The organism is Cryobacterium sp. PH31-AA6, assembly GCF_030063195.1.
Classification (GTDB): domain Bacteria; phylum Actinomycetota; class Actinomycetes; order Actinomycetales; family Microbacteriaceae; genus Cryobacterium.
Genome location: NZ_JASISS010000004.1, coordinates 1 through 115343, shown reverse-complemented (window position 1 = coordinate 115343; position 115343 = coordinate 1). Strand labels below are relative to the sequence as shown.

At 65.9% G+C, this 115343-nt stretch carries 95 protein-coding genes and 3 tRNA genes; 44 read left to right on the top strand and 54 right to left on the bottom strand.

Going from position 1 to position 115343, the window contains the following annotated elements:
* Window positions 1–594 precede the first annotated feature (594 nt).
* The 3 genes from QMG61_RS05150 to QMG61_RS05140 all read right to left on the bottom strand — a co-directional run bounded on the left by QMG61_RS05150 (window position 595) and on the right by QMG61_RS05140 (window position 2797).
* Entirely contained in the window at window positions 595–1806 is a 1212-nt protein-coding gene (locus tag QMG61_RS05150; RefSeq protein WP_283493263.1) for an IS4 family transposase, read from the bottom strand.
* Window positions 1807–1830: 24 nt separating this feature from the next.
* A complete protein-coding gene (locus tag QMG61_RS05145; protein ID WP_283493353.1) occupies window positions 1831–1977 on the bottom strand; it encodes a helix-turn-helix domain-containing protein in 147 nt (48 codons plus the stop codon).
* Window positions 1978–2137: 160 nt separating this feature from the next.
* A complete protein-coding gene (locus QMG61_RS05140; protein WP_283493262.1) occupies window positions 2138–2797 on the bottom strand; it encodes a TA system antitoxin ParD family protein in 660 nt (219 codons plus the stop codon).
* Window positions 2798–4172: 1375 nt separating this feature from the next.
* Between QMG61_RS05140 and QMG61_RS05135 the strand changes: the two genes are divergently transcribed.
* Genes QMG61_RS05135 through QMG61_RS05120 form a run of 4 tightly spaced genes read left to right on the top strand, consistent with a single transcriptional unit; the run spans window position 4173 to window position 11126 of the window.
* A complete protein-coding gene (locus tag QMG61_RS05135; protein WP_283493261.1) occupies window positions 4173–6869 on the top strand; it encodes a DNA methyltransferase in 2697 nt (898 codons plus the stop codon).
* Entirely contained in the window at window positions 6866–8836 is a 1971-nt protein-coding gene (locus QMG61_RS05130) for a DEAD/DEAH box helicase (RefSeq protein WP_283493260.1), read from the top strand. Before QMG61_RS05135 ends, QMG61_RS05130 begins: the two co-directional genes overlap by 4 nt.
* Window positions 8837–8889: 53 nt before the next feature.
* Window positions 8890–10035: a GIY-YIG nuclease family protein gene (locus QMG61_RS05125; protein WP_283493259.1), complete on the top strand. Its 1146-nt coding sequence runs from the start codon at window positions 8890–8892 to the stop codon at window positions 10033–10035.
* A complete protein-coding gene (locus QMG61_RS05120) occupies window positions 10035–11126 on the top strand; it encodes a DUF8606 domain-containing protein (protein ID WP_283493258.1) in 1092 nt (363 codons plus the stop codon). Before QMG61_RS05125 ends, QMG61_RS05120 begins: the two co-directional genes overlap by 1 nt.
* A 464-nt stretch (window positions 11127–11590) precedes the next feature.
* Here QMG61_RS05120 and QMG61_RS05115 read toward each other — a convergent pair whose 3' ends face one another.
* The 3 genes from QMG61_RS05115 to QMG61_RS05105 all read right to left on the bottom strand — a co-directional run bounded on the left by QMG61_RS05115 (window position 11591) and on the right by QMG61_RS05105 (window position 13238).
* A complete protein-coding gene (locus QMG61_RS05115) occupies window positions 11591–11713 on the bottom strand; it encodes a hypothetical protein (protein ID WP_283493257.1) in 123 nt (40 codons plus the stop codon).
* A 158-nt stretch (window positions 11714–11871) separates the two neighbouring features.
* On the bottom strand, window positions 11872–12855 hold the full coding sequence (locus QMG61_RS05110; protein WP_283493256.1) for a caspase family protein: 984 nt from the start codon (window positions 12853–12855) through the stop codon (window positions 11872–11874).
* Between the two features lie 11 nt (window positions 12856–12866).
* Window positions 12867–13238 (bottom strand): TIR domain-containing protein, encoded by a 372-nt coding sequence (locus QMG61_RS05105; protein ID WP_283493255.1) that lies wholly within the window; start codon window positions 13236–13238, stop codon window positions 12867–12869.
* A 612-nt stretch (window positions 13239–13850) separates the two neighbouring features.
* On the opposite strand from QMG61_RS05105, the gene QMG61_RS05100 reads away from it, so the two are divergent.
* On the top strand, window positions 13851–17471 hold the full coding sequence (locus QMG61_RS05100) for an NACHT domain-containing protein (RefSeq protein ID WP_283493254.1): 3621 nt from the start codon (window positions 13851–13853) through the stop codon (window positions 17469–17471).
* A gap of 342 nt (window positions 17472–17813) precedes the next feature.
* Here the strand turns inward: QMG61_RS05100 and QMG61_RS05095 are convergent, their stop codons facing one another.
* Window positions 17814–19424, bottom strand: coding sequence for a hypothetical protein (locus tag QMG61_RS05095; RefSeq protein WP_283493253.1), 1611 nt, complete (start codon window positions 19422–19424; stop codon window positions 17814–17816).
* 1076 nt (window positions 19425–20500) lie between these two features.
* Between QMG61_RS05095 and QMG61_RS05090 the strand changes: the two genes are divergently transcribed.
* Window positions 20501–20737, top strand: a complete 237-nt coding sequence (locus QMG61_RS05090; RefSeq protein WP_283493252.1) for a hypothetical protein — start codon at window positions 20501–20503, stop codon at window positions 20735–20737.
* 252 nt (window positions 20738–20989) lie between these two features.
* Here QMG61_RS05090 and QMG61_RS05085 read toward each other — a convergent pair whose 3' ends face one another.
* Window positions 20990–22303 carry a hypothetical protein gene (locus QMG61_RS05085; protein WP_283493251.1) on the bottom strand — a complete coding sequence of 438 codons (1314 nt, stop codon included), beginning with the start codon at window positions 22301–22303 and terminating at the stop codon, window positions 20990–20992.
* A 682-nt stretch (window positions 22304–22985) separates the two neighbouring features.
* On the opposite strand from QMG61_RS05085, the gene QMG61_RS05080 reads away from it, so the two are divergent.
* Both QMG61_RS05080 and QMG61_RS05075 read left to right on the top strand, forming a co-directional pair.
* Entirely contained in the window at window positions 22986–25190 is a 2205-nt protein-coding gene (locus QMG61_RS05080) for an AAA family ATPase (RefSeq protein WP_283493250.1), read from the top strand.
* Between the two features lie 150 nt (window positions 25191–25340).
* Window positions 25341–26201, top strand: coding sequence for a GIY-YIG nuclease family protein (locus QMG61_RS05075; protein ID WP_283493249.1), 861 nt, complete (start codon window positions 25341–25343; stop codon window positions 26199–26201).
* Window positions 26202–26536: 335 nt separating this feature from the next.
* On the opposite strand, the gene QMG61_RS05070 is transcribed toward QMG61_RS05075, so the two are convergent.
* The 5 genes from QMG61_RS05070 to QMG61_RS05050 form a co-directional block, all read right to left on the bottom strand.
* Window positions 26537–27475 carry a type II secretion system F family protein gene (locus QMG61_RS05070; RefSeq protein ID WP_283493248.1) on the bottom strand — a complete coding sequence of 313 codons (939 nt, stop codon included), beginning with the start codon at window positions 27473–27475 and terminating at the stop codon, window positions 26537–26539.
* A complete protein-coding gene (locus tag QMG61_RS05065; protein ID WP_283493247.1) occupies window positions 27472–28335 on the bottom strand; it encodes a type II secretion system F family protein in 864 nt (287 codons plus the stop codon). Before QMG61_RS05065 ends, QMG61_RS05070 begins: the two co-directional genes overlap by 4 nt.
* Entirely contained in the window at window positions 28332–29564 is a 1233-nt protein-coding gene (locus QMG61_RS05060; protein WP_283493246.1) for a TadA family conjugal transfer-associated ATPase, read from the bottom strand. Before QMG61_RS05060 ends, QMG61_RS05065 begins: the two co-directional genes overlap by 4 nt.
* 144 nt (window positions 29565–29708) lie before the next feature.
* The gene (locus tag QMG61_RS05055; RefSeq protein ID WP_283493245.1) at window positions 29709–30509 is read right to left on the bottom strand and encodes a 3-hydroxybutyrate dehydrogenase; all 801 of its coding nucleotides are present in this window, start codon (window positions 30507–30509) and stop codon (window positions 29709–29711) included.
* 50 nt (window positions 30510–30559) lie between these two features.
* Window positions 30560–31966 (bottom strand): MFS transporter, encoded by a 1407-nt coding sequence (locus tag QMG61_RS05050; protein WP_283493244.1) that lies wholly within the window; start codon window positions 31964–31966, stop codon window positions 30560–30562.
* A gap of 107 nt (window positions 31967–32073) precedes the next feature.
* Between QMG61_RS05050 and QMG61_RS05045 the strand changes: the two genes are divergently transcribed.
* The 4 genes from QMG61_RS05045 to QMG61_RS05030 all read left to right on the top strand — a co-directional run bounded on the left by QMG61_RS05045 (window position 32074) and on the right by QMG61_RS05030 (window position 34716).
* On the top strand, window positions 32074–33042 hold the full coding sequence (locus QMG61_RS05045; RefSeq protein WP_502847011.1) for a LysR family transcriptional regulator: 969 nt from the start codon (window positions 32074–32076) through the stop codon (window positions 33040–33042).
* A 67-nt stretch (window positions 33043–33109) separates the two neighbouring features.
* A tRNA-Leu gene (locus QMG61_RS05040) sits at window positions 33110–33191 on the top strand.
* Between the two features lies 1 nt (window position 33192).
* Window positions 33193–33825 (top strand): DedA family protein, encoded by a 633-nt coding sequence (locus QMG61_RS05035; RefSeq protein ID WP_283493243.1) that lies wholly within the window; start codon window positions 33193–33195, stop codon window positions 33823–33825.
* Window positions 33826–33969: 144 nt separating this feature from the next.
* Window positions 33970–34716, top strand: coding sequence for a DedA family protein (locus QMG61_RS05030; protein WP_283493351.1), 747 nt, complete (start codon window positions 33970–33972; stop codon window positions 34714–34716).
* A gap of 30 nt (window positions 34717–34746) precedes the next feature.
* Here the strand turns inward: QMG61_RS05030 and QMG61_RS05025 are convergent, their stop codons facing one another.
* From QMG61_RS05025 to murI, 4 genes are all read right to left on the bottom strand, one after another.
* Window positions 34747–35658 (bottom strand): cation diffusion facilitator family transporter, encoded by a 912-nt coding sequence (locus QMG61_RS05025; RefSeq protein WP_283493242.1) that lies wholly within the window; start codon window positions 35656–35658, stop codon window positions 34747–34749.
* Between the two features lie 89 nt (window positions 35659–35747).
* Window positions 35748–36338: an RdgB/HAM1 family non-canonical purine NTP pyrophosphatase gene (rdgB, locus tag QMG61_RS05020; protein ID WP_283493241.1), complete on the bottom strand. Its 591-nt coding sequence runs from the start codon at window positions 36336–36338 to the stop codon at window positions 35748–35750.
* A gap of 4 nt (window positions 36339–36342) precedes the next feature.
* Entirely contained in the window at window positions 36343–37077 is a 735-nt protein-coding gene (gene rph, locus QMG61_RS05015) for a ribonuclease PH (RefSeq protein WP_283493240.1), read from the bottom strand.
* Window positions 37074–37940 carry a glutamate racemase gene (gene murI, locus QMG61_RS05010; RefSeq protein ID WP_283493239.1) on the bottom strand — a complete coding sequence of 289 codons (867 nt, stop codon included), beginning with the start codon at window positions 37938–37940 and terminating at the stop codon, window positions 37074–37076. The genes rph and murI overlap by 4 nt, the downstream gene beginning before the upstream one ends.
* 246 nt (window positions 37941–38186) lie before the next feature.
* Here murI and QMG61_RS05005 point away from each other — a divergent pair, with 246 nt between their 5' ends.
* Entirely contained in the window at window positions 38187–39419 is a 1233-nt protein-coding gene (locus QMG61_RS05005) for a beta-ketoacyl-[acyl-carrier-protein] synthase family protein (RefSeq protein WP_283493238.1), read from the top strand.
* Between the two features lie 41 nt (window positions 39420–39460).
* A complete protein-coding gene (locus tag QMG61_RS05000) occupies window positions 39461–40783 on the top strand; it encodes a nicotinate phosphoribosyltransferase (protein ID WP_283493237.1) in 1323 nt (440 codons plus the stop codon).
* Window positions 40784–40793: 10 nt separating this feature from the next.
* On the opposite strand, the gene QMG61_RS04995 is transcribed toward QMG61_RS05000, so the two are convergent.
* From QMG61_RS04995 to QMG61_RS17515, 3 genes are read right to left on the bottom strand one after another with little or no spacing between them, the layout of a single operon-like run.
* Window positions 40794–41078, bottom strand: a complete 285-nt coding sequence (locus tag QMG61_RS04995) for a DUF3039 domain-containing protein (protein ID WP_283493236.1) — start codon at window positions 41076–41078, stop codon at window positions 40794–40796.
* A 42-nt stretch (window positions 41079–41120) separates the two neighbouring features.
* A complete protein-coding gene (locus QMG61_RS04990; RefSeq protein ID WP_283493235.1) occupies window positions 41121–42695 on the bottom strand; it encodes a hypothetical protein in 1575 nt (524 codons plus the stop codon).
* On the bottom strand, window positions 42671–44212 hold the full coding sequence (locus tag QMG61_RS17515) for an ABC transporter ATP-binding protein (RefSeq protein ID WP_502847010.1): 1542 nt from the start codon (window positions 44210–44212) through the stop codon (window positions 42671–42673). The genes QMG61_RS04990 and QMG61_RS17515 overlap by 25 nt, the downstream gene beginning before the upstream one ends.
* Before the next feature lie 257 nt (window positions 44213–44469).
* Here QMG61_RS17515 and QMG61_RS04980 point away from each other — a divergent pair, with 257 nt between their 5' ends.
* The 4 genes from QMG61_RS04980 to QMG61_RS04965 all read left to right on the top strand — a co-directional run bounded on the left by QMG61_RS04980 (window position 44470) and on the right by QMG61_RS04965 (window position 47755).
* Window positions 44470–45162, top strand: coding sequence for a phosphocholine cytidylyltransferase family protein (locus QMG61_RS04980; protein WP_283493234.1), 693 nt, complete (start codon window positions 44470–44472; stop codon window positions 45160–45162).
* A gap of 119 nt (window positions 45163–45281) precedes the next feature.
* Entirely contained in the window at window positions 45282–46082 is an 801-nt protein-coding gene (locus QMG61_RS04975; RefSeq protein WP_283493233.1) for an ABC transporter permease, read from the top strand.
* Window positions 46082–46828, top strand: coding sequence for an ABC transporter ATP-binding protein (locus QMG61_RS04970; RefSeq protein ID WP_283493232.1), 747 nt, complete (start codon window positions 46082–46084; stop codon window positions 46826–46828). Before QMG61_RS04975 ends, QMG61_RS04970 begins: the two co-directional genes overlap by 1 nt.
* Window positions 46829–46915: 87 nt before the next feature.
* Window positions 46916–47755 carry a hypothetical protein gene (locus QMG61_RS04965; protein ID WP_283493231.1) on the top strand — a complete coding sequence of 280 codons (840 nt, stop codon included), beginning with the start codon at window positions 46916–46918 and terminating at the stop codon, window positions 47753–47755.
* Here the strand turns inward: QMG61_RS04965 and QMG61_RS04960 are convergent.
* The 7 genes from QMG61_RS04960 to QMG61_RS04930 all read right to left on the bottom strand — a co-directional run bounded on the left by QMG61_RS04960 (window position 47752) and on the right by QMG61_RS04930 (window position 55199).
* On the bottom strand, window positions 47752–49041 hold the full coding sequence (locus QMG61_RS04960; protein ID WP_283493230.1) for a CDP-glycerol glycerophosphotransferase family protein: 1290 nt from the start codon (window positions 49039–49041) through the stop codon (window positions 47752–47754). The two genes, QMG61_RS04965 and QMG61_RS04960, sit on opposite strands and share 4 nt — an antisense overlap.
* Before the next feature lie 70 nt (window positions 49042–49111).
* Window positions 49112–50005, bottom strand: a complete 894-nt coding sequence (locus QMG61_RS04955) for a glycosyltransferase family 2 protein (RefSeq protein WP_283493229.1) — start codon at window positions 50003–50005, stop codon at window positions 49112–49114.
* Window positions 49998–50810, bottom strand: a complete 813-nt coding sequence (locus QMG61_RS04950) for a CDP-alcohol phosphatidyltransferase family protein (RefSeq protein ID WP_283493228.1) — start codon at window positions 50808–50810, stop codon at window positions 49998–50000. Before QMG61_RS04950 ends, QMG61_RS04955 begins: the two co-directional genes overlap by 8 nt.
* A complete protein-coding gene (locus QMG61_RS04945; protein ID WP_283493227.1) occupies window positions 50807–51871 on the bottom strand; it encodes a glycosyltransferase family 2 protein in 1065 nt (354 codons plus the stop codon). Before QMG61_RS04945 ends, QMG61_RS04950 begins: the two co-directional genes overlap by 4 nt.
* Before the next feature lie 129 nt (window positions 51872–52000).
* On the bottom strand, window positions 52001–53668 hold the full coding sequence (locus QMG61_RS04940; protein ID WP_283493226.1) for a S1C family serine protease: 1668 nt from the start codon (window positions 53666–53668) through the stop codon (window positions 52001–52003).
* A 122-nt stretch (window positions 53669–53790) separates the two neighbouring features.
* Window positions 53791–54507, bottom strand: coding sequence for a hypothetical protein (locus tag QMG61_RS04935; RefSeq protein ID WP_283493225.1), 717 nt, complete (start codon window positions 54505–54507; stop codon window positions 53791–53793).
* 119 nt (window positions 54508–54626) lie between these two features.
* Window positions 54627–55199 carry a hypothetical protein gene (locus QMG61_RS04930; RefSeq protein WP_283493224.1) on the bottom strand — a complete coding sequence of 191 codons (573 nt, stop codon included), beginning with the start codon at window positions 55197–55199 and terminating at the stop codon, window positions 54627–54629.
* 104 nt (window positions 55200–55303) lie between these two features.
* On the opposite strand from QMG61_RS04930, the gene QMG61_RS04925 reads away from it, so the two are divergent.
* On the top strand, window positions 55304–56506 hold the full coding sequence (locus QMG61_RS04925; protein WP_283493223.1) for an aminotransferase class I/II-fold pyridoxal phosphate-dependent enzyme: 1203 nt from the start codon (window positions 55304–55306) through the stop codon (window positions 56504–56506).
* A gap of 99 nt (window positions 56507–56605) precedes the next feature.
* On the opposite strand, the gene QMG61_RS04920 is transcribed toward QMG61_RS04925, so the two are convergent.
* On the bottom strand, window positions 56606–57679 hold the full coding sequence (locus tag QMG61_RS04920) for an alkene reductase (RefSeq protein WP_283493222.1): 1074 nt from the start codon (window positions 57677–57679) through the stop codon (window positions 56606–56608).
* Between the two features lie 149 nt (window positions 57680–57828).
* Here QMG61_RS04920 and QMG61_RS04915 point away from each other — a divergent pair, with 149 nt between their 5' ends.
* On the top strand, window positions 57829–58857 hold the full coding sequence (locus tag QMG61_RS04915) for an alpha/beta fold hydrolase (protein WP_283493221.1): 1029 nt from the start codon (window positions 57829–57831) through the stop codon (window positions 58855–58857).
* A gap of 107 nt (window positions 58858–58964) precedes the next feature.
* On the top strand, window positions 58965–59369 hold the full coding sequence (locus tag QMG61_RS04910) for a DUF7882 family protein (RefSeq protein ID WP_283493220.1): 405 nt from the start codon (window positions 58965–58967) through the stop codon (window positions 59367–59369).
* Between the two features lie 5 nt (window positions 59370–59374).
* Here the strand turns inward: QMG61_RS04910 and QMG61_RS04905 are convergent, their stop codons facing one another.
* Window positions 59375–60232, bottom strand: coding sequence for a carbon-nitrogen hydrolase family protein (locus QMG61_RS04905; protein ID WP_283493219.1), 858 nt, complete (start codon window positions 60230–60232; stop codon window positions 59375–59377).
* 189 nt (window positions 60233–60421) lie between these two features.
* On the opposite strand from QMG61_RS04905, the gene QMG61_RS04900 reads away from it, so the two are divergent.
* The 10 genes from QMG61_RS04900 (at window position 60422) to adhE (ending at window position 73726) form a co-directional block, all read left to right on the top strand.
* Complete coding sequence (locus tag QMG61_RS04900) at window positions 60422–61096, top strand: response regulator transcription factor (protein ID WP_283493218.1); 675 nt, start codon at window positions 60422–60424, stop codon at window positions 61094–61096.
* 13 nt (window positions 61097–61109) lie between these two features.
* Entirely contained in the window at window positions 61110–62477 is a 1368-nt protein-coding gene (locus QMG61_RS04895; protein ID WP_283493217.1) for a sensor histidine kinase, read from the top strand.
* A gap of 83 nt (window positions 62478–62560) precedes the next feature.
* Window positions 62561–64102 (top strand): glycosyltransferase family 39 protein, encoded by a 1542-nt coding sequence (locus QMG61_RS04890; protein WP_283493216.1) that lies wholly within the window; start codon window positions 62561–62563, stop codon window positions 64100–64102.
* Between the two features lie 4 nt (window positions 64103–64106).
* Window positions 64107–64862 carry a polyprenol monophosphomannose synthase gene (locus QMG61_RS04885; protein ID WP_283493215.1) on the top strand — a complete coding sequence of 252 codons (756 nt, stop codon included), beginning with the start codon at window positions 64107–64109 and terminating at the stop codon, window positions 64860–64862.
* A gap of 95 nt (window positions 64863–64957) precedes the next feature.
* A complete protein-coding gene (locus QMG61_RS04880; RefSeq protein ID WP_283493214.1) occupies window positions 64958–65650 on the top strand; it encodes an NUDIX hydrolase in 693 nt (230 codons plus the stop codon).
* A gap of 58 nt (window positions 65651–65708) precedes the next feature.
* Window positions 65709–67025, top strand: a complete 1317-nt coding sequence (gene nadA / locus QMG61_RS04875) for a quinolinate synthase NadA (protein ID WP_283493213.1) — start codon at window positions 65709–65711, stop codon at window positions 67023–67025.
* Between the two features lie 2 nt (window positions 67026–67027).
* Complete coding sequence (gene nadB, locus QMG61_RS04870; RefSeq protein ID WP_283493212.1) at window positions 67028–68725, top strand: L-aspartate oxidase; 1698 nt, start codon at window positions 67028–67030, stop codon at window positions 68723–68725.
* A complete protein-coding gene (nadC, locus tag QMG61_RS04865; RefSeq protein WP_283493211.1) occupies window positions 68719–69576 on the top strand; it encodes a carboxylating nicotinate-nucleotide diphosphorylase in 858 nt (285 codons plus the stop codon). The genes nadB and nadC overlap by 7 nt, the downstream gene beginning before the upstream one ends.
* 7 nt (window positions 69577–69583) lie before the next feature.
* Window positions 69584–70729, top strand: a complete 1146-nt coding sequence (locus QMG61_RS04860) for a cysteine desulfurase family protein (protein ID WP_283493210.1) — start codon at window positions 69584–69586, stop codon at window positions 70727–70729.
* 279 nt (window positions 70730–71008) lie between these two features.
* The gene (adhE, locus tag QMG61_RS04855) at window positions 71009–73726 is read left to right on the top strand and encodes a bifunctional acetaldehyde-CoA/alcohol dehydrogenase (RefSeq protein ID WP_283493209.1); all 2718 of its coding nucleotides are present in this window, start codon (window positions 71009–71011) and stop codon (window positions 73724–73726) included.
* A 74-nt stretch (window positions 73727–73800) separates the two neighbouring features.
* On the opposite strand, the gene QMG61_RS04850 is transcribed toward adhE, so the two are convergent.
* The 7 genes from QMG61_RS04850 to QMG61_RS04820 form a co-directional block, all read right to left on the bottom strand.
* Window positions 73801–74511, bottom strand: a complete 711-nt coding sequence (locus QMG61_RS04850; protein WP_283493208.1) for a maleylpyruvate isomerase family mycothiol-dependent enzyme — start codon at window positions 74509–74511, stop codon at window positions 73801–73803.
* 140 nt (window positions 74512–74651) lie between these two features.
* Window positions 74652–74728, bottom strand: a tRNA-Met gene (locus QMG61_RS04845).
* Between the two features lie 58 nt (window positions 74729–74786).
* Window positions 74787–76505 (bottom strand): ABC1 kinase family protein, encoded by a 1719-nt coding sequence (locus QMG61_RS04840; RefSeq protein ID WP_283493207.1) that lies wholly within the window; start codon window positions 76503–76505, stop codon window positions 74787–74789.
* Window positions 76506–76552: 47 nt separating this feature from the next.
* Window positions 76553–77122, bottom strand: a complete 570-nt coding sequence (locus QMG61_RS04835; RefSeq protein WP_502847009.1) for a PadR family transcriptional regulator — start codon at window positions 77120–77122, stop codon at window positions 76553–76555.
* Between the two features lie 222 nt (window positions 77123–77344).
* Window positions 77345–77421 (bottom strand) — tRNA-Met (locus QMG61_RS04830).
* A gap of 160 nt (window positions 77422–77581) precedes the next feature.
* A complete protein-coding gene (locus QMG61_RS04825) occupies window positions 77582–80428 on the bottom strand; it encodes a UPF0182 family membrane protein (protein WP_283493206.1) in 2847 nt (948 codons plus the stop codon).
* A 144-nt stretch (window positions 80429–80572) separates the two neighbouring features.
* Window positions 80573–81685: a YlbL family protein gene (locus QMG61_RS04820; protein WP_283493205.1), complete on the bottom strand. Its 1113-nt coding sequence runs from the start codon at window positions 81683–81685 to the stop codon at window positions 80573–80575.
* Between the two features lie 124 nt (window positions 81686–81809).
* Between QMG61_RS04820 and QMG61_RS04815 the strand changes: the two genes are divergently transcribed.
* A complete protein-coding gene (locus QMG61_RS04815) occupies window positions 81810–83171 on the top strand; it encodes a zinc-dependent metalloprotease (protein WP_502847008.1) in 1362 nt (453 codons plus the stop codon).
* A gap of 74 nt (window positions 83172–83245) precedes the next feature.
* Here the strand turns inward: QMG61_RS04815 and QMG61_RS04810 are convergent, their stop codons facing one another.
* The 4 genes from QMG61_RS04810 to QMG61_RS04795 are packed head-to-tail and all read right to left on the bottom strand — an operon-like array spanning window position 83246 to window position 87648.
* Complete coding sequence (locus QMG61_RS04810) at window positions 83246–84109, bottom strand: aldehyde dehydrogenase family protein (RefSeq protein ID WP_283493204.1); 864 nt, start codon at window positions 84107–84109, stop codon at window positions 83246–83248.
* On the bottom strand, window positions 84106–85641 hold the full coding sequence (locus QMG61_RS04805; protein WP_283493203.1) for an aldehyde dehydrogenase family protein: 1536 nt from the start codon (window positions 85639–85641) through the stop codon (window positions 84106–84108). Before QMG61_RS04805 ends, QMG61_RS04810 begins: the two co-directional genes overlap by 4 nt.
* An 11-nt stretch (window positions 85642–85652) precedes the next feature.
* Window positions 85653–86672, bottom strand: coding sequence for a deoxyribose-phosphate aldolase (gene deoC, locus QMG61_RS04800; protein ID WP_283493202.1), 1020 nt, complete (start codon window positions 86670–86672; stop codon window positions 85653–85655).
* A gap of 25 nt (window positions 86673–86697) precedes the next feature.
* Complete coding sequence (locus QMG61_RS04795; protein ID WP_283493201.1) at window positions 86698–87648, bottom strand: sugar-binding transcriptional regulator; 951 nt, start codon at window positions 87646–87648, stop codon at window positions 86698–86700.
* A gap of 122 nt (window positions 87649–87770) precedes the next feature.
* On the opposite strand from QMG61_RS04795, the gene QMG61_RS04790 reads away from it, so the two are divergent.
* Together QMG61_RS04790 and QMG61_RS04785 are read left to right on the top strand one after the other, a co-directional pair.
* Window positions 87771–88703 carry an ROK family protein gene (locus QMG61_RS04790; RefSeq protein ID WP_283493200.1) on the top strand — a complete coding sequence of 311 codons (933 nt, stop codon included), beginning with the start codon at window positions 87771–87773 and terminating at the stop codon, window positions 88701–88703.
* Window positions 88704–88839: 136 nt separating this feature from the next.
* Window positions 88840–89517 carry a maleylpyruvate isomerase family mycothiol-dependent enzyme gene (locus QMG61_RS04785; RefSeq protein ID WP_283493199.1) on the top strand — a complete coding sequence of 226 codons (678 nt, stop codon included), beginning with the start codon at window positions 88840–88842 and terminating at the stop codon, window positions 89515–89517.
* 226 nt (window positions 89518–89743) lie between these two features.
* On the opposite strand, the gene QMG61_RS04780 is transcribed toward QMG61_RS04785, so the two are convergent.
* Genes QMG61_RS04780 through truB form a run of 4 tightly spaced genes read right to left on the bottom strand, consistent with a single transcriptional unit; the run spans window position 89744 to window position 92487 of the window.
* Window positions 89744–90673 (bottom strand): bifunctional riboflavin kinase/FAD synthetase, encoded by a 930-nt coding sequence (locus tag QMG61_RS04780; RefSeq protein WP_283493198.1) that lies wholly within the window; start codon window positions 90671–90673, stop codon window positions 89744–89746.
* A complete protein-coding gene (locus QMG61_RS04775; RefSeq protein ID WP_283493197.1) occupies window positions 90670–91113 on the bottom strand; it encodes a hypothetical protein in 444 nt (147 codons plus the stop codon). The genes QMG61_RS04780 and QMG61_RS04775 overlap by 4 nt, the downstream gene beginning before the upstream one ends.
* A 37-nt stretch (window positions 91114–91150) precedes the next feature.
* On the bottom strand, window positions 91151–91519 hold the full coding sequence (locus QMG61_RS04770; protein ID WP_283493196.1) for a hypothetical protein: 369 nt from the start codon (window positions 91517–91519) through the stop codon (window positions 91151–91153).
* A complete protein-coding gene (truB, locus tag QMG61_RS04765; protein ID WP_283493195.1) occupies window positions 91516–92487 on the bottom strand; it encodes a tRNA pseudouridine(55) synthase TruB in 972 nt (323 codons plus the stop codon). Before truB ends, QMG61_RS04770 begins: the two co-directional genes overlap by 4 nt.
* Before the next feature lie 157 nt (window positions 92488–92644).
* Between truB and QMG61_RS04760 the strand changes: the two genes are divergently transcribed.
* Complete coding sequence (locus QMG61_RS04760; protein ID WP_283493194.1) at window positions 92645–93652, top strand: ketopantoate reductase family protein; 1008 nt, start codon at window positions 92645–92647, stop codon at window positions 93650–93652.
* Between the two features lie 10 nt (window positions 93653–93662).
* Here QMG61_RS04760 and QMG61_RS04755 read toward each other — a convergent pair whose 3' ends face one another.
* Window positions 93663–94316 (bottom strand): nucleoside/nucleotide kinase family protein, encoded by a 654-nt coding sequence (locus QMG61_RS04755; RefSeq protein ID WP_283493193.1) that lies wholly within the window; start codon window positions 94314–94316, stop codon window positions 93663–93665.
* Between the two features lie 23 nt (window positions 94317–94339).
* Between QMG61_RS04755 and QMG61_RS04750 the strand changes: the two genes are divergently transcribed.
* The 3 genes from QMG61_RS04750 to QMG61_RS04740 all read left to right on the top strand — a co-directional run bounded on the left by QMG61_RS04750 (window position 94340) and on the right by QMG61_RS04740 (window position 96657).
* Window positions 94340–95233, top strand: coding sequence for an iron-sulfur binding domain-containing protein (locus QMG61_RS04750; protein WP_283493192.1), 894 nt, complete (start codon window positions 94340–94342; stop codon window positions 95231–95233).
* Window positions 95234–95356: 123 nt separating this feature from the next.
* On the top strand, window positions 95357–96166 hold the full coding sequence (locus QMG61_RS04745) for a thymidylate synthase (RefSeq protein ID WP_283493191.1): 810 nt from the start codon (window positions 95357–95359) through the stop codon (window positions 96164–96166).
* Window positions 96163–96657 carry a dihydrofolate reductase gene (locus QMG61_RS04740; protein ID WP_283493190.1) on the top strand — a complete coding sequence of 165 codons (495 nt, stop codon included), beginning with the start codon at window positions 96163–96165 and terminating at the stop codon, window positions 96655–96657. The genes QMG61_RS04745 and QMG61_RS04740 overlap by 4 nt, the downstream gene beginning before the upstream one ends.
* A 28-nt stretch (window positions 96658–96685) precedes the next feature.
* Here QMG61_RS04740 and rbfA read toward each other — a convergent pair whose 3' ends face one another.
* From rbfA to ispG, 6 genes are all read right to left on the bottom strand, one after another.
* Window positions 96686–97192 carry a 30S ribosome-binding factor RbfA gene (rbfA, locus tag QMG61_RS04735; RefSeq protein WP_283493189.1) on the bottom strand — a complete coding sequence of 169 codons (507 nt, stop codon included), beginning with the start codon at window positions 97190–97192 and terminating at the stop codon, window positions 96686–96688.
* Between the two features lie 143 nt (window positions 97193–97335).
* Window positions 97336–100200, bottom strand: a complete 2865-nt coding sequence (gene infB / locus QMG61_RS04730) for a translation initiation factor IF-2 (protein WP_283493188.1) — start codon at window positions 100198–100200, stop codon at window positions 97336–97338.
* A gap of 76 nt (window positions 100201–100276) precedes the next feature.
* Window positions 100277–100534: a DUF448 domain-containing protein gene (locus QMG61_RS04725; RefSeq protein ID WP_283493187.1), complete on the bottom strand. Its 258-nt coding sequence runs from the start codon at window positions 100532–100534 to the stop codon at window positions 100277–100279.
* 8 nt (window positions 100535–100542) lie between these two features.
* Window positions 100543–101553 (bottom strand): transcription termination factor NusA, encoded by a 1011-nt coding sequence (gene nusA, locus QMG61_RS04720; RefSeq protein WP_283493186.1) that lies wholly within the window; start codon window positions 101551–101553, stop codon window positions 100543–100545.
* A gap of 150 nt (window positions 101554–101703) precedes the next feature.
* Window positions 101704–103467, bottom strand: a complete 1764-nt coding sequence (locus QMG61_RS04715) for a proline--tRNA ligase (protein ID WP_283493185.1) — start codon at window positions 103465–103467, stop codon at window positions 101704–101706.
* 136 nt (window positions 103468–103603) lie between these two features.
* Window positions 103604–104761, bottom strand: a complete 1158-nt coding sequence (gene ispG, locus QMG61_RS04710) for a flavodoxin-dependent (E)-4-hydroxy-3-methylbut-2-enyl-diphosphate synthase (RefSeq protein ID WP_283493184.1) — start codon at window positions 104759–104761, stop codon at window positions 103604–103606.
* A gap of 187 nt (window positions 104762–104948) precedes the next feature.
* On the opposite strand from ispG, the gene QMG61_RS04705 reads away from it, so the two are divergent.
* The gene (locus QMG61_RS04705; RefSeq protein WP_283493183.1) at window positions 104949–106133 is read left to right on the top strand and encodes an acetyl-CoA C-acetyltransferase; all 1185 of its coding nucleotides are present in this window, start codon (window positions 104949–104951) and stop codon (window positions 106131–106133) included.
* A gap of 23 nt (window positions 106134–106156) precedes the next feature.
* Here QMG61_RS04705 and QMG61_RS04700 read toward each other — a convergent pair whose 3' ends face one another.
* Window positions 106157–107437, bottom strand: a complete 1281-nt coding sequence (locus QMG61_RS04700; protein ID WP_283493182.1) for a sensor histidine kinase — start codon at window positions 107435–107437, stop codon at window positions 106157–106159.
* 74 nt (window positions 107438–107511) lie between these two features.
* A complete protein-coding gene (locus QMG61_RS04695; protein ID WP_283493181.1) occupies window positions 107512–108891 on the bottom strand; it encodes a M50 family metallopeptidase in 1380 nt (459 codons plus the stop codon).
* 65 nt (window positions 108892–108956) lie between these two features.
* On the opposite strand from QMG61_RS04695, the gene QMG61_RS04690 reads away from it, so the two are divergent.
* From QMG61_RS04690 to QMG61_RS04680, 3 genes are read left to right on the top strand one after another with little or no spacing between them, the layout of a single operon-like run.
* Window positions 108957–110411, top strand: coding sequence for a serine/threonine-protein kinase (locus QMG61_RS04690; protein WP_283493180.1), 1455 nt, complete (start codon window positions 108957–108959; stop codon window positions 110409–110411).
* Complete coding sequence (locus tag QMG61_RS04685; RefSeq protein WP_283493179.1) at window positions 110408–110824, top strand: hypothetical protein; 417 nt, start codon at window positions 110408–110410, stop codon at window positions 110822–110824. Before QMG61_RS04690 ends, QMG61_RS04685 begins: the two co-directional genes overlap by 4 nt.
* 16 nt (window positions 110825–110840) lie before the next feature.
* A complete protein-coding gene (locus QMG61_RS04680; RefSeq protein WP_283493178.1) occupies window positions 110841–111755 on the top strand; it encodes an NAD-dependent epimerase/dehydratase family protein in 915 nt (304 codons plus the stop codon).
* Between the two features lie 123 nt (window positions 111756–111878).
* Here QMG61_RS04680 and dxr read toward each other — a convergent pair whose 3' ends face one another.
* Window positions 111879–112961: a 1-deoxy-D-xylulose-5-phosphate reductoisomerase gene (dxr, locus tag QMG61_RS04675; protein WP_502847007.1), complete on the bottom strand. Its 1083-nt coding sequence runs from the start codon at window positions 112959–112961 to the stop codon at window positions 111879–111881.
* Between the two features lie 131 nt (window positions 112962–113092).
* Here dxr and QMG61_RS04670 point away from each other — a divergent pair, with 131 nt between their 5' ends.
* Entirely contained in the window at window positions 113093–113887 is a 795-nt protein-coding gene (locus QMG61_RS04670) for a lysophospholipid acyltransferase family protein (RefSeq protein ID WP_283493176.1), read from the top strand.
* 55 nt (window positions 113888–113942) lie between these two features.
* Window positions 113943–115280: an aminotransferase class III-fold pyridoxal phosphate-dependent enzyme gene (locus QMG61_RS04665; RefSeq protein WP_283493175.1), complete on the top strand. Its 1338-nt coding sequence runs from the start codon at window positions 113943–113945 to the stop codon at window positions 115278–115280.
* The last annotated feature ends 63 nt before the right edge of the window (window positions 115281–115343 follow it).

The window sequence follows — 115343 nt, the reverse complement described above, 5'->3', positions numbered from 1 at the left end:
ATGCGACGAGGGCGCTGCGTGAAACGCGCGAACAGCTCTCCGCCGCGATCATGCTGATCGCCTCACTCCATAGAGACAACGACGACCTCAGACGGAGAGTCCACTCTCGCAATGCAACTGGGATTGTCCCGATAGGCCGTAGAACTGATCAGGAGCTTGTGAGCGACGTAGTAAACGGCCGCGACGCCGGAACTGGCTGATTCACCCCTGTGATCCTCAATCGGAGCCAGATATGGATGCCGCATGTGCTCACTGGACCGCGCCCGCTGGTCTTGTTGACGTCGACGACTTCCATTTGTGCCTGGGGTTTCTGTCCTCGCCATTGCCCATGTTAACGCCAACCCAAAATGGTGCCATTTTGGGTTGGCGTTAACATCTCGAGGAGCCCTAAGCCTCAATGCCGTTCAGTTAAGCACTTGAATGGTTATTTCTGTCTCGTGATCGGGTTGTGGCCAGTGGGCGTGGTGGAAGCGTTTGGCGGGCCATTTCGGTACCTTGCGTTTGATGACGCGAGGGTTTGATCCTCGTCGGCGCGCGGGATTCAGCCTTCGGATGAGGGCGCGGATGGCATGACGCCAGACTGCTGTGGCGTGGTCAGGGTGCGGAGGGGGAAAAATCGCCCTGTGCCACTGAACGGCGGGCGATGCGGAGTGCGGCGATGAAGGAGACCCGGTCGGGGTCGCGGTGAGCGTGCTGGGCGGCCTCGACCATGAGGGTGCGGATCGCGTAGTGGCAGCACAGGTGGCCCCAGATTTCCTGCTTGACCAGGTCCGGGGATTTGGACCGCAGCACCATGCGCGGGCCGCGTTGGTGGGTTTTCAACTCGTCGAACACCGTCTCGATCTCCCATCGTTCGGAGTACACGGTCGCGAGTTCTTCGGCCGAGGCCTCGTCCGGATCCAAGATCGTGCTCAGCAGCCGGTAGGAGTCAGGATTGTCGCGTCCGTCGTCGATCGTGTAGTCCACGACGCGAACCGTCAACGGTGTCGTCGACTGCCGCCCCGTGCCGGAGGTCGGAATGATCGTTGCCAGCCAGGACCCGTCAGCGAGGGTCTCCTGGTGCCGGGGGCGGAGGTTCGTCTTGACCCGCCAGAGCAGATCAGCGCCCGTCGCTGCTGCCTGTGCCCACAACCGGAAGCCGTAGAAGCCGCGGTCAGCGAGGACCAGCATGCCCGGCTTGAAGCGGCCGGCCAGCTCCCGGGAGAGTTCAATTTCTGACATCGTGCACGGGCCCATCACCGCGTCCAGAACAGCATGCGTTCCGCACTCGGCCAGCGCCACCAGGCGTGCCTGCGGAAAAGCAGATTGCTCCCCACGGCTGACCGGTGGCCGGCCAAAGAACTCCGTATTCACCACGCTGTCGGCCAGATCCAGGATCGTTCCGTCGATGGACATTAGACGCCGCCCAGCCAGCCACGACCCCGGCGTGTCAGGCCCAGCCAGCGGCCGAGCTACGCGGGCAAACAAGTCCCGCACCGGTTCGAACCCCAGCCGCCTGCGCGCCTGAAAGATGGCCGACTTTGACGGCGGCGCAAACGTCTCGGACCAGCCAGTTGACCACGACAGCCCATCCGTCAGCTGAGCGAACACATCCTCGTAGGACGCTTCGGCATACAGGCCCATCCCGATGGAGAAATACGCCATCACCCGTGCCGGCAACGCCCGGTTACGCTGCTCCGTCCGCCCCGCGGCCTGGACCACCTCGTCGATGACATCAGCCGGGAACACACGGGTCAACAAGCCGACCGATACCAAATCCGACAACCGACGGTCCGAGACCGGCTTCACCCACCCTGTACGCGCCATAGCCACAACGTAACACGAGAATGCTTAACTGAACGGTATTGAGGCTAAGGCACGAGCTACGCGAACCGCGACGTGGAATCTCACGCCGGGGTCTCCGTGCTCGAGCTTGCGGAGCGTATGCCGGTTAATGTCGGCTTGGTCTGCAACCTGCGCGGCCGTGAGCCCCCGGATCTTCCGCCAGCCGGCGAAATCCTGACTGATCTCGCATGCGGATCTGAGGATCGTATTGGGGAGCTATCTGGCCGTCAACAACCTCCGGAACTAGCGACGACGACGATGACCGCCACAATAGCCATCTGTGGCGAGCGACATCGTCGCTAGTCAGACTGAGTCAGCCGCTGAACGAATCGTCGATGAGAGCCTGCGCAGCGCGGGCGACCTCCTCATGGTGGCCTTCACGGATCGCGTTTGCTGGGGTGTCGTTGTCCAGCCACGGGTTGGCGCCGACGAACCACATCCTGGCGACACGCTCACCCTCGTACTCCGCGATCTTCTGCCACTGCGCGTACGCAAAAGCGAGCCGGGTTATGATTCCGTTACCTGGCAGGAGGCTGTCTTCTTTGGCCCACTCGTGCGGAGCCTTGGGATCGTCCGAGCCAGCCAGCGCTGCGACGAGCGTGTCGCCCAGGGCGGCGTTCAGACGCCTTGTGACCTCCCGGATACTCGGCTCCGTCTCCACGTATTCAGGCTCTTCGAGAGCTTCATCCAGCTCGCGGAGCTTGGCAAAGCCTTCTATCTGGGCAGCGCGTTGAGCCTTCTCTGTGGCTTCGACCGGCGCCCAGGGAATATTCGCGCACTCTTCAGCCATTGACGCGTCGAAAGCAGCTACGTCCTGAGCGTCTTCGAGTAGCTCGCGCGTCTCGAGTGCGCGCCCGATCCCGGCCCAGTGGCGGATCTGCGCCGCCGCGCTGCGGCCGGCAGCCGCACCAGCTGCTTTCGCGGCTTCAAAGAGGTCGGCGTCGACTCGCACCTGGATCATTGCGTCAGGCATTCGGACTCCTTCGCGCTGCTGTTGAAAGGTTGATGACACACATCGTACGAGGCGTGTCAGACCCCGTCGGCTCAGTTCGACCGAGGACAAATACAAGTGGCACATCGAGATCCGTCGAGTCCTCCAAGCGGGCTGTGAGGCTGATACCTCCATAAGACACATGATTCCCCAATGAATCAGGTGTCCAGGAATCTCTCGGGTGAAGGCCCGCTGCGGCATCACGTACCAGACGCGAGATTCCCTCGTTGGCTACTGCGTTCTCGAAGCTGACTGTCACGCCATTGCGGCCCGGATGCGTCGGCGAAGATTATTCGGCTCGGCCAGCGCCTCTGACGCAGCCCACACGCGGTTCTTTTTGCGCCCGGTGATTTCCTGGATGTACCCCGCTCGGGTGAGCTGGTCGATGGCCCGTTATGCCTGGGAAGCAACGGAGCCGGACCGTGCCTCGATCTCGGCTGCACTCATCACTGCGTGGTCATAGAACGCCTGAATCAGTGCGGCGGCGGCAGATCCGGAGATACTGTCAAATCCGGGCATGGACGAGCTTTTTCGAGCGTTACGCGGCGGCTGATAACTTTATCAACGCGGGCGGCGGATGATAACTTTATCAGACACTCGGGTTTGTGCGAGGTACGCCCGGGAGAGTGATCATTATCAGACACAAGGCGCAGCGCTTACTCCGCGATTCTGATGAAGTGCAGGCTGCTGCTCTATTCCGGAGACCTGCTTTTCGTCGAAGGCGAACAGCTCAGCGATTATCGAAAAACGAAAGGACCCGCGGAAACGGGCCCTTTCCGATATTCCCTCTACTGCTCCGAAGCGGAATCAGGATTTGTCTGACGAAATACTCGGTGCCGGGCCGACTCGATGCCGCATGCTCTCTTCGATCAACTCCACGGTCGCGTCACGGAGTGCGACTAGATCGCGTAGCTTGGCTGCATCGTCCGCGAGCCCGGGCGCCCCGAGCCACCAGTGAAAAGCCTCCGCATGGCTCCGGACGTTGCTCGCGGCACTCACAGCGCGTCTTCTTCCACACCGGCGCGGCAGCCGATCCTTACTGGTGCATTCTCTGGAAGTTGCTCGGCCCGCATGGGACGGCAATGCGGTGTCTGGGTCGGTGCAGTCATGGGTGAGTTCCTTTCGTCAAGGTGAAGCGTTGTCACGCTCACTCCCGGGGCGCCCGTGGCGGCCGCTACGAGCCGGGACCTAATGGTTGGAGACTCCGCCCCGCATCACGTCGGCTCGACCAGTGGCGGTTGTCTCCCGCGGAAGGGCAGACGCAGGTACGGCGGCGCCCAAGGAAGGCCAATAAGCTTGAAATATCTGATGTCGGCGGTAGTCGCAAGAATGTAGTTACGTAAAAAAGGAATCACCTGTGAAGCTCAACCTCAAGGCCGTCGAAGAACGCGTCGCCCCGATGGGCGGTCGGGAGTCTTACGATCGCGAGTTCATTTTCGAATTGCTCCTTGCTTACGGGCGTTCGCAGAGCAATGTCACTCGACTCCGAAACGGTTCACTCAACGTCGCTGAAGACAAGACTCAGGACGTGGCGCAGAAGAACGTCGTCTACTTCCGTGAGACCACAGGCGACCCGCTCACTGTCATCGACAGCCTGCGAACTTCACCTACCGTGGTCCGGCACAACACTCGGTTCGTGATCGTCACGGATTACACTGAGCTGCTTGCCGTGGACACCAAGACCGGTGAGAACCTGATGATCCCGATCCGGGACATTGGTAAGCACTTCACGTTCTTTCTCCCCTGGGCCGGCATGGAAAAGGCCCAGTACGTCGCCGAAGCTCACGCCGACGTAAAGGCTGCCGAGCGAATGGGCAGACTCTTTGACGAACTTCTCCTGGTCAATCCCGAGCTGTTGGATCTGCCGCACGGCCGTCACGCCCTCAACGTCTTCTTCATTCGGCTCCTGTTCTGTTTCTTTGCCGAAGATACCCGAATCTTCAATGAAAGCCAGTTCACGAACGCCGTGGGCTCACACACGCAGCCCGATGGTTCAGATATGGCCGAATTCCTGACCGAACTATTTACGGCGCTCGACACCGAGCGGGTAAGCGACAAGCCAGCTCACCTTGCTGGCTTTCCCTATGTCAATGGTCGGCTCTTCGCCATTGACAGCGAACACATCGTGCCGGCGTTCACGAAGAGGGCACGAGACCTGCTAATCGAATCTGGCTCACTGATCTGGCGTGAGATCAATCCCGACATCTTTGGGTCGATGTTCCAGGCAATCGTGACTCCAGGCAAGCGCTCCGACCTTGGCCAGCACTACACGTCCGTGCCTAACATCCTCAAGACCATCGAGCCGCTCTTTCTCGACGCGCTGAAGGGCGAGTTCGACACGGCGTACAACTCGAAGAAAAAGCTCGCGGCGCTGTTAGAGCGCATCAGCTTGATCAAGATCTTCGATCCAGCTTGCGGGTCAGGCAACTTTCTGGTCATCGCCTATAAAGAACTGCGGCGCCTGGAGCACGCGATTTTGGAGCGATATGCCAGTATCGACGTCGACCACCAGATCATTTATGCCGAGTCCAAGATCAACGTCGAGAGCTTCTACGGAATCGAGATCGATGACTTCGCCGTTGAGGTGGCGATTCTTGCGCTGTGGATTGCCAAGCACCAAATGAACGAAGAATTCAGAGAGAAGTTCAACCTCGCAATCCCGCTTATTCCACTCAAAGAGACAGGGCAAATTCACCTTGGCAACGCCACCCGTATGGACTGGCGGCAAATCTGCCCTAACAGTGGGAAAGATGAGATCTACCTCATCGGCAATCCGCCCTATAAAGGTGGTAAATCTCAGGGTGTAACAATGAAAAGTGATTACCCGTTTGTCTTTGGAAATCGCCCATATTCCAAGGATCTTGACTACATAGCTCTTTGGTTCGTCAAAGGCGCCGACTACATTGAGAGCACAAAAGCAGAGCTAGCTTTCGTGACAACCAATTCGGTCTCGCAAGGGGAGCACGTTGGCCTTATGTTTCCGCCGATTTTCGCCCAAGGTTTGGAAATCGGATATGCCTACACGTCTTTCAAATGGGAGAACAACGCAAAGCGTAATGCGGGAGTTACAGTGGCGGTCATCAACCTGCGCGCCGCAAGGCGGGGGACCAAATACATCTACACTGACGGGCTGCAAATCGAAGTTTCGAACATAAATGGCTATCTCGCAGATGCTGCGAATATTTCGATGACCCGTCGGATGAAGCCACTATCACCTCTCCCCACCATGGCGCTAGGCTCCGTGCCGAAGGATGACGGATCTCTCGTACTGGAGCCAAACGAGTTGTCTGAACTTGTGGAATCCGCTCCAGAAGCTTCGAAATATATCAAACGCTTTATGGGTTCAGTTGAGTTGATACATGATCGGTATCGATTCTGTATATGGGTAACCAAGGCGGAGGCTGCCCAAGCCGAGTTAGATCCGCTGCTGAAACGCCGATTTGATCACGTCCGCGCCTTCCGATCGGAAAGCACCTCGAAGAACACAAGTTCCCTAGCGAGTTCCCCTTTTAGATTCTGGCACGTCGCCTTCCGAGAGACCGAATCTGTTATTGTTCCTCGCGTATCGTCGGAGCGGCGAGAGTACATCCCAATCGGATATCTCGGAACGGACACGGTAGTGTCCGATGCCGCCTACGCGGTTTACAACGCTGAACCATGGGTGTTCGCTTTGTTGACATCGCGGACACACATGGCCTGGACGCGAGCTGTAGGGGGAAAGATGAAGACGGATTTCCGCTACTCAAACACGATTGTGTACAACAACTTCCCGATGCCGCCGCTCTCGGAAGCGGTGAAGCAACGGCTCGCGGCAGCTGCGCTGCGGGTGTTAGACGTCCGGGAGTATCACTGCGAACAGACCCTCGCCGAACTCTACGACCCAGACCTAATGCCTGCAGACCTGCGCTCTGCCCACGCCGACGTTGACGCACTCGTTGACTCGGTCTACTCCAAGAGCGAGTACGAGACAGACGAGCAGCGGCTGTCTGACCTCTTTAGCATGTATGAAAAAATGACCGCGGACGAAGCAACAAACGGGGGCAAGAGAAAGTGAATACGCAACTCAACGTTGTTGACGTGACCTATGCCCGCACGGGCGCATCAGTAAACACCGACGCGATGGGGATGCGAGAGATGCAGCAGCGCGTCTTCGCCAAGCGTGACGCTCAACACCTCCTCATCAAAGCGCCGCCTGCCTCGGGAAAGTCGCGCGCGCTCATGTTCGTTGCCCTCGACAAGCTCTACAACCAGGGCCGCAAGAAGGTCATTGTCGCCGTCCCCGAACGCTCGATCGGCGCATCTTTCTCTGCGACGAATCTGACCGATCAGGGATTTTTCGCGGACTGGGAGATCAAGCCCGAGCACAAGCTCTGCACACCGGGTTCCTCGGTGGGCAAGGTCGCAGCCTTCATCAAGTTTCTTGAGGGCCCAGACGCGACGCTTGTCTGCACTCACGCCACTTTACGGTTCGCTTTCGAGAGAATCGCGCCCGACGCCTTCAACGGGACGGTGCTCGCAATCGACGAGTTTCACCACGTCTCCGCCGACATAGAAGTCAACCGACTTGGAGCGCTGCTGCGTGACGTGATGAACGGCTCCGACGTGCACATCGTCGCGATGACCGGTTCGTATTTCCGCGGTGACTCCGTACCCGTCCTGACTGCGGACGATGAAGCCCAGTTCACCCCGGTCACCTTCAACTACTACGACCAGCTCAACGGCTACGAGCACCTAAAATCCCTGGGCATCGGCCATCACTTCTACCAAGGTCGTTACACCGATGCCATCGGTGAAATCCTTAATCTCGACAAGAAGACGATCCTCCACATCCCGAACGTGAACTCGGGTGAGTCCACGAAGGACAAAATCGAGGAAGTCGGGTTCATCATCGATTCGATGGGTGAGTACATCGACACCGAGGACAGCGGCATTATTCGCATTCGACGCAAGGACACCGGTCAGATTCTGCGGGTCGCTGACCTGGTCAATGACGCGGACCAAAAGAAGCGCGCTGAGACCCAGCACTACCTCTCGACGGTCGCTTCAAAGGAACGTGACGGAGTCGACATCATCATCGCGCTCGGCATGGCCAAGGAAGGATTCGACTGGCCCTTCGCTGAGCACGCCTTGACCGTCGGGTACCGGGCCTCTCTAACCGAAGTAATCCAGATCATTGGCCGGGTCACTCGGGACAGCCCGGGCAAGGAGCATGCTCAGTTTACCAACCTCATCGCCCAACCCGATGCTGCCACCGACGAGGTGAAGTACTCGGTCAACAACATACTCAAAGCGATTACAGCGTCGCTCCTGATGGAACAGGTGCTGGCCCCAAACTTTACGTTCAAGACCAAGACGGGCAACGACGACGCACCCAAACCCGGTGAGTTGCGGATCAAGGGTTTCAAGGAACCCTCGACCGACCGGGTGAAGCAGATCGTGAAGACTGACCTCAACGACCTCAAGGCCACCATCCTTCAGGACGACACCTTCGCGAAGGCCGCTGCGGGCAGCCTCGACCCCGAGGTGACTAACAAGGTTCTGATTCCGAAGATCATCCGCGAGCGGTACCCGGATCTCAGCGAAGCGCAGGTCGAGGAAGTACGTCAGCAGGTCGTCGTGGACTCTGTGATCAAGAACGGTGAAATTCGCGAGGTCGGTGACAAGCGGTTTATCAAGATGGCCGAGAAGTTCGTCAACATCGACGAAATTGACATTAACCTCATCGACTCGGTAAACCCGTTCCAGCGGGCCTTCGAGGTCATGAGCAAGTCGGTAACGCCGAGTGTGCTGCGCATCATCTCCGATGCCATCACCGCTACCCGGGTCGAGATCAGCGAAGAAGAAGCGTTCGCTCTGTTCCCCAAGATCCAGAACTGGGCCAAGGTCCACGGCCGCAAGCCCGACGTCCGCACCGACGACCCGACCGAGAAGCGGTATGCCGAAGCACTATTGTTCCTCCAGAAGAGGAAGCAGCGGCACCTCGCTGAGCAGCGGGCAACTCAGATGGTGAACGAATCATGACCACACCAGGAAACGATGAAGCCGGCGCCAGCCTCGCAGAGCCCCAGGTCGACATGCAGTGGCTGATCGACTCGGACGCCGAGGGGCTACTCGACCTGCCCGAGAAGCCAAAGAAGGTCACGTCCAGTGACCGCCTCGAGCGGGCGTTCCTAGAGATCGTGGAGTTCCGGCGTACCCAAAACCGGATTCCCAGCTCGACAACCCGGGAGATCGCCGAACGCAAGCTTGGCGCTCGGCTCGATGGCATCCTTGCCGACGAGGAGAAGACCACTGCGCTCAAGCACCTGGACGACTTCGGGCTCCTAGAAGCGTCGGAGGTTCCCGTGTCGATCGATGATCTGCTCGGCAGCGACGATTCGGACCTGCTCGGTGATGACTCCGGATTGTTGGATGTTTCGGACCTGCCGCAGCGCAGGGCACCGGAGGCCCCGGACTCGATCGAAAAACGGAAGAAGGCCGAAGGTTTCGAAGCGTTCGAATCGTTGTTCAAGGCCAAGCACATCGAGCTGGCCGACGGTACTTACCGGTTGATCCCGTTCCCTGGTATCCGCAGCATCGAAGCGGGTAACTTCTTCGTCCTCAATGGTGTGATGTTGTTCGTGGCAGAGGTCGGCGAGACGACTTTCACGGTGCTACGTGGCAAGCAGGAGCAAAAGCAGCGTCTCCGAGTGATCTTCGAGAACGGAACCGAGTCCTCGATGTACCGTCAGTCGCTGTCGATTCGGCTCCACGAGGCCGACGGGCAGGCTTTGGCTCGTGCCGGTCACGATCTCACCGAAGTAGGTGACGTCGACAAGGAAAGCGGTCACATCTACGTGCTTCGCTCGCTCAGTGACGACCCCCAGATCGCCGCGATGCAGGACCTGTACAAGATCGGATTCTCCCGGAGCAGTGTCGAGCAACGGATCGCGAACGCGGCCAACGCGCCGACTTATCTGATGGCGCAGGTCGACATCATCGCGGACTACCGCACTTACAACCTCAAGCCCTCCGCACTGGAGCACCTCCTGCACCGCGTGTTTTCAGAGGTACGCCTTGACATCACGCAGATCGACACGAAGGGCCGCAACTACGATCCGTCGGAGTGGTTCGTCGTACCGCTGAAGGTGATCAACCAGGCGATCAACATGATCATGTCCGGCGAGATCGTCGACTACGAATACAGGGCAACGGCGCAACAGCTCGTGGAGCGTGACTGATGGGCGTCGAGATGGGGCTGTGGCGCGCGGACGGGGGCAAGCTCACCCGTATCACCGCCACGGTCATCGGCCTCGAGGCGCAGCTGGAGTCTTACATTGAGTCAGACCCGTCGATGTTGGGTGAGACGCTTCTGATCGTCGGTCGACAGGTCACGACCGCCCATGGCGGTTACATCGACCTCCTCGCGATCGACGAAACCGCGGCAGTGCATGTGATCGAACTCAAGCGAGACAAGACTCCCCGCGACGTCACCGCACAGACTCTCGACTACGGTTCCTGGGTCGCAACGCTGGGCCGCGCCGAGATCATCAGCATCTTCGCCAACTACCGCCCCGGCATTGCGCTGGAGGAAGCCTTCGAGGAACAGTTCGGCGGCACGCTGCCGGACATGGTCAACGCAACCCAGGTCTTCACGATCGTTGCGGCATCCGTCGACTCCGCAACCGAACGCATCGTGCGGTTCCTCAACGAGGACTTCGGTATCCCGATCAACGTCGTCTTCTTCCGCCACTTCCACGACAACGGGGCTGCTTACCTCGCACGAACGTGGCTTGTCGAGCACGACGCACAGACGGCCGCAACTCCTGCGACCACAGGCAAGACGAAGTCTCGCGAGCCCTGGAACGGGCAAGACTGGTACGTCTCCTTTGGGGAATCGCCCGACGGCAGGCACTGGGCTGACGGCATGGCATACGGCTTCGTCTCCGGCGGTGGTGACAAGTGGTTCTCTCGGACGTTGAAGAACCTAACCCCTGGGTCGCGCGTCTTTGCCTGCATCCCCAAGGTCGGCTATGTCGGCGTCGGCACTGTCCTCGACGAAGCGAAGCGCTTTGACGAGACCACAGTCCTGCACGACGGCAGCGAGACTGCGTTGAACGGGCTTCCTTTGGAGGGCACGTACCGACGCGAGGGTGATGATGAGGATGATGACATCGCCGAATGGGCCGTGCCGGTTGAGTGGACGCACGCCATCCCCCGTGAGCAAGGCTTCTGGAAGCCCGGCATGTTCGCCAACCAGAACACGGCCGCGAAGATGCGCAATCAGTTCACCATCGACCAGGTCTCCGAGGCGTTCGGTCTCGACGACTGAATGGCCCGTCGCCGGCGTTCTGATCCGCAGCTCACTGTCGCCAGAGGATCAGTTCTGCCTCTCGGTGACCAGGACAAGCTAGGCGCGAGCTGAAGGTGCCTACGGTGAAACGCCTCGACGATCTCTATGACGCCCGCGGCGGTGAAGACGTCGGCGACGCCCGTGTGCTCGCTCCAGTCCTTCACCAAGTACTGCTCTGGAGCTCAGCGAGTCGATCGACGGGACCTCGTCGCCCCGGATAAGGGATCGACGTGCACGAGCGTGTGCTGCGCCGGGTCGAACACGACGTGGCCGGTCATCGTGAACTGAGGGTATGCAATGGTCGCGCCTGCCTTGATCATCTGCCCTGCAATCGTGGTTGCCCTCGCCGGGAAACGGGGTGTTGTCTGAGAGCGGGCATCCGGGCCGCCCCCGGCGGCCTGTGGGGGCCCCGGGAGCGTCTCAGTTGGCCGAAGGCGCTCGAGTCAACTCGTGAGAGCGTCGATGACAACCGGAAGGTATCGGTGCACCTGTTCCTGGTCGCTCTTCTTCTCCTGCTCTGACAGCTCCGCATACGGAGTGGCGATCTGGATCTCCCATCGCTCCACCAGGTCGGGGGGGATTATTAGAGAGCCATCGGCCCTTCGTTCGCACTGGTCGTGGACAAACTGCTGCCAATGGGCCCATCGCTGGTGCTCAATCTCTGCCAAGCGCTGGATCGTTTGTACACTCTCCAGGACTTCACTAATCTGGTCCTGAGACGGCATCAGACCAGGCCCTTCTTTACGAGGTTCCAGTAGTGCTGGCCGAGAACGGTGAGCTCACACGCTTTTGACTCCATCGCCGCGTGCCACATGTGAGGCGCGCTGACCGGACGAACCAAGTTCACCTTCACCAGAGTCTGCAAGACTGCGAAGTCGGCGTTCTTTGCCGGGTCCGATGGCGGAACCGAATCGTCCTCTTTTCCTGAACGTTCTGGCTCATAGCCAGGGTCAAGCTGAAGTTGCGTAGTGGGTTCGTCGAACAGGGTCGTGAGCTTCTGCAAGTCAGCCAGTTCGATCGGCGCGTCCGTCTCCCTGAGTGAAACGAACTTCTTCACATTCGTCTTGAAAACAGGACGCTGAGCCCAGTTGCCGAGTGACTGGTCTATGTGTGCGTACACGCTGCCCGGAGTGATGTCGCCCACAAGATTGGCGGCGGCACCGCTCAATGCATCCACGAGCAGGCTCGTGAACACGCCCGATCCAACGCCCGTCTCCATGGCGTACTGATCCGCCGTCGAGGCGGTGAGGATCGTGACGCCTTCCTTGATCTCAGAGACCTGCGTGGCGACCGGATTGCTCCCCACGACGCCGCCGTGGCAGCTGTCGAGGACTATCACCTTATTTTTTGCTGGCGAGCTGTTGGCAAATGCCATCACGTCTGCGAGCGAAAGGCCGTCGTGGCCCGCCTCGCAGTCGCTCGCGCATAAGAATCCGCCAGTGCCGTCGACGTAGCCATGCCCTGCAAAGTAGAACAGTGAGATGTCGGCGTCGTCCCTAAACAGCTCCTCGACCGCTTCCCGAAGCTGAGTTCGGGTAACAGTGGAATCGGGGCCTGTTCCTGTCATCAGCCTCGGCTGCGCGAAGTTGAGGGTTCCGTCGGCGTGGCGTTCGAGGACGCTCTTGACGCTGTACGCGTCGTTCACTGCGCCTCGAAGCGGAGAAATCTTGTCGTAGTAGTCGATCCCGACGATGAGTGCCTTGCGCATGTCGGCGCGACTCAGAGCGAGTCGATGAATGCGGCGACGTTGGCGTCGGTCCACGCAACAGTGCTCACTCCCGCGAGCGAGGTCCGGTCGTCCTTGTAGATCCAGATCCCGCGGACAGGCCTACCCTCTTCCTTCGCGCACTGGATCTCCCACGCCTGTCCCTCCGAGGTCAGTGAGTTCTTGCTGACGAGGGCGATTACGCCGTCTGAGCGACGGATGCGAGTCCGGACCTTGTCCTTCCAGCCGGACTCGTAGCGCTCCTTTACCGACATGTCGATGAACTCGAATGGAGCGCGAGGGTGGAGGGACTGACCCTTCAGGAAATCCCTCTGCCGTTCGTCCTCGATGGCAAACGCGACGAAAACGATCTTTTTGTCAGCCACAGCGTGACCTCCTTCTGTTTGTGAGTAGTGACCGCCTTTGGCCATAAATGAACTCCTTTCGAGGGTATAGGGCGCCACCGACATTCCCAGCTAGTCGATGCACGTCAGGCGCAGCTCGATGGATATCTCAGGGAAGACCCGGCCCGCACGAGTATCGCGTTGGTCGACGTGACGGCGGTCATCAAGCGCATCGCCGCATAGTCCGGAGATGCCCCGGCGCGGACGATCCCGAGAACACTAGATCCCCGGTTGCCCGTCGGCGCCTTCGTCATGTCCATGGTTCCGATCGAAGCGTCCATCAAGGTGTACCCGGTCGTACACGTCGAGACTCCCCCCAAAAAGATGTGACTGTTAGCGCTTCGTGGCGGCGTTCTGTGATCGCTACTTGGCACATGAAGTCGTGTGCCCACGTCGCTCCGGTGCAGGTGTCAGTGTCTTGTATCCCATGGGTTATGAGGCGTTTCGTGGGGGCAAGGAGAGGCTGACCTAAATGGTGAATTCGAGCGCGTGATGGTGCATTGTTGCGTTGAACGAACGCCCGGAACTCATTGCTTACAGTAAGCATATCCAGGGGACCATGGCCCTGAATCCAACGTGTGAAACAATTTACAGATGTCTGACACCGCGAACACCTCGAATGCGGGTGGAGCGGCGAATGAGCTTGGCAGCCTCCATCGCAATGGGTTCGCCGCCGTACTGGCCGCGCATGGCCTGTCCGGGACGCCGCTGGACGGAGTAGATGGTCGGGTTCCGACTGCAATAGCTCTCGAGACGGCGGACGCCGTGGACGACCTCGTCTGCACGATGGAGAACGGGGAGCGATGGTTCATCCAAGCGAAACGGTCTCTGAACAAAGCCTCGCTCCGAAGCACTCTGCGCCAGTGGGCCGCGCAGACGCTGGGAGCCGATGACACGCTTGTGCTGGCCTTGCGAACGGTCGGTGGTCAGGTCGCCGGAGCGATGCGCGTGCTGGATGGTCGTCGCCTCGGACGTTCGCCGGAACCGCCTGCGGGAGACCTCGCTCACTTCGAGGCATTCAAGGCCCGGGTCTTCGAGGAGTGCGGTGCCGGCACGGACGAGATCCTCTCGCACGCTCGAATCATGGCCTGGGAGGTCGAGGATGTCAGTGATACCCGCGCTGACTCCGCGATAGCCCGGATGGAACGGGTGATTTCGTCTGGTTCCGGTCCGGCGGCGTTTCGTTGCCTGCAGGCCTTCTTTCAGCGCCAGTCCGCAGTACGGACCCGCACTGGCACTCGCGACTGGATACAAGCGCTGATCGACAACGGCATGGATGTTGCGATCGATGGTCTCGGCACCGTCGCGGCGACCCAGGTACTTGAGGATCAGGCCTTGGCGGAGTATCGCGACATCATGGCGAGTCACAGGGACCGGCTGGATCTGGCGATGATCTCCCCGAGGGTTCCAGCGCTAAATGTCGACGATTTCATCGCTTCTGTCGACGTCGAGTATGACACCGGCGAGCTGCGTGCTGGTAATAATCCGCTTACGCACGTGCTGCGTCGAAACGGCCGTCTCATCCTTCGAGGCCTCCCCGGTGCGGGGAAATCCGAGGCCGTGCGACAAGTTGCGGCGTGGCTTGCCGCGCAACCGGGGGCACCTCTTCCGTTGCTGGTGCGGCTTCGGGATATCGCCACCGTCGTGACAAGCGTGGATGATGTGTCTCTCGACCTGCTGATCCGCACCGCAGCCTCTCACGGCGGGCGCGAACCATCTGCTCCGCTTATGCGCGCATTACAGTCGGAAATCCGAAGCGGCTACTGCGTCCTGCTGCTGGACGGGCTCGACGAAACTCACGCAAAGCGGGGCACCATCGCGGCCGGCATCGCGCAGGTTCTCTCTGGTCTCAGTACGGATGTCGGAGTGCTCCTTACCACCCGTGAAAGCGCGATGGATGCCGCGGCACACGTCGGACTGCCGGTGGTCGATCTCAAACCTCTTTCTAGCCGCAAAGCCCAGGTCGCCCTCATCGAGGCGTACGCGGCGGCAACGCTCCCCGAAGCCGATCGCGAAGAATGGTGCCGCGTCAAGCTAGAACTGATCAGTCCATACGCCGACTCCCACCGGGACATCTGGGAAGTACCACTCCTCGCAACGCTGGCGACACTGAGACTCCTCGACGGAAACTCGGCCGGGGACTCGGCCGGCGAGCTCCTGAAGAGTGTCATCGAAGACAGCATCAACCGGTGGGAGGTGCAACGCTTCGCGAACAATCTGGATGCACCCGACCCCGGATTCAGCCCGGGAATGTTCCTCGACGGTTTCGCGGTGATTGGCCGCGCCCTCAATGCGAATGCAACACTGTCGGTCTCGGATGCCCGACAACTGGTCGTAGCTGCGCTGTCCAACTGGGCGCTGTCGCATCGTTCTGCTGAGCGGATAGCGGAGTTTGTGGTCACCTTCTGGGACGAGACAGTGGGTGTCTTCGTCGACACCGGCCAGAACCTTCAACCACGATCGCGTGTCTTCGCGGAGTTGGGCGACGCGTACGCCGCAGTCCGGCTGGACTCGGTCATGGAACGGCAGGAGTGGCTGACGCAGTGCTTGGATAACCCTGAGCGTGCCAACGCGCTCGCGCTTGCCACGAGCGCAGATGTCGACATTGCCAGATGGTTGATCGCTGCCGCGGCCGAAGAAGTCGGCATCCGACGCGCACGTGCCGCGAGATGGATGGTCGAGTCCTTGCCTTCCTGGTCAAGTTTGACGGACGCAGACGTGGGTGACGTCATGTCCGCACTATCCGCCGCGGCAATGGATCGTATTCCGGTCATCGCGACCAGACCACATGACGGCATCCTCGCCACGCTCGCTAGGGCTGAGGAATCCAAGGACAGGGACGACGGGCTTGGCTGGCGATTCGCCGTCGAGCTCGCCAGCCTGCCAGTCCCGCTGCACCTGCGCCCGCACAAGGACGCGCTCCTGGATAAGTACGTCACCGATCCTGACCGTTCCGTGATCCTGCGCGCACTCTGCGACCTTGTGGTTGCTGCCGACTCTCCCATCGGTGTAGTCAACGAGCCCGTCGTTGACGCCATCGAACGAGCGCTGGCATACCCCTTGGCCGAATACCGAGACGTACCGCCCTCGCTCGACCGCTTCGGCACGCTCAACATCAGCACCAGCAATGGGTCACCACCAGCTGGTCTCGACCGCGTGGCGATGCAAGCCGCTCACTTTGCCACACACCTAACCGAGGCTGCCGTCGACCGCATCTGGGATATATCGATTCGCCTCCCAGCGGGAAAGTACAACGAAGTACGCAGAACGCTCACCGCTGCCGGATACGAGAGTCCACACGAGGCGGCTGGTGAGCTGTCGTGGCTCGCTCAGACACGGCGGGACGAGTTCGAATTGGGGTGGTTCTTGCCGTACTTGACCGGCGGAGAGGCGTCGACCTCGGAAATCGCTGCGATGGAGCGTTGGCGGATGTGCGCCCTGTCCGATCTGGTCGACTTCGCGAGTCTGGGCACGGCGGCCTATTGGGAACTGCGAGAAGCCAGCAAGACCCCCGCGAGTAGCGTAGAGGTTCTACTCAGGGCCGCGATCGGCAGCGCGCAACTTAGCCATGCCGCCGTGCGCGTCGAAGCCATAGATGTCAGGCGCGTAGGCGGTGCCGAGCACGACGACCTCGTCTCGTACCTCTTTACTCCACGCCTTCAGCCCGCAGCACGAGCAGACGGTGCAATCCCGGAAGGTAGCGCAAGAGACCTGATCGCGATCGTGGCCGGTCGGGGAAAATGGGCATCGGACCTCGCATGTGACGTGTTGATGAGGCAGTCATACCCATCGGTCTGTGACGCTGCACGCGAGGTATGCGCGGCCAACTGGCACAGCGAGCGAAACCTCGCTTTCGTACGACTACTCAATGCCCCCTCGGCCGCACACGAAGCCACTCTTTTGATGGCTGAAGGTGGCGGCGCACGTGCGGCAACCGGCCTCTACCTCGCGGCGGACGATACCGACGTCGACGAAGAACTGCTGCTCCTCGCTAGAGCCGACTCCGACGGCACTGTGCGTGATGCCGCTGGCGCGACATTGAAAGAGGTCTTGGCCGCCAGGCATTGGACCTGCATCTGGTGCTTCGAAGAGAATCCGATCTCCGCCTACGTCTGTGGTCGCTGCGAACACAGCTCAAGCAACTCCTTGGCCACGCACAAGAACATTCGCGAGTACGTGAAGCAAGCCGAAGCGCGCGGCGGGCACGATAGCTAGCGCGCAGCAGATAACTTGGCCTCTCCGGGAGACGGACGGAATGCTCGCCGCGCCAGCAGTGTGGTGAGTACACGAGGGCCCGGTGTCCGGGGCGGTAGATGGCGTCTGGAAATGCCTCCTGTGATCGCGGACGTGAACTGGCTACTGGGATCCACAAGTTGATCTGCTGGAGGGTGCCGCATTTCCCCGTCTGCTGAAGATTCGCGCGCAGGTGCCTCATACACATGAGCGGACGGGGCTCTTGATTGTCTCGTATCCCTAGCTTTCTTGGGGGCCAGAACTTAGACGTTTGTCTTTAGTTTCTTAGACGACCAGTTCTCCGAGCGGCCTGAGTTTTGTCAGTTAGGCCGCGGTTCCGAGGCGTGCGTCGATGATGTATCCGTTGACGATTCGGTCGATGGATTTCAAGGCCTGGCGTAATTCGATCGGGGCGGGCGGGGTATCCGCAGCGAGCAGGGGTCGTAAGAGACGGCGATGAACTTTGGTGTAAAACAGGGCGACGCGCAGACCGTCTGGCGTGAGGTTGTAGCTGTTGCTGTGTTCTCGGCGTTGGATGAGACCGTTGGTCCGCAGACGGTGGAGGTCGTAGCTCGTCTGGTGCGTTGTGTAGTCGGTGTCCAGGAGTTGGATTACTCGGGCACGGAGGCTCCGATGGGTGAATCCGAGGACGGTGAGGCTGACACAAAGTGCGCCAAACAGGGCCATGACCCGAGGGTCGCCGAATCTCATGGCTGGACCCCTTCTCCCGTCCGCAGTAAGCGAAGAGGACGCGACCCGCTCAAAGGCTGGGCTCGCAAGGACACAACCCTGCCCGACACGTTCAGTATCAAGCAATCGACTGTTGATGTCACGCGCTTTCGGTTGTAATTCCTCCAGATGCTCCAAACGCCGAAGGCAGTTCAGATCCTTGGGAGAATTGATGACGGTCTCGATACGGAGCGCTCGACCGTCCTTGAGGTATTGCTTGATACGAGAATGCTTGAAGAACACGTTCATGCTGACTTGCGTGTCGGTCGTGACAACTTTCGTGCTGCACGGAGCGTGATTAACGATGGGACGTCCGTGTCCGGAGCAGGGAGGGTAACCCTTGAATAGTAATTCCACGGTCTCCGGCCGGCCCAGATCAAGATTGTCAGTGACCAGGGATTCGAAGAAACCTCGGGCGTGGCGAGGCGCGTCGAAGACGATCGTGCGGGACGTCTCAATCTGCCGCATCGATAACTCCCACCAGTAACCAAATTCTCGGTCGTACTCCGTCAACGGCACGGGAAGAATATTCATCCACCGGTCGAAGAATTCTTGGATGACCGTGGAGGTGAGTCGGTCGCAGATAGCTTGCAACGCAGGCGCATCATCACAGGACGCGAACCCGTTCGACAGCGCGGTGAAGCTGATACCAGCCTGCATCGCCTGACGCTTGGCCCACTCGTGACCATTGACCCACACTTTGATCGGATACGGGAAGTAGGAGCAGATCTTGATGAAGGACCCACCAAAATCTCTATCCCACAGGTAAAAGTAGTAACACGTCACCCTCCGATCAGCCTTCGTGAATGAGTACCACGGGAAGCCGTGCGAGCCGCCCTTGTCATAGGCGGCGAACACGTTCTGGTACTCCTGCGCCACCCCAATAGCGACAACACCCGAGGTGCCCGTTCTCTCCTGCGCGGTCAGGTAGCGGCGCATAACGTCAATCTTTCGATCGTCTCTCTTGAACTGCACAACAGGAATATTGTTCTGCTCCGCATATTCTCGGACGGACTGACGAAACGAGGTTCCGATCTTCTCTAAGATCGCCGGCGACGGAATATTCTTCCCTAAGTGATCTTTCATGAACCGGATCACTTGCCCGCCGACCTGGAGAATTGGAACGTAACCGTTCAAATAGATGCGATCAAGACACTCAATATCCAGTGCCACATGCCCCTCGAGGACCTCGTTGATATTGACCATCGAACCCACCGCCTCACGATAAGAACGCGCTAGACAAGTAACTCTCCTCCACGTCAGAACCGCACGCCACCCCAGATACGGCACCACCTCGCTCGGCGGCCAGAGGAGCAACCTCATTGGGAGCGTGAGTCAGTAACGCCTATTCAGGCTTGAGGCGGTCAAAGACGGGTCGAGGGCTCGGCGTGGTGTGGGGCCGGCCATCAAGACCTCTGACGCGGGAATTGTCGGTGTGCCGATCGAGATGTGCATATCCAGGATCGTTTGGCTGCGGCTTCGAGTAGTGCTCGTTCGATCGCCACGGCCACGCAGCTGCCGACTGGCCCCGCCTGGAGGCCTGCGGCCGAGATACCCGAGCCGATAATGCGCACTATTGATTCTGCGGTCCCGCTCGAACCCGTCGCGACGTGTAATCGCAGGAGCCGAACGATTACAAGTCGGTGAAATCTACCTCACGATGTGGCGAGCATCAGCGCACACGAATCATCCCGGACGCGAAGCAGACCGAGATGTCGGAGGTGCGTGAGAATATCTATTCATGAATGAACGTACTCACACGATTCGTCACGACTGCAGCGACACGGCGTCGTCATGACGCCGCAGTGTGAGGTCATTCGGGAGTCAATCAGCGAAGTGCGGGGCCGTTTCACTTTTGCTGGTGTCGACCGTGACGTCCAGTCGCAGGCCGACGATACCTCGCAAGACGTTGAGGTTCATATCGCGTTCGATATTCGTGGGCGTGGCACTGTGACGTGCTCCGTCGATTGTGAGATCTGAGGACAATGACGACCCGGTTATATCTGGATGTTGACGGCACGGTCAGCCCGATTGGGACCAGTCCTCCGGAGGACAGCGGTTGGGCTGTGTGGGGGAAGGGTCGGGCCTTTGGATTCGACGTGATTTGGGCGACAGGTCTCATTACGGAGCTGAATTCAATCACTGCTCGCCACGACGTACAGCCGGTATGGCTCACCTCTTGGGAGACCTACGCAGCATCCGACCTAGCCCCGGTGACAGGATTGAACGCGGGAGATTGGCCCGTCCTCATGGTTCGAGGGAGGAACCCGGACCACGGGTCGGTGAAATTGGAAGCGCTTCTCGAAGATGTTGAGGAGCAGAATCGTGCGGGTAATCACGTTGATCGGATTGTCTGGCTGGACGACATGAACGATAACGATGACGAATGGGAAGAGGACTATGAACCGAGGCCCGATCTGACGGTACTTCTCGGTATCCCCGTCCTCCGGCTGAGGCCCCTCCTGAAAATCGGTCTGACACCCGATCACATGGCGCAGGTGCGCGATTTCATCAATTGAACTCAAGTTCGCTGATCAAAAGGTAGCGCGTCGGGGCCAGCGAGATCTGTCGCGCCGATTTCTGAATCCTGGCTTCTGTGGGCTCCACCTTTGTTGCGGGTGCGCGCCCACGTCGGCCGGTCGTCTATCTCCGTCCGGAACCGGATGCGCTCCTTCCGAGAAACGGCGAGCTCACCGAGCAGAGCGCCGAGGACATCGTCAGGCGCATCGATCGTGCGCTGAAGCGCCGACCAGCGGATCTCGGGATCGGCGTCAGCGAGGAGCCTGGCCCGCACTGACGAGTCCGCGACTGGCAAGTCCAGAGCGACCACCTGTCTCACCCACGCCGGGCGGTCGGTGCGTATGAGGTCCTTCTTCACGATGTCGGGGAGGCCCGCCATCAGCCAGTCGGGAGCGTCGGTAGACCGCCCCAGTATCCAATGCCCAGTACTGACTGGCCATCGGGAGAGGGATGCGCAAGCCGAGGCCCCTTGGGAAGCCGCCCCTCGATAGAGCTAGGAACTCCATAAACCATCGCGTTTCGAGCGCTAGGTCATCGCGGTCCTGCGCGACCCGCACGACGGCGCGCCTCGAGGCGCGGGGCGGAGCGACCTCATCGCCGGTCACCGACTCGATGGCAAGCTGCGTCTCTGAGGAACATCCGTCTTCAGGAGTCTCCCCCAACGCCATTAGTTGAGCTTTCGGCGTGCGGAGGTTAGCGGCGGCCGCCCGTCGGACGACGATGCTGTTGTCTTTAGAAAGCGCCGCGAGCACGTCCATCGGTGCGCTTTCATTCCCCGCGACGCCTTTGCGGACTGAGGCGTACCTGTCCCGAGCGAGTTCCCGCATCGTCTCCTCGGGGACCATGGCATTCCGCCCGATGCGGAAGCGGATGCCCGCGTCCATGTTCCGAGCCAAGTCGATGAGCATGTGGCGCGGTGTGTTCCGGTTGTCCGCGAGCATCTCGTCCTTGCGGTGCTGGGTGACCGGGACGTGGATCCCGATCTGCTGACCGTCTGCAGCTTTCACAAACCCCAGCCGCAGCGCGGGCAGTAGATCCTCAGGGTCTCCGCCGAGCAACGTTCTGAGCGCCCACGTCCTCGTGAGGCCCTGCCTCGGGAGCCACACGCCCACGGTCCGGATGCGTAGGGAGTCGTCCAGGTCAAGCATGACGTAGCCGAGTAGCTGCCGTAGGAAGTCGCGCAGCTTCGGAACAGTGAGCTCCGCGTACGCCTTGCTGTCGATGAGGACGTCCCCGACGAGCCAGTCAGCATCCGCGCCGCCGACGAGCATCGAACCAGCGAATTCGGGGTTCAGCTCGAACCGTTCACCGTTGGCGATCTGCTCGCGCCATAGGTCGATCTGGGCGCTGTTGGACTCCATCATTGAGCGGAGGTCTTCCAGAGAGAGCGTGTCGAGGCCGTTGGCGAAGTCCTGGCCCCCGGAGGCATGATCGCAGGCCTTTCCGACAGACCCTTTCAGCACTTTGATCATGTCGCGGTGAATCTGCTCGCAGTGGGCGAGCAAGAGGGCCGCACGGTCGAGGTCGGCTTCGCTGGAGGGGCTCTCGAGGATCTGCACGGCCACGTCGAACGCCTCAGAGAGTATCTTCGCCCGGTGGGGGCCGTTCTCGACTTCGCCTTGGCGTAGGCACAAATCTTCAACGCCCCGGGCTGCGGCGGAGTCATGAGCATCGAATCCACCGAGCGCGATTCGCACACGGAAATCGACGGCAGTTCCAGCCCGAGCGAAATCCCGTCAATGTACGCCTGGACCGGCGAGCCTGAATCCCTCAGGTGGTCCGTGAGGCTCACGAGTCTTCCGATGAGACGGCCGGCCGATGAGAAATGCGGGAGCGCGGCCTCAATCGGCTGAGGCCAGGGGTCGTCGTCGATGGAGACATGCCACAACGCTAACGTGATCCCGGCAGCGCAACTGGTGGCCCGGTCCGATGCGCATCAGGTACCGCCGTCGCTGTCGAAATACGGGCGCCAGGCGCCCCTCTACCCAGACGCGCAGGGCTGCTTCTTGAAAACGTCGCTTCCCCGCCATTGGCTAGCTTCCAGGAACAAGTCGTAAACGTTCTGCCCGTGATGGGGGTGCGGGTGCACCACGTCCACACAAGAAGTCATTGAAGGTTCCTAGGCACGATGCGAGACAAGGCTTGTCGGCACGGCGCCGGTCGACCCAGAGGCACCCCGTTCACATCGAATCCTGCCTAACCTTGCCCGTTTGCAAAGTTGTGGAGCACCGTCCTGCCAGACTTTGCATGTACAACACTGATCTAGCGGACACCTGTGGGGGGACAAAAGTGAGTTTACTGGTTGATGATTTGGCTGAGGATTTCACAGTAACAATCCGCAATTGCAACAGCATCGCCGAAGCGGAGATCACCCTCCGGCGTTCGGCCTTGAATATCAAATACGGGGCTAATGGCGTAGGCAAGAGCACTATCGCGCGCTCCCTCATGTTGCGCTCTCAAGATACCGGAGCCCTAAATGAGCTTCTGCCATTTAAGTATCGGGGCGGAAATGGTGATGTCAAACCAAGCGTCGATGGAGCGGACAGCCTCGAAAGAATCATGGTTTTTGATGACGCCTATGTAACGCAATACGCGTTCCAGCGCGACGAGGTCCTCAAAAACAGCTTCGAAATTTTCATCAACACAGTCGAGTATCAAGAAGGTATCGAACAGATTGAGTCCCTTTTCGAAGCGCTGAAGGACGCATTCACGAACCAGGAGTCGTTCGATGAGGCTCTATCGGCATTCACCGATCTGCACGATGCGTTCGGGGTGACTAAGGCCGGCGCAATCTCGAAGACTAGCCGCGGCTTCAAGGCCATAGGGATCGGCGGAAAGCTCGAGAATATCCCGAAGCCCTTGCGCGGTTACACGGGGTTTCTGCAAAGCCCTGACCCTGCGGCGTGGATCACCTGGCAATCCAAGGGGAAAGCGTTTCTCGAATTATCGGAAAACTGCCCTTTTTGCTCAGTTTCGGAGGTCAACAAGGCAACGGCTGAGAACGTCTCTGCAGTGTTCGAATCCGCGGCGGTGAAGAATCTGAGTGCGCTCCGAGTACTGATCGACCGGCTCGGTGGGTACTTTGAGGAAAGCCATCGCCAACAGCTGGTTGATATCACCACCTCGATTGAGGAATTCTCGCCCGAACAGGGTCAGTTCCTCGTCAATCTCCGGGGTCAGATCGAGACCTTCCTCGGGAAGTTGACGTCACTCAGGGCACTCTCGTTTCGTACCCTTCGCGATGAAGAGAATGTCGACAAGGTTCTTAAAGACTTGAAGATCGACTTGTCATTACTCCGCGCACTCGCCTCAGAGGCGACCACGACCGTGGTGGTATTGATAAACGACAAACTCGATGAAGTCGCCGCGCGTATCAATGAAGTGCGTTCTCACATCGGCCGTCAGAAGTCGCGAGTCGCGCGTATCATCAAGGACAATCAGGACGACATCAATCAGTTCCTGCGCTCTGCGGGATACCGCTACTCCGTTCGCATCGAGCCCAACGCCGATTCCTACAGGATGATAGTTGAGCACCAGGACGCGCCCGGGCATCTGGAGACCGCATCCCGCCATTTGAGCTATGGCGAGAAGAATGCTTTTGCGCTCGTGTTGTTCATGCATCAGGTTCGCCAGGAACGACCTGATCTTGTTGTTCTGGACGACCCGGTGTCGAGCTTCGACAAGACAAAGAAATTCGCCATTCTGCATCAGCTTTTCCACGGCAAGCACAGCATTCGTGAGTTCACGACACTGCTCCTCACACACGACATCGAACCCGCGATTGATATCGTGCGTAATCCGACTTCGAGTCAATTCCGGATGGCGAGACCGTTGGTGCATTTTCTCCACAACAGCGACGGCGTTCTGATGGAAAAACGGATCGAGAAAGAGCACATTTCGACCTTCTCTCAGGTGTGCGAGGAGAACATCGCATCGGCAGCCGACGACATCGTGAAGTGCATCTATCTGCGGCGATGGTATGAAGCACACGGAGACCTGGGCGTGGAGTACGACGTACTTTCTAGCTTGCTGCACCTTCGGGACTTCCCCGATACCAAAACCCAGGACGACGACGTGCGCGTTCCAATAGAGCAGAAAGCGTTCGCGGCAGCCATGCGCAATATTCATCAGTACATCCCAGACCTCGACTACCACGACCTGGTCGAAGGATTACGCGACCCCCTTGTCCTGAAGGAAAAGTTTGACGCGACTGACGTGGGATATGAGAAAGTGCAACTCTTCCGCATCATGTCAAACCTTTATCCCGCAGGAATCCCTGGCGACGCGGCATTCAAAAAGTTTGTGAACGAGTCGTATCACATCGAAAACGAATACGTCATGCAGCTCAACCCCAGAGATTTTGACTCTGTCCCTGAGTACGTGGTGAGGGCCTGCGAGGCCCTCATCAATGAGGCCGCGAGTTTGAGGGACGGTCTTCAGGTGCTCGTGTGATGTTCGGGCACAAAGCACGTGCTGCCCGCATAAAGATCGGAAAGTTCGTGAACGCGATCTTCTACATGTCGTCATCCCGATGCGCCGCATAATGGCCGACCGCAGCGCAGATGGCCTCGAGGACCAGCCGGTCATTTCTAAGGAGCAAAGTTGATCCAGTTCACGAGTTTTATGCCTGTTCCGGAGCCAGCACGGACCAAGGTGAAGTTCAACATCCGAGCGGGGCTCGGAGGCGCCTCAGCCTGGGACCTCCTGATGGCCGATGATTCCGAAGATTGGCTGGACATGAGCCGCCACCGTGAGCGGCACCAGAACAACAACCTCGACCGCGCCGAGTATTTGCTCGCCTTCGCCCAGTACTACCCGTACGGGCCCCAATACTTCATCTTCGGCGGGTTCTTCAGGGTGCGCACATTAGTGCCGGAAATCATCGGCGGGCCGGGCTACGAGCTGGAATTGCTCGACCAGTACACGGAGTACATCAAGCGGCTCATTGTAAAGCTGGAAAGGCCGGTCGGCAGAGACCTGTACTTGCGGTGGTATGAGACGTTGCAGAACAGCAAACTCAATCCCGAGATTTACGAACTCGCACCGGACACAAAGCTCGGCACATTCCCCGGCTACCAGAACGTTAGGCTCAGGCACCACGAGCTCCAGCGCATCATCGCCAACGACGAGCCGAGCTGGAAGGATGCTTTGTCGAGCGTCAAAGGCGTCTATGTGATCACCGACCTCAGCGACGGCAGGTTATACGTTGGGTCAGCAGCGGGCGAAGCCAACGGTCTATGGCAGCGGTGGGCGGGCTATGCCCACCTGCAAAACCTGACCGGCGGCAATAAAGAGTTGGAGCAGATGCGAAGCGCCCTGGGCGATAGTCATATCATCGGAAACTTCCAGTACTCGATCCTGGAGATCTTCGATCCAAAGACGAAGGCGGAAACGATTCTGCAGCGCGAGTCCTTCTGGAAGCTCGCCCTCGACAGCCGTGGGCACGGGATGAACCGGAACTGACCCCAGCCCGATCCGGCTACCGCGCTTCCCGAGCGAGCTGCGAGATCCACTCTCCCCGGGAGATGCTGCGTAGCAGCCGAGGCGCCCGTGGCGTGCCCTTAGTGCGTAGGGGCGCGATCGCCGAGCGAGCAGGAATCAGCTCTTGTCTCATTTCCGATCGACAATTGCGTCTGCGCGAACCCGCGAACCCCCTCCAAAATGTCTCATGAGACGCAACGATGCAACATAAGACGTGGGACATCCCCCGTTTCGTCCCGCCACCCGGCCAGGAAACGCCGTCTCAGTGTGGTCATCTTGCTCCTCTTTTCCGTGGGATTTTCTGGGTGGGATGGTGGTCAGAAGCCCGATTGCAGGATGAACAGGCCGGGGAACACCGCGAACAGAATGGTCAGGGGAAGGATAAGGAAGACGAGCGGGACGAGCATGGCCACCTCTTTCTTTCCGGCCACCTCCAGCAGCTCCCGCTTGGCGGCGTCGCGCGAATCCTGTGCCTGGGCTCGCAGCACCTCGGCCAGGGGCGTCCCCCGATCGAGCGCTCCCGCAATCTGGTCGACGAGACGGGTCACCGCCGGAAGGTGGAGGCGCACGGACAGCGCCTGGAGCGCGGAATGCAGGGGCACGCCGACGCGCACATCGGCAACGACACCGGCGAATTCGCGTGACAGCTCTCCCGTGCTCGTGCGGGAGACCCGGCCGAGCGAATCGAGGATCCCCTCGCCCGCGGACAAGGACAGCGTGAGGAACTCCAGGATCGTCGGCAGTTCGCTCTGCATCCGCGCCAGGCGGGCCTTCGCCGCGCGAGTCAGGGCCCAATCCCGGGCCAGGGTTCCGCACAGCCCGGCCAGCACGGGCAGTGCCACCGACACCGCCATCGGCACGGAGCGAAAGGCCGGCAGCGCCACAACGAGGGCTGCGCCCAGCCCGAAGGCCAGGAGCGCCCAGACGACCTGCTCCGATCGGAACCGGTCCACGCTTCGGTCGCCCCCGGACTGCCTCAGGCGTCGCTCGATGCCGTCGCTCCCGCCGAGCATCGCCCCGATCACGCGTTTGAGAGCGCCGAACGCGGGGGCGATCAGGATGCCGATCACGGGAATCGGGTCGACCGGCCTCCTGCCGACGACGGTGCGGGCCTCGGCCGACACATCGAGGATGTACGGGGCGAGGCGCTGAACGAGCCGGGGCCGACTGAGGCGTGGGATCGTGCTCACGATCGACCAGAGCCCGATTCCGAGCGCACAGCCGCAGAACAGCCCCCACGCGAGCGCCGCGCTCACCGAAACCACCGCCTTTCCTCCGGGAGTCGACCCAGGGCCACCATCACCCGGTACGCCACGATCGACATCCCCAGTCCGCCGATGATCACGGCGACGCCGCCCGTGGTGTTGTATGCCGACGCGGCCTCCGGTCGTGAGCCCAGCAGCAGCAGGATCAGCCATGGCGCCGCGACACCCAGCCGCGCCGCATTCACCACCCAGGACTGACGCGCCTCGACCTCGGCCCGCACCGCCGCATCCTGCCGGAGCCATGCCGCGAGGCTGCGCAGCACGACCGTGAGGTCGCTGCCCCCGACCTCCCTGGCCATCCGCAGGGTCTCAAGGATGCGATCGGCCACCGGGTCGGCCAGGGACTCCTTCAATCGGTCGACGGCGTGCGCGAAATTGCCGGTGGACCGGTAGTCGGCGGCGAACTCGGCGAATGCCGCCCTCGTCGAGAGCGGGCCGGCCTCAGCCAGGCTGCTCACGCTGTCGGGGAGGGCCAGCCCGGACCGCACGGCGGACACGAGATGATCGACGACGTCAGGCCAGACCGTGCGATTGGCCAAGCGCCGTGCCCTGGCACGCCACGAGACGACCAGCAGCGGCAGAGCCAGACCGCCCAGCCCGGCGACGATCGACAGCGCCTCGATCCCGAGAAGCGCCTCGGCGAGCGCGAACCCGGCCAACCCCATGACCAGGGAGATCGCCGCGAAGGCGGGGAGGGGCAGGGCGCCGAGACCGGCCTGGACGAGGTTTGCCCGGAAGGCCCCACCTACCCGGCCCGGGCCGGACGTGCTCGCATTTCTCCCGGGCCAGAGGAATGGCGACGCCAGCAGGAGCAGACCCGCCCCGAGCAGGCTTCCCAGTGCGATGGTCATGCCGCACCCGCACGCAGCACGATGGCGGGGTCGAGCCCGGCGGCCATGAATTTGGTGAGCTTGCCGGGGTGGCCTCCGGTCGCCGTCAGCGCCCCACCCTGGATCAGGAAGATGGGGCTCGCCTCGATCAGCGGGCCGGAGAGCCGACCGCTGGGAGCCAGGATTTCGATCACCCGTCGGCGGCCGTGCCTGTCGATTTCGCAGTGCACCACGATGTCGATGCAACCGGCGACGGTCGGCAACACGAAGGCTGAGTCGATGTTTCGGCCGGCGAGCAGCGGGAGGGTGGACAGCTTGGCCAGCGCGTCTCGCGCACTGTTGGCGTGGATGGAGCACATGCCCGGCAGGCCGCTGTTCAGCGCGATCAGCAGGTCCAGGCTCTCCGCCTCGCGCACCTCACCGACGATGAGGCGGTCGGGCCGCATCCGCAGGGATTCCTTGATCAGCCGTCGCAGGGTGATCTCACCGGTGCCCTCGAGACTCGGCTGGCGGCACTGCATGGCGACGACGTCGCGGGCGGCGAGGTCCAGCTCGAAGGTCTCCTCGACCGTCACGATTCGTTCGTTGCGCCGCGTCGCCGTGAGCAGGGCGTTGAGCATTGTCGTCTTACCCGTCTGCGTCGCCCCGGAGACGAGAATGTTCTGCCCCGACAGCACGCACATCCGCAGGAACTCGGAGGCCTGCTGGGTGAGTGAACCCAGTCCGACCAGCTGGTTCAGATCCCGGATGCGCCGGGTGAACTTGCGAATGTTCACCGCCCAATGCCTGCGGGTGATGTCCGGGATGACCACGTGCAGCCGAGACCCGTCCGGCAGGGACGCATCGACGAACGGGGAGGAGAGGTCAACCCGGCGGCCGGACGCCTGCAGCATCCGTTCGACGAGGTCCCGCACCTCCCGCTCGGAGAGCACCATGTCGGTCAACTCGGGCACGCCGTCGCGGGCCACGAACACCCGGGTGGGCGCGTTGATCCAGATCTCTTCGATCTCCGGGTCATCGAGAAACGGCTGCAGGGCACCGAACCCGGTGAGGGATGCGACCACCTCCCTGGCGGCCTGGTGCTCGTCGGGAATGAGCGGCAACGCGGAACCGAGCGCCCGCTCGCTGTAGCGCTGCAGCTCGTCTCGCACATACCGCTCGGCCAGCAGCAGGTCGGTCGAGAGGTCGACCCCGTCGCGGCGCACCCGGGACCGAACCTGCTCGGTGATGATGCGCACGGCCTCGCTCATCCCTGAATGATGGTCCACCCGGGCGATGCGCCGGGAAACTTATCCACAGCGGGGCGAACGAATCCCGTTCGATTACGGAAAAAGCACCCTCGCCACGAGGGCGAGGGTGCTTTTTCCGCAACTCAACGGGCGGACCAGCTGGGCTCAGCGGGCGGACCAGCCGCCGTCCATCGTGTAGCCGGCGCCTGTGACCATGGCTGCATCGGTCGAGGCCAGCCAGGCCACCAGGGCCGCGACCTCGTGCGGCTCGACCAGGCGCTTGATGGCGCTCTCGGTCAGCATGATCCGCCCGAGAACCTCCGCTTCGGGGATGCCGTGCACGAGGGCCTGGTCCTTGATCTGCTTCTCGACCAGGGGCGTGCGCACATAGCCGGGGCTGACGCAGTTGCTCGTCACCCCGTGCTCCCCACCCTCGAGGGCGGTCACCTTGGAGAGACCCTCCAGGCCGTGCTTGGCCGCGACATACGCCGCCTTGAACGGCGAGGCACGGATGCCGTGCACCGACGTCACGTTGATGATGCGTCCGAAGCCGCGCTCGTACATCTGCGGCAATGCTGCCCGGATCAGCAGGAAGGGAACCTCGAGCATCAGGGTGACGATGCGGCGGAAGTCCTCCGGCGCGAAGTCCTGGATCGGGCTGATGGTCTGGATGCCCGCGTTGTTGACCAGGATATCCACGTCGGCGAGTCGCCGCCCCAGCTTGTCGTCCGACAATTCGGCCGGGTCGAGCAGGTTGACCACCCAGCTCGACCCGCCGACCTCCGCCGCCAGCGCCGCCGCCCCCGCCGCATCCATGTCGGCGACCACAACGTGGGCCCCGCGCGCCGCGAGGGCGCGAACGGTGGCCGCGCCGATCCCGCTCGCTCCCCCGGTGACGAGCGCCCGCCGTCCGTGGAGGGTGCCCTCCACGGTGTTCGCAATCGGCCGTGATGTCGGTGGTGTCATGGCATGGTCCTTTTCGGTGCGGGCTGGCGTGGTCGCGGAGGGTTGTCGGCTCAGGAGTCGACCTTCACCGGCTCCAGTCCGTGCTTGCGGGCGTCCTCGGCGTCGATCTCGCGCAGCGAGGATCCCCGGGTTTCCTTCAGCGTGAGCACGGCGACGACGGTGATCGCACAGGCGATCGCGAGGTAGATCGCGACCGGCACCCAGGAGCCGTACGCCTTGAGCAGTGCGACGGCAATGATCGGCGCCATCGAACCGGCCAGGATCGACGTCACCTGGTAGCCGAGGGACACACCGGAGTAGCGCATCCTGGTCGGGAACAACTCGGCCATGATCGCCGGCTGGCCCGCGTACATCAGGGCGTGGAAGCAGAGCCCCAGGGCGATCGCCAGGATGATCAGGAACGGGTTCTCCGTGTCGAACATCGGGAAGGCGAACAGTGCCCAGCTCGCTCCGAGCACGGCGCCGGCCAGGTAGACCGGCTTGCGTCCGAACCTGTCGGAGAGACGACCCACCTGTGGGATCACGAGGAAGTGCACGAGGTGCGCCAGGAGCAGCGCGAAGAGCAGCTGGCTGGTGTCGTAGGCGTGCACCGTGACGAGGTAGACGATCGAGAAGCTCACGATGATGTAGTACAGGATGTTCTCCGCGAAACGCAGGCCCATGGCGCTGAGGATGCCGCGCGGGTACTTGCGGATGACTTCCTTGACGCCGTAGTTGACCGCCTTCTGGGCCTCGACCTGGGCGCGAGCCTCGAGGAAGATCGGGGCTTCGCTGACATGGGTGCGGATGTAGTAGCCGACGACGACGATGATGGCGGAAAGCCAGAATGCGACGCGCCAGCCCCAGCTGAGGAAAGCCTCAGGGGTCAGGAGCGCGGAGCTGGCCAGCAGCACGAGGGTAGCGAGAAGGTTGCCGACCGGAACCGCGGCCTGAGGCCAGCTGGACCAGAAGCCGCGGGACTTGTTGGGGCTGTGTTCGGCCACGAGCAGCACGGCGCCGCCCCACTCGCCACCGACGGCGAAGCCCTGGATGAAGCGGAGGGCGATGAGGAGCGCGGGAGCCCAGTAGCCGATGCTGTCGAAGCCGGGCAGGCAACCCATCAGGAAGGTCGCGACGCCGACGAGGATGATTGTGAGCTGCAGCGTGTGCTTGCGGCCCAGCCTGTCGCCGATCTGGCCGAACACGATGCCACCCAGCGGGCGGGCGAGGAATCCGACCGCGTAGGTCAGGAAGGCGGCGAGGATGCCGTCCAGCTCGCTGCCGGCGTTCGGGAAGAAGACCTTGCCGAAGACGAGGCTCGCGGCGGTCGCGTAGAGGAAGAACTCGTACCATTCGACGACCGTGCCGACCATCGACGCCGCCACGATCTTGCGAAGGCCCGATTTCTCCTCTGGGCTGTCCTGACCCGGACTCCCCGCTCCTGGGTTTCCGGCTCCGACGCGTTGATTGACGCTCATAACTGACTCCTTCGGTGTCGTCACTGACACTTAGTGGTGGAAGGCCGCGGGTCGAGTGTCCCCCGATACGACTCCACTGAGTATTCCCGGGCACTGAGTGTGCATCAATGACCACTTCTACAGATGCCGTGTGCATACTTGCAGATATGACCCTCGCCCCGCCATCGTCCTCGGCACCAAACCCCGATGATCTCCTTGTGCTGCTCGCGGTCGCCCGTACCGGCCGCTTCACGGCCGCTGCCGACAGCCTCGGGCTCAACCACACGACGGTCGCGCGCCGGATCAGCGCCCTGGAGAAGGCCCTCGACGGTCGCGTGCTCTCCCGCACGGTCGGCGGCTGGGTTCTCACCGAACTCGGCATGCGGGCCTTCACCGCGGCCGAGAATGTCGAGTCGGCGGTAACGCTACTCAAAGGCACCGGCGGGCAACCCGGCCAGCTGTCCGGGGTCGTGCGGATGAGCGCGACCGACGGATTCAGTGCCTACATCGCCGCCCCGGCCGTCGCAGCCCTCCAGCGCACCCACCCGCAGCTGAGGGTCGAGGTCGTCACGGTGACCCGGCGCGCCCTGCAGCACCGCTCCGGCCTCGACATCGAGGTGGTCGTCGGCGAACCGCAGGTGCACCGGGCCGAGGCCGTGCGGCTCGGCCACTACCGACTCGGCATGTACGCGTCCCGCGCCTACCTCGCCGAGAAGGGAACCCCGACGACTGTGGCCGAACTCACGCGGCATCCGCTGGTCTATTTCGTCGATTCGATGCTGTTGGTCGACGATCTGGATGCCCCGCACCGGCTGGTCCCGTCAATGCAGGCCTCGCTCAGCTCGACCAACGTCTTCGTGCACGTGGAAGCCACTCGAGCGGGCGCCGGCATCGGATTCCTGCCGTGCTTCATGGGCGACCGCCACCCCGACCTGATTCGACTGCTCCCCGCCGAGTTCAACGAGCAGCTGCAGTATTGGATGGTGCTCCGAACCGAGTCCCTGCACCAGCCGGCGGTCGCCACGGTCGTCGATGCCCTGCGCCGCCAGGTCGACTCGTTCCGGGCAGCCCTCCACGGTCGCCCGCCTCTCCCCTGACTCTGGCCCGGCGCCCAGCTGCCCCGCCCGGGTGCCCCCGCGCACGAACTACACTGGAACCGCAGAAGCGGGAGTGGTGAAATTGGCAGACACGCAGGATTTAGGTTCCTGTGCTTTCGAGCGTGGGGGTTCAAGTCCCCTCTCCCGCACATGAACAATGCGTCAGCGCTGGACGGCCAGTTGAGCGACGTGCTCTCGAACACCGGCGCGCTGGTCTTCTACCTCATCGTCTGGGCCCTCGTCTTCGCGGGCACGGCCGTCTTCCTCGGCGTCTTCATCCCCTTCATCACGGGTGATTCCCTGCTTTTCGGCTCCGGCCTGGTCGCGGCGTCGACGACGAACCTGGACATCGTCGTGCTCGCGGTCGGCACCGGATTGGCCGCGTTCCTCGGCGACCAGGTCGGGTTTCTCCTCGGACGCCACTACGGCCGCTCCTACCTGGACCGCCGCGGCGGTCCCCGCACCAGAGCGGCAGTCGTCAGGACCGAGGGCTTCTACCGATCCTTCGGTTGGTGGTCGGTCGTGATTGCCCGGTTCATCCCCTGGGCGCGGGTATTCGTTCCGGTGATCGCGGGAGTCGGCCGGATGAACTACTACAAGTTTCTCAGCAGCAATCTCGTCGGCGCGGTCGCCTGGGGCGTCGGGCTCACCCTCACCGGATATTTCGCCGCCGCCATCCCCGGCGTCAAAAGCGCGGCGTATGTCATCGCGGGGGTCTTCATCGCCGCGTCCATCGTGTTCGGCCTGCGCACCTGGCTCGCCGAGCGCGCCGAACGCGCCTGAGACCTCTCTCACCGCCTCGCAGGGGTTTCTTCAGCAATTACGCGTTAGCCTGTAACACGACACCCACGATCACCGCCGCCCGGCCGTTGTGGCCCCCGACTGGAGACTTTCGTGATTCAGACCGCCTTGATTCATACCGCTTCGATTCACACAGCCCTGATCCCGTGGCTCGACCCGGAATACCTGATCGCGGGCTTCGGCGCGTGGGCGCTGCTCGGCATCTGTGCGATCATCTTCGCCGAGACCGGCCTCCTGGTCGGATTCCTCTTTCCCGGCGATACCCTGCTCGTCATCGCCGGAATCCTGACCTTCAGCGGTGCCATCACGATCGACATCTGGTGGGTGGCCCTCGCCATCGGCTTCGCGGCGTTCGCCGGCGGGGAATGCGGTTACCTGATCGGGCGCAAGTTCGGTCCGCGCGTGTTCGAGCGCAAGGAATCCGGACTGTTCAGCATCAAGAACGTGGAACGCACGAATGCGTTCTTCGAGCGGTTCGGCGGCTTCGCCGTGATCGTCGCCCGGTTCGTTCCGATCGTGCGGACCTTTGCCCCCGTGGCCGCGGGCGTCGGCAAGATGAACTACCGCCGGTATTCGTTCTACAACCTCGTCGGCGCGCTGCTCTGGGGCGTCGGAGTGACCTACGCCGGTTTCTTCCTCGGCTACATCCCGCCGGTTCGCGATTTCGTCAGCCAGTACATCGACCTGATCCTGCTCGGCGCGGTCCTGATCACTCTCATTCCCACCGTCTTCCACTACATCCAGGCCACCGTGAAGGCGCGTCGGGCGACGCGCGACGGAGTCGCTACCGCCACCGGGAGCCTGGTGCTCGACCCTGACGTCTTCCAGGATCACCGCGAGCACAAGCACGACGAGCACAAGCACGACGCCTGACGCATTCGGCTGGCCCGGACCGGATCCGGTTCAGAGGTGCGGGTTGTCCTCGTGGGCCGCGTGTTCGGCCGGTTCCAGTTGGAACGTCGAGTGATCGACGTCGAAATGGTCAGTCAGGCAGGCGGACAGCGCATCGAGCAGCGCTCCCGTGCCTCCCGACTCGAGCACGGCCGGCTCGACCACAACGTGGGCGCTGAAGACGTGTGCGCCGGACGTGATCGCCCAGACGTGAACGTCGTGTACGGCAACCACCCCGGATGTCTCAAGAATATGTCGCCTGATCTCCGCGACATCCGTGTCGACGGGGACTGATTCGCTGAGCACCCGCACGACGTCACGCAGCAGCAGGAAGGCCCGGGGCCCGATCATCGCGGCGATGACCAGTGACGCGATTGCGTCGGCCTGGGCGAAACCGGTGAGCAGGATGACCGCGGCCGCCGCGATGACGGCCACCGAGCCGAGGGCGTCACCGAGCACCTCGAGATAGGCGCCGCGCATGTTGATGGACCCCTTGGCCGCGGGGCGAAGGAGCAGCAACCCGGCGATGTTGCCGACGAGGCCGATCACCGCCACGACCAGCATCGGCATCGCCTGCACGTCGGCGGGCGCGTTCCCGGCGAGACGGGTCACCGCGCCGACCAGGACCGAGATCGCCACGGTCACGAGGATCAGCCCGTTGATCAGTGCGCCGAAGACCTCGGCCCGTTGGTAGCCGAACGTCTGCCGGTCGGTGGCCGGCCTGGCGGCAACGACCGTCGCGGTCAGGGCGATGACCAGGCCGGCGAGGTCGGAGAACATGTGGCCGGCATCCGCCAGCAGCGCGAGCGATCCGGTGAGGATGGCGCCGATGACCTCGACGACGAGCACGACAGCGACGATGGCGATTGCCACGGTGAGGCGCACACGGTTCGTCTGTGAGGTGTGCGCGTGATCGTGGCCCATGCGTCCACGCTAGAGCGCGCGCCGGAGGATAGCCAGTTGGGGCGCCAGTTGGGAATGAGTGCCATTCTCAGCACGGGCGCCGTCAGGGGTCAGCCGCCGAGAAGTTCCCGGATAACCGGCACGAGCCCGTCGAACGCCCGCGCCCGGTGGCTTTGCTCATTCTTCACGTTCGGCGTCAGCTCGGCCGCCGAGATCGCGTAGCCATCGGGCAGGAAAATCGGGTCGTAGCCGAAGCCATGCTCGCCCGACTCCCCAGTGAGGATGTGCCCAGGCCATTCCCCGGTGACGTGCCGTTCGGTGCCGTCGGGAAGCACGAGCGCGGCGACGCAGGCGAAGTGAGCCCCGCGGTGGTCGTCCGGCACATCGGCGAGCTGCCAGAGCAGCAACCTCAGGTTCGCCTCCGCGTCCCTGGCCGGGCCCGCCCAGCGTGCCGAGAAGATGCCCGGCGAGCCGCCGAGCACGTCGACACAGATTCCGGAATCGTCCGCGATGGCCGGCAGGCCGGTATGCGCCGCGGCAGCCCTGGCCTTGATCAGGGCGTTCTCGACGAAGCTGGTGCCGTCTTCGACCGGCTCCGGACCGTCATAGGCCAGCACCTCGATGCCCGGCAGGCGCGGGGACAGGATGCGACGCAGCTCCTCCACCTTGTGCGGGTTGTGGGTTGCGAGTACGACCTGCACGCCGCTACCTTCCCAGCACGTTCTTCTGGAACTCGGTCAGGGTGACGGTTCCGGCCAGCGCCAGATCGAGCAGGGAGTTCAGCTCGCTGCGGTCGAACGGGGCGCCTTCGGCCGTGCCCTGCACCTCAACGAAGAGGCCGCGGCCGGTGACGACGACGTTCATGTCGGTCTCGGCCTTCGAGTCCTCGGTGTAGGCAAGGTCGAGCATGGGCACGCCACCGACGATGCCAACGGAAATCGCCGCAACGCTGTCGATCAGCGGCTGGGCCTTCTGGCCGATGAACTTCTTCTCCCGGCCCCATTCGAGCGCGTCGGCCAGCGCAACATAGGCGCCGGTAATGGCGGCAGTTCGGGTGCCGCCATCGGCCTGGAGCACGTCGCAGTCCAGGACGATGGTGTTCTCGCCGAGCGCCTTCATGTCGACGACCGCGCGCAGGCTGCGGCCGACCAGGCGGCTGATCTCGTGGGTGCGGCCGCCGATGCGTCCCTTGACCGATTCGCGGGCCATCCGGTCGTTGGTCGACCGCGGCAGCATGGAGTACTCCGCGGTGACCCAGCCGGTCCCCTTGCCCGCCATCCAGCGCGGGACGCCGTTGGTGAACGAGGCCGTGCAGAGCACCTTGGTGCGGCCGAAGGAGATCAGCGCCGAACCCTCCGCCTGGTCGCTCCAGCCTCGCTCGATCGTGACCGGTCGAAGCTGGTCGGTGGTTCGTCCGTCGGCGCGCACAATGTCGTTCACGAGGTCTCCTTGGTGGTGTTCGGATGCGATGCCGCGAATTCCACGAGCTCGCTGAGGTTGAAGGTGCCGGTCTGCACCAGATCGACCCGGGAAATATCCTGGCCGACCAGGCGGTGCGCGAGGCTGAGGAAGTCCTCGGCGCTGCCGCCGGTGGCCTCATAGCGGTAGGTCGGCGGGCGAGGGTCGACGCGTTCGGCGCCCTGACTGACCAGGGCACGGTAGACATCGTTGGCCGTCTCGGTGTCGCTGGACACGAGAGTGACGGTGTCGCCCATCACGTAGGAGATGGCCCCGCGCAGGAACGGGTAATGGGTGCAGCCGAGCACCAGGGTGTCGACTCCCGCCGACTTCAGCGGTGCGAGGTATTCCTCGGCGACCGCGAGGACTTCGTCGCCCGTGGTCACCCCGTTCTCCACGAACTCAACGAATCGGGGGCAGGCCTGGGTGAACAGCTGGATGGACGTTGCGGCGGCGAAGGCGTCCTCGTAGGCGCGCGAGTTGACGGTGCCGGCGGTGCCGATCACGCCGACCCGGTCGTTCCGGGTGGTTCCGACGGCACGACGCACGGCGGGCTGGATGACCTCGACCACCGGCACGCTGTAGCGTTCCCTGGCGTCCCGGAGCACGGCGGCTGACGCGGTGTTGCACGCGATCACCAGCATTTTCACGTCCTGGGCGACGAGGTCGTCGAGCACCTGCAGCGCGTAGCGGCGCACGTCCGCGATCTTCTTCGGACCGTACGGAGAGTGCGCGGTGTCCCCGATATAGAGGATCGACTCGTTGGGCAGCTGGTCCTTGATCGCCCGGGCGACGGTTAAACCGCCTACTCCGGAATCGAAGATTCCAATCGGTGCATCCGTCACGTCAATCGAGCTTAGTCGGAATCGTGCGCTCCCGACGAAGTGCCCGGCCCCTTGCGCGATCGGCGCGAGTGCGCGTCACAGGCCCTCGCACCGGCAGATTATCGGCATATTCTCAGGGTCCCCGGCGAGGCCCCAGCACGTGCCAGCACGGGAATATGGGCGTAACTACACTCGGAATATGGAGCCCGCCAGCCGACGGTAACCGCACAGAATGACGTCGCATTCGTCGTTTGAGGAGATGACCCAGTGAATGATCGAGTCGTAATTACCGGGTTGGGCGCCTTGACGCCGCTGGGAAACACGTGGCGGGAAACCTGGTCGGGTCTCACGAACGGCCGAAGCGGAGTCGCTCGCATCACGCAGTTCGACCCTGAGGGTCTGCCGACCCAGATCGCCGGCGAAGTGAAGAATTTCGTTCCGGCCGAGCAGATGTCCATCAAGCAGGTCAAGCGGGCCTCCCGCGCTTCCCAGCTCGCGATCGCAGCCGCCCGCGAGGCCGTGGCGGACGCGGGCTTCGGTCCCTCCATGGAGGGGATCGACACCGCCGTTGTCGTCAACAGCGCCGTCTCCGGATTCGCGGAGATCCAGGAAGCCACCGAACTCGTCAACTCCGGCGGTTCACGTCGCATTCCCCCGCGCTTCGTTCCGTCGTCCCTGCTCAACATGGCGGCCTGCGAGGTCGCAATCGACCTCGGCGTGCACGGCCCGGTCAACGCCAGCGCGCTGGCCTGCGCGAGCGGCGCGTACGCCCTGCTGGAAGCCAGGACGCTCCTGATGATGGGCGACGCCGATGTCGTCATCGCCGGCGGCGTTGAAGCCGCCATCACACCCGTCATGTTCGCCGGGCTCAACGCGATGCACGCCGCCTCGAAGAACAACGATTCCCCCACCGAGGCGAGCCGGCCGTTCGACGCGAACCGCAACGGACTCGTCTTCGGCGAAGGAGCGGTCATCTTCGTGATGGAGCTCCTCTCCCACGCCAGAGCCCGTGGCGCCCGCGTCTACGCCGAGGTTCTCGGCGGGGCACTGACCAGCGACGGCCACAGCATCGTCGCCCCAGAACCGACCGGGAAGTACGCCAGCCTCGCGATGGCCAGGGCGCTGGTGAAGGCAAAACTCAATCCCAGCGACATCGACATGATCTGCGCGCACGGCACCTCCACCCAGGCAAACGACCGGGCGGAAACCTCGGCGATCCGCCAGGCGCTCGGCACCTCGGCCGACGGAATCGCCGTCACCGCACCCAAGTCGATGACCGGCCACCTGATCGGTGCGGCAGGCGCCCTCTCCGGCCTGCTCTGCGCACTGTCGATTCGCACGGGAATCATCCCGCCGACCATCAACTACGTCACCCCCGACCCCGATTGCACCCTGGACTACGTTCCGCTGACGGCACGGGAGACGCCGGTACGCTACGCCCTCGCGAACGCCTTCGGCTTCGGCGGGCAGAACTGCATCGTCGCGTTCGGATCAGTGTAGGAAACGGGAGAGATCAGGCCGGTGCGGATAGGGTTTACCGGGTGACCGAATCCTCAGCATTCCGCACCGACCGCTACGAACTCACCATGGTGGACGCCGCCATCCAGAGCGGCACCGCCGACCGCGAGTGCCAGTTCGAGGCTTTCGCCAGGCGGCTCCCGTCCGGCCGGCGGTACGGCATCGTCGCCGGCACCGGCCGACTCCTCGAGCTCATCCGCGATTTCAGGTTCACGGATGCCGAACTCGCCTGGCTCGACGAGAACGCCATCGTGCGCCGCCCCACCCTCGACTGGCTCGCCGACTACGCCTTCCGCGGCGACGTCTGGGGGTACCAGGAGGGCGAGGCCTACTTCCCGGGTTCACCCCTGCTCATGGTCGAGGGCAGCTTCGCCGAGTGCGTTGTCCTCGAAACCCTGATTTTGAGCGTGCTCAACTACGACAGCTCGGTGGCCGGCGCCGCCGCACGGATGGTGTCGGTGAGCCTGGGCCGGCCGATCGCGGAGATGGGTTCGCGGCGCACGGGAGAGTATTCGGCCGTCGCGGCAGCGAGGGCCGCCTACATTGCCGGCTTCGCGTCCACGAGTAACCTGGAGGCCGGTCGCAGCTGGGGCGTCCCGACCATGGGCACGGCCGCCCACTCGTTCACGTTGCTGCATGACAGTGAGGAAGACGCCTTCCGGGCCCAGGTCGCAGCGTTCGGGACGTCGACCACGCTTCTCGTCGACACCTTCGACGTCACCCGCGGGATCGACCTGGCCGTCGCGGTGGCAGGCCCCGGGCTCGGCTCGATTCGGATCGACTCCGGAGACCTGCCGACCGTCGTCGCGGGGGCGCGGGCGCAACTGGACTCCCTCGGCGCCGTGAACACCCGGATCACGGTCACCAGCGACCTCGATGAGTACTCCATCGCCGCACTGTCCGCCTCACCCGTCGACGCGTTCGGCGTCGGGACATCCGTCGTCACCGGGGCGGGCGCTCCGGCCGCCGGCATGGTCTACAAGCTGGTCGCGCGCCGCGGCGACGCGGGAGACTGGGTCTCCGTCGCCAAAACCTCGACCGCAAAGGCCTCCGTGGGCGGGCGCAAGCGTTCGGTGCGACGCCTCGACACCTCCGGGGTCGCCCGGGCGGAAATCATCCTGATCGGGCAGCCCGACGAGGCTGCCGCCGGCGTCGATGCCCCGGGCGGGCACGACCGGGCCCTGCTCGTGCCGTTCATCACCGACGGCGTCATCGACGAGTCCTACCTCGGAGCTCCCGGAACCACGCGGGCCAGGAGCCACAACGCCCGCGTCATGCAGGAATTACCGATCGAGGCGTTCCGGCTCGGCCGGGGTGACCCCGTCATCCCCACGCTGTACCGCTAGCTCTTTCGGACTAGCCCTTCATTTTCTCGTAGATGGCCTTGCAGCTCGGGCAGACCGGGAACTTCTCCGGGTCGCGTCCCGGAAGCCACTTCTTGCCGCACAGGGCACGCACCGGCTTTCCGGAGATGGCGGACTCGAGGATCTTGTCCTTGGGAACGTAGTGGGAGAACCGTTCGTGGTCGCCCGGTTCGATCTGCTCCTGGTTCAGCAGCTCCTCGAGCTCGCGGTCAAGCGTGGACGTTCCCCCGCCCGGCTGGCCCGGTTCTGCAATGCTCGCGCGAAAGTCTTCAGTCATACCAACATTGTAGGCAGGAGATGACGATCCGGCGCGGGCGGGTCAGGCTCTAATCGCGGAGGCAAGCATCTCCGGCCCGCGGAGTTCGAAGGTGCGGGACCCGAGCCAGATCCCACCGACCAGGGTGAGCAGGCCGACACCGACGCCGGAGAACAGGGCCGGAAGGTGCCAGATCGGATCGGCGAAGATGCCGAGCAGGGCGAACCCGATCGCCGGCAGCGAGAGCAGGATCGAGCCGGTGAAGGTGAGCGACTGGATCATCGCCGCGGCGGTATCGGACGACTGCGGCTGGGCGAAGGGGCTGTCCCCCGGCTTCGTCGACGGGTAAGGGAACCGGGCCGAGGTGTAACTCGAGAATCCCAGTCCGGTCAGGAGGATGCAGGTGCTCACTCCGAGCACGGACGGCAGCACCGTCCAATCACCGAAGACGGAGACGCTCAGCGCGGACCCGATCCCGATCAACGGGATGCCGACGAACAGGGTCGGGACCAGCCGGCCGATTCGATCGGCGAATCCGCTGGTGCCGGATGCGACGTGGAGCCAGATGGCCGTGTGGTCGTAAGCGACGTCGTTGTGCATCGTCCAGCCGAGGAAGATGCACATCAACGGCACGGGCAGCAGGGCGAGGTAGCTCAGCGGGACCCCGGCGAACGACAGGGGCAGGATGACCAGGACCGGGATGATCGGGATCATCACCATTGACATCCAGTACCGGGAATCCCGGCTCCAGTAGGTGAGGCTGCGGGCCGCGATGCCGCCGATCGGGGTGTGCGGCATCCGGTCGAACCAACCGAGTCCGCCGTACTGGCGGGCCTGGGCCTCCCGACCGGGCGTCACGAGCATCCGGGTGACGAGCGCCTGCCAGGCCAGCCAGAGCAGGTACACGGTGACGCCGGCGATCAGCAGCTTGAGCATCGCCGGCCCCCAGGCGCCGGCGGAGGCGTCACCGGGGACAGACCAGGCGGCGCCGAGTGGAGTCCAGCCGAGGATCGCCGACAGACCCCCGAGCAGGTCGAGGCCGTAGCGCTCCCAGTCCAGGTTGAGGATGAGCAGCACGACGGGGGCGACCATCACGAGCAGCAGCACGCCGATGATGCCGGTCAATTCCCGGGATCGGCGGGTCGCCAGCAGGAACGCGGCAACCGAGGTGCTCACCCGGGAGGCCAGCATGCAGGTGGCCAGCAGGAGCGCGGCAGCGACAATCGCGAGCAGCGTCTCGAGCACACCGCGCGACCAGGTCACGACGGTGCCCACCAGGACGAGAGACAACACGAATGCGGGCACTCCCACCAGAGAGGCGAGGGCAAGTCCCACGGCGAGCCGGCGATTCGGGATGCCCATGGTCGCGAACTTCCGTGGGTCCATGCCATCGTCGATGCCGAAGACGAGGGGTACCAGCAGGAACCCGAGCACGACGATCGATCCAGCGACCACCATCCCGTCACGAACGGCCACGACATCGCCGACGAACCGAAGACCGACCAACAGGGCCACGAGGCCAACGGCGACCGCCAGCCCGTAGAGGAGCGCGACCGCAATGCCGACGACCTGCCACGGGCTACGCCGGAACAGATTCGCGATCAGGCGAAGTTTTAGTCCGAGAAACTGTGCAGCCACTCCATGCCTTCCGCAACTTTTCGTCCGCCGGCGAGTTCGATGAACCGCTCTTCCAGGGTGTTTTCGCCCCTGACCTCGTCGATCGTGCCGGCGGCAAGGACCGCTCCCTGCACGATGATGGCAACATGGTCGCAGACCCGCTGAATGAGGTCCATGCCGTGGCTGGACAGCACTACCGTGCCGCCGCTGGCCACGTACTTCTGAAGAATCTCCGTGACGTTGACCGCGGACACCGGGTCGACCGATTCGAAGGGTTCGTCGAGCACGAGCACTCGCGGCGAGTGGATCATCGCGCAGGCCAGCGCGATCTTCTTGGTCATGCCTGCCGAGTAGTCGGCGACCAGACGGTTGAGGGCATCCTCGAGACCGAAGGCCGCTGCCAGGTCGGCCGAGCGCTTGCGCACCGTGACACCGTCAAGGCCGCGCAGAACCCCCGAATAGTAGAGGAGTTGCGCCCCGGTGAGCCGGTCGAACAGCCTGAGCCGGTCCGGCAGTACACCGATGACGCGTTTGGCCGCGATGGGGCTGCCCCAGACGTCGATGCCGTGCACGTGGACCGTGCCGGCGTCGGGCCGAAGCAGACCGGTGATCATTGACAGCGTTGTGGTCTTGCCGGCGCCGTTGGGGCCGACGATTCCATAGAAGGAGCCTTCGCGCACCTCAAGGTCGATCCCGGAGACGGCAACGGTGGTGCCGAAACGCTTCTTGAGCCCGGCAACCGAGAGGACCACCGGGGATGGCGGACCCTCTGGAACCGGCGGGGCGGTCTTCGCACCGCGCTTCGTCGTGCTGCGCGGCGATCGTGCCGCCGTCTTCCTGGGCGTCCGCACGGCTTTGACCGGGGCCTCGACCGTTTCGACCGTCTCGACTGTCTCGACCGTTTCGACCGTTTCGACCTTGGGCGCGGCCGCCCCTGAGTCATCGGGCTCAGCGGGCGACGTCGGTTCGCCGGCCGGAACGACGGCCTCCTGCTCAGCCGGTGCCGGCTCGGTGACGGTTGCCTCGACCACGGTCAGATCGGCGACCTCGGCTTCGGGAGTCGCGGAATCGGCTACGGCCTTGTCCAGTGACGACGCAAGCGCTGCGGCCCGGTTCGCCGCGGCCCGGCCGGCGCGCGCCTTCGCCGTGTCGGCCCGTGCCGCGCTCGCCTTGGTGGCCGATTCGGACTTTGCCGCGGCCGTGCGACTGGCCGTGGCCTTGGACGCCGCCGATCGGGCGGTCGTCGGCGTCGGCGTCGGCGTCGGCGTCGGCGAATCCTGCAGGTTGCCGGATGCCGCGGCCTTGGCCGGGGCGGGACGGGCCGCTGTCGTGCGTGCGGAGGTGGTGCGGGCCGGAGTCTTGCGCACGGGCGCCTTCCGTACCGAAGTCTTCGGCACGGCGGTCTTGGACGCCGCGTAATCCGCCGCCGAAACGTCCTTCTGGACAGCGGGCGCGTGTGGTTTCGCCGGCGTTTCCGCCGCTACGGGCGGGACTGTGGTGGGCTCGTCGGGCTCGGAGTTGGGGGGCGGAATTGTCACCTCGCTAACTTACCAAGGACCGTCTGACAGCGCAGGGTGCGAGCTTCCAGGGACCCAAACCCGGGGCAGATCAGCAGCCTCGGTCACGAAATGAACACACTCTGGAACCGCCTCTTCCCCCCAATAGTGGGCATAGGTTAGACTAGCGCTGGCATAACGGCGTGTCTTTACGTGAACTTATGAGTGAACCCAAGACAAACTTGTTCGAAACAAGAGTCGTATGCACGGGTCGCTCCATCTTTTTTTAGGAGACAATCGTGACCACCCAGGTAGTCATTTTGGCAGCAGGCATGGGAAGCAGACTCGGTCGTTCGCTTCCGAAGCCGCTCACCGAGCTCAACGACGGTCGAACGATCATGCAGCAGCAGTTCGACAACATCGCGCACGCCTTCGGCAAGAAGGCCAAGGTCACCATCGTCGTCGGATACAAGCTTGAGCACATCATCGAGGCGTTCCCGCAGGCATCCTTCGTCTATAACGAAGAGTACGACCAGACGAACACCTCGAAGAGCCTCATGCGCGCCCTTCAGGCCTCGAGCACCGGCGGAGTGCTGTGGATGAACGGCGACGTCGTCTTCGACCCGGCCATCCTCGACCGCGCCGCGGCCATGGTTGCCCGCGACCAGTCGTTCGTGACCGTCAACACCTCAAAGGTGTCCGACGAAGAGGTCAAGTACACGACCAGCGCGGAGGGCTACATCAAGGAGCTTTCGAAGACCGTCAAGGGCGGCCTCGGCGAAGCGGTCGGCATCAACTACATCTCCAGCGCCTACAAGGCCGTGCTGCTTCACCACCTCTCCAAGGTCGGCGACCAGGACTACTTCGAGCGCGGCATCGAACTCGCGATCGAGAAGAACAACCTCCTGGTCGAGCCGCTCGACATCTCCGACTTCTACGCGGTCGAGGTCGACTTCGCGGAAGACCTGGAACGGGCGAACCTCTTCGTCTAAGCGCGAATGGACAGCGAAAGACCCCCCGCGACTCACCTGCGGGGGGTCTTTTCGTACCGAAGACTCGCCGCAGCCCCGAGTGGAGTCGCAGCGGTCCCACCTCACCTACGATTGGTCGAGTGAGTAGTCCTGCTGAAGTGCGCCCCGAGCAACGCACATCATTCGCGCGCTACCGGCATTCGCTCTGGTTGCTGACTCAGCGCGACCTTCGGGTACGGTATTCAACCTCGCTCCTGGGCTATTTCTGGTCGATCCTCGACCCGCTGGTCATGGCCGGCATTTACTGGTTCGTCTTCACGCAGGTTTTCAGCCGCGGGGTGGGCCATCAGCCGTACATCATCTTCCTGCTCTCGGCCCTGCTGCCGTGGATGTGGTTCAACGGCACAGTCTCGGACTGCACCAGGGCTTTCCTGCGGGAGGCCAAGCTCATCCGCTCCACTCGGATCCCCCGCACAATCTGGGTCAATCGTCTGGTGTTGTCCAAGGGGATCGAGTTCCTCGCTTCGATCCCGGTTCTGATCTTCTTCGCGATTCTGGCCGGTGCTCCGATCACGACCGGGGCGTTCCTGTTCCCCCTGGCCATCCTGATCCAGACGGTGCTGACCATCGGTGTCGGACTCATGGTGGCGCCGCTCGTGGTCTTCTTCCGCGACCTTGAACGGGCCGTCAAGCTCGTACTCCGGTTCCTGTTCTACGCCTCCCCGATCATCTACAGCACCACGGATCTTCCCTCCAGTCTTCACTTCTGGGCGGCGTTCAACCCGCTGAGCGGGATCTTCGGCCTCTACCGGGCGGCATTCTTCCCCGACAACCTGGACTGGCTCACCGTCGGCATCAGCGCCGGGATGTCCTTGGCCCTGCTCGGCCTCGGGATCCTGGTCTTCAAGCGCACCGAGCGCGCAGTCCTGAAGGAGATCTAGTGCAGGCGCCAGTCATTTCGCTGACCGGAGTCGGCATCCGTTTCCGGCGCAATCGCCGCGGGCGCCGAAACTTCAAGGACCTCTTTGCGGGCGGTCGCCGAAGAAGCCGTCCCGACGAGTTCTGGGCCCTCCGCGACGTCTCCTTCACCGTTCAGCGGGGCGAAGCGATCGGTGTGGTCGGCCGCAACGGCCAGGGCAAGTCCACCCTGCTCAAACTGGTCACGGGCGTCGTCCTGCCCGACGAGGGCACCGTGCACGTCACCGAGGGGGTGGCGCCGCTGATTGAGATCACCGGTGGCTTCGTGGACGATCTCACCGTGCGAGACAACGTCTACCTCACGGCGGGCCTGCACGGCATGACCCGCAGCCAGGTCGACGCGCGCTTCGACGACATCCTGGACTTCGCCGAGATCGGCGACTTCATCGACACCCCGTACAAGCACCTGTCCAGCGGGATGAAGGTGCGTATCGCCTTCGCCGTGATCTCACGCCTTGAAGAACCCGTCCTGCTCGTCGACGAGGTGCTGGCCGTCGGCGACAAGGCATTCCGCGAGAAGTGCTACCGGAGGATCGAGGAACTCCTCGCAGGAGGGCGCACCCTGTTCTTCGTCTCCCACAACGAACGGGACCTGCGCCGGTTCTGCACCCGAGGCCTGTACCTGGACAAGGGAGCGCTCGCGCTGGACGGTCCCATCGACGACGTCCTCGCGCTCTACAACACCCAGTACGGCATCAAACCTGCGTGACCGTGCCCCTGCGCATTCCCCCACCGGGGTCGGGCAGTTTTCAGTACCGGCACGTAAACTCGTCGGGAGCCGAAGGAGAGCCGAGTGATGGCCAGAAAACAGGAACCGATCGTGTCGTCCACCGGCGGGCTACCCCGCGGCGGCCAACTACCGCCCACGCTCACCAGGAGCTTCGACCGGGTCCTGGCGATTCACCGCCCCGCTGTCCTCGCTCACATTCGGTCCATCCGCCGTCGATCGCCCCACGCGGGACCCGTTGAGATCGTTCGGGTCCTCGAGCGGCGCTACCTCGCCGCGGTGACGACCGGGGGCGCTGCCGTCGGCGCGACGGCCGTGATCCCGGGCGTCGGAACCGGAATCACGCTGGCGCTGTCCGGAGTCGAGACCGCCGGTTTCCTCGAGGCCACGGCCCTGTTCACCCAGTCGGTCAGCGAGGTGCATGGAATCACCGTCGACGACCCCGAGCGGGCACGGGCACTGGTGATGACCATGATGCTCGGACACGAAGGATCGGCCCTGGTTCGCCAACTCTCCGGCCAATACACCGGAACCGGGGCGGGACGCAGCGTTTATTGGGGAGAGCTCGTGACGACCAGCCTCCCCCGGGCCGTCATGGGGCCGCTCACCGATCGGCTGCGGAACGCATTCATCAAACAATTCGCGGCCAGAGGCGGCGCCAGCCTGATGGGAAAGGCGTTGCCGTTCGGGGTCGGGGCGGTCGTGGGCGGCGCAGGCAATCACATTCTGGGCAAGCGGATCATCCACTCGTCGCGGCTGGCGTTCGGGCAGGCTCCGGTCGAATTCCGTCCCGAGCTGGAGCCGAGGGTGCGGCCGACCACGCCCGGCCTGGTGTCCAGGGCGCTGAGACGCGCCAGTGCCGAGCGGACGACCTTGGTCGACAGCGGCGAAGCACCGAAGCCGGACTAGGTGTTGTCGGCGTCGTCCACGTTTGCCGGATCCGCATCGAGAACGTCGGCGCCCACCGCCGTCGGGTGCATCGCGTCGAACCGTTCCCATTCGTCCATCAGGTGCTGCACTGCAGCGTGGAATCGCTCCGTGGCGACCCCAGCGCGGGTGTCCCCAAAGTATCGTTCCACCCACACGGCCAGTCGCTGTTCCGCCTCGCTGTCATGGGTCAGGTCGTCCACGACGCTCACGATGTCCCCTGCCGCGCCGGCATCCAACCACTCGCAGTCCGACAGGTAGCCGCTGGTATCGATCTGGGCACTGGGGTTCACCGGGCGCGTCACCAGGAGGGCCTTGCCTGCGGCGAGGCGGTCGTACACCATGGCCGAAATGTCCACGATGGCCACATCCGCTGCCGAAAGTTGCCAGCCGAGGTCGGGGCTGGCGTCGTAGATGTGCCTCGCCCGCGCATCCCGCGAGTTGGCCGCGGCGATCGCCGCAATGATCTGACGGTTCGCAGCCGCGTAGTCCCCGTCCACGACACCACTACGCGGGTGCGGGCGGTAGATCACCCGGTGTCGTCCCGTGGCCAGCAGGGCCGTCACGAGCGCCACACCGTGGGTCGCGATCGAGCCGTACGCGGCAGCCGGCCGGTCGCCCTCCCAGGTCGGGGCGTAGAGCACGACCTGGCGTTCGTCGGGGGTGTACGGGAGCGTCCCGCTGTAATGGTCCGCCTGCGGCCGCCCGATCTTGAGCGCCCGCTTGTCGAAGTCGTAATCCCAGAGAACCTTGTCGAGGCGGGCCAGCGCGGCATCCCCGGCGACGAAGGCATAGTCGTAGGCCTTGATCTGGTTCGTGACCATGTACATCTTGTCGCTCTCACCATGGTTGATGAAAACGTGCCAGCGGCGCCCGTAACGCATCATCTGGAAGTTACGCGGGTTCTGGTTGACGTAGAGCACGATCCGGATGTCCTGCTCGTCGAGCAGGCGCTCGAGGTCGGCGACCTTTCGCACGTACGCGACCGGCACTGGCGCCTCTTCCATCAGTGGCAGGGCACCGTTGCCGCTCCGGCTGAGGATGAGAACGGGCCATTTCTCGGCGAGCTTCGCCAGCGGCTTGTACCACTGACGCATCTGGTAGAGGTTGACGTCGCCATCTGCGAAGTAGACCGCGATCTTGAAGTGCTGGTCCGGCCGTAGATCACGGGTCGCCAACCGTCCGTTGAGGAGCCGTTGAGCCTTGCGTGATGCTTTGACGTCCCTGACCAGCTTGAATGCGCGTCTGACGTCGCTTTGTATACCCACTAGTCAAGAGTACCGATTGAGACCGGCCGACGGCTCCGCGCAAGCCCCCGAAGGGGTGTGCAGCGCCGAATCAGACGATCGGCGGTCGACCGGCGAGGGTCATCCGCCAGACGGTGCGTGCCTTGAGCGGCCGCCGCTCCCCCGGGTCGGTGGTCCAGCCCTCGCGGAAACCACCGAACCACGCCCGGAGGGCCGGCCTGTTGCGTGACCAGCGCAGGAGCTGGATGCCCAACCAGGCGCCCGCATAGACGGGCACGAAAAGTGCGGGGAGGTTGCGGCGGGCGAGCCAGACCCGGTTGCGGGCGTTGAGCCGGTAGTAGTCGGCGTGCCTCGTCTGCTCGATCACCGGGTGATTGGCGACAAGATCTCCCGCGTACCAGGTGCGCAGGCCAAGATCCCAGACGCGCCAGGCGAGTTCTATGCCCTCGTGGGCATAGAAGAACGGTTCCGCCCAGCCGCCTGTCGCGTCGAAGACCGTCCGGGGCAGGAGCACCGCGCCTTCCCAGACCGAAAAGACGTTACTGGAATGCGTGGCCTCACCTTTTCGGATGCGCGGGATCCACCGACGGGGCGAGACGATGCCTGATGGGTCAACCACTCTCGGTTGCACGAGGCCGATGGTCGGGTCGGCGCGGAGCATGGCGACCGCCTCAGAGAGAAAACGGGGGTCGGGGATGCTCGCATCGTCGTCGAGGAAGAACAGGAATTCACCGGCAACGGAGGAGACCCCACGATTGCGTCCGGCCGGAATCCCGAGGTTGGTCGGCAGCCCGAGGGATTTGACCCCCGCCGGCAGGCCGTCCGGCTGCCAGCCGTTACCGACGCAGACGATATCGAGGTGGACATCCTGCTGGTCGAGCAGTGAACGGATGCCGCGGCTCAGGTCGTCAGGCCGGGTGCCCTGGGTGAGCACGACGACGCCGACCGTTGGGGTGGCGGGCCCGATCGGGACGGTCTCAGGCACGGACACGCTTGGAGGCCATGATGGCGACGAAGTGGCCGACGAGGGCCAGGAACGCCAGCGGGATGAGTGCGATCAGCACGATCCGGTCGACGAGGGGCTCGCCGATGAAGCTGCCGAGGATGGCCGCCACGAAGATCAGCATGGTGAGTTCGACCGAGTGGTACAGGCGGTGGAAGGGCACGAACCGCACGAGTCGGCGCACCTGCGCGAGGCGGCTCGAGGTGAGCGTCTTCTCCCCGCGCGTGTCGGACAGTTTGGTGAGCCCTGCATTCGCCCTGGCCACGTGCACCATATCGTTGAGGGCCTTGTTCAGCACGATGATGAGGGCGAGGAGCAGGGCCAGGGTGGTCCAGAGCAGGTCGGCCGGAGCCTCGAACGGGTAGGCCGCCGCGCGAATACCGAAGGCGATCGGGATCAGCGCCTCGGTCGTGTAATGACCGACCTTGTCGAGGAATACCCCGGCAGGCGAGGACTGCTTGCGCCAGCGTGCCACTTCGCCATCGCAGCAGTCGACGAGCATCTGCAGCTGACCGAGGATGAGCGCCAGCAGCGCGCCCCAGACTCCCGGGATCAGCAGCGCGGCGGCCGTCGACCAGCCGACCAGGATCATCAGTCCGGTGACCCCGTTGGCGGTGATCCGCGTCTTAAGAAACAGCCAGGTGATGTAGGGCGAGATGTCGCGCAGGTACAGCGACGCGGTCCAGTGCTCCGCGTTCGCCCGCAGGCGGACCTCGGGCGGCTGGGCCACGGCTCGCAGCTCGGCGATCGAGGAAGGTCGTGCAGACGCGGGTGTTCCTGGCGTCATGGGTGCCTCCGGGTGTGGGCCGTGATATTGGTGGTGAGTTTCAGATATCCGAGCAGGAATCCGATGCCCCAGCAGAAGTGGATGCTCGGCAAGACTACGAGAAACCAGAGCCCGGCACGAAACCCGTCCGGCCGGGTGACGGCCACGGTGGCGACGAGGTCGATGAGGAGGTAGAGCGCCGGCGCGGCGAAACCGAGCAGGAGCCACGCTGCAGTGCCGCCCGTGAGCGCGGAGACTATTCCGGCCAGGCCGAGAATCAGCCCCAACACGACGCCGAGCACCATCACGGGAGGGGCGAAGTAGCGGATGCCGTTGGACGCCGGGAAGCGCCGGGCGAGTTCCCCGCGCCAGAGACCGGTTGACACCATTTGTCTGGCCAGACGGGCCAGGCTCGGACGCGGGCGGTAGACGACGCGCAGACGCGGCGTGAACCAGACGGTCCCGCCGAGGTCGCGGATGCGTCGGTTCAGTTCCCAGTCCTGGCCTCGCTTGATGCCCTCGTCGAAGAGGCCGACCCGAACCAGACTGTCCATCAGGAAACAGCCCAGGTAGACGGTCTCCGCCTTGCCTTCCGGGCCACCGACGTGAAGGGGCGTTCCGCCCAGCCCGATCTTCGTGCCGTATGCGCGGGCGACGGCCTTCTGGAACGGACTCTCACCCTGCGCGTCCATGACTCCGCCGACGTTGTCCGCCCCGGTGCGTTCGAGCGTCTCCACCGCGATGCGGGCGTAGTCGGCAGGAAGCACGGAATGGGCATCCACGCGGATCACGACCGGATACTGCGAGGCCCTGATGGCGATGTTCAGCCCGGCGGGCGTCGATCCGACCTCGTTTTCGACGACCCGGATGCGCGAGTCGACGGCCGCCATTTCCTCGACGAGTTCCGTGGTGCCGTCGATGCTGGGCCCGAGAGCAAGGGTGACCTCGAACGGTCCGGTGTAGTCCTGATGGAGGAGGCTGAGCACCGCATCGCGCACGTGGGTGACGTCGTTGAGCACGGGCATCACATAGGAGACGCCGAGCAGCGGCGTGTCTCCGCGAGGTGGCACCTGGCTGGTCATTTTTGCAATCCTCCGGAGGGTCGCTTGAGCCTACCAGCCGCGACTTTGCCACCCATGCGTGACCCCCGGAACGCAGAACTGCGCCGCCGGCAGAAAGCCGGCGGCGCAGAGGAAGGAAGGAGCGCTCGGTCAGCTGGCGAGCTGCCCGACGGTGACGGACACGGTGACGGACTTGCCGCCACGAACGTAGATCAGTTCGGCCTTGTCACCGGCAGCGAGCGCACGCACCTGGGCGGTGAGGTCATTCGCGTCGGTGATCGGGAACCCGTTGAAGTTGGTGATGACATCGCCCTTCTGCAGGCCCGCCTTCTGGGCGGCCCCTCCGGACGACACCTCACTGATCAACGCGCCGACGGTGGTGCTCTTCGGGTTGCTGGCCGCGCTGGTCACGCTCGCCCCGAGCAGGCCGTGGGTGGCCTTGCCGTTGGCGATCAACTCGTCAGAGACCCGCTTGGCCAGGTTCGACGGAATCGAGAACCCGACGCCGATGCTGCCGGCCGCCGTGGTCGACGAACCGCCCGCGTTGGCGATGGCCACGTTGATGCCGATCAGCTCGCCCTTGGCGTTGAGCAGGGCCCCGCCGGAGTTGCCGGGGTTGATCGCGGCATCCGTCTGGATGACCGGCAGGGAGATGGAGCCGGAGTTCGACGCACCCTGTTGCGGGGACTGGGTGCCGTCCTTGTTGGGCAGATCGAAGAAGAACGGGCTCTGGTCGCCGGGAGCGGTCGCGTCCGGCGTCGTGGGTGCGGCCGAGGAGGCAATCGAAATGCTGCGATTGAGCGCACTCACGATGCCGTCGGTGACGGTTCCCGACAGGCCGAGCGGGGCGCCGATGGCGATGGCGGTGTCTCCGACATTGAGCTTGCTCGAGTCGGCGAAGGTGATCGGGCTGAGTCCCTTGGCGTCGGTGAGCTTCACCACGGCGAGGTCGGAGATCGGGTCGGTGCCGACGATGGTGGCGGCGTAGAGCTTGCCGTCGCTGCTCTTGACCTGGAGGGTCGCGTCGGCTGCGGCGCCGTCGAGAGTGACGACGTGCGTGTTGGTGAGGACGTAGCCGTCTTCGGTGAGTACGACGCCCGAGCCGGTGCCGCCGGAGTTGCCGCTGCTGGCCTCGATCGTGACCACGCTGGGCGACGCCTTCGCGGCCACGGCGGTGATCTGGTTGACGCTGGTGGAGTTGTTGACGACCACGTTGCTCGGTCCCTGCGCCTGATTGACGGGGATGCCGGAGCTCTGGTTGGTCAGCACGAACGCGGTCACGCCGGCGCCGGATGCGCCGCCGACGAGGGCGCCGATGGCCAGCGCGGCAACCAGGGCGATGCTTCCCTTGCGGTTCGCGGGGTTCTTCGCCTGACCGGACGCGGTGTGCGGCAGTCCGTCTGCCGTGGCGTAGGCCTGCGGCGCCGCGTTCGGGGCGTAGTAGTGGGGAGTGCCGGGGTCGCCCGGCAGCGGACGGCCGAAGGCATCGGTGGCGTAGGGGGTGGTCTCGTGGGCCTGGTAGGGCTGCTGGGCGCGGCCGGCTTCGGACGGCGCGGCGGCGGGCGCGGCGGCGGGCGCGGCGGCGGGCGCGGCGGCGGGCTGAGCCGCATCCGTCAGGACCTCGGTCGGCTGCACGTCGGTCGGCTGCACGTCGGTCGGCTGCACGGCGGTCGGCTGCTCCGGCTCGTTCTGGGCGGGCGCAACGGTTTCGGCGTGTTCTGTCGGAGCTTCGGCTTCCCCGGCGGCGTTGACTTCGATCGGAATTGCGTCGTCGCGGTGATCCGGGTTGGTGCCGGAGTCCTGCGTGTTGTCTGTCATAGTGTGCTCCTTCCAAGCGATGCCAGCTTCGCGCCCGAACCTGAGTGAATGGTTTGTGCAGGCTGGGAGCATTCAATGATGAAGCCGTGACCTTCCCCGCAAGGTAGGTGACCGCATCGGCGTCAGCAGCCCGGGCCCGCCGCATAGCCGGTGCAGCCCCGGTTGACGAGCACGGTGTGCGCCTCGGCGACCACCACGCCGAGGGGGCTGGTCGGCACGGCCAGTGTGCCGCGCACGGTGCGCCAGGGAATCCCGGCGAAGCGGTATTCGGCCGAGGAGAGGACGCTGAGACTGATCGAGTACCCGCCGGTTCCCGTGAAGGTGTGGCTGGTGGGCGTGTCGGAGAACTCGGGAAGGTTCAGTGCCGCCCAGGTCGCGCCGCCGTCGGCTGAGTCACGGCCCTGGCCGTCCCCATAATCCCAGCGGAAGCCGACCGGGGTGAAGCGCACCTCGGCCGGAAATCCGAGCAGCGCCCCGGAGCGGGAGTGCACGGCGGCAGTGGCGATGAAGTTAGTCGGCAGACCGACAACGCTCCAGCCGCGCGGCTCCATCTGCTGGGTCGGGGCAGCGGGTCGGAAGTTGACGAGATCGCTCACGCTCACGACCAGGTTCGGATCGCATGGCGTGCCGGAAACACAGTTGACGGTGAACCAGTCCCGCACGATCGTGTTCGGTCCCGGAGGACCACCCGCACCCGGTTGGACTCCGCCACCGGTCGCGGAGTCCCCGGCCGAAGCAGCACCGTCGTAGCCACCGGCGTTCCCGCCCCCGCCGCCGCCCGAAACGGTGTCGAACCCGGCGGACAGGTCTACCCCGCCGCCGTTGACCGTGCCGCTCACAGCCGGTGGTGGACAGAGGCCCGCTCGTAAGTCCCCTTGCGAGCATTGCCCCGTTTCAGCAGTCGCAGAATCGCCCACTCCAAGATTTAGGAACGAGACGGAAACGGCCACTGCGGCCGTTAGCAGAAATTGGTGCCGGTCCATGTCACGCTCGATGAAATCTTGAGTCCAGGAGACGCGACCTGTGAGTTCTGAAATACAACTTGAAGCGGAAATCTGTCGACGCGATCTGCCGGCACAATGCTGGTGCCCCCTTTTTCGAGCACGTCCACATTCGAAAGGTCTGAACAGAGGTAAGTGCTAACCAAGACATTGCCGCTCCCATCATCGGTGATCGCTTGGATCTGGACTGAGTCAAATGTTGTGGAGCCAACTGACCGGTACTCCTTCTCGGCGTAGTTTTGAGCCGTCCCAACCTCCGCGCTTAGAGCATCGCCGACAGCGACGTCCGACAGTGGGCTGACCTCACGTCCACCGTTCGCCAGAACTGCGTCTATCGTTTGCAGGTAGGCCGCATAGGCGGCGGTGGCTGCCGCGAGAGCCTCGGCGTCCGAGGCGAAGACCGGGGCATCCATTGCCGTCGTGGCAGACGGGCTCGGAGGAGCCGGTTGCGGCGCGCAGCCGGCGAGCGCGAGCATGCCGACGAGAGCCATGGCGCCCATGACCGGTCGGCAACGACTGACGAACCGCATGCGCACACCGTAGAACGATTTCGGCGAAGCCGGGCGAACTGTGCACAGGCCGGAGTGCGGGCCCGAAAGAAGATGTCGTAGCGTGGAAGAATGCAGGCGAGACGATGACGATCCCCGGCGCCTGGCGGCGCACCGCGCGAGGCGCCGGCCTCCTCGCCGCAGGCGGCACGGTCGCGGCGAGCATCTTTGCGGAGATGAGCGCCCTCGCGGCCAGAACCGGCGCGATCAACCTCGGCCAGGGCTTCCCCGACGAGGATGGTCCGCCCGAGGTGCTCGAGGCCGCTCAGCAGGCAATCAGGGACGGCGTCAACCAGTACCCACCCGGCCGGGGGCTTCCCGTGCTGCGCGAGGCCGTCGCCCGGCACCAGCACCGCTTCTACGGGCTGACTCCGAACCCCGACACCGAGGTCCTGGTCACGGCGGGGGCGACCGAGGCCCTGGCCGCCACTATCCTGGCCCTGATTGAACTCGGCGACGAGGTCGTCACCTTCGAGCCGTTCTATGACGCGTATGGCGCCCTGATCGCCCTCGGCGGCGGAGTGCACCGCACCGTGCGCCTGCGGGCGCCCGATTTCCAACCCGATCTGGATGAGCTGCGGGCAATGGTCAGCGACCGCACCCGGCTGATCATCGTGAACAACCCGCACAACCCGACCGGCGCGATCTTCCCGGTGGAAACGCTGCAGTTGATCGTCGAACTCGCCGAACGGCACGGCGCCGTAATCGTCACCGATGAGGTCTACGAGCACCTCACCTTCGGCGTGCCACACATTCCGATCGCGACACTTCCGGGCGCGGCCTCGCGAACGATCACCATCTCCTCCGGCGGCAAAACATTCAACACCACCGGCTGGAAGATCGGTTGGCTCACCGCCCCGGAGCCGCTGGTCACTGCGGTCCTCGCCGTGAAGCAGTTCCTGACCTACGTGAATGGGGCGCCGTTCCAACCGGCGATCGCCGCGGGGCTGGACCTTCCGGACGGCTTCTACGCGGGGATCGCCGCCGACCTTCGATTCAAGCGGGACGTTCTCGAGCGCGGGCTCATCGCCGCGGGGTTCACGGTCAGCCGCCCTGATGGCTCGTACTTCATCGTGGCGGATGCCGCCCCACTCGGTTACCCGGACGGCGCCGAATTCTGCCGGGCACTGCCGGCCCTCGCCGGGGTGGTCGCCGTTCCGATCGCCGCATTCTGCTCACCGGAGCACCGCACCGAGTATGCCTCTCTGGTGCGCTTCGCCTTCTGCAAACGAGTCGACGTGCTCCAGCGTGCCTCCGTGCAACTGGCCGGACTCACGGCCGGCGCATAACTCCTGCAGATCGCGGGCCGCGACATCCGGCGCCCCGTGTTTCCGAGGGCGATCCGGAAGCCGGGCCGAAATAGCAGGAGTTATGCGAGTAAGCCGGGGTTAGTGCTGCAGGGCCGGGTAGTCGGTGTAGCCCTCGGCGCCGGCACCGTAGAAGGTGAGCGGATCCGGGGTGTTCTGCGGCAGGTCGTTCAACCAGCGGCGCACGAGGTCGGGGTTCGCGATCGCGGCCCGCCCGACGACAACAGCGTCGGCCAGGTCGTCGGCGATGACCGCCATCGCCTCTGCCCTCGTGGTGATGCCGCCGAATCCGCTGTTGACCATCACCGGTCCGCCGAAGCGAGCGCGGAGGCCCTGCACGAGCTCACCGGCCGGTTCCTTGTGCAGGATGCTCAGGTAGGCCAGGCCCAACGGCGCGAGGGCGTCCGCGAGGGCGCCGTAGGTGGCGGTGACGTCGGCGGCATCCGGCTCGAGTGCGTCCTGGATGTTGTGTTCCGGTGAGATGCGGATGCCGACCCGACCGGCGCCGATGGCCTCGGCCACGGCGGTGACGACGTCGATCACGAAGCGCGCGCGGTTCTCCGGCGAGCCGCCGAAGGCATCCGTGCGTTGGTTCGACGCCGGCGACAGGAACTCGTGCAGAAGGTAGCCATTGGCACTGTGGATTTCGACCCCGTCGAGCCCGGCGGCGATGGCGTTCCTGGAGGCCTGAACGAACTCGGCGATCACCGCGGGCAGCTGGTCTGCACGCAGTGCGCGAGGAACGGGGTAGGCATGCTTTCCGTCGTAGGAATGGGTCTCACCGGCGATGGCAATCGCGCTCGGGGCGACGACCTCACGGCCACCGTTCGTGGCCGGGTGAGTGACCCGGCCGGCGTGCATCACCTGGGCGACGAGGCGTCCCCCCGCGGCGTGCACGGCGGTGGCGACATTGGTCCATCCCTCGATCTGCTCCGGGGTGACCAGCCCGGGCTGCCCGGGGAAACCCTGGCCGACATGGCTCGGGTAGGTGCCTTCGGTGACGATCAGGCCCAGGGTCGCGCGCTGGCGGTAGTGCTCGACGACAAGCGGACCCGGCACTCCCTCAACGCCCGAGCGCACCCGGGTCAGGGGCGCCATCACGAGGCGGTTGGGAAGTTCAAGCTCACCGAGGGTGAGAGGGGAGAAAAGATTCACGGTTGCTCTTTCTGTCTGGCGGGCACGATCGGGCGGCGAGACGCCGCCGCCGATTCTCCGGCGGGTGCCCCTGAGGGCAACGGGCTTCCGGCCGGAACTATTCCGCCGAACCGGGCAATCCGACACTTCGTCCGTAACGAACCTCTGTCATGACCATCCTCCTGGCGCGCCCCCCGGACACCGATCCGGCGCCCCCGGATGCTTCCGGAGCACAGGTGGCCACCCCACCGGCAGTCGACCGGTACTGCCCATACCCGCTCTCCACCAATCCGCGCCGCTTCGGTCTCACGACCAGCACGATGCGGCTTCGCGGCGGGGACATCACGGTGCGCCACGGCCGCCGCACCGACAGCGACACCGCGACGATCCTGCTCCACGGCGCCGCCGGGTCCTGGACGACCTGGACACCGCTGCTCACCGCCGCGGACGCCGCCTCGACCCCCGGTTTCACCGACCTGATCATCCCCGATCTGCCCGGTTGGGGCGACAGTACGCTCGACCCGGATGCCGGCGGCCCCAGCATCGAGGCGACGGCCGCCCTCGTCGCGGAGGTCGCCGAGGCGCTCGGCTATCGCCGCTGGCGGGTGCTCGGCCACTCGATGGGAGGCTTCATCGCCTTGGAACTGGCCGCGGCCTTCGTTGCCGAGACCAAATCGGTGGGCCTCGTCTCGGCAACGACCTACTCCGTCATCGAGAGCGTGCGGCACCCCGTGTCCCACTTCGGCATCCTGCCCGCCTATACCGCGCTGCTCGGGGTCATGCGCGTGCTCGCCCGGTTGGGCCGGGCCGGAACCGCCATCGTTCGGGCACTCGACCGTCTCAAGGCGCTCCGTGCGCTGACCGCTCCCCTCTTCAGCCGGGTCGCGGCGGTGCACCCCAGCGTGATCTCCGCGCTCGCAGTCGAGGTGCGACCGGGCCGTTTCGGCGCGGCGTCCTCCCTCGCCGGCCGGTACGACGCGGATGCCGCCTGGTCGCGGATCCGATGCCCGGTCGCGGCCACCCACGGTGACGGCGACGTGTTCGTCGCCGCATCGGACGCGATCAGGCTGGGCCGCGTCATTGGGGACTTCGTGCCGCACACCGTCGCCGGCACCGGGCACTTCGGCCACGTCGAACGACCGGCCGAGACGCTGCGGCTGCTCGCGCCCGTTTCAACCCAGGCGCCAATTCTCTTGTGAACCGCCGTCAATACGACCACACTGAGGTGACGAGAAGTTCCTGAGACCAGGCCACACCGAATCACAGGCTCACGAGCGCTTTTGCAACCAAATGAAAGCGGCACCCCATGGGTTCCTTGACATATGACCGGGTCACCGTCGAATTCGACGATCGCATCCTGGCTCACCTGCAGATCGTGATCGTACAGAAATTACGGCGCGGGGAGAGCTTCCTGCTGTCCTGGCGTAACGCGGCCGAGGCCGGCGACGGCCGCAGTTCCGCGTGGCTGCACCCGGCCATCCCCCTGTATTTCAAGTTCTCCGGCGGGCAACCGCCCTCGATCAACCCACTCTGGCTGGCCCAGCTCACCCGCTCGGCCAATAGCTCGCAGGGCCTGGTGGCCACCGGGGAGGAGCACGCAATGTCCGACCCCGACGATGTCGGCAATTCGAAACGAAGTCACCGGCCGGAACAGAAGTTCGCCGTGCGGAACGCGCCGACCTCACAGGATACGATCGCCGCCGAAAGCTGAGCCCGCTAGCGCGGCAGCACGGTGAACCGCCGCAGCGCCAACGACGGGTTGACGGCCCGAACCGACTCGACCCTCGCCCGCGAAACCCAGGCGACCGCGACATCCGTCGTCTCGCCGATCGTGACCAGCTCGACGCCCATCGGGTCGACCACCATGCTGTTGCCGACGCCGACGGGCGGGGCGTGGTCGGCGGCGGCGAGGTAGACCGTGTTCTCCAGTGCGCGAGCGGTGACCAGGGTTCGCCAGTGGTGCTCCTTGAGCGGCCCGCGCACCCACTCCGACGGCACCAGGACGAGGTCGACCCCCGCGTCGACGAGGCGGCGCGTCACCTCGGGGAAACGGATGTCGTAACAGGTCTGCATCCCGACGAGGAGTCCGTCGACCTCGAACGTTTGCGGTGCCTCCATCGTTCCCGGCAGCACCCAGTCCGATTCCCGGTCTCCGAATGCGTCGTAGAGGTGCAGCTTGCGATACGTCGCGACCAGGTCGCCCGACGGGTTGAGCGCCACGAGCGTGTTGGAGAACCGATCCGGGTCAGCGCCGGATTCGAGCATGCCCGCAACGACATGAATCCCGAACTCGGCCGCGAGCGCGCCGAGCGCCGTGACGAAGGCGCCGTCCAGCCGCTCCGCCGCCGTCACGAATGAGCGCCCGAGTACGGGCTCGAAGAAGGACGAATACTCCGGAAAGACGACCAGTCGGGCTCCCCGGGTGACCGCGGTCGCCGCCAGGGCGCGCATGGCGGCGATGTTGGCCGCCGCGTCGGCACCCGGTGTGAACTGGGCGACCGCAACACCGACGGCGGAGCCGGCGGAATCAGCGGAGTCAGCGGCTGCTGCGTCGGCGGCGACGGTATCGATCATGGCGCCAGCCTAGCTGCCGCCACTGATGGCGAGCGGGTACCGTCGAGCGCACCGCCGATCCGGCACGCAGGCTGGCAAAAACCTGCGATTTTCGGCCCCGAACTCCATGAGAGGCGCCGCAACGAGCCCATCAGTGGCGGTGACGTGCCAGCATGAGGTGACGCGGTCCCGGCAAGCGAAAGGCACCCGATGAAAATCTTGGTCGTGGAAGACGATGACCAGATGGGCGAGCTCATCGAACGCGGACTGCACGCGGAGGGATACGAGATCGTGCGGGCCGCCAACGGGATGGATGCGTTGATCGCGATCGCCAACGACGACTTCGCCCTCGCCGCGATCGATGTGATGCTGCCGCAGATGAGCGGCTTCGAAATCTGCCGTCGCATCCGCGATTCGGGCAGCACAATGCCCGTGCTCCTGATCACCGCTCGGGACACGGTCGAGGACCGGGTCTTCGGCCTCGACAGCGGAGCAGACGACTACCTGACCAAGCCGTTCGCGTTCGCGGAACTCACGGCCAGGGTGCGCGCCATGCTCCGGCGCCATTCGATGGGAACCCCGACCAGTCTCGAGCTTGGCCGACTCGCCATCGACTCCCGCGACCTCAAGGTGACCGTTGCCGGGCGCACGCTCTCGCTGAGCCCGAAGGAGGTCGCCCTGCTGCGCCTGCTCTGCGACCGAGCCGGCGAGACGGTCGAGCGAGCGACGATCCTCGAGGAGATCTGGAACGGTACGGAGCACATCGACCCGAACATCGTCGACCAATACATCAGCTACCTGCGCCGCAAAATCGACTCTGACGCGGCGGGCATCCGCATCGTCACCGTGCGCGGCGCCGGCTACGCCGTCGAGCTGACACCGTGATGGAAGCCTCGAGGTGAGACTTCCCGGCCTGTCAATCAGGGGCCGCATCAGCATCGGCAGTGTGCTCATCGCCGCGGTGCTGTTCAGTTCCGCCGCGTTCTTCTTCCGCCTCGAGGTGCAGTCGATCCTGATCGCCACGACCGAGACGCTCCTGCGCAACGATGCCGCTCCCCTCGTCGCTGATCTGGTGCGCAACCCGACAGAGCCGATCGATGCACCGACCGAGGGCCAGCTCATCGCCGTGGTCGACCCCGCCGGGGAGTTGCACCGGTCGTCTCTCCCGCTGAGCCTCAGCAACCGACTTGACTCCCTGGCCGACATCGGCGAGCATCCACAGACCATCGACACCGGCAACACCCGCTACCTGGTCGCCTCGACGACCGCCGTCACCGATACCGGTAACTGGGTGGTCATCACGGCCCGCAATGAGGAGGCGCTGTCGCTGCTCCTCGACGAGCTGACCCGGGTGCTGACGATCGGTACCATCGTGCTCACCCTCGGCTTCGGCCTGGCCTCGTGGCTCCTGACCGGTGCCGCGCTGCGGCCGGTGAACCGTCTCCGCGCCGAGGCGGAGAGCCTGAGCACCGCCGGGGCATCCGACCATCTACTGGTCCCCGCGGGCAATGACGAGGTGAGCCGACTCGCCATCACCCTCAACGACTTCATCGGGCGCCTGCGCCGCGGCGTCAATCGCGAGAAGCAGGTGGTGTCCGATGCCAGCCACGAGCTCCGCACTCCCCTCGCCGTCCTCAAATCGCAACTCGAACTCGCCCGGCTCAACTCCGGCGACGCGCCCGCGCTCGAACGCGACATCGCCGACGCATCCGTCACCGTCGACCGGCTGGCGCGACTGGCCACCAACCTGCTGGAACTGTCCAAGCTGGAAGCGCACCATGCGCGACCGGAGACGAGCTGGACCGGCCTTGTCGCCGAGGTTTCCGCGTCGGTTGACCGCGCGAGGCTCGTGCGGGGTGGCGCTGACCTCGATGTCGACTACCGCGTCGACGGCGACGATCCGGACGGGCGCTACGCCATTTCGCCCACCAACGTCGGCCAGCTCGTCGACAATCTGGTCTCCAATTCGGTCAATGCCATGCACGGACAGGGAGCGGTCATGGTGACCCTGCGCCGAGCCGGGGAGGAGGCGATACTCACGGTGCTCGACACGGGACCGGGGATGCCGGAGGGGTTCATTCCGGTGGCCTTCGATCGTTTCTCGAGGCCGGAGCATTCGCGGGCCGGCGGCGGCACCGGATCCGGTCTGGGGCTCGCCATCGTTCACGCCATCGTGGACCGGGCCAACGGCACGATCTCGCTCCAGAACACCGGCGGCGGGCTCGCCGCGGAGGTCAGGCTGCCCCGCCGCACCCGCGCACGCTGACCTGCAGCGCATCCTGAGAGCCTTCGCAGGCTCCGGCCCGCCGCTCCGGGCAAACGTTAACCCGGGTCCCTTAACGTGTTCATGTGACTTCCCTCTCCGTGCTCCCGACCACCGAGGCCCGTCCAGGGCCAGAGCTGGCGCCCGCGCGCGGTCCCCTGCTGCCGGCCGCACTGCTTGGCCTGCTCGGCATCCTCGTCTCCGCCTTCGGTTCCTGGCAGCCGTCGTACTGGGGAGACGAGGCCGCGAGCGTCATGTCGGCGGAGCGGTCCCTGCCGTCGCTCTTCCGGATGCTGGGCAATGTGGACGCCGTCCACGGCACCTATTACCTGATCCTGCACTTCTGGATCGAGGCCTTCGGCGCGAGCGAGTTCTCGACCAGGTTGCCCAGTGCCATTGCCATCGGCGTGGCGGCCGCGGGAATCTACCTGCTCGCCCGTCGGCTCACCGGTACCACGGTGGCAACCGTTTCGGCCCTCGTCTTCGTCGTGCTCCCCCGCGTCACCTACATGGGAGCAGAGGCCAGGTCCACCGCCATGGCCACGGCCATCGCCGTCTGGCTGACCGTGTTGCTGGTGCGGATCGTGCGCAGCGAGGCGACGGGCCGTCTGGCCCGGGTCGGCCTGTGGTCGGGCTATGCAGCCCTCCTCGCCGCCGGCATCTACATGTTCCTTTACGTTGTACTCCTCGTGCCGGTGCTGGCTCTCACCGTCTTTCTGCTCAGCCGTCCCGGCGCCCACCGGCGGAGGGTGCTCCGCGACTGGGCCATTGCCAGCTCCGCGGGGCTCCTGCTCGCCCTCCCGGTGATGCTCGCGGGGGTGAACCAGCGCGAACAGATCGCGTTCATCGGTCGCCGCCCCGAGAAGTCGGTGCTGGACGCCGCCGTGCAGCAGTGGTTCGGGAACGTTCCGCTGGCGATCGTCGCCTGGGTGCTGATCGGCGCGGCCATCGCGATCACCTACCTTCTTCGCGGCCGACTGGCCGGCGCTCCGGCGACCAGGAAACTCCTCGCCATCGCGCTGGCCTGGATGCTGTTCCCGAGCGCCGTTCTCCTGTTCGGCACTCACTTCGTCACCCCGATGTACTCGCTGCGCTACCTGTCAATCTGCACCCCGGCCGCCGCCATCGCGGTGGGAATCGGTGTCGCCTGGCTGAAACCGCGTTGGGCGCAGATCTCGATCGTGGTGCTGATCGTGTCACTCATGCTGCCGACCTACCAGGCCCAGCGCGGCGACTACGGCAAGAACGGCGGCAGCGATTGGCGGCAGGCCGCGGACATCGTTCGGGCCGGCGCGCAGCCGGGCGACGCCATCGTCTTCGACGAGAGCGTACGTCCGTCGCGTAAGCCCCGCCTCGCCATCCACCTCTACCCGTCGGCGTTCCTGGGGATGCGAGACGTCACCCTCGACCGCGCCTATGACACGACCGGCTCCCTCTGGGACGTGACGACGCCGCTGGCCTCGGTCGGTGATCGCCTCACCGGCACGACGACGGTTTGGGTGCTTCAATACAAGGGAAGCAAGGAGTTCACGTCCGGGAGCGACATTCGGACCCTTCAACAGCTCGGATTCACGGTCACGGGGTCGACGACCGTCAACCGCACCATCATCATCGAACTGACGAGGTAGCTTCATGGCACAGACTCTGGTCATCATTCCGACCTACAACGAGCGCGACAATCTCGGCCCGATCGTCGGTCGGGTACGCCTCGCCGTCCCGGATGCCGATGTGCTGGTCGTCGACGATTCGTCGCCCGACGGGACGGGCGCGTTGGCAGACCGGCTCGCAGGCTCGGACCGGCAGGTGCACGTACTGCACCGCACGAGCAAGGACGGGCTCGGCGCCGCCTATCTCGAGGCGTTCAGCTGGGCACTCTCCCGCGGCTACGACCGGCTCGTGCAGCTCGACGCCGACGGCTCCCACCTCCCTGAACAGCTGCCGGACCTGCTCGCCGCAGCCGAATCCGCCGACGTGGTGATGGGGTCGCGCTGGATTCCCGGCGGCGAGGTGCGGAACTGGCCGCGGTACCGACGATTCCTTTCCCGGGGCGGTTCGATCTATTCCCGGGTGCTCCTGCGCCTGAAGGAGCGAGACGTGACCGGCGGGTACCGGGTCTACACCGCCCATGCGTTGGAACGGATGAAGCTGTCCAGCGTCGAGAGCCTGGGCTACTGCTTCCAGATCGACATGCTGCTGCACGCCGTTCGCGCCGGACTCCGAGTGGTCGAGGTGCCGATCACATTCGTGGAGCGCACGCACGGTTCGTCGAAAATGAGCGGCGGAATCGTGGTCGAGGCGATGGCCCGGGTAACGATCTGGGGCCTGACCGGCAAAGGCGCTCGGCGCCCCGTCGAGTTGGCGCCCTCGGCCGTTCCCGATCGGAGCTGACAGTCCAGCACAGGGTTGTGAGTTCGGGTCATTATGACTATATGATGGTGTCACCAGTTAGAGTCACACTGACCTTTACTTAGTGGATACCGCAGATGACCGTGCAGACCCAGGCGACACTCGCCGTCTCGACGGTCATTTTCGCGCTCCGCCCCGACGCGGAGTCGGACTTCAAGACGCTCTGGCTGCCGCTCGTGCGCCGCACCAGGGAGCCGTTCCTCGACCAGTGGGCGCTCCCCGGCGGAGGCCTGCCGGCCGACGAGGAACTCGCGACGGCCGCCGCGCGCACCCTGCGCGAGACCACCGGGCTAACCCCCAAGTACCTCGAGCAGCTCTACACCTTCGGCGACCCCGGTCGCTCTCCCGGCGGTCGGGTGGTCTCCGTGGTCTATTGGGCCCTCGTCGAGTCCGGTGAGGCCGCACTCGCCGTGGAGGGCGGCAATGTGGAGTGGTTCCCCGCCGACCGGCTCCCCGAGCTCGCCTTCGACCACAACCGAATCGTCGAGTACGCGTTGTGGCGGCTTCGCACGAAGGTCGAATACTCCCGGATCGCACATGCCTTCCTCGGTGAGACCTTCACTCTCGCGCAGCTCCGCGATGTGCACGAGGCCGTGCTGCAGAAACCGCTCGACCCGGCCAACTTCCGCCGCACGGTCGAGTCCTCCGGAACGGTCGTCGACACCGGGGAACGGGTGGCAGGCGCCAGGCACCGGCCACCCCGGCTCTACCGCTACAACGACTCCGTCCGATCCGTCGACCTGGGCCCGCTCGGCCCCTCGATCGGCTGACCGCCATGTCCGGCCCCGAGAACTGCCGTCGATTTTCATCACCCCGAGGAGCAACCCCATGACCATCGCATCCGTCGACCAGACCATCAAGCTGATCAGCACCGGAGCCGCCGCGGGCAGCACCTGCAGCCCAGAGCTCACCGCCGGCCCGTGGGAACTCGACGCCGGCACGCCGGGCTACGGTCCCGGCTCATCAATGGGCGACGTGATTCCGACCGGATCACCGCGGCAGGGCGCACTCCCGGAGACCTACCGGACCGCATCCCCTGAGGAGCTGGCCGAGCGCATCCGTGCCGCCAAGGCAACCCTCGGCGACCGAGTCGTCATCCTCGGGCACTTCTACCAGCGCGAAGAGGTGCTCCAGCACGCCGACTTCGTCGGAGACTCCTTCCAGCTTGCCCAGGCCACGAAGAGCCGGCCAGACGCAGAGGCCATCGTCTTCTGCGGCGTGCACTTCATGGCCGAGACCGCCGACCTGCTGTCCACCCCCGCCCAGGCCGTCATCCTGCCCAACCTGGCCGCCGGCTGCTCGATGGCCGACATGGCCGACATCGACTCCGTGACCGACTGCTGGGAACAGCTGGAGGAGCTGTACGGCACTGCCCCGGATGCCGACGGCCGGGTGCCGGTCATCCCCGTCACCTACATGAATTCCTCGGCGGCGCTCAAGGCGTTCTGCGGCGCAAACGGCGGGATCGTCTGCACGTCGTCCAATGCGGAGACCGTGCTCGAGTGGGCGTTCGAACGCGGCCAGCGGGTGCTCTTCTTCCCCGACCAGCACCTGGGCCGCAACACCGCGAAGGCGATGGGCGTGCCCCTGGACCGGATGCCGATGTGGAACCCGCGCAAGCCGCTCGGCGGCAACACGGCCGCGGAACTGGGCGCGGCGCAGGTCGTGCTCTGGCACGGGTTCTGCAGCGTGCACAAGCGTTTCACCGTCGACCAGGTCGACACCGCGCGCCGGGAACACCCCGGTGTGCGGGTGATCGTTCACCCGGAGTGCCCGATGGCCGTCGTCGATGCCGCAGACGAATACGGCTCCACCGACTTCATCAAGAAGGCCATCGAGGCGGCGCCCGCCGGCTCGACCTTCGCCATCGGCACGGAGATCAACCTGGTGCAGCGCCTCGCCGCCCAGCACCCCGAACACACAATCTTCTGCCTCGACCCGGTGATCTGCCCGTGCTCGACGATGTACCGCATCCACGCCGGCTACCTGGCCTGGGTGCTCGAGGGTCTGGTCGGCACCGTCGAGGAGCCGCCGGTGGTCCTCAACCGGATCGTCGTACCTGACGACGTCGCGGGACCCGCCCGCACCGCCCTCGAACGGATGCTCGCGGCCCTGCCGCCGGCACCGGCGCGCCAGGGAGCCTGACCATGACGCACGTCCTCGTCGTCGGGAGTGGCCTGGCCGGGCTCATCGCCGCCATCCGGGCGACGGACGCCGGCCATACCGTCACCCTGGTGACCAAGGCCGCCCTGCCGGACAGCAACACCCGCTATGCCCAGGGCGGCATCGCCGCGGCGATGTTCCCCGACGACTCGGTGGAGTCCCACGTGGTCGACACCCTGCGCGCGGGCGCCGGACTCTGCGACCCCGTTGCGGTCCAGGTGTTGTGCACGGAGGGTCCCGACCGGGTGCGCGATCTCATCCGCTTCGGGGTCGACTTCGACCGGGATGAGTCCGGGGTCACCAGGGGGCTCGAGGCCGCGCATTCGCGGTCGCGGGTTTTGCACGCCGGCGGGGACGCCACCGGAGCGGCCATCGAGGTCGCCCTCGTCACGACGGTGCGGGAACGCGCTGAACGTGCCCGCACGCTGCCATCGGCCATAGCGGGCTCCGAACCCCGCCTGGTCATCCGGGAACACACCATGCTCGTCGACCTGGTCGTGCGGGACGGACGGGTGACCGGCGCGATCCTGCTCGGGCCCGACGGCGAACTGCAGAGCGTGGCCGCCGACTCGGTCATTCTCGCCACCGGAGGCGCGGGTTCTCTCTACCCGCACACGACGAATCCCGCCCTGGCCACCGGCGACGGCGTCGCCGCAGCCTGGCGGGCCGGCGCGGCCGTCGCCGACCTGGAGTTCTACCAGTTTCACCCGACCGCCCTCGCAGTGCCGGGAACCCCCCTCGTTTCGGAGGCGGTGCGCGGGGAAGGCGCCGTGTTGCGCAACGCGCTCGGCACGCGTTTCATGCTCGATGTGCACCCCGGCGCCGAACTGGCGCCCAGGGACGTCGTGGCCCGGAGCATCGCCCACGAAATGGCGGAACAGGACGGGGCCCCCGTGCTGCTCGATGCCACCGGCCTCGGCCGAGACCTGCTCGAAACGCGTTTCCCGACCATCACCGCGGCCTGCCGCCTGGCCGGTCTGGACTGGGCCGCCGAGCCGATCCCGGTCGCCCCGGCCGCGCACTACTGGATGGGCGGCGTACTCACCGACACCTCGGGTCGCGCGAGCCTGCCTGGCCTCTTCGCCGTCGGCGAGACGGCGCGCACCGGCGCCCACGGCGCCAACCGACTGGCGTCGAATTCGCTCCTGGAGGCTGCCGTCTTCGCCGACCGGGCCGTGCGCGCACTGGGCGACTCGCTCGCCGACCCGGCGGATGCCGCGGACCGCGATGCCACCCGACCGAGCCACATCCCCCCGCACGGCCCCACCCCCGGCCATCCGGCCGGCCCACGGGCCGAGTCAGGCGCTCAACGAACGGTGGCCGACCGCGACGCGATCCAGAGGGTCATGTGGCAGTACGCCGGTGTGCTCCGTAGCGGCGACGGCCTCGCCACCGCGGCCACGACCCTGGCCGACTGGATCCGCCCGGCCACCGGCCCGGATGCCGCCCCCGGCCCGGAGGCGCAGATCCGAGCATATGAGGACGCGAACCTGTTCGACCTCGCCCGGATCACCGTCGTGGCCGCGCTCGGCCGGGAGGAATCCCGCGGCGCCCACTACCGCTCCGATTTCCCCACCAGCCGGCCCGAGCTCGCGCACACGGTCGCCCACAGCCGGGAGCTGCGCCGGGAAACATCTGAACCCGAACCCGTCATCGAGGCCGAGGAGGCCATCGCATGCTGACCACGAATGCCATCGACACCGTCGTGCGCGCCGCCCTCGACGAAGACGCTCCGTGGGGAGACGTGACGAGCGAGGTGCTCATCCCCGCCGAGGCCGTGGCGACGGCACAGCTGGTCGCCAGGGAGGCCGGCATCTTCAGCGGCGGCGCCGTGTTCGCCTCGGCCTTCCGGCTGACCGATCCACGCATCGACGTGCAGCTGTTCGTGGCGGACGGCGCCGCGTTCGAACCGGGTGAGGTGCTCGCCGAGGCGTCCGGCCCGGCCCGCGGCATCCTTCAGGCGGAGCGGATCGGACTCAACTTCGTGCAGCGGATGAGTGGCATCGCCACCCTCACAGCGCTCTACGTCGCCGAGACGTCCGGCACCCGTGCCCGGATCGTCGACACCCGGAAGACCACGCCGGGACTGCGCGCGGTCGAGCGTCACGCCGTGCGCAGCGGTGGAGGTCACAACCACCGGTTCAGCCTGTCCGACGCCGTGATGGCCAAGGACAACCACCTGGCCGTGCTCACCGCCGGGGGCCTCGGCCTCACCGAGGCGTTGCGCCAGGTGCGGGACCGAATCTCACACACCACCCACCTCGAGGTGGAGGTGGACCGAATCGACCAGATCGAACCGGTGCTGGCCGCCGGCGTCGATACGATCATGCTCGACAACTTCACACCCGACGAGCTCGCCGAGGGCGTGCGGTTGACCGCCGGCCGCGCCCTGGTCGAGGCCAGCGGCGGGGTCTCGCTGACGACGGTGCGCGCCATCGCCGAGTCGGGGGTCGACATCATCTCGGTGGGTGCCCTCACCCACAGCGTGCGTTCGCTCGATCTCGGCCTCGACATCGCGGTGCTCCAGGGTTGACCCGCTGATGGTCTACCTCGACAACGCCGCCACCACCCCCGTGCGCCGGGAGGTACTCGATGCGCTCTGGCCACAGCTCACCGGCGGATTCGGCAACCCGTCGAGCCACCACCTTGTGGGCGAAGCAGCGGCCGCCACGCTGCAGGAGGCGAGGAAGAGCGTCGCGGCCGTGCTCGGCTGCCGCGCCACCGAGGTGGTCTTCACCAGCGGCGGCACAGAGGCAGACAACCTCGCGATCAAGGGCATCGCCCTCGGGTCGCCCCGCGGCCGCCAGATCATCACCACCCCGATCGAGCACGAGGCCGTGCTGGAGTCCTGCGACTACCTCCGTCGCCTCCATGGCTTCGAGATCACGATGCTGGATCCGGATGCCACCGGCCAGGTCGACCCCGCGCAGCTACGCCGGCTGATCCGGCCGGAAACGACCCTCGTGTCCGTGCAGTACGCGAACAACGAGGTCGGCACGGTCCAGCCGCTGCGCGACCTCACCGCCATCGCCACGGCTTCCGGCGTGCCCTTCCACACGGACGCCGTGCAGGCCGCGGGTTGGCTGTCGCTCGACACCGTCGCGCTCGGCGTCGACGCCCTCAGCCTGTCCGGGCACAAGCTCGGGGCCCCGCAGGGCATCGGGGCGGTCTACCTGCGTCGTCGGCTCACGATCGAACCGCTCGTGCACGGCGGCGGCCAGGAACGCGGCCACCGCAGCGGAACCGAGAACGTCGCGGGTGCCGTCGCCCTGGCGATCGCCCTGCGGCTGGCCGAGGAGGAACGCGTCGGCGCCTCCCAGCGGGTGACCGGGCTGCGCGACGCCTTCATTGCCACGGTGCTCGCCGGCACCGCCTCGGCTCGGCTCACCGGGCATCCGTCCGAGCGACTGCCCGGAAGCGCGTCCTTCATCTTTCCGGGAACGAGCGGCGAGGCCGTCCTGCTCGAGCTGGAGCAGCGTGGGATCGTCTGCTCGAGCGGCTCGGCCTGTGCGGCCGGCAGCGACGAGCCCTCCCACGTGCTCACCGCGATGGGTTTCCCGGCCGAGGAAGCGCTCACGGCCGTGCGGTTCACGCTGGCCTCCAGTACGACCGCCGCGGAGGCCGGCCTGGCCGCCGCCGCCGTGCACGACGCCGTCGCAGCCGTGCAGCACCTTGGACGCCACTGATCCGGCGCGGCCCCGTCGCGCCTCCGCCGAGGCGTATTCCCTCCCCTTGGCGCCGCGGTAAGCGCCCGATCAGGGATTCCCCTCGTTTATTCCCGCGGTCGGAGAAAATAGTTGAACTTTTTTTTCGCCGAAAAAGGGCCGGAAGATCAGGATAAATGCATCAATGTATCTCTTATCTCGGCCCAGCGACCCCCTCGCCGACACCCGGCCCTGACCGCGAAGTCGTAGAATTGGATAAAGAGGCGAAAAGCCCAAGTTGGGCTGCCGAAGAGGGGCACCATGACAATAATCGACAAACCAGTCACCGAGTCACTTGCAACAACAATTGACACTCTGGTTAAAGGCGCGAGCGAGGCACTGCTCGAATATGCCGATTTCACCCAGGAACAGATCGACCACATCGTCAAGAAGGCGTCCGTTGCGGCCCTCAGCAAACATGCCGAACTGGCTGTTCACGCTGTAGAGGAAACCGGCCGCGGTGTCTTCGAAGACAAGGCCGTGAAGAACCTCTTCGCATGCGAGCACGTTACGAACTCCATGCAAAACCTTAAGACAGTCGGCGTTATCAGCCACGACGAAATTACCGGTATTACCGAAATCGCCGAGCCGGTCGGTGTTATCTGCGGAATCACCCCGGTGACGAACTGCACCTCGACCGCAATCTTCAAATCCCTTATCGCCCTTAAGACCCGCAACCCGATCGTTTTCGGTTTCCACCCCGCAGCCCAGCAGTCCTCCGCCGCCGCCGCACGCGTCGTGCGCGACGCCGCGATCGCTGCTGGAGCCCCGAAGAACTGTATCCAGTGGATCGAAGTTCCGTCGCTCGAAGCCAGCACGCTCCTGATGAACCACCCCGGAGTTGCCACGATCCTCGCGACTGGTGGAAACGCCATGGTCCGCGCGGCTTACTCCTGCGGCAAGCCCGCCCTGGGCGTCGGCGCCGGAAACGTACCGGCCTTCATCGAGAAGAGCGCCAAGCTCAAGCGCGCCGTCAACGACGTCGTGCTCTCGAAGGCCTTCGACTACGGCATGATCTGCGCTTCGGAGCAGGCCGTCATCATCGAAGAGCCCCTCTACAACGAGGCCATGGCCGAATTCAAGATCCTGCACGCCTACCGGGTCACCCCCGAAGAGAAGACCATGCTCGAAGAGTTCATCTTCGGTGTCAAGGCCAACTCGGAGAACTGCGCCGGCGCCAAGCTGAACGCGTCCGTGGTCGGCAAGTCGCCGGTCTGGATCGCCGAGCAGGCCGGCTTCACGGTTCCGGAAGACACGTCGATCATCCTGGTCGAGGTTGCAAGCGTTGGACCGCACGAGCCGATGACCCGCGAAAAGCTGGCCCCGGTGCTCGCCGTGCTGCACGCCAAGGACACCGAAGAAGGCATCTCGCTCTCCGAGCAGATGGTGGAATTCGACGGTCTCGGCCACTCCGGCTCGATCCACAGCGAGAACCCCGCGATCATCGAGGAGTTCGGCAAGCGCGTCAAGGCCGTCCGCATCATCACCAACGCGCCGAGCTCGCTCGGTGGTATCGGTGACATCTACAACGCCTTCATCCCGTCGCTCACCCTGGGCTGTGGCTCATACGGCCACAACTCCGTGTCGAACAACGTGTCGGCGATCAACCTCATCAACGTCAAGCGGATCGGTCGAAGGAACAATAACTTGCAGTGGTTCAAGGTCCCCGCCAAGACATACTTCGAGCCGAACGCGATCCGTTACCTGTCGGACATGCGCAACGTCGAGCGCGTCACCATCGTCACCGACGCGACCATGACCAAGCTCGGCTTCGTTGACAAGATCCTCGACGTGCTCAACCGCCGCGAGAACCGGGTTTCGCTGCAGATCATCGACAACGTGCTCCCGGAGCCGACGGTTTCCGCCGTCACCAAGGGCGCGGAAGAGATGCGGGCCTTCAAGCCCGACACGATCATCGCCCTCGGCGGTGGCTCACCGATGGACGCCGCGAAGGTCATGTGGCTCCTCTACGAACACCCCGAAATCGAATTCTCGGACATGAAGGAAAAGTTCTTCGACGTGCGCAAGCGCGCGTTCAAGTTCCCCGACCTCGGTGAACTGGCCAAGCTCGTCTGCATCCCGACCACCTCGGGTACCGGTTCAGAGATGACTCCGTTCGCCGTGATCACCGACGAGGTCAGTGGAGTCAAGTACCCGCTCGCGGACTACGCCCTCCTCCCGACCGTCGCGATCATCGACCCGTCGCTGACCGCCGCGATGCCGTCATTCCTCGTCGCCGACTCCGGCTTCGACGCTCTGACACACGCGACTGAGGCCTACGTCTCCGTCTATGCGAACGACTTCACCGACGGCCTCTGCCTGCACGCGATCAAGCTCATCTTCGAGAACATCGTGACCAGCGCCAACGGCACCGCGAACAGCACGGACGCCGGCGTGATCAAGGCCCGCGAGAAGATGCACAACGCATCCTCGATCGCCGGAATGGCATTCGGTAACGCGTTCCTCGGAATTTGTCACGCGATGGCCCACGTCACGGGTGCGCAGCTCCACTTGATCCACGGTCGAGTGAACGCCACGTACCTGCCGCACGTGATCCGTTACAACGGACTCGTCCCGACCAAGCTGACCAGCTGGCCCAAGTACGAGAGCTACATTGCTCCCGAGCGCTTCCAGCAGATCGCCAAGCACCTCGGCCTCCCGGCCTCGACGCCCGAAGAGGGCATCGAGTCCTACGCCAAGGCCGTCGAGAAGCTGCGCGACCAGGTCGGCATCAAGCCGTCCTTCCAGGCTCAGGGTGTCAACGAGGAAGACTTCATCGGTCGCCTCGACTCCCTCGCAATGGGCGCCTACGGCGACCAGTGCGCACCGGCCAACCCGCGGATGCCGATGCTCGCCGACATGAAGACCATCATGGAGGCCGCGTACTACGGCACCTCGTTCAAGGAGGTGCGCGCCAACCGCGCCGCCGTCGTGGACGTCGCCGACTCCAAGAAGCCGGCCAAGAAGGTCACCAAGTAGGCCTTACCGCCCACTGAATGCAGAACGGCCCCGCACCGAAAGGTGCGGGGCCGTTCTGCATCTAGCCGCCGGTGTCAGAGCCAGCGCGGCGCGGCAGGGACGATGCCCGTGCCGGTACCCAGGGTGACTCCGGCCGATCCCCGTCCCGCGGCCCAGTTCGTCAGGGCTGCCAGCGAACCCTTCACGTGCACCGCGGCATCCGCCGGGCCGAGCTCGACCACTCTGGGTCCGGTCAGGCTCAGGCGAATGCCCGGCTCGTCCCTGCCCTGCCACGCGCCGGCGATGTCACCGAGGATGCGCTCCAGCACCGGTACCGGGATGTCCTCGAACGACGACCCGTCGTTCAGGTCCACGGCGTGGATCCACACCTCGCGGGTGCGCATCCACACCGTATCGCCGAGTGGGACCATTCGGCCCTGGCCGTTCCGCACCGGAAAAGTCCAGGATTCGTCGGGTAGCTCTCGCCAATGCCGGTCGAGGCTCGCGGCGGAGTCGTCGAAGAGCCTCACGAGCGCGTCAGACGCCAGCAGCACCCCCTCGGTGATCTCGGCGTTGCGCACATCCACCGAGGCGTACATCGGCGTCTCGACCCCGGTGGCGGCCCACTGGGCGAGCCGGCCGATGGCACGGGCGTTGTAGGCCACGTGCGCCACGACATGCGCCCGGGTCCAGCCGGGGAGCAGGGACTCCCCCGCCAGCGCGGCATCGAGAAAGGTGTCGAGGTGACGTCGGAAGAATTCCGTGCCCAGCCGCACGGAGCCCATCAGGTCGTCCGGGGCCGTCATCGTGGCACCTGTGTCGCGGATGGAGGCATGGACTTCTCCCTGGCTCGGCGGAGGATCCCGGTTGATCGTCCCGCGCCCATCCTTGCAGGGCCGGCCGGGAACGAGAAAACCCCCGGAATCACGGGGATTCCGGGGGTTATTGGTTGCGGGGGCAGGATTTGAACCTACGACCTCTGGGTTATGAGCCCAGCGAGCTACCGAACTGCTCCACCCCGCGCTACAAGTACAAATCTATCACAGGCCCGATGCCGCGAGGTTCAACCCCCACCTGGCGCTCACGGCAGCGGCCCGCGCCGCGCAACTATTCCCGCGAAGAGGGCGTGGAGCAGCGGTAGCGCAGAAACCACCATGAGAACGGTTCCGAACGCACCATCCTCGGCACGAAGCAGGACACCGCCGATCAGCAGCGCAGCGAACAGAATCGCCGAGATGATCTGCCGTCCTGTTCGCTCGATGTTGCCGAGGCGCCGCTCGAGCCGAGGGGTCTGCACGGAGACCGTGCCCTCTTCGATCCGCGTCAGGAGGTTGTCGACCCGCTGGGGCAGCCGCGCAATGGTGCCCGCTGCCGACACCGTGCGCTTCGCGACATCCTGGACCAGGTTTCCACCCTCGGCCCGGATCAGCTGGGCGGAGTACGGCTCGACCGCATTCCAGATGTTGAAGGCGGGGTCGAGCGAGCTGCACATCCCCGAGGTCAGTGACATCGCGCGGATGATGAGCAGGAAGTTCTCCGGCAACTGGAACGGCAATGAGCGAACGACATCCCCGAACTCGTTCGCGAATGCGCGGAACTCTCGCGGATCGACGTCCTGCAACTCGGCGAAGCCCATGCCGCCGAACCGGGCGAACAGCTTTGTCATTGCCCGCTCCAGCTCGGCGGTGTCAGCTGAGGGCAGGAGCACACCGACCTCACGGATGCCGTCCACCATCCCCTTGCCGTCGCGGGACGCGGCCGCGATCAGCAACTTGCGGAGCCCCTTCCGCAGGGCATCGGGCACCTCCCCCATCATTCCGAAGTCGATGAAGGTGAATTTCCAGTGCCGGCCGGAGGAGTCGGCTTCCGCCGCGCTGTCAGCAGCAACGCCGAGCGGGGTGACGAAGATGTTCCCCGGGTGCGGGTCGGCGTGGAAGTATCCGTTGAGGAAGAGCTGGTCGAACATGACCGCCGCGAACTCGTTGGCGACGTCGGACGGGTCGAGGCCGGCGGCTCTCAGCCCGGCAACGTCGTTGATCTTGATGGCGGTGACATCCTGCAGGGTCAGCACCCGCCGTGTCGTCCGCTCCCACACCAACTCGGGAACGCTGACCCGGTCGTCGTCCGCGAAGTCCTGCGCGAACCGTTCGGCACTCGTTGCCTCGTGCAGGTAGTCGATCTCCTCGAGGCTCGTTGCTGCGAATTCCTCGACGAGGGTGGGCATATCGACCCGATCCGAGACGAGGCGCACGCGACTGAGCCAGGCGGCCACCCGGCGGAGTGCGCGGAGGTCGACCTCGACGATCTCGCCGATGCCAGGCCGCTGAATCTTCACGACGACGTCCAACAGGCCCGTCTCCGCGGCATCCGCTTCTTCGAGCCGCGCACGGTGAACCTGACCGAGGGATGCCGCGGCCAGCGGAATCGGATCGACGAACGAGAACGCACGCTCCAGCGTCACGCCCAACTCGGCCTCGGCGAGGGCGCGGATCAGCGGGAAGGGCACGGGCGGCACCTCGTCCTGAAGGCCTTCGAGCTCCTTGGTGATCTCCGGCGGCAGCACGTCGAGCCGGGATGACATGAACTGGCCGACCTTGATCATGAGACCGCCCAGGTCGACCGCAAGCACATGGAAGTGCTGCGCGATGCGCTGGAGGCGGACCGCGCGCCCACGTGCCGAAACCCACGCGAGCCCGATCCGCGGAAGAAACAGCTCGTACCACCACGCCTGGATCAAATATCGAGCGGCGAACCGCATGATTCTGCGGTAGCGGGCGCGCATGTCCCCGTCGTTGCTCATCTAGTCTCGGTCATCAATTCTCCGCCGCGGCGATTTCTGGGGCACGCTCATTCCTGAGCAAGGATTGAGTAGAGCTTACGACGCGCGTCTTCGAGAACGGCGACGGCCTGCTTCACCTGCTCGGGGTTGCCGGTGCGCCCGACCTGAGCAGCCGCCTGGGCCAGGTCAATGCCAGCCTTGGGCAGCGCGGTCGGTCGGCCATGGTCCCGGGCGCCGGGCGCCTCCCAAGGGGCCGGCTGGTCTGCCGCGGCGTCCGCCGCCTGTCGACCCTCGTCCGTGAGCGAGTAGGTCTTGCGACCGTTGGACTCCTCGGCGCTGATGAAGCCCTCGTCCGCGAGAAGTTGAAGCGTCGGGTACACCGAGCCGGGGCTCGGCTTCCACGCGCCGCCGCTGCGTTCCTCGATCTCGTGGATGATCTGATAGCCGTGCATCGGCTTCTCGGCGAGGAGGGCAAGCACCGCAGCGCGCACGTCGCCTCGTCCCATCCTGGGGCCGGCCTTACGGTCGAACTGGCCGCGAATCTGCTCCATCGCATCCCACACCGCGGTGGCCGGCCAGCCGTCACCAGCACCGCTCCGGCGTCCGGCGGACCTGTCGCCCATGAATGAATTGCTCATGATTCCTCCTCCTCTGCGCCATAGTCATCCAGACTCGACGATACCTAACGATATATCGGTCAGCCCGAGGAAGCGAGGCTGAGTTCCGATATTCACAGCGAGTCGACGAACTTCGGTGCGACGCGGTCCCGGTGGGCAGGCACCCGAGTTCGGAGCCGTTCTCCGGTTAAAAAGAAGAAGGCCGACCCGGTATTTCTACCGGATCGGCCTTGTCGTATTTCTTGGTTGCGGGGGCAGGATTTGAACCTACGACCTCTGGGTTATGAGCCCAGCGAGCTACCGAACTGCTCCACCCCGCGCTACAAGTACAAATTTACCACAGCCTCCAGAACCGACCGACCACGCGCCGGCCGCAGAGCCCACCGGAAAGCCGAAACGCGGGTGCTGCGCCGTTCCGAGGGTGGCAAACCACCCCCGAAACGGCGCAACACCCGCGCATGGCGGACGGTGCGGGCTGGGCTATCCGAGCAGCGCCAGCATGCTGGCGATGGTGTCGGCCAGCTTCTTGTCCGCGACACCGTAGGCGGCGAAGTCCCCGGCGGTCAGGGCCGCCTGCTTGTCGCCGAGCGCCTGCTTGGCAACGGCCAGGAGCGACTTCAGCTCCGCGTCCTTGACCGGGTCACCGGTCGAGGTCGGCGGGGTCGTCGTTCCAGGCGCCTGCGGGGTCGTCGTGCTCGGTGGCACTGCGGTGTCACCGGCGTTCGCTCCGGAGTCACCGCCGAAGAGAACGTCGAGCGCCTTGTCGAGGGTGTCCTCGAAGGCGATCTGGTCACCGAAGGCCACGAGCACCTTCTGCAGCAGCGGGTAGCTGGTCTCACCGGTGGACTGCACGTAGACGGGCTGAACGTACAGCAGTCCCCCGCCGACGGGCAGCGTGAGCAGGTTACCGTTGAGCACCTTGGACTGGCCCTGCTTGAGCAGGTTCAGCTGGGTGGACACGGTCGGGTCGGCGTTGAACTTGGCCTGGACCTGACCCGGACCGGGAACGGTGTCGTCCTTCGGCAGGGTGAGGAGCCTGATCTTGCCATAGCCGGGCGCACGCTTGCCATCGGTTGAACCGGCATCCGCGTCGACGGCGAGATAGCCGGTGAGCACGTTACGGCTGGTCGCACCCGTCGCATCCGGGATGAAGGTCGAGTACAGCGTGAACGCCGGATCCTTGGACCCGGGCACCTGCATGGTGAGGTAGTACGGCGGCTGCAGGGTCGTGTTCGTCGACGGTGACACCGGGTCGTTCGGCGTGGTCCAGGCGTCGTCGACCGAGTAGAACGAGCCCGGATCGGTGACGTGGTACTTGCCGAGCACCTTGCGCTGCACCTTGAACAGGTCGGCCGGGTAGCGAACGTGGCTCATCAGCTGCCCGCTCATCTCACTGATCGGCTTGAGCGTCGACGGGAAGATCTTCTGCCAGGTCTTCAGCAGGGGATCCTCGTCGTCCCAGGCGTAGAGCGTGACCGAACCGTCGTAGGCGTCGACAGTGGCCTTGACCGAGTTGCGCATGTAGTTGATGGTGTCCAGCGCGAACGGCTGCGGGGGCGTCTCGGTGTCGGCAATCGCGTCGCTGAGGCCCACCGGGGTCGAGTACGGGTAGGTGGCCGAGGTGGTGTAGCCGTCGACGATCCACTTCAGGCGGCCGTCGACGACCGACGGATAGGCGTCGGAGTCGAGGGTGAGGTAAGGGGCCGCCTTCTGCACTCGGGTGACCGGGTCGCGGTCGTAGAGGATCTGCGACTTCTCGTTCACGGCGTTGGCGAGGAAGATCTGCTCCGACTGGAACTTCAACGCGTAGATCAGCTTGTTGAACGGGTTGTCGAGCTTCGGACCGGCGTTGCCGGTGAAGGTGGTGTAGGTCTGCTGGGCGCCGTCGACGCCGGACGGGTAGTCCAGTTCGACCGGCTTGGTGCCCTCAGGGGCTCCGACGATCGAGTAGACGGGCGAACTCTCACCGAAGTACACCCGCGGCTCGTACTTGCCGAGGGACCCGCTGCTCGGGATGCCGGACTCGAGGAAGACCGGCTGGCCATCGGCCGACCGCTGGTTACCGTAGGCCGCGACGACACCGTAGCCGTGGGTGTAGACGATGGTGGAGTTGACCCAGGTTGCACCGGCGTTGAGGCCGGAGAGCTTGAGGTCACGAACGGCGACCACGGTGTCCTGGGACTTGTCATCGATCGTGTACCGGTCGACGTCGAGGTTCGACGGGAACTGGTAGTACTGCTTGAACTGCTCGAGCTGACTGAACGCGTCGCTGACGAGGGCCGGGTCGAGGATGCGGATGTTCGCGGTGGTCTCGGCGTCGGCACGGAGAGCGCCGGGCTCGGCCGTGGTTTTCGCGTTGTAGGGAACCTCTTCCACGTCGGCGAGGCCGTAGGCATCCCGGGTGAGGTCGATGTTGCGCTTGATGTATTCCGACTCGAGCGTCTTCGCGCTGGGGTCAACCTGGAAGCGCTGCACGACCCACGGGTAGAGCGAGCCGAGCAGCAGGCTGCTCACGATCAGGAGCGCGGTGCCGACGATGGGCAGGCGCCAACGGCCGATGACCGCGGTGACGAAGAAGAGGATCGCGACGACGGCGGCGATGCCGGCGAGGATGGCGCGGCCGGGGATCGTGGCGTTGACGTCGGTGTACCCGGCGCCGGTGAACAACTCGTTGGCGTCGGACAGGGTCGTGTACTGGTCGAGCCAGATGCTGACCGCCTGGAGCAGCAGGTACAGACCGGCGGTGACCGCGATCTGGATCCGCGCCGCACGGGCGACGAGCACGTCGCGCCCGCTAACCCGGATGGCCCCGTAGAGGTAGCTCGTTGCCGCGGCGACGATGGCCGCGAGCAGCACAACCGCCGAAGCGAAGCCGAGCACCGACTGGAAGAAGGGGAGGTCGAAGAGGTAGAACGATACGTCGAAACCGAACTGCGGGTCGGTCCGGCCGGTCGGTGTGCGGTTCAGCCACATCAGCGCGACCTGCCAGCGCGTCGCCGCGGCGACACCGGCGAACAGGCCGAGCAGAGCGGGGATGCCGTACATCGCGAGCCGGCGCAACGGTTCGATGACCTGCTGGTAGCGGTCGAGCTGCGAGTTCAGCTTGGCGTAGACCGGCCGGAGCCGATACGCGAGCTGGATGCTGACCCACACCGGGAGGGCCATGGCGACGAAGCCGATCAGGAACAGAACCGTGCCCGCGATCCACTGTGTCGTCAGCACGCTGAGGAAGCCGATCTGGTCGAACCAGAGGACATCCGCGTAGAGTCCGGCGAAGATGAAGAACACAATCACCAGACCCGAGATGATCGCGGCCGTGATGGCCAAGGGGGCTCTGCTCCGTCGGGGGGTGCCCGCGGATGAATTAGTGCTCACGAATTAGCCTCTTGCTCTCGCCGGAAAGGGTCAACCTCCAGTCTAGACAGGGCTTTCGGCCCATACCTCCACATTGACCGGGAGGCTGGTAACGGTCTAGTCAGTCGGGCAGATGGGCAGCTTGGCCAGGTCACCGTCGGTGCGGATGGCGTCGAGCACCGCCAGCGAGTCGTCCAGCGTCTTGACCGCGAAGACATTGAGCCCGTCGGGGATGTTCCCGGTGACCTCATCGCAATTGCCCGCCGGCGCCAGGAACCAGTCCACGCCAGCGTCGCTGGCGGCCGTGAGTTTCTGACGGATGCCCCCGATCGGGCCGATCGTTCCGGTCTGGTCGATGGTTCCGGTGCCCGCGACATCCGCCCCGCCCTGGATGGCGCCGGGTGTGAGCTTGTCGATGATTCCCAGGGCGAACATCATTCCGGCGCTCGGCCCGCCAACCTGGTCGAGCTGGATCTTCACCTCGAACGGGAAGTCGTAGGACGTCGTGACGTTGATGCCGACGACGACGGCACCAGAGGACTCCTCCGGGGTGACGTCCACGGTGAGCGCCGTGCCGTCGCGCACGATGCCGATGCTCGCCGGCTTCCCCGTGCCGTTCGTTTTGAGGGCCTGACGGAGCGCGACGATGTCGGCAACGGCGGAGCCGTTGACGGAGACGACCTGGTCGCCCGCCTTCATGATCCCGGCGGCCGGCGAGTCCTTGGGCAGTGACACGACGGAGACCAGCGTCGGATAGTCATAGCCGAGGCTGGTCAGGGCCGCGGCGATGGCATCCTGTTGCGAATTGACCATCAACGCCTGGTTCTGAGAGTCACGCTGCTTGGTCGTGACACTCGGCGGGAAGGCGGCGTCAATCGGGATGACCGCCTGGCTGGGATCAAACCAGGCCGCCGCGACGTTCAGCCAGCTCGGCCGGTTCTCCGGGTTGCCGACCAGCGACACCGTGAGCAGGTCGAGGCTGCCTTCCGTCGGGTAGACCTTCTCGCCGGGGATGGTGATCAGGGGCGTCTCTTTGCCGTTGTGCTGGGCCGTGCCGATCGTGTTGTAGACCGGACCCGGCTTCTCGATCACGTATGGAGAGGGGGTCACGCCGAGGATGAGACCGATCCCGAGGGCCACCGCGAGCACGATCCAGCCGACGCTTCCGGCTCGGCCCGGGCGCGGGGAATGTTCGCCGGACGACGGCGCGTCATCGGTGAAAAGGGCCACCGGGTTCCTTCCATGTTGCGTGTTCGCGACAGGCGGACACCAGACCAGCCGGCGTGGGACATTTCCCAGCTCGGACAGGCGATCTCCGGATAGCGTAGAGGCACGCGACTGAGAGGTGCCTGAAGTGGCCGACGACTCACGACCCGAAGAGGGTCACAATCCAGAAGACGAATTCAGGGACATGCTGCGCGACATCCTGTCAGGGAAGTCGTCGATTGATCCGAGCCAGCTCGCCGGTGCTGCGGGACTTCCCAGTGACCCCGCGAGCATTGCCGCGCTGATGAGCCAGTTGCAGGGCGCCCTGCAGGGCGGCGTCGACGGCGGAATCAACTGGGACATCGCCCTCAGCCAGGGTCAGGAACGCGCCGCGGCCGGGGCCCTTGCTCCGACCCCGAAGGAGCGAGCCGAGCTCGACCAGGCCTTCCACGTTGCCGCCCTCTGGTTGGACGACGTGATCTCCGTCGCCGAACTCACCACGTCGCCGCGACTGATGACCCGCAAGGAATGGGTCACCGCAACCATGCCGCTGTGGACCCAGTTGGCCGAGCCGGTCGCGACGAGCATCTCCGATTCGCTCACCCGGGTGCTCACCGAACAGGCCCCGGAGGAACTGCAGGGCATGATGGCCGGCGCGAGCCAGGTCATGCGCAGCATCGGCGGAACCCTGTTCGCGATGCAGCTCGGGCAGGTCGTCGGCCAGCTCGCAAGCGAGGTCGTCTCCGGCGGCGACGTCGGGATCCCCCTGCTCAGCGACCAGGTGGCGGCACTGCTGCCCCAGAATGTCGCCGAGTTCGGCGAAGGCCTCGACGTGCCCATCGACCAGGTGCAGATCTACCTGGCCGTCCGTGAGCTCGCGCACGCACGGTTGTTCCGGCATTCCCGCTGGCTCCGGCTTCACCTGGTCAGTTCCATCACCGACTTCGCGCGCGGGATCCACATCGACACCGGTCGGCTCGAGGAACTGGCCGAGGGCTTCGACCCGTCCAACCCGGAGGAACTGCGCCAGGCGATGGTGAACGGTTCGCTGATCCCGCCCAAGACCGACGCCCAACTGGCGGCGCTCGATCGGCTGGAGACCATGCTCGCCCTGGTCGAGGGCTGGGTCGACGTGGTCACGCTGGAGGCGACCGAACGGCTGCCGAAGGCCGACGCGATCGCCGAAACCGTGAAGCGTCGCCGGGCGTCCGGCGGCCCCGCCGAATCCGCGTTCTCCACCCTGGTCGGCCTGGAACTCCGGCCACGCCGGCTGCGGGAGGCCGCGGCAATGTGGCAGGCCGTGACAGATGCCGTCGGCAACGAGGGACGCGACGAACTCTGGGCGCACCCCGACCTGCTGCCCACGAGCGCCGACCTCGACGACCCGAAGAGCCTGGTCGCCCGGCTGACCGGGTCGGCCCAGGGCTCGGAGCCCGTGCTCGACGAGATCGACCAGGCGCTCGAGGACCTGCTGCGCGACGACAACACCGACCGGCCGCACGAGGCGTAGGGTCTCGACAAGCTCGACCACCGGGGTGATCGAGCTTGTCGAGCGGTGATCGAGCTTGTCGAGATCCTGGTGACCTAGATCAGGCCCTTGGTGTGCCAGATCGTCTTGGTCTCCGTGAACGCGACGATGCGGGCGAGCGAGGGGCTCGCGGCATCCGGACCGTTCTCGGGCTGCAACACCCGGGTGAGGGTCTCGGCGGCATCGATCTGCAGGTGGACCCAGTCGAGCTCGCCCGCCCCGACCAGGTCGATGGCGTTCACGTCCGCGTGGCTGGCCAGCCACGGCGCCATCTCGGCGGGCGAACCGGTGAGGATGTTCACGACCCCGCCCGGCACGTCGCTGGTGGCGAGCACCTCGCCGAGACTGACCGCGGACAGCGGCATCTTCTCGTTGGCGATGACGACGACCGTGTTGCCGGCGACCAGTGCCGGGGCGACCGCGCTGACCAGCCCGAGCAGCGAACCGCCGGACTGCGGGGCGATGATCGCGACGACGCCCGTCGGCTCCGGCACCGAGATGTTGAAATACGGCCCGGAGACCGGGTTCGCGTTGCCGGCAACCTGCACGTACTTGTCGGCCCAGCCGGCGTACCAGACCCAGCGGTCGATCGCCTCGTCGACCTGAGCGGATGCCGCAGCGGGCGTCACACCCTCGGTCTGCACGATCTCGTCGATGAACTGCACGCGGCGGCCCTCGAGGAGCTCGGCAATCCGGTAGAGCACCTGGCCGCGGTTGTACGCGGTGGCGCCTGCCCAGCCGCCGAGGGCTGACCGTGCGGCGACGACCGCGTCACGGGCATCCTTGCGGCTGGCCTGCGCCGCGTTGGCGAGGAAGTCTCCGCCGTGCGAGCGGATCTCGTAGACCCGGCCGGACTCGCTGCGCGGGAACTTCCCGCCGATGTAGAGCTTGTAGGTCTTGGGAACGGCGAGGCGGGTCACTTTGCGGCCTTCTTTCGTGAAACGGCGGCCTTCGCGTCGAGTTCGGGCGAGGCTTCGGCGGGAGCCGCCGCGACGGTGCGGGCGGCGGACCGGCCCGAGGCGGGCTTGAGGTACGAGGCCAGGCCGTGGCGGCCGCCCTCGCGTCCGTAGCCGGACTCCTTGTAGCCACCGAACGGGCTGGCCGGGTCGAACCGGTTGAAGGTGTTCGCCCAGATCACGCCGGCGCGCAGTTTGTCGGCGACGGCCAGGATGCGGCTGCCCTTCTCGGACCAGATTCCCGCGGACAAACCGTATGGCGTGTTGTTCGCCTTGGCGATGGCCTCGGCGGGGGTGCGGAACGTGAGCACGGACAGCACGGGCCCGAAGACCTCGTCCCGGGCGATGCGGTGGCTGGTCGAGACATTGGTGAAGATGGTCGGCGCGAACCAGAAGCCGCTCTCGGGCAGCACGCAGGCGGGGCTCCAGCGTTCGCCGCCCTCCTGCTCGCCGATGTCGGTGAGTTCTCGGATGCGGCGCAGCTGGTCGGCGCTGTTGATCGCGCCGATGTCGGTGTTCTTGTCGAGCGGGTCGCCGAGGCGCAGCGTCGAAAGGCGCTGCTTGAGCCGGTCGATGACGTCGTCGTGGATGCTCTCCTGCACCAGCAGGCGGCTTCCCGCGCAGCAGACGTGACCCTGGTTGAAGAAGATCCCGTTGACGATGCCCTCGATGGCCTGGTCGATCGGCGCGTCGTCGAAGACGATGTTCGCCGCCTTGCCGCCGAGCTCGAGAATGACCTTCTTGTCGGTGCCGGCCACGGAACGGGCGATTGCCCGGCCGGCTCCGGTCGAACCGGTGAAGGCGACGAGGTTGACGTCGGGGTGGCCGACCAGGGCTTGCCCGGTTTCCCGGCCCCCGGTGACGATGTTCACGACTCCGGCGGGCAGATCGGCCTGCTGCAGGATCTCGGCGAACAACAGGGCGGTCAGGGAGGTGGTCTCGGCGGGCTTGAGCACGACCGTGTTGCCGGCCGCCAGCGCGGGGGCGATCTTCCAGGCGAGCATGAGGAGCGGGAAGTTCCACGGGATCACCTGGGCGGCGACACCGCGGGAGGACGGGGTCGGACCGACACCGGCGTGGTCGAGCTTGTCTGCCCAGCCCGCGTAGTAGAAGAACCACGCGGCGACGAGGGGCACGTCGACGTCGCGGCTCTCCTTGATCGGCTTGCCGTTGTCGAGGGTCTCGGCGACGGCGAGTTCGCGGGCCCGTTCCTGCACGAGACGCGCGATCCGAAAGAGGTACTTGCCGCGGTCGCTGCCGGAGAGCTTGGACCAGGTGCGGTCGTAGGCGCGGCGGGCCGAGGCGACGGCGGCGTCGACATCCGCCGTGTTGGCGTGTGCGATCAGGGCGATCGGCTTCTCGGTGGCCGGGTTGATGGTCTGGAACGGTTCGCCGCGACCGGCGACGAACTCGCCGTTGATGAACAGGCCGTAGTCCGACCGGAGGTTCAGCAGCGCCTGGGACTCCGGTGCCGGAGCGTAGTCAAGAAAGCTCATTTGGTGATTCCTTAATCGATCGTCACGTAGTCGGGGCCGGAGTAGTGCCCGGTGGTCATCTTCTGGCGCTGCATGAGCACGTCGTTGAGCAGGCTGGAGGCGCCGAACCGGAACAGGCTCGGGGTGAGCCATTCCTCGCCAACGGTCTCGGCCACGGTCACGACGTACTTGATGGCGTCCTTGGAGGTGCGGATGCCGCCGGCCGGCTTGACGCCGACCCTGGCCCCGGTGAGGCGTTTCCAGTCCCGCACGACCTCGAGCATCGACAGGGTGACCGGGAGCGTCGCCGCCGGCGCCATCTTGCCGGTGGAGGTCTTGATGAAGTCGCCGCCGGCCAGGATGGCCAGCCACGACGCACGACGCACGTTGTCGTAGGTGTTCAATTCCCCGGTTTCAAGGATCACCTTGAGGTGGGCGTAGCTTCCGTCGACGCGACGGCAGGCTTCCTTGACCGCGACGATCTCGTCGTAGACCTGGCCGAACCGACCGGACAGGAACGCGCCACGGTCGATGACCATGTCGATCTCGTCGGCTCCGGCACGGACGGCGTCGCCGACATCCGCGAGCTTGACGGCGAGCGAAGCGCGCCCGCTCGGGAATGCCGTGGCGACGGCGGCGACGTTGATGCCGACGTCGGAACCGGCGGCGTGCGCGGAACCCAGCGCCTCGACGGCCACGGGAACCAGATCGCCGTAGACGCAGACGGCGGCGACCCTCGGGCAGGCAGGGTCACCCGCGTCGGGAGTGAGGGCCTTGCCGACCAGGGAACGCACCTTGCCGGGGGTGTCCGCACCCTCCAGGGTGGTGAGGTCGATCAGGCTGATGATCTTGTCGAGCGCCCACTTCTTCGAGCTGGTCTTCACCGAGCGCGACCCGAGGTCTGCGGCACGCTGCTCGAGGCCGACGGCGTCGATCCCGGGGATCCCGTGCAGATACCGACGCAGGTTAGCGTCGGTGGCTTCGCCGCCCAGGAGCGCGAGAGCGCGTTCCCCGGTATTCAGCTGGGCCATGGCCAATTGACTGCTAGTCATCTGTCGTCCTTGCGGTTTGGGTTGGTCAAGCTTCTTCGCCGAGGATGGCGAGTGCGGTGTCTTCGTCGGTCACCAGGATGCTGCAGAGCCCGCTGCCGACGATGGCGCGGGCGACGGCGTGCTTGGAACTTCCCGCGATCACCGCGATCGCCGTTTTTGCCTGGCGGAGTTGCTCCAGCTGGATGCCGAGCGTGCGTCCGTCGAGATCCGGGTCGACGATGTTGCCGTTGCTGTCGATGTACCGGCCGACGATGTCACCGACGGCACCCTTGCGAACCAGCTCGGCGACCTGCTCGGCGGTGAGGTAGCCGCTGTCGACCAGGGCGGAATTCTCGTCTGCCTGGCCGGCGCTGAAGAGGTAGGCCGAGGCCGCGGTCGCCAGATTGAGCACGGCGGCGACGGCACGGTCGGATTCGATCGCCTGTTTCGTCTCGAGGCGTTCGAGGATGGCCGGGCTGGGCAGCAGCGTCGCCGCTCCCGCTCCCTTGTGCGCGATGCTCACCGCGGTCGCCGCGGCCGTGCCGGCGCGCCGGTTCAGGCTGACGCCGCCGTTGATCTGCACCACGTTGACCCCGTGCGCCCAACCCTGCTTGAGGTGCAGGCCCACCTCGTGCAGGGTGCGGCCCCAGCTGATCCCGAGCGTTCGGGGAACCGGGCGGAGACCGGTGAGATAGTCCGCCGCGGCCTGCGCGGTGCGGGATTGGAGTTCCTCGTCGCTCGCGACGCCGGCCGAGGAGACCACGATGGCATCCGTCAGACCGGTCGCCTCACGCAGCCTGCGCTCGACCGAGAGCCGGCGAGCGCGCGGGTGGACGATCTCGATCCGGATGAACCCGCTGGCCTTGGCCTGGGCGAGCAGCCGACCGACCTTCCAGCGGGTGAGGCGGAGAAGTGTGCCGATCTCGTCCTGCGTCCTGTTTTCCTCGTAGTACAGCTCGGCGGCACGAATTGACAGTAGTTCGTCACTATCGATCACTCTGGTGCGCTCCATCCGATTTGAATCCAGCCTAAGTCTCGCGCGCCTCCCGATCAACATCTGCTTGGAATCTTGCTCAGATGAGCAGGGGGTCCATCGGCGCCACGATCTAGGCTCGGAGCATGGCTCCCACCTATGCGCTCGCGGTCGACCTCGGCGGAACTAAAGTCGAGGCTGCCCTCGTCGACGACCTGGGCGGCGTGCTCACGTCGAGCCGCCACCGCTCCCCCACCGGACCGACCGCATCGAGCGACCAGCTCGCCGCCGCCGTCACATCGGCCGTCGGCGCCGCCCTGGCCGGCCTTCCGGCCGACGGGCAACTCGTCGGCGCCGGCATCGGCAGTGCCGGGCCGATCGCCGTGGCAAACGGGACCGTCTCACCACTCAACCTCCCAGCCTGGCGCGGGTACCCGCTCGGGGACCTGGTCGACGGGCTGGTTCCGGATGTCCCGGTGCGGGTGCGCCTGGACGGCCTGTGCATCACCCTGGCCGAGCACTGGCTCGGGGCGGGGCAGGGCACGGACAGCCTGATGGGCATGGTCGTGTCCACCGGCGTCGGCGGCGGCCTCATCCTCGGCGGCAGGACGGTATCGGGGCCGAGCGGCAATGCCGGGCACATCGGCCACATCGAGGTCGGCGGTTTTGATGACCGGTGCGCCTGCGGCGGGATCGGCTGCCTCGAGGCCGTCGCATCCGGCCCGCGCACCGTCGCCTGGGCCCGCGGTCAGGGTTGGACCGGCTCGACGGGCGAGGAGCTCTCGACGTCGTATGCGGCCGGTGACCCGGTCGCCGTGGCCGCCGTTCGCCGCTGCGGCCGCGCGATCGGCCAGGCAATCGCCTCGGCCACCAACCTGGTCGACCTGGACATCGTCGCCATCGGCGGCGGTTTCGCCCAGGTGACTCCAGATCTGTTCGACTTCGTACGAGAGGCCGTCAACGAACGCAGCGTGTTCGAGTTCGCGAGGCGGGTGCGAGTCGTGCCCTCTGGGCTCTCCGGGGATGGTCCGCTGATCGGCGCCGCCGCCCTGATCCACCGGGCAGACCTGGTCGCCTGACCGGCGCCGGGCCCACGGCTTGTGCGGCGAAGCGAACGAGCGCGAGCGTGCGTTCGGTCACGAGACCCAGGCCCGGTGCGGCCCGCCCTGTGCCGGCTCGGAGTGTCAATTACGGGGTAAGTCTAGGCTGGACACCATGCCTGAATTCGCGAAACACCTCCCGTTCAGCCAGCGCCCCGCCGTCGACGAAACCGAGGCCGGTTCCGACTGGAGGGCACCGCTGGCGGAGACGCTCACGGCCATCGCCGATTTGCTGGCCGAGCTGACCCCAGAGCAGTGGGAAGCGCCGAGCCTCTGCGGCGGCTGGCGGGTGCGGGATGTCGCCGGCCACCTGATCTGGCGGCTCGGCAGCACCAATCGTGAGCTGGTGCGCAGCCTGGGCCGCGCGATGCTGCACGGTCGCTTCGTGAACCCGAACCGAGGGATGGACGTGGTCAGCCGGGCCGCGGCCGAGGCCGAGCCGGCCGAACTCGTCGCCGAGCTGCGCCGGATCGCTGCGGACCGGCTGGCCGGTCTCGGGCGCCACGGCGTCACGGAGCTGACCGAGGCGGTCGTGCACGGCTTCGACATCGCCCGTGCGCTGGACCTGACCCTGACGGTCGCGCCGGTCGTGACCGGGGCGGTGGCGCTCCGCCGAGCGCTGATCGCGCCCACCCCGGTGAAGGCCGTGCTCCGGCGTCGCACGCTCGTGGCGACGGATGCGCTCTGGCGCGTCGGCCGGGGCCAGGCCTTCGAGGGCACCGCCGAAGACTTCGTGCTGTTCCTGTTCGGTCGCGAGGGTTTCACGCCGGGCGGCCGCCGCACCGCCGAGTAGCCCCGCATTCGTCGCTCAATGCGGGCGCCGGGCGGCTCGACTTGGGTCGGGCACCGGGCGGGGCCGGCTCACCGCGCCCCTTTCCGCAGGGCGCTACCGCGGGCGCGGACGCGGGCTGCCGAATCCGGCGCGGCGACGCGGCGGGGTCTCGACGAGCTCGACCACCGGGCGGATCGGGCACGGGGCGGGTCGGGCACGGGGCGGGTCGGGGCGGGTACCGGGCGGGTCAGGAGAGGAGGTGGCGTACGCGTTCCACGTCGTCGCGCATCTGCACGATCAGGGGTTCGATGCCCGTGAAGGCGACCATGCCGCGAATCCGGTCCACGAACGACACCTCGACCACGTGGTCGTACAGGTCGATCTCACGATCGAGCACGTAGGCCTCGACCTGCTTCTGGGCCACGCCGTCGAAGGTGGGGTTGTTGCCAACCGAGATCGCCGCCGGATAGCGCACGCCGGCATCCGTCAGCCAGCCCGCGTAGACGCCATCGGCAGGGATGAGTCCCTCGGAGTCCGGCGAGAGGTTGGCGGTCGGGAATCCCAGCTCCCGTCCCCTGGCCGCGCCGTGAACGACCTCGCCGCGCACGGTCGGAACGTGGCCGAGCAGCCCGGTTGCCGCGAGCACGTCGCCGCGAGACAGCAGCTCCCTGATCCAGGTTGACGACACCCGCCGGGCCAGATCCGGTTTCACGTCGTCGATCAGGCGCACGTCGAAGCCCTTGGCGGCGCCAAGCCGCTGGAGCAGGTGCACGTCGCCGGCGGCACGGGCACCGAACCGGAAGTCCCGGCCCACGAGCACGTGCTTCGCGTGGAGTCCGTTCACCAGCACGGACTCGATGAACTCCTCGGGCGCGAGCGCTGCGAGAGCCGGGTTGAACTCCAGTACGAGTGCGGCGCCGACGCCGGTCTCGCCAAGAAGGTTGAGCTTCTGTTCGGCGCTGATCAGCGACTCCGGGCAGTCGTCGGGCGCCAGCAGGGCGAGCGGATGCCGGTCAAACGTGGCGACGACGGAGACAAGCCCCTCGGCGTCGGCGATCGACTTCAACTCAGCGATGACGGCCCGGTGGCCGGCGTGCACGCCGTCGAATTTGCCGATGCTCACGGCGGATGCCGGCCAGTCGGCCGGGATGTCGCCGAGACCCCTGATGATCCTCATGCGCGCCCCGGCGCCCGGCGAGCGAGCCACCACATGCCCAGCAGCGGAAGCACAAGGGGAACAAAGCCGTAGCCGCGGCCGAACACGGACCACACGGTCTTGTGCTGGAACAGATCCGGCTCGACGAGGCTGAGCGTGCCGATCACGAGCACGCCGAGCAGCTCGAAGCCGATCGTGACCCAGGCGACCCGGTACCAGCCACGTCCGCTTCGGACCAGGGCGACGGTGGCGACGATGTAGATCACGGCGGCGAGAGCGGACAGCGAGTAGGACAGCGGGGCGTCGGCGAAGCTCTCCGCGATCTGCACGAACGATCGGCCGGTCGCGGCGAGGGCCAGAAGTCCGTACACGGCGATGAGCACCCGGCCGATGCCGGTCACTCGTCGGTTCCGTGCACCGTCGGTGGTGTTCACGTCGGCGTCGCTCTTCGGTCCAGTCATGGCTTGGTAATTATCGCAGCATCCAGTCGGAGCTTTCTCACAGTCCCTGCACCGTCCAGATTTGCAGCATCCGGTAGAGCATCACGGCCACTGCGAGGCAGGCTCCGCCGAGGATGACCGTGCTCCACCGGCTGCGTTCGATCAACGCCCAGGTCGCGGCCCCGACCGGCAGCAGGATCGCGCTGATCAGGTAGGTGTAGAACTCGAGCACGCTGCCGCTGGGGTTGTTGCCCGTGAACGGCGCAGCGATCGCCACGACGAGCTGCGCCAGGAGGAGGAGTTCGACCAGGGCGGTGGCCCCCATCGACAGGTCGGTGGGCCGGCGGCCGAACAGGCCGAGGCCGGTGCAGAGGAGTCCGGCGAGCACGGCGACCACGATCTGGGCCCAGGCGAACCACTCGATCACGCGTCACCATCCACTGCGCCGGCGGCTGCAGCGTCGGGCGCTTCGTCGGGCGCTTCGTCGGGTGTTTCGTCGGGCGGGAAGTTGATCAGGGACTTGGCCTGCGTGCCCCGGAACTCGACCAGGCCGATCAGGCGGCCGTCCGGGGCGATGGCGGCGACCGGTCCGGCCTGGCTGAGGTTCTGGCCGGCGTCGACGTCGATGCGTTTGCCGTGGCCGAGGTCGATCGCCTGCTGCTCGGTGAGATCGAGGCGGCCGAGGATTCGGGTTGCCGCGGCTGCCGGGCCGATCAGTGCCGAGGCCACGTCGAGCTGGTCGAGGGGGCAGGCCTCCTCGATCCGGAACGGGCCGATCCGGGTGCGTCGGAGGCTGGTGAGGTGCCCACCGACGCCGAGGCCGGCGCCGAGGTCGCGGGCGAGGGCACGGACGTAGGTGCCGGAGGAGCACTCGACCCGAACGGTGAGGTCGAGGAAGCCGTCGACCGGCGTTGACCCAACCAGTTCGAAGGCGCTCACCGTGACCGGGCGGGAGGGAAGGTCCACCGCTTCGCCGGCCCGGACCCGGGCGTAGGCACGCACCCCGTCGACCTTGATGGCGCTCACCGCGCTCGGCTGTTGGCTGATGGCGCCGGTGAGCGCCGCGATTCCGGCCGCGACGGCCTCTGGCGCGAGTGCGGCCACGGTCTCGGCTGAGGCTCTGGTGACCTCTTCGCCTTCCGCGTCATCCGTCGTCGTCGCGGAGCCCAGCCTGATCGTGGCGAAATATTCCTTGTCGAGGCCGACGACGAAGGTGAGCAGCCGGGTCGAACTGTTGATGCCGAGAATGAGCAGGCCGGTCGCCATCGGGTCCAGGGTGCCGGCATGGCCGACCTTGCGGGTGCCCGCGAGGCGGCGGGTGCGCGCGACCGCATCGTGACTGGTCCAGCTCTGCGGCTTGTCGATGAGAACCAGTCCGCTGGTGGAGCCGCTCATGAGCGAGATCCGATCTGAGCCTGCGGCCCGTTGCCTGACTGCCGGGATTCGTCGCTCACCCAAGTCATCGTATCCGCCAATCGGCGGCGGCGCGTTCGCTCCGGCCGGGCGCGGCGGGCGGCGTTCTCAGAGCAGAGGACCGACCTAGGCTGGAGCCATGAAGATAGCGGTAATCGGAACGGGCGCCCTCGGCGGCACCTTCGCCACCCTGCTGGCCCGGGCCGGCCACGACGTGACCGTGACGGCGCGGGGCGCGGGGTTGACCGCGATCCGGGCCGACGGCATCCGTCTCAGCGGTGGGTTCGGTGAGGCGCACGCCCACCCCACGGCGTTGGAACGCCTCGTCGACACCCCGGAGCTGACCCTGGTCTGCACGAAGGCACAGGATGCCGCCGCCGCCATCGCGGAAAATGCGGCCGTTCTCGACGGCTCCCCCGTCATCGTCGTGCAGAACGGCCTGGACGGGGTGACCACGGCCGCCCGACTGCTGCCGCGCTCCGAATGCTTCGGCGCATTGTCGATCATCGCCGCGAACTACACGGCACCGGGGCGGGTGACCATCACCACCCCGGCGCCGACCTACCTCGGCCGTGGTTCCGGCCCCGCCGACACCCGGACCGCCGGGTGGCGCGATGTTCTGGCCGAGGCCGTGCCGACGAAGGTGATCGACAACTTCGTCGGCGCACAGTGGACGAAGCTTGTCGTCAACATGCTTAATTCGCTCCCGGCCATCACCGGGCTCAGCGTGCAGGAGGTCGTCGACCACGCCGGTCTCCGGCGGGTGATGACGGCGAGCATGCGCGAGACCGTGCGGGTCGGGATGAAGCGCGGAGTGCGCTTCGGAGCGCTGCAGGGGCTCGGCGACGCCCGGCTTCGCTTGTTCTCGCGGCTGCCGGTCTCACTGGGTCAGGTGCTGCCCCTGATGATGCGAGCGCGGATGGGCGACGTGCCGAACCAGGGCTCCACCCTGCAGAGCCTGAAGCGTGGCCAGCGCACCGAGATCGACTTTCTGAACGGCGTCGTCGTGCGCGAGGCGGGCCTGGCCGACCTCGCCGCACCGGTGAACGCCCTCCTGACGGCGCTGGTGCACGAGGTCGAGGCATCGGGCGCCGCGCTCAGCCCCGCCGGGGTCATCTCGCGCGTCGGAGCGCTCACGCGGCGCTGACCGCGCCGGGTCAGCAGCTGTCGAAGAACCTGCGTTCGGGTAGACCCGGGTCGGTGAGGTCGACGACGGCGGAAGCCCGCGTGCGCGGCCTCACCTCGGTGCGGTAGAGGCGGTCGGCCTCGGCCTGCTCATCGTCGTCGTGGTCGCCGGAAAGGTTACCGAGGCTATCGGCGGACTCCGGCCCGGTCTCGACGAGCACGCTGTACGACCAGGCGTCTCGCAGTTCCTGCCGGTTCAGGTGGTCGCCGTCGATGACCAGGGTCGCATCGGGGGGTCCGGTCAGCCAGGTCGGTTCGATCCAGGTGTCACGGTCCGGGTCGAAGGCACGGGTCACGAATCCGGTGCTGCCGCCCATCCGGAATGGATCGATCAGCACCCGGCGAAGCAGGGAGAAGTCGTAGAGGTGCCGGAAGAGTCGCTCCGGAGACTCCGGGCCAAACCTCTCCTGCTCGGCCCGCGACCGGCGAAAGTTCACGAGTGACGCCCGGAAGGTCGGATGCTCGCGCTCCTCCAGCACAGCGGCGAGGTCGTCGGCGAACGCGGCCCGAGCCACGTCGTCCGTGCCGTCTACGGCCACGATCGTGCGCCCACGGCCATAGAGGCCGAGGATCTCGGCGGCGAGCTCGCGGAGGAAAACGATCCGGGGTGTGGAGACAAGCTTCATAAATCGACCCTAGGTTAGAAAGCGTGACTGTCACAGCCCCGGCGGAACGCCTCGTCCCCGCGATCACCGCCTGGTTCAGGGCCAACGGCCGGGATCTCCCCTGGCGGCGCGACGGCTTCACCGCCTGGGGCACCCTGGTGAGCGAGTTCATGCTGCAGCAGACCCCGGTGAACCGAGTCATTCCCCGACTCGAGGAATGGCTCGAACGCTGGCCGACCCCGGCCGACCTGGCCGCGGTCCCTCCGGGCGAGGCCGTGCGCGCCTGGGCGAGCCTCGGCTATCCGAGACGGGCCCTCTGGTTGCACGCGGCGGCCGTCGAAATCACGACGCGGCACGACGGGATCGTTCCGGAGGACGTCGACGCCCTGTTGGCGCTCACCGGGGTCGGCGACTACACCGCGCGCGCCGTGGCCGCCTTCGCGTACGGCCACCGGCATCCGGTCGTCGACACCAATACCCGTCGGGTGATCGCACGGGCCGTCGGCGGGCAGGCCGAGCCCGCACCGCCGGCTCGCACCCGGGACATCGAGGCGATGAGCGGGCTGTTGCCCGCCGACCGCTCGGAGGCCGCGGCTTTCAACGCCGCGATCATGGAACTCGGGGCGGTCGTCTGCACCGCGCGCAAACCCCGTTGCGACGCCTGCCCGATCCGGACCGACTGCGCCTGGGTCAATGCGGGGTCCCCCGCCTATGACGGGCCGCGCAAGGCCGTGCAGAAACGATTCGAGGGCAGCGACCGGCAGGTGCGAGGGCTGGTCATGGCCGAGCTCCGGGCCACCCACCGCCCCGTCACCGACGCGGAGATCGACGGCTTGTGGCCGGATGCCGCCCAGCGCCGGCGCGCTCTGGCCGGGCTGCTCGCCGACGGGCTCGCCGTGCGCCACGGTCTGGACGGCTACACCCTGCCGCACGAGTGACCGGTCGCGCTGACCCGTCGAAACGAATCGGTCCCGTCTCGACGAATCGGTCCCGTCGAAACTGCACGCGCCACGGCCGGGTCCGTGACGCGGATGGGCCAGGAAGACCGTACGATCGTAGCGATGACTGCTTCGATCCTGACCCCGTATGAAGACCTCCTCCGCGACGTGCTCGCGAATGGAACGCCCAAGGCCGACCGTACCGGCACCGGCACCAGGAGCGTCTTCGGCCGCCAACTGCGCTTCGACCTGGCCGCGGGGTTTCCGCTGATCACGACGAAGAGGGTGCACTTTCCCTCGATCGCCTACGAACTGCTCTGGTTCCTCCGCGGCGACGGCAACGTGAACTGGCTTCGCGACCACGGCGTGAGCATTTGGAATGAATGGGCCGACGCGGACGGCGACCTCGGTCCGGTTTACGGGGTGCAGTGGCGATCCTGGCCGACGGCCACCGGGGAAAGCATCGACCAGCTGGCCCAGATCATCGAGACCCTCCGCACCGACCCCGACTCCCGCCGCATGATCGTGTCGGCCTGGAACGTGGCGGACATCCCGAAGATGGCACTGGCTCCCTGCCACGCCCTGTTCCAGTTCTATGTGGCCGACGGCAAGCTCTCCTGCCAGCTCTACCAGCGCAGCGCGGACCTGTTCCTCGGCGTGCCGTTCAACATCGCCAGCTACGCGCTGCTCACCCAGCTCGTCGCGGCCCAGGTCGGTCTGGAGCTCGGCGAGTTCGTCTGGACCGGTGGCGACTGCCACATCTACGACAACCACGTCGCCCAGGTCACCGAGCAACTGACCCGCAGCGCATTCCCCGCACCGACTCTGCGCATCCAGACGCCACGGGACAGCCTCTTCGACTACCAGTTCGAAGACCTGGTTCTGGAGAACTACCAGCATCACCCGGCGATCAAGGCAGCGGTCGCGGTATGACTCTCGGGCTGATCTGGGCCGAGAGCAGCAACGGAGTGATCGGCTTCGACGGAGCGATGCCGTGGCATCTCCCCGAGGACCTCGCGCATTTCAAGGCGCTGACGAACTCCGGCGCGGTGCTGATGGGTCGGCGCACCTGGGACTCACTTCCGCCCAGGTTTCGGCCGTTACCCGGCCGAGCCAACATCGTGATCACCCGGCAGCCCGAATGGGCGGCGGATGGCGCGCTCGTCGCGCACACCGTGGATCAGGCGTTGGCACTCGTCACTGGCGCCGACACCTGGGTGATCGGGGGTCTGGAGATCTTCGCCGTGACCATCGGAGGCGCGGATGTGCTGGAGGTAACCGAGATCAACGCCGAGTATCACGGCGACACGAACGCCCCGGTGATCCCGGACGGCTGGCGTCGCGCCGCCGTCGACCCTGAAGCGGGCTGGCACACCTCACGAACCGGTCTCGAGTACCGGTTCGTGCGTTACCTGGCCGAGTAGGCCGAGTACCGGCCGGGACGAAACCGGATCAGCTTGCGGGGTCCTCGGTGTGCGCGTGGGTGGAGGGGGCCGGTGTCTCGTCCTCATCCTCGTCGTCTTCGTCATCCTCGTCGTACTCGCGAGGCTTGACGTACGGGTCTTCGTCGCCGGCATACTTGGCCGTGCGGGCGAGCTCGCCGACCTCGGTGTCGCGCTCGCGCGCTTCCCGGAGCAGGTCGTCGATCAGGGCCGCGTTCTCGGGGATGGCGTCGGCAATGAACTCCAATGACGGAGTCAGCCGGGCCGTGATGTTCTTGCCGACCTCGCTGCGCAGCATCCCGGTGGCGGCCTTGAGCGCCGCAGCACTGTCCGCACGTTCCTCGGCGTTGCCGTAGACGGTGTAGAAGACCGAGGCGTGCTGCAGGTCTCCGGTCACCTTCACATCCGTGATCGTGACGAACCCGAGCCGCGGATCGCGGAGACCGCGTTCGAGCCGCTTGGCCACGATGACCTTGATGCGGTCGGCCATTTTCCTGGCGCGTGCCGGATCTGCCATGGTAACTACTCCTATATTCGTAAAACTATTCGTGAACCTCTGCCATGTTCGCTGAACAGAGGGGGGAACCGGGTGAGGGCCCCCGCTCGCTTTCCCTGTCGGGAGAAACGAGCGGAGACCCGCACCGATTGGCCAGCCGGGAACTAGACCCGCGGCTTTTCCTTCATTTCGATCGTCTCGATCTCGTCACCGATCTGGATGTCGTTGAACTTGCCCAGGCCGATACCACATTCGAAGTCCGTGCGGACCTCGGTGACGTCGTCCTTGAACCGGCGCAGCGACTCGATGCCCAGGCTGTCTCCGACGACGACGCCGTTGCGGATGACCCGCGCCTTGGCGTTCCTCGTGATGACACCCGAACGCACGATGACACCGGCGACGTTTCCGAACTTGGACGAGCTGAACACCTCGCGGATCTCGGCGACACCACTCTGGACCTCTTCGAACTCGGGCTTGAGCATTCCCTTGAGGGAGTTCTCGATGTCCTCGAGGGCGTTGTAGATGACCGAGTAGAAGCGCACGTCGACGCCTTCACGGGCCGCACGTTCGCGAGCCTTCGTGTCGGGGCGAACGTTGAAGCCGATGATGATGGCGTTGTCGACGGTGGCGAGGTTGACGTCGCTCTCCGTGACCGCACCGACACCACGGTGGATGATGCGCAGCTGAACCGAATCGTCGACCTCGATCTTGAGGAGCGACTCTTCCAGTGCTTCAACGGCACCGGACACGTCACCCTTGATGATGAGGTTGAGCGACTCGACCTTGCCCTCTTCGAGTGCACGGGTGAAGTCCTCGAGGCTGATGCGCTTGCGGGCCTTGGCCAGCAGTGCGTTCCGCTCGGCGGCTTCGCGCTTCTCGGCGATCTGACGTGCCGTGCGGTCCTCCTGGATGACCAGGAAGGTGTCGCCTGCACGCGGAACGCTGGAGAGGCCCTGCACCTGGACGGCTCTGGACGGGGTAGCGGCGAGCACGGGCGCGCCGTTCTCGTCCGCCATCGCACGAACGCGGCCGTAGGCCGTTCCCGCCACGATGGAGTCACCGACGTGCAAGGTGCCCGACTGGATGAGCACGGTTGCAACGGCACCGCGGCCCTTGTCGAGGCGAGCCTCGATGGCCACGCCGCGAGCATCCTTGTCCGGGTTTGCGCGCATGTCGAGTCCGGCGTCCGCGGTGAGCAGAACGGCGTTCAGGATTTCCTGGATGCCGATGCCCTGCTTCGCCGACACGTCGACGAACATAACGTCTCCACCGTATTCTTCGGCGACGAGGCCGAATTCGGTGAGCTGCTGACGAACCTTCTGTGCGTTGGCGCCGGGCTTGTCGATCTTGTTCACCGCGACCACGATCGGCACATTGGCGGCCTGGGCGTGGTTGAGCGCTTCAATCGTCTGCGGCATGATGCCGTCGTCCGCCGCGACCACGAGGATCGCGATGTCGGTGACCTGCGCACCACGGGCACGCATGGCGGTGAACGCCTCGTGGCCCGGTGTGTCGATGAAGGTGATGGCGCGTTCGATGCCCTCGTGCTCGGTGACGACCTGGTAGGCACCGATGTGCTGGGTGATGCCACCGGCTTCGCCGGCAGCAACCTTTGCGTTACGGATGGCGTCGAGCAGCGCGGTCTTACCGTGGTCGACGTGACCCATGACGGTGACGACGGGGGGACGAGCGACGAGTTCGTCGTCGGTCTCGTCTTCGAGCTCCTGGTCGATGTCGATGTCGAAGGCGAGCAGAAGCTCGCGGTCCTCATCGTCGGGCGAGACCATCTGGATCTTGTAGCCGAGCTCGCTGCCGAGCACGTCAAAGGTGGCCTCGTCGAGGGACTCCGTTGCCGTCGCCATTTCACCGAGGTGGAAGAGCACGGTGACGAGGTTTCCGGGGCTCGCGTCGATCTTGTCGGCGAAGTCCGTGATCGAGGCACCGCGGCGCAGACGCACCACGGTTCCGCCGTCGCCACGGGGAACGCTCACGCCACCCAGCGACGGGGCCTCGCGCAGCTCGAACTCTGCCCTCTTCGTGCGCTTGGACTTGCGAGCCTTGTTCTTGCCGCCACCGCGACCGAATGCACCAGCGGTTCCGCCGCCGGGGCCGCGACCGCGGCCACCTGCACCGCCACCACCTGCCGGACGGGGCGGGCCGAAGCCGGGAGCACCGGCCGGAGCGCCACCGGGCCGCTGGAAGCCGGGACGAGCGCCGCCGGCGCCGCCCGGGGCTCCGCCTGGACGCTGGAATGCGCCCGGACGCTGGCCGAAGCCGGTCGGTCGCGGCGCCTGGCCGGGTCCGCCCGGACGAGGAGCGCCGGGACGCGGCGCGGCCGGACGCGGGATGTTGCTCGGTGAGGACGTCGACGGCGGGCGCTGGCCCATGCCCTGCGCACTGGCGAACGGGTTATTGCCCGGGCGGGGGCTCGGGGTCTTGCCCATGCCCTGGTTGCTGGCGAACGGGTTGTTGCCCGGTCGCGCGGCCGGCGGCTTCGGCACGGATGCGCCGGGCTTGGCGGCGACCGGGGTGGCACCGCCCGTTGCGGATGCCGGGGCATCCGTCACGGGAGCGGCCTCGGCGGCTGCTGCAGCTGCCTTCTCGGCTGCTGCTGCCTTTTCGGCGGCGGCGGCCTTCTCGGCTGCCTGTGTCTGGCGCTCGGCCACCGTCAGCGGAGCCGACGGCATCGGCGGTGCGTCCGCGGCGGGAGCCTCGACGACAACCTCCGCGACCGTTGCAGCGCCGGGCTTGACGGCGAGCTTGGCCGGGGACGGACGTGCGCCGCCCGGCTTCGCGGGTGAGGCAGGAACCGGCGCGGTGCCGGCGGGAGCCTCAGAAGTGGTGGGTGCGGCGGAGCCGGTTACACCGTCTGCCTCGAGCGCGGCACGCAAACGACGCGCAACCGGGGGCTCAACGCTACTGGACGGTCCCTTGACGAACTCGCCCATCTCTTTCAATTTCGCAAGGGCTACCTTGCTGTCGACACCGAGTTCTGTAGCGATCTCGTGTACGCGTGGTTTCGCAGCCACAATTCTCCTGTTCCGGGTCCGCACCCGGAAAGGGGCAGACCGTTAGTAACGGACGGGTCTCATTTCGAGCCGCTCATTAGTTATCCATTAGCCAATTCAGCCTGTTCTCTAGTTGTTTCGCGCCCAAGGACCTGGTCACGCGAAGGGCACGCCCGAAAGCGTGTCGCCGCTGTGCGTCCTGGAAGCACGCGGCGGTGGGATGCAACCACGCACCTCGCCCGGGGAGAGTGGCGGTTTCATCCACCACGAGTTCCGATTCCTGGGCTACGACCCTCATGAGTGAGGACCGCGGGGCGCGCGAACGGCATCCAATGCACGTTCTAACGGGTTCCATCGTACCCCCTATTCGGTGTCCTCCAGAATGCTGTCCGGCTGGATGTCGATTTTGGCACCCGTGAGCTTGGCCGCGAGACGCGCATTCTGGCCTTCCTTGCCGATCGCCAGCGAGAGCTGGTAATCGGGAACGAGGGCACGGACGGCCTTGATGGACTCGTCGATGATGTAGGCGCTGGTGACCTTGGCGGGCGACAGTGCGCTCGCGACGAACGTCGCCAGGTCGGGCGAGTAGTCGACGATGTCGATCTTCTCGTTGTTGAGCTCGACGGTGACTGCGCGCACGCGCTGGCCGAGTTCACCGATGCAGGCGCCCTTGGCGTTGACGCCGGGTTCGGTGGCTCGAACGGCCATCTTGGTCCGGTGGCCTGCCTCGCGGGCGAGCGACACGATCTCGACGACTCCACTGGCGATCTCGGGAACCTCGAGTGCGAACAGCCGGCGCACCAGCGACGGGTGGGTGCGCGAGACGGTGATCTGCGGGCCCTTGAGCCCCTTGCCGACAGCCGTCACGTAGACGCGGATCCGGGCGCCGTGAACGTAGCTCTCACCGGGCACCTGCTCCTCGGGCGGCAGGATCGCTTCGATCGTGCCCAGGTCGACGTGGATCATCCGCGGGTTGGGACCCTGCTGGATGATGCCGGCGACGATTTCACCCTCGCGCCCCTTGAACTGGCCGAGCACAGCGTCATCGGCCAGGTCGCGCAGGCGCTGGTTGATGACCTGCTTCGCGGCGTAGGCCGCGATGCGGCCGAAGTCGCTCGGGTTGTCGACGGCTTCGCCGATGACGTTGCCCTCTTCGTCGTGTTCGGGCACAAAAATGTCGACGTGGCCGGTCTTGCGGTCGAGTACGACGCGCGCTTCCGGCAGTTCCTCGGCGGCCTGCTTCGTCGCTTCACCCTGGTGGGTGTGCTTCTGATAGGCCGTCAAAATCGCTTGCTCAATAATCTGCACGAGCTCCTCGAAGGGAATCTCTTTCTCGCGCTCCATTTGCCGCAACACGCTGAGGTCGATGTCCATGGCCGGCCTCCTCTATTCAGATCTTGCCGCCGCGAAACTGCGCAGCGGGCTCACCTATACGGTACCCGACTCCGCGCGCTCGCGGCGCACGTTGGGGAAGCGGGCGCGCGTTCCTTGGCGCGCCCGCTTCCCGAAAGCGTGCCGGGAGGCTCAGCTGAAGCTGGCGACGACGTCGGCCACGGCGACCTGGGTGCGTTCGCCGGAGCGACGGTCCCAGAGCTCGACGATGCCATCCGCGGCCCCACGGCCGACGATGACGATGCGCGGGATGCCGATCAGCTCGGCGTCACCGAACTTGACGCCGGGAGAGACCTTGCGGCGGTCGTCGTAGAGCACGTCGCGGCCCGTGGCCTCGATCGCCGCGACGACGGTCTCCGAGGTCTCGAAGACGATCTCGTCGCGGCCGGTGGCGATGACGTGCACGTCGAACGGGGCAACGGCTTCGGGCCAGATCAGGCCCTTGGCGTCGTTGTTCAGTTCGGCGATGACGGCGAGGGCGCGAGTGACGCCGATGCCGTAGGAGCCCATCGTGACGGTGACAAGCTTGCCGTTCTCGTCGAGCACCTTGAGCCCGAGCGCCTCGGCGTACTTGCGGCCGAGCTGGAAGACGTGCCCGATCTCCATGCCGCGGGCCAGTTCGACGGGTCCGGAGCCGTCGGGCGCCGGATCATCGGCGCGCACATCCGCGGCCTCGACGGTGCCGTCGACCTGGAAGTCGCGGCCGGCGACCAGCCCGAAGACGTGCCGGCCCGGCTCGTTGGCGCCGGTGATCCACTCCGTGCCGACGACCACGCGCGGGTCGACGAGGAAACGGATGCCGGTGACCGACTTCTCGCCGAGCACGGCCCCGTTCTGCGACCACGGGCCGATGTAACCCTTGACGAGTCCGGGGTGCTTGGCCAGGTCGGCCTCATTGGCCGCCTCGGCCTCGGCCGGGGCGAACGCGACCTCCACCCGTTTGAGGTCGACCTCGCGGTCGCCCGGCAGTCCGATGATGACGAGCTTGCGGGAGCCGTCGGGGTGGGTGAGGGCGAGGACGACGTTCTTGAGCGTGTCGGCAGCCGTCCACTCGCGGCCGTCCGGGCGGGGGTGTGCGCTGTTCGCCCGGTCGACGAGGGTCTGGATGGTCGGCGTCTCCGGGGTGTCATGCACGACGGCGGCCGGGAACCCGGCGAAGTCGATGGCCTCGGGCGCGAGCGTGGTGAACGCCTCGACGTTGGCCGCGTAGCCTCCGTCGGAGCGCACGAACGTGTCTTCACCGACCGCGGTGGGGTGCAGGAACTCCTCGCTCCGTGAACCGCCCATCGCGCCGGCATCCGCCTTGACGATGACGTACTCCAGGCCGAGCCGGGTGAAGATGCGCTCGTAGGCGTCACGCTGGGCCTGGTAGCTGAGGTCGAGGCCGGCATCCGTGTAGTCGAAGGAGTAGGCGTCCTTCATGGTGAACTCGCGGCCGCGCAGCAGGCCACCACGCGAGCGAGCCTCGTCGCGGTACTTGTCCTGGATCTGGAAGATCGACAGCGGCAGGTCTTTGTAGCTGCTGTAGAGATCCTTCACCATCAGGGTGAAGACCTCTTCGTGGGTGGGGGCCAGCAGCAGGTCGCTGCCCTTGCGGTCCTGCAGGCGGAACAGGCCGTCACCGTACTCGTCCCAGCGACCGGTGATCTCGTAGGGTTCGCGCGGCAGCAGGGCGGGAAAGTGCACCTCGAACGCGCCGGCGGCGGCCATCTCCTCACGGATGATGGTCTCGATCTTCGCCTTGACCTTGAGGCCGAGCGGCAGCCAGGCGAAGATGCCCGGCGCCTGGCGGCGGATGTAGCCGGCCCGCACGAGCAGGCGGTGGCTGGTGACCTCGGCGTCCGAGGGGTCTTCGCGGAGGGTACGGAGGAAATAGTTGGAGAGGCGTGTAGGCACCCCCCTACTTTACGGCGCGTGTCCGCCCGGGGTCGCCCATCTCCCCAGCTCCCCCGCGAAAGCGGTCGGTTACGGACAAAACACGCTCCCCGAGCACGCGGAGGTGTCTTGTCCGCAACTCAGCGACGGGGAGGCGCTACTCGGAGACCACGACGACGGGCTGGCCGACGCTCGTGTCGGAGGCCGGCATCTCAGCGGCCAGGCGATTGGCCTCCTCGATCAGGGTCGCCACGATCTCCGACTCCGGCACGGTCTTGATGACCTCGCCGCGCACGAAGATCTGGCCCTTGCCGTTTCCGGATGCCACACCCAGGTCGGCCTCACGGGCCTCCCCCGGCCCGTTGACGACGCAGCCCATCACGGCAACGCGCAAGGGGACGGTCATGCCTTCGAGCCCGGCGGTGACATCGTTGGCGAGTTTGTAGACATCCACCTGGGCCCGGCCACAGCTGGGGCAGGAGACGATCTCGAGCTTGCGCTCGCGGAGGTTCAGCGACTGCAGGATCTGCAGGCCGACCTTGACTTCCTCGGCCGGGGGCGCGCTGAGCGAGACCCGGATCGTGTCGCCGATGCCTTCGCCGAGCAGGATGCCGAAGGCCGTCGCGCTCTTGATGGTGCCCTGGAACGACGGGCCGGCCTCGGTGACGCCGAGGTGCAGGGGCCAGTCGCCCCGTTCGGCGAGCAGCCGGTACGCCTTGACCATGATCACCGGGTCGTTGTGCTTGACCGAGATCTTGAAGTCGTGGAAGTCATGCTCCTCGAACAGGCTCGCCTCCCAGACCGCGCTCTCCACGAGCGCCTCCGGGGTGGCCTTGCCGTATTTCTGCATCAGGCTCGGCTCGAGGGAACCGGCGTTGACGCCGATCCGGATCGAGACCCCGGCAGCCTTGGCCGCGGCGGCGATCTTGCCGACCTGGTCGTCGAACTTGCGGATATTGCCCGGATTGACCCGGACAGCGGCGCAGCCGGCGTCGATCGCGGCGAAGACGTAGCTGGGCTGGAAGTGGATGTCCGCGATCACGGGGATCTGACTCTTCTTCGCGATGATCGAGAGCACTTCGGCGTCGTCCCTGGTCGGCACGGCAACGCGCACGATGTCACAGCCGGATGCCGTGAGCTCGGCGATCTGCTGGAGCGTCGCGTTGATGTTCGTCGTCGGTGTCGTCGTCATCGACTGGACGCTGACCTGAGCGTCACCGCCGACGAGGACCTTGCCGACCTTGATCTGGCGACTCTTACGTCGCGGAGCGAGAACCTCGGGTACTTTGGGCATTCCCAAATTGATAGCAGCCACGGCGTTATTCTAGGTCAGCCAACTGGGGAGATGGTCAGCATCCGCCGCCGGGTCGCGCGCCGACATCGGCGGGCCGCCGACGAGGATACGCTCGGTGGACAACGTCCGACTAAATCCGCGACGAGAACCCGACGCTGATACGAAGACGATTACACCAAGACAGTTGCACGAAGACGAAGGAGTCATCATGAGCTCGATCGATGTGGTCATCCTGGCCGGGTCACGCACCCCGCAGGGGCGCGTGAACGGCCAGCTCTCCGGCCTGACCGCGGTAGAGCTGGGCAGCGCCGCCATTGCCGGCGCGTTGGACCGTGCGGGGGTCTCCCCCGAACAGGTCGACGCGGTGCTGATGGGCCAGGTTCTCCAGGCCGGCTGCGGCCAGAATCCGGCCAGACAGAGCGCGATCGCGGCCGGGATCCCGTGGAATGTTCCGGCGATGACGCTGAACAAGGTCTGTCTCTCCGGGCTCGCCGCCGTCGTCGACGCGGCGCGGCTCATCCGCCTGGGCGAGGTCGACGTCGTCGTCGCCGGCGGCCAGGAGTCGATGTCCCAGGCACCGCACCTGCTCCCCGGCTCCCGCCAGGGCTGGCCGTACGGAAGCGTCATCGCCCTCGACCACGCGGCCCACGACGGGCTGACGGATGCCTTCGACGGGCTCTCGATGGGCCTCTCCACCGAGCGCATCAATGGCCGGCGCGGCATAGACCGCGCTGAACAGGATGCCGTCGCCGCCGCCTCGCACCAGCGCGCGGCGGAGGCCACCCTCAACGGACTCTTCGAGGACGAGATCACGCCCCTGAGCGTGCCGCAGCGTCGCGGGGACCCGCTCCTCGTCACCGCGGACGAGGGCGTGCGCGGTGACAGCACGACCGAGACGCTCGGCCGGCTGCGCCCGGCATTTTCGCCGGACGGCACCATCACCGCAGGGAACTCCTCACCGCTCAGCGACGGCGCGAGCGCGCTCGTGCTGAGCAGCCGGTCCTGGGCGGAGGAACGCGGGCTGCCCTGGCTGGCGGTGGTGAACGCATCCGGCCATGTTGCCGGGCCGGACAACTCGCTGCACTCCCAGCCGGCGAACGCGATCAAGCACGCGCTCGACCGGGAGGGTTGGGCGGCCGGAGACCTGGACCTGGTCGAGATCAACGAAGCCTTCGCGGCGGTCTCGCTCGAGTCGACCAGAGAACTCGGCCTCTCCGCCGAGCTGGTCAACATCCACGGCGGCGCCATCGCGATCGGGCATCCGATCGGCGCGTCCGGTTCGAGGCTCGCCCTACACGCTGCGCTCGAGCTGGCCCGTCGTGGCGGCGGCAAGGCGGCCGTCGCACTCTGCGGCGGCGGCGGCCAGGGTGAGGCCCTGCTGCTCTCCCGCTGACGCACGGGCCGACGGGACACGGATCACCTCGGCCTCCCGACGGGGAGGCGCGCCTCGACCAGGAATCCGCCCGTCGGCCTCCGTTCGGCCCGCAGGGAGCCGCCGAGGAGTTCGGCGCGTTCCCGCATGCCGAGCAGGCCGCCGCCCGGAACGATCGCCGGGTCGTGCGGCGCGGCTCCGGGGTTGGTCACGGTGAGCCGCACGTCCGGGCCGTCCAGGCTCAGTTGAACGGATGTCGACGTCGCCCCGGAGTGCCGCAGCACGTTGGTGAGCGCCTCCTGGCTGATCCGGTAGATGGCGAGCTGGGTGGCCGCCGAGATCTCCCCGGTCGCCGGCCCGGCCTCGTTGACCAGGTCGACGTGCAATCCCTGGGCGCTGAACGAGTGGACCAGGGCGGGCAGCCCGCCGAGGTCAGGCCGGGGGGCCCGCGGCGCGTCGTCGTCAGCTGCGGGATCGACGTCGGCCCGCAGGATCCCGAGCACCGTGCGCACCTCGTCGAGCGCGGTCTTGCTCGTGGTCTTGATGCTGGCGAGGGCCTCGGCGGCCTTGCCGGGCGAACTGTCGATCAGGTGCAGCCCGACGCCGGCCTGCACGTTGATCTGGTTCAGCGAATGGGCGAGCACGTCGTGCAGTTCCCTGGCGATCCGCACCCGCTCGCGCTGCTCGGTCGACTGACGGCGGGCATCCGCCCGGATTCGCAGCTCGCGGATCTGCTCAAGCCTGGTGCGAATCGTCTCACCGAACCCCATCAGGATGGCCAGGGCGAGAGTGGTGAAGGCGACCCTGGCCGGCTGCAACGGAACGCCGAACAACCCGGCGATACCGATCGTGGCCACCCAGACGGCGGCGACGGAGGCGTAGACCCAAACCCTGGCGCCGCGCACAATGCCGAGCACGATCGCGAAGGCGACCGCCAGGTATGGCACCCCGATGTCGGGGCGGAGCAGCACGAGCGCGGCGCCGGCCGCGGCGGTCACGGCGACGACCGGACCCGGGTAACGGCGCGCGCCGAGCAGGGCGAGCGGGCCGATGATGGCAAGGGCAAGAGCGACGTACCAGCCCGGACGAGGCCAGCCGTAGGCGAGCTCACGGCCGAACACCCGGCCCAGTTCCCTGCCCGCGTCCGGACCGAAGTCACGCCCAGACCTGGCCAGGACCGCGACGGCGGGCACCTGCACGAGGAAGGAGACGACCACGGGGAACCAGAGCGCTGCCGTGGCCGGGATGCGGGTTCCGTAGCCGCCGCCGGGGCGACCCCGGTCGTGGTCGTACCACGGAGCGTCCGAATCCCAGTGTGGAGGCATGTTCCGATGCTACGACCCCGGGGTGGGTGAGGCATCCGCCCGGGGCCGGGCTGCGGCTGCTCCCCGGGAACGGGTCAGCCGAACAGGCTGATCGGCTTGACGATGTCGGCGTAGATGAGCAGCAGGCTCATTCCGCCGAGCACGATCACCACGGCGAAGGTGAGCGGCATCAGCCGGGCGGTGTCGACGGGGCCGGGGTCGGGGCGTTTGAACAGCCGGGCGACCCAGCGACGCAGGCCCTCCCAGAGCGCCCCCGCGACGTGCCCGCCGTCGAGAGGCATCAACGGAATCAGGTTGAACACGAACAGGGCCACGTTGAGTGAGGCGAGAAGTCCGAGCATGCTGGCGAGCTTGCTGTTGACGGGGATGGTGTCGATGCTCGCGATCTCGCCCGCGACCCGACCGACGCCGACGACGCTGATCGGCCCGTTGGGGTCGCGCTCGCCGGGGCCGAAGGCCGCGTTTGCGATGTCGACCATCCGCTGCGGCAGGTTGGCGATCATGTGCACGACGGCGCCGATGTTGTCGCCGACGGCCGGCAGCACGGCCGTTGCCGGCTGCTGAACCAGCTCGCCTGCCGGGCCGATGCCGACGAAGCCGACCTCCTGGGTGACCGACTTGCCTGACGCGTCCTGGACGACCTTGCCGGCCGCATCCAAAACATAACGCTCGGTGAGCTTGGGCGTGATTGTCAAGGGCTGGTCCGTGCCGTTGCGGTCGACGACGACGGTGAGCGCGGTACCGGGCGAGTTGCGAATCAGGTCCGTCGATTGGGCCCAGCTGTCGATCGCCGTGCCGTTGATGCTCACGAGCCGGTCGCCTGGCTTCAGCCCGGCCGCGGCGCCCGGCGCCTTCTCATCGGTCGCTGTGCAGGCCTGCCTGGCGCTGGTGGCCGGGAGCACGCACGCTGACACGCTCCCGACGGTGGTGCTCGCCTGCGCGGTTCCGAATCCCATCAGGAGAACGGCGAACAGCGTCACGGCGATGAGCAGGTTCATGGTCGGCCCGCCGAGCATGATGATGATGCGTTTCCAGACCGGAAGCCGGTAGAACGCGCGGTGGTCCTCGCCGGCGCCGATGGTGTCGGCACTGGACTGGCGGGCGTCGTCGACCAGGGTGGACAGGGCGTTCGGTTTTTTCTCCGGAGCACCCTCCTGAACGAGTTGGTTGAAGAAGCCGGTGCTGGATGCCTGGACCTTGCCGCCCGTCTTCACCGGGGGGAACATGCCGATCATCGAGATGTAGCCGCCCAGTGGGATGGCCTTGACGCCGTATTCGGTCTCGCCCTTGCGGCGGGACCACAGGGTGGGGCCGAATCCGATCATGTACTGGGTGACCTTCACCCCGAAGGCCTTGGCGGGCAGGAGATGGCCGATTTCGTGCAGGCCGATGGACAGGGCGAGTCCGATCACCACGATCAGGACGCCCAGAAGATAGAGCAGCACGGTTTCCACAGTCGTAGATTACCCACTTCAAGCTGCGAAGGCGCTGGCCGTTGCGCATCACAGGTGTGGTTTGCTTGACTGTTGCACCAATTAGGAGGACCCCTCTGTCTGAGCCCCGCACCCCCGGCCCGATCGGCCTGCGCCTTGCCGATCGGTTCCACATCGACCGTCTGATCGGCACGGGCGGCATGGCGGACGTCTATCAGGCGACGGATGTCGTGCTCGGGCGCACGGTTGCGGTCAAGCTCTTCCGGATGGACACCGCCGACGACGCGGGCCCCGAGAGACAGAGCGGTGAGGTCGCGGTGCTCGCGAGCCTGAACCATTTCGCCCTGGTCACCCTGTTCGACGCCGGCACCGAGGTGATCGATGGTGTCCCCCGCACGTTCATCGTGATGGAGTTCGTCGACGGGCGCGATCTTCGCAGCCGCATCGGCGACGGCCCCGTGCTGCCGGCCGAGGTCGCCGAGATCGGGGCGGACCTCGGCGAGGCGCTGCACTACGTGCACTCGCAGGGCATTATCCATCGCGACATCAAGCCGGCGAACGTGCTGCTCGCGCCGTCGGGCTTTCCCGGCAGGGGAATGCACGCCAAGCTCGCCGACTTCGGCATCGCCCGCCTGTTCGATGCCACCCACCTCACCAAGACGGGTTCGCTCCTCGGCACGGCGGGCTACCTCAGCCCCGAGCAGGCCCTGGGCGAACCGATCGGACCGCCCAGCGACGTGTATTCGCTCGGCCTCGTGCTCCTTGAGTGTCTGACCGGCGAGCGGGCCTTCCCCGGCTCCGCGATCGAATCCGCGATGGCCCGGCTACAGCGTGATCCCGTCATCCCCGATTTCCTCGGCAGCGGTTGGGCCGAGGTGCTCGGCGGGATGACCAACCGGGTCGCGGCGGAACGGTTCACCGCCGAACGGGCAGCAGTGGGCCTGCGCAGCCTCGTGGCCGAGCCTGGGCCTGCAGCGTTCGACGCCCATTCCGTGCTCGAGGACGGGGGCGTGCTCGCGGACGGAACGGCGGCGACGGAACTGCTGGGCGACACGGTCGTACTGGGCGCATCCGGCCCGGCGGACCCCACCGCGCTGCTCGACCCCACCGCCGTGCTTGACAAGACGGCCGGGCTCGACAAGACCGCGCTGCTCGACCCCACCGCCGCGCTCGACAAGACGGCCGGGCTCGACAAGACCGCGCTGCTCGACCCCACCGCCGCGCTCGACAAGACGGCCGGGCTCGACAAGACCGCGCTGCTCGACCCCACCGCCGCGCGAGCAGACGCGCCGACGGAGTTTCTCCCCGTCGGCCGGCAGACCGGTGCGGCGCGTGCCGCCCCCTCGACCGCGCCCGGGCGCCGCAAGCCGACCCGGCGAATCGTGGCGGCACTCGCCGCTGCGGCGGTGATTGCCGTCCTGGCCGCCGTCCTGTTCGCTCTCCGGCCTGCCGCACCGGAAACCGCCCCTCCGGGTTACCCGGCCGTGGACGGCACCCTCGGCACCCACCTCGAGCAGCTCCAGGAAAGCATCCGGCCATGATCATCCCCTCCCGCCTCGCCACCAGGGTGGCCACTGCGCTCCTCGTGGTTGCCGCGCTGACCGCCTGCTCCGGGCCCGCCCCCGAGTTGGCGCCGCCGACGGCCGAGAAGCTGCAGTCCGGAGTGCTCGGAGTCACCACCGCCGCCGCCGCGGGCGACTTCGCCGAGGCGCAGTCCGCCCTCACCGCCGTGCAGGCCGACCTGCTCACCGCCGCAGCATCCGGGCAGGTCTCCGCGGCGCGCTCCGCAAAGATCCAGTCCGCGATCAACCTGGTGACCGCGGACCTCGCCGACGCGATCGAGGCCGCTACTCCCACGCCGACGGCCACCCCCACGCCCGAGCCGTCCGTTGACAAGGGCGACAACAAGGACAACGGTAAGTGCAACAAGAAGAAAGAGGACTGCGGCGACTGACCGCCTGGAGGATGCCATGCCCACTCGACTCGTTGTCGGCGCCGGCCTGATCGGACGCCCGCTCGCCGAACGCCTCGCCGCTCGCGGCGACCGGGTCACCATTGCCACCCGATCGGGATCCCCCGCGACCGGGGCCACGTCCCTCGTTCTTGACGCCGCCGACCGCGAGGCGTTCACCCGTGCGGCGACCGGGGCGGAAACGATCTTCCTCTGCACGAATCCTCCGTACACGCACTGGCCTGCCCAGTGGCCACCGATCGTCGACGCCGCCGTTGCCGCGGCATCCGCCACCGGTGCGGCCCTGGTCGTGATGGGCAACCTGTATTCCTACGGCTCACCGAGCGGCCCGATGACCGAGCACTCGCCGGAGACGACCACCGAGACCAAGGGCCTGGTGCGCAAGGACGGCTGGCGGAAGGTGCGTGAGGCTCACCAACGCGGCGAGCTGCGCGGCGTTGAGGTGCGCGCGAGTGACTATTTCGGTCCCGGCGCCACCGGCACCGCCCACCTCGGTAAGGCCTTCTTCGCCTCGATCCTCGCCTCGAAGACCGCCCGGGTGGTCGGCCGGCCCGGCCTGGCGCACAGCTGGAGCTACCTGCCCGACATCGTCGACACCCTGATCGCGGCCGCGGACTATGCCGGAGAGTGGGGCCGGCTCTGGCACGTGCCCAGCGCCGCGGCGAGCCGGATCGAGATTGCGGGCCAGGTCAACCAGCACTTCCGGACGAACGGGAAGGTGGCCGCGTATCCGCAGTGGCTGCTCCGGGCGCTCGGCGCGGTGAACCCGATGATGCACGAGGTCTGGGCATCGAGCTACCAGTTCACGGTGCCCTACCTGATCGACTCCACCGAGACCCAGCGCGAACTCGGTGTCGCGGCGACGCCGTGGGCGGACGCCCTCGCCACGACCGCGGAGAGCTACCGCGGCTGAGGCTCAGGAGCCTCGCCGTGCCCCCGCGCCCGTTTCCGCAGCCCGCTACCGCGGTCGCCGGGGCGCGCTGCCGATTCGGGCGCGGCCTGGCGATCCGCCGGGTCGGGCACGAGCGACGCGGCGTCAGCGGGCGAGCAGTTTGTCGGCCGCGGCCCGAGCCCAGGCCTCGGCTGCGGCAAGGGACTCGCGGGTGAGCGGGCCATCCTGCTCGTGCGCCTCGACCACCCGTTGGATGGTGTCGACGATGTCCAGGAACCCGATCACACCGGCGTGGAAAGCCGTGACGGCCTGTTCGTTCGCCGCGTTGAAGACGGCCGGATAGGTTCCCCCTGCCCGGCCGACCTGCTTGGCCAGGTTGACGGCGGGGAAGGCCACGTCGTCGAGCGGCTCGAAGGTCCAGCCCTGCGGGACGGTCCAGTCGATCGGGGCGCCGACGGCGGCTACCCGGTTCGGCCAGTCGAGGCCCAGGGAGATGGGCAGGCGCATGTCGGGCGGGGAGGCCTGCGCGATCGTCGACCCGTCGATGAACTCGACCATGGAGTGCACCACCGACTGCGGGTGAACGACCACGTCGATGCGTTCGTAGTCCACGTCGAAGAGCAGGTGTGCCTCGATCACCTCGAGGCCCTTGTTCACGAGCGTGGCCGAATTCGTCGTCACCACCGGCCCCATGTTCCAGGTCGGGTGGGCGAGCGCCTCTTCCGGCGTGACATCCGCGAGCTGACCGCGACGGCGGCCCCTGAACGGCCCGCCGGATGCCGTGAGCACCAGGCGCCGCACCTCGCCGGCCGTGCCGGAGCGGAGCGCCTGCGCGATCGCGGAGTGCTCAGAATCAACCGGCACGATCTGCCCCGGTTTGGCCCGCGCCTTGACCAGGTCGCCGCCCACGATCAACGATTCCTTGTTGGCCAGGGCGAGCGTGCGGCCGGCGGCCAGGGCCGCGAGTGTCGGCCCGAGGCCAACGGAACCGGTGATGCCGTTGAGAACGACGTCGGCGTCGACATCCCGGACCAGTTGTTCGGCCTCGTCGATGCCGAGGGCCGTCGCGTCGACCTCGAACTCGGCCGCCTGGCTGTCGAGGAGAGCACGGTTGCTGCCCGCGGACAGCCCGACCACCTCGAACCGGGTCGGGTTCGCCTTGATGACATCGAGGGCCTGGGTTCCGATCGAGCCGGTGGACCCGAGAATTACTACTCGTCTACGCACCATCCCATGCTAGGTGCAGGCCGCCGGGCGCGGGTCGGAGATTGCCGGGACTTGCCCCCGGCCGGCGGAATCCTCGGGCCGTCCCGGTGGGGCTTATCGACGGTCGGCGTCGCTGGCGGTAGTGTCGACGGGTGACCGGTGCCAGAGTCGAACCCCAGAACGAACCCCTCGCCGACCCGTCGGAGGAGGTGCCAGAGCCGACGAAACGGCCCGGATTCGTCTACTTCCTCGGTTACGGCATCATGGCGCCGATCGCTCGTCTGGTCTTCCGTCCCACTATCACCGGACGCGAGAACATCCCACGCGAGGGCCGGGTCATCCTCGCCAGCAACCATCTCTCCTTCATCGACAGCATCGTGATTCCGCTGACGACGCCGCGCCGGGTACAGTTCCTGGCCAAGTCCACCTATTTCACCGGCACCGGGTTCAGGGGCTTCGTCTCGCGCACCTTCTTCACCTCGATCGGCGCGGTCGGGGTGGAACGCGGCGCCGGGCAGGCGGCGCAGGACGCCCTCGACGCCGGCCGCAACATCCTGGAGGCCGACAGCGCCTTCGCCATCTACCCGGAGGGCACCCGCTCCCTCGACGGCCGACTCTACAAGGGCCGCACCGGCGTGGCCTGGCTCGCCCTGACCACCGGGGCCGTCGTCGTGCCGGTCGGACTGGTCGGCACCCAGGAGATCCAGCCCGTCGGAGCGAAGCTTCCGCGCATCCGTCAGGTCACGGTGACCTTCGGCACGCCGATCGACCTCAGCCGGCACGGTTCGCCGGACTCCGGCAAGGCCAGGCGCGGCGCGACCGACGAGGTCATGGCCGCGATCCATGCGTTGTCTGGGCAGGAGCTGGCGGGAAAGTACAACGAATCGCCGCCTTCAGGAACTCTTCAGAAACTGGCCGATCGCGTGTTCCCGCGGGAGCGGGTGTAGCCCGTACCTGCCGGGCGAAACACGGCGGAAATCGGCGCGACCTAAGCTGGGTAGCATGTCTGCCCAGTATTCGGTCCCCCAAGAACGCAAACTCCTCACCGCCCTCCCGGGCCCCAAGTCGGTCGAGCTGCAGGAACGTCGCCTGCGCTCGGTGTCCCGCGGCGCGGGCACGCTCGCCAATATTTACATGGACCACGGAGCGGGCGCGATCCTCGTTGACGTCGACGGCAACCAGATCATCGACCTCGGTTGCGGCATCGGCGTCACGACCATCGGCCACGCCAACACCGAGGTGGCCGCCGCGGCTGCCGCGCAGGCCGCGAAGCTGACCCACACCCTGTTCACCGTGACGCCCTACGAGAATTACGTCGCGGTCGCCGAGAAGCTCGCCGAGATCACGCCGGGCGACTTCGAGAAGCGTTCCGTGCTGGTGAACACCGGTGCGGAGGCCGTCGAGAACGCGGTCAAGATCGCCCGCAAGTTCACCGGCCGCCGCGCGATCGTCGCCCTCGACCATGCCTTCCACGGTCGCACAAACCTGACGATGGCGATGACCTACCGCCCCTGGCCGGAACGCGCGGGGATGGGGCCGTTCCCCGGTGAGATCTACAGCGTCCCGACGAGCTACCCCTACCGTGACGGCCTGACCGGCGAGGAAGCCGCCGCGAAGACCATCGACTACATCACGACCCACATCGGGGCGACCGAGATCGCGGCCTTCTTCGTGGAGCCGATCCAGGGCGACGGCGGCGTCGTCATCCCCGCGCCCGGCTATTTCGCGAAGATCCGCCAATTCTGCACCGACAACGGGATCGTGCTCGTCGCAGATGAGATCCAGGCCGGGATCGCCCGCACCGGCACCTGGTACTCGATCGAGCACCACGACGTCATCCCCGACCTGGTCACGACGGCCAAGGGCATCGCCGGCGGTTTCCCGCTGGCCGCGGTCACCGGCCGCGCCGACATCATGGATTCCGTGCAGCCCGGCGGCATCGGCGGAACCTTCGGCGGCAACCCCGTCTCGACCGCCGCCGCTCTGGCCGTGTTCGACCTGATCGAACGCGATGACCTGCTCGGTGAGGCCAGGCGGGTCGAGAAGGCCCTCTGGGACCGCATCGGCGACTGGCCGGAGCGGTTCCCGGTCGTCGGCGACGTGCGCGGCAAGGGCGCCATGTTCGGCGTCGAGCTCGTGCACCCCGGCACGACAACGCCGTACCCCGAGGCGCTCACCGCCATCATCAAGCACGCCACAACGAACGGCGTGATCGTGCTGGATGCCGGCAGCTGGGACTCCGTGCTGCGCATCATGCCGTCGGTCGTCATCTCCGAAGCACTCATCGACGACGCGATGAGTGTCATCGAGGAGACCCTCACGGCCCTCTCCGGTTCCTAACCCCCACCCGCCCTCCCGCGAGAGTGCAGTTTTCGCCCCTTCAGCCGATGCGAAGGGGCGAAA

Bases quoted from the DNA above. Each gene is read 5' to 3' on its own strand.
- QMG61_RS05050 (WP_283493244.1), bottom strand. From the start codon at position 31,966: ATGAGCGTCAATCAACGCGTCGGAGCCGGAAACCCAGGAGCGGGGAGT.
- QMG61_RS04965 (WP_283493231.1), top strand. From the start codon at position 46,916: ATGGCCAGAAAACAGGAACCGATCGTGTCGTCCACCGGCGGGCTACCC.
- QMG61_RS05140 (WP_283493262.1), bottom strand. From the start codon at position 2,797: ATGCCTGACGCAATGATCCAGGTGCGAGTCGACGCCGACCTCTTTGAA.
- QMG61_RS04950 (WP_283493228.1), bottom strand. From the start codon at position 50,810: ATGACGCCAGGAACACCCGCGTCTGCACGACCTTCCTCGATCGCCGAG.
- QMG61_RS04685 (WP_283493179.1), top strand. From the start codon at position 110,408: ATGATCATCCCCTCCCGCCTCGCCACCAGGGTGGCCACTGCGCTCCTC.
- QMG61_RS04780 (WP_283493198.1), bottom strand. From the start codon at position 90,673: ATGAGGATCATCAGGGGTCTCGGCGACATCCCGGCCGACTGGCCGGCA.
- QMG61_RS05045 (WP_502847011.1), top strand. From the start codon at position 32,074: ATGACCACTTCTACAGATGCCGTGTGCATACTTGCAGATATGACCCTC.
- QMG61_RS04915 (WP_283493221.1), top strand. From the start codon at position 57,829: ATGACCATCCTCCTGGCGCGCCCCCCGGACACCGATCCGGCGCCCCCG.
- nadA (WP_283493213.1), top strand. From the start codon at position 65,709: ATGACCATCGCATCCGTCGACCAGACCATCAAGCTGATCAGCACCGGA.
- QMG61_RS04880 (WP_283493214.1), top strand. From the start codon at position 64,958: ATGACCGTGCAGACCCAGGCGACACTCGCCGTCTCGACGGTCATTTTC.
- QMG61_RS04860 (WP_283493210.1), top strand. From the start codon at position 69,584: ATGGTCTACCTCGACAACGCCGCCACCACCCCCGTGCGCCGGGAGGTA.
- QMG61_RS04760 (WP_283493194.1), top strand. From the start codon at position 92,645: ATGAAGATAGCGGTAATCGGAACGGGCGCCCTCGGCGGCACCTTCGCC.
- QMG61_RS04740 (WP_283493190.1), top strand. From the start codon at position 96,163: ATGACTCTCGGGCTGATCTGGGCCGAGAGCAGCAACGGAGTGATCGGC.
- QMG61_RS05080 (WP_283493250.1), top strand. From the start codon at position 22,986: ATGTACAACACTGATCTAGCGGACACCTGTGGGGGGACAAAAGTGAGT.
- QMG61_RS05065 (WP_283493247.1), bottom strand. From the start codon at position 28,335: ATGACCATCGCACTGGGAAGCCTGCTCGGGGCGGGTCTGCTCCTGCTG.
- QMG61_RS04850 (WP_283493208.1), bottom strand. From the start codon at position 74,511: ATGACGGCCCCGGACGACCTGATGGGCTCCGTGCGGCTGGGCACGGAA.
- QMG61_RS04790 (WP_283493200.1), top strand. From the start codon at position 87,771: ATGGCTCCCACCTATGCGCTCGCGGTCGACCTCGGCGGAACTAAAGTC.
- QMG61_RS04835 (WP_502847009.1), bottom strand. From the start codon at position 77,122: ATGAGCAATTCATTCATGGGCGACAGGTCCGCCGGACGCCGGAGCGGT.
- QMG61_RS05110 (WP_283493256.1), bottom strand. From the start codon at position 12,855: ATGCGCAAGGCACTCATCGTCGGGATCGACTACTACGACAAGATTTCT.
- QMG61_RS04665 (WP_283493175.1), top strand. From the start codon at position 113,943: ATGTCTGCCCAGTATTCGGTCCCCCAAGAACGCAAACTCCTCACCGCC.
- QMG61_RS04805 (WP_283493203.1), bottom strand. From the start codon at position 85,641: ATGAGCTTTCTTGACTACGCTCCGGCACCGGAGTCCCAGGCGCTGCTG.
- adhE (WP_283493209.1), top strand. From the start codon at position 71,009: ATGACAATAATCGACAAACCAGTCACCGAGTCACTTGCAACAACAATT.
- QMG61_RS05025 (WP_283493242.1), bottom strand. From the start codon at position 35,658: ATGGGCCACGATCACGCGCACACCTCACAGACGAACCGTGTGCGCCTC.
- nadB (WP_283493212.1), top strand. From the start codon at position 67,028: ATGACGCACGTCCTCGTCGTCGGGAGTGGCCTGGCCGGGCTCATCGCC.
- QMG61_RS05120 (WP_283493258.1), top strand. From the start codon at position 10,035: ATGGGCGTCGAGATGGGGCTGTGGCGCGCGGACGGGGGCAAGCTCACC.
- QMG61_RS04775 (WP_283493197.1), bottom strand. From the start codon at position 91,113: ATGACTGGACCGAAGAGCGACGCCGACGTGAACACCACCGACGGTGCA.
- QMG61_RS04755 (WP_283493193.1), bottom strand. From the start codon at position 94,316: ATGAAGCTTGTCTCCACACCCCGGATCGTTTTCCTCCGCGAGCTCGCC.
- truB (WP_283493195.1), bottom strand. From the start codon at position 92,487: ATGAGCGGCTCCACCAGCGGACTGGTTCTCATCGACAAGCCGCAGAGC.
- QMG61_RS04905 (WP_283493219.1), bottom strand. From the start codon at position 60,232: ATGATCGATACCGTCGCCGCCGACGCAGCAGCCGCTGACTCCGCTGAT.
- QMG61_RS05060 (WP_283493246.1), bottom strand. From the start codon at position 29,564: ATGAGCGAGGCCGTGCGCATCATCACCGAGCAGGTTCGGTCCCGGGTG.
- QMG61_RS05100 (WP_283493254.1), top strand. From the start codon at position 13,851: ATGTCTGACACCGCGAACACCTCGAATGCGGGTGGAGCGGCGAATGAG.
- QMG61_RS04725 (WP_283493187.1), bottom strand. From the start codon at position 100,534: ATGGAACCCGTTAGAACGTGCATTGGATGCCGTTCGCGCGCCCCGCGG.
- QMG61_RS04680 (WP_283493178.1), top strand. From the start codon at position 110,841: ATGCCCACTCGACTCGTTGTCGGCGCCGGCCTGATCGGACGCCCGCTC.
- QMG61_RS05095 (WP_283493253.1), bottom strand. From the start codon at position 19,424: ATGGTCAATATCAACGAGGTCCTCGAGGGGCATGTGGCACTGGATATT.
- nadC (WP_283493211.1), top strand. From the start codon at position 68,719: ATGCTGACCACGAATGCCATCGACACCGTCGTGCGCGCCGCCCTCGAC.
- QMG61_RS05125 (WP_283493259.1), top strand. From the start codon at position 8,890: ATGCAGTGGCTGATCGACTCGGACGCCGAGGGGCTACTCGACCTGCCC.
- QMG61_RS04705 (WP_283493183.1), top strand. From the start codon at position 104,949: ATGAGCTCGATCGATGTGGTCATCCTGGCCGGGTCACGCACCCCGCAG.
- QMG61_RS05055 (WP_283493245.1), bottom strand. From the start codon at position 30,509: ATGACACCACCGACATCACGGCCGATTGCGAACACCGTGGAGGGCACC.
- QMG61_RS04745 (WP_283493191.1), top strand. From the start codon at position 95,357: ATGACTGCTTCGATCCTGACCCCGTATGAAGACCTCCTCCGCGACGTG.
- deoC (WP_283493202.1), bottom strand. From the start codon at position 86,672: ATGACTAGCAGTCAATTGGCCATGGCCCAGCTGAATACCGGGGAACGC.
- QMG61_RS04945 (WP_283493227.1), bottom strand. From the start codon at position 51,871: ATGACCAGCCAGGTGCCACCTCGCGGAGACACGCCGCTGCTCGGCGTC.
- QMG61_RS04900 (WP_283493218.1), top strand. From the start codon at position 60,422: ATGAAAATCTTGGTCGTGGAAGACGATGACCAGATGGGCGAGCTCATC.
- QMG61_RS04885 (WP_283493215.1), top strand. From the start codon at position 64,107: ATGGCACAGACTCTGGTCATCATTCCGACCTACAACGAGCGCGACAAT.
- QMG61_RS04840 (WP_283493207.1), bottom strand. From the start codon at position 76,505: ATGAGCAACGACGGGGACATGCGCGCCCGCTACCGCAGAATCATGCGG.
- QMG61_RS04925 (WP_283493223.1), top strand. From the start codon at position 55,304: ATGACGATCCCCGGCGCCTGGCGGCGCACCGCGCGAGGCGCCGGCCTC.
- QMG61_RS04995 (WP_283493236.1), bottom strand. From the start codon at position 41,078: ATGACTGAAGACTTTCGCGCGAGCATTGCAGAACCGGGCCAGCCGGGC.
- QMG61_RS04785 (WP_283493199.1), top strand. From the start codon at position 88,840: ATGCCTGAATTCGCGAAACACCTCCCGTTCAGCCAGCGCCCCGCCGTC.
- QMG61_RS04910 (WP_283493220.1), top strand. From the start codon at position 58,965: ATGGGTTCCTTGACATATGACCGGGTCACCGTCGAATTCGACGATCGC.
- QMG61_RS04700 (WP_283493182.1), bottom strand. From the start codon at position 107,437: ATGCCTCCACACTGGGATTCGGACGCTCCGTGGTACGACCACGACCGG.
- QMG61_RS05150 (WP_283493263.1), bottom strand. From the start codon at position 1,806: ATGGCGCGTACAGGGTGGGTGAAGCCGGTCTCGGACCGTCGGTTGTCG.
- QMG61_RS04930 (WP_283493224.1), bottom strand. From the start codon at position 55,199: ATGCGGTTCGTCAGTCGTTGCCGACCGGTCATGGGCGCCATGGCTCTC.
- rbfA (WP_283493189.1), bottom strand. From the start codon at position 97,192: ATGGCAGATCCGGCACGCGCCAGGAAAATGGCCGACCGCATCAAGGTC.
- QMG61_RS04940 (WP_283493226.1), bottom strand. From the start codon at position 53,668: ATGACAGACAACACGCAGGACTCCGGCACCAACCCGGATCACCGCGAC.
- nusA (WP_283493186.1), bottom strand. From the start codon at position 101,553: ATGGACATCGACCTCAGCGTGTTGCGGCAAATGGAGCGCGAGAAAGAG.
- QMG61_RS05035 (WP_283493243.1), top strand. From the start codon at position 33,193: ATGAACAATGCGTCAGCGCTGGACGGCCAGTTGAGCGACGTGCTCTCG.